At 63.6% G+C, this 114296-nt stretch carries 101 protein-coding genes (1 of these 101 running past the window's edge); 46 read left to right on the forward strand and 55 right to left on the reverse strand.

Annotation, left to right across the window (positions count from 1 at the left end; genetic code table 11):
* Positions 1–67: 67 nt before the first annotated feature.
* Positions 68–574, reverse strand: coding sequence for a hypothetical protein (locus tag ACSC1Y_RS15510; RefSeq protein ID WP_435335843.1), 507 nt, complete (start codon positions 572–574; stop codon positions 68–70).
* Positions 575–1063: 489 nt separating this feature from the next.
* Here ACSC1Y_RS15510 and ACSC1Y_RS15515 point away from each other — a divergent pair, with 489 nt between their 5' ends.
* From ACSC1Y_RS15515 to ACSC1Y_RS15535, 5 genes are all read left to right on the forward strand, one after another.
* Positions 1064–1360 (forward strand): hypothetical protein, encoded by a 297-nt coding sequence (locus ACSC1Y_RS15515; RefSeq protein ID WP_435335844.1) that lies wholly within the window; start codon positions 1064–1066, stop codon positions 1358–1360.
* A gap of 843 nt (positions 1361–2203) precedes the next feature.
* Positions 2204–3061 carry a ParA family protein gene (locus tag ACSC1Y_RS15520; RefSeq protein ID WP_435335845.1) on the forward strand — a complete coding sequence of 286 codons (858 nt, stop codon included), beginning with the start codon at positions 2204–2206 and terminating at the stop codon, positions 3059–3061.
* Positions 3058–3555: a DUF7970 domain-containing protein gene (locus ACSC1Y_RS15525; RefSeq protein ID WP_435335846.1), complete on the forward strand. Its 498-nt coding sequence runs from the start codon at positions 3058–3060 to the stop codon at positions 3553–3555. The genes ACSC1Y_RS15520 and ACSC1Y_RS15525 overlap by 4 nt, the downstream gene beginning before the upstream one ends.
* Before the next feature lie 12 nt (positions 3556–3567).
* A complete protein-coding gene (locus ACSC1Y_RS15530; RefSeq protein WP_435335848.1) occupies positions 3568–4899 on the forward strand; it encodes a glycerate kinase type-2 family protein in 1332 nt (443 codons plus the stop codon).
* 61 nt (positions 4900–4960) lie between these two features.
* The gene (locus tag ACSC1Y_RS15535; RefSeq protein ID WP_435335849.1) at positions 4961–6226 is read left to right on the forward strand and encodes an AGE family epimerase/isomerase; all 1266 of its coding nucleotides are present in this window, start codon (positions 4961–4963) and stop codon (positions 6224–6226) included.
* A gap of 327 nt (positions 6227–6553) precedes the next feature.
* Here ACSC1Y_RS15535 and ACSC1Y_RS15540 read toward each other — a convergent pair whose 3' ends face one another.
* Positions 6554–6982 (reverse strand): type II toxin-antitoxin system VapC family toxin, encoded by a 429-nt coding sequence (locus tag ACSC1Y_RS15540; protein WP_435335850.1) that lies wholly within the window; start codon positions 6980–6982, stop codon positions 6554–6556.
* The gene (locus tag ACSC1Y_RS15545) at positions 6979–7254 is read right to left on the reverse strand and encodes a hypothetical protein (protein ID WP_435335851.1); all 276 of its coding nucleotides are present in this window, start codon (positions 7252–7254) and stop codon (positions 6979–6981) included. The genes ACSC1Y_RS15540 and ACSC1Y_RS15545 overlap by 4 nt, the downstream gene beginning before the upstream one ends.
* Positions 7255–7562: 308 nt before the next feature.
* Here ACSC1Y_RS15545 and ACSC1Y_RS15550 point away from each other — a divergent pair, with 308 nt between their 5' ends.
* Positions 7563–8810, forward strand: a complete 1248-nt coding sequence (locus ACSC1Y_RS15550; protein ID WP_435335852.1) for an outer membrane protein assembly factor BamB family protein — start codon at positions 7563–7565, stop codon at positions 8808–8810.
* 247 nt (positions 8811–9057) lie between these two features.
* Here ACSC1Y_RS15550 and ACSC1Y_RS15555 read toward each other — a convergent pair whose 3' ends face one another.
* The 6 genes from ACSC1Y_RS15555 to ACSC1Y_RS15580 form a co-directional block, all read right to left on the reverse strand.
* Positions 9058–9555, reverse strand: coding sequence for an Lrp/AsnC family transcriptional regulator (locus tag ACSC1Y_RS15555; protein ID WP_435335853.1), 498 nt, complete (start codon positions 9553–9555; stop codon positions 9058–9060).
* A gap of 245 nt (positions 9556–9800) precedes the next feature.
* Complete coding sequence (locus ACSC1Y_RS15560) at positions 9801–10514, reverse strand: ABC transporter ATP-binding protein (RefSeq protein ID WP_435335854.1); 714 nt, start codon at positions 10512–10514, stop codon at positions 9801–9803.
* Positions 10511–11245 carry an ABC transporter ATP-binding protein gene (locus ACSC1Y_RS15565; RefSeq protein ID WP_435335855.1) on the reverse strand — a complete coding sequence of 245 codons (735 nt, stop codon included), beginning with the start codon at positions 11243–11245 and terminating at the stop codon, positions 10511–10513. The genes ACSC1Y_RS15560 and ACSC1Y_RS15565 overlap by 4 nt, the downstream gene beginning before the upstream one ends.
* The gene (locus ACSC1Y_RS15570; RefSeq protein ID WP_435335856.1) at positions 11242–12141 is read right to left on the reverse strand and encodes a branched-chain amino acid ABC transporter permease; all 900 of its coding nucleotides are present in this window, start codon (positions 12139–12141) and stop codon (positions 11242–11244) included. Before ACSC1Y_RS15570 ends, ACSC1Y_RS15565 begins: the two co-directional genes overlap by 4 nt.
* Positions 12142–12263: 122 nt before the next feature.
* Positions 12264–13154 (reverse strand): branched-chain amino acid ABC transporter permease, encoded by an 891-nt coding sequence (locus tag ACSC1Y_RS15575; RefSeq protein WP_435335857.1) that lies wholly within the window; start codon positions 13152–13154, stop codon positions 12264–12266.
* Between the two features lie 8 nt (positions 13155–13162).
* Complete coding sequence (locus tag ACSC1Y_RS15580) at positions 13163–14449, reverse strand: amino acid ABC transporter substrate-binding protein (RefSeq protein ID WP_435335858.1); 1287 nt, start codon at positions 14447–14449, stop codon at positions 13163–13165.
* Positions 14450–14726: 277 nt separating this feature from the next.
* Here ACSC1Y_RS15580 and ACSC1Y_RS15585 point away from each other — a divergent pair, with 277 nt between their 5' ends.
* The 3 genes from ACSC1Y_RS15585 (at position 14727) to ACSC1Y_RS15595 (ending at position 18875) form a co-directional block, all read left to right on the forward strand.
* The gene (locus ACSC1Y_RS15585) at positions 14727–16100 is read left to right on the forward strand and encodes an aspartate aminotransferase family protein (protein WP_435335860.1); all 1374 of its coding nucleotides are present in this window, start codon (positions 14727–14729) and stop codon (positions 16098–16100) included.
* Positions 16101–16263: 163 nt separating this feature from the next.
* On the forward strand, positions 16264–16668 hold the full coding sequence (locus ACSC1Y_RS15590) for a hypothetical protein (protein ID WP_435335861.1): 405 nt from the start codon (positions 16264–16266) through the stop codon (positions 16666–16668).
* A 953-nt stretch (positions 16669–17621) separates the two neighbouring features.
* Positions 17622–18875, forward strand: coding sequence for a Cdc6/Cdc18 family protein (locus ACSC1Y_RS15595; RefSeq protein ID WP_435335862.1), 1254 nt, complete (start codon positions 17622–17624; stop codon positions 18873–18875).
* 483 nt (positions 18876–19358) lie between these two features.
* Here ACSC1Y_RS15595 and ACSC1Y_RS15600 read toward each other — a convergent pair whose 3' ends face one another.
* Positions 19359–20129 carry a hypothetical protein gene (locus tag ACSC1Y_RS15600; protein WP_435335863.1) on the reverse strand — a complete coding sequence of 257 codons (771 nt, stop codon included), beginning with the start codon at positions 20127–20129 and terminating at the stop codon, positions 19359–19361.
* A gap of 93 nt (positions 20130–20222) precedes the next feature.
* Between ACSC1Y_RS15600 and ACSC1Y_RS15605 the strand changes: the two genes are divergently transcribed.
* A complete protein-coding gene (locus ACSC1Y_RS15605) occupies positions 20223–21020 on the forward strand; it encodes a DUF8081 domain-containing protein (protein ID WP_435335864.1) in 798 nt (265 codons plus the stop codon).
* A 482-nt stretch (positions 21021–21502) separates the two neighbouring features.
* Positions 21503–22663 (forward strand): hypothetical protein, encoded by a 1161-nt coding sequence (locus ACSC1Y_RS15610; RefSeq protein ID WP_435335865.1) that lies wholly within the window; start codon positions 21503–21505, stop codon positions 22661–22663.
* Positions 22664–22764: 101 nt separating this feature from the next.
* On the opposite strand, the gene ACSC1Y_RS15615 is transcribed toward ACSC1Y_RS15610, so the two are convergent.
* Complete coding sequence (locus ACSC1Y_RS15615; protein WP_435335866.1) at positions 22765–23892, reverse strand: hypothetical protein; 1128 nt, start codon at positions 23890–23892, stop codon at positions 22765–22767.
* 507 nt (positions 23893–24399) lie between these two features.
* Between ACSC1Y_RS15615 and ACSC1Y_RS15620 the strand changes: the two genes are divergently transcribed.
* Positions 24400–25545, forward strand: a complete 1146-nt coding sequence (locus ACSC1Y_RS15620) for a Fic family protein (RefSeq protein WP_435335867.1) — start codon at positions 24400–24402, stop codon at positions 25543–25545.
* 287 nt (positions 25546–25832) lie between these two features.
* On the opposite strand, the gene ACSC1Y_RS15625 is transcribed toward ACSC1Y_RS15620, so the two are convergent.
* The 4 genes from ACSC1Y_RS15625 to ACSC1Y_RS15640 all read right to left on the reverse strand — a co-directional run bounded on the left by ACSC1Y_RS15625 (position 25833) and on the right by ACSC1Y_RS15640 (position 31365).
* Positions 25833–27116 carry a dicarboxylate/amino acid:cation symporter gene (locus tag ACSC1Y_RS15625; protein ID WP_435335868.1) on the reverse strand — a complete coding sequence of 428 codons (1284 nt, stop codon included), beginning with the start codon at positions 27114–27116 and terminating at the stop codon, positions 25833–25835.
* 154 nt (positions 27117–27270) lie between these two features.
* A complete protein-coding gene (locus ACSC1Y_RS15630; protein WP_435335869.1) occupies positions 27271–28443 on the reverse strand; it encodes an outer membrane protein assembly factor BamB family protein in 1173 nt (390 codons plus the stop codon).
* A 28-nt stretch (positions 28444–28471) separates the two neighbouring features.
* Positions 28472–30472, reverse strand: a complete 2001-nt coding sequence (locus ACSC1Y_RS15635) for a hypothetical protein (protein WP_435335870.1) — start codon at positions 30470–30472, stop codon at positions 28472–28474.
* Positions 30469–31365 (reverse strand): hypothetical protein, encoded by an 897-nt coding sequence (locus ACSC1Y_RS15640; RefSeq protein WP_435335871.1) that lies wholly within the window; start codon positions 31363–31365, stop codon positions 30469–30471. The genes ACSC1Y_RS15635 and ACSC1Y_RS15640 overlap by 4 nt, the downstream gene beginning before the upstream one ends.
* A 354-nt stretch (positions 31366–31719) precedes the next feature.
* Between ACSC1Y_RS15640 and ACSC1Y_RS15645 the strand changes: the two genes are divergently transcribed.
* The 3 genes from ACSC1Y_RS15645 to ACSC1Y_RS15655 all read left to right on the forward strand — a co-directional run bounded on the left by ACSC1Y_RS15645 (position 31720) and on the right by ACSC1Y_RS15655 (position 33449).
* A complete protein-coding gene (locus tag ACSC1Y_RS15645; RefSeq protein ID WP_435335872.1) occupies positions 31720–32619 on the forward strand; it encodes a DUF7537 family lipoprotein in 900 nt (299 codons plus the stop codon).
* A gap of 13 nt (positions 32620–32632) precedes the next feature.
* Positions 32633–32854, forward strand: coding sequence for a hypothetical protein (locus ACSC1Y_RS15650; protein WP_435335873.1), 222 nt, complete (start codon positions 32633–32635; stop codon positions 32852–32854).
* Positions 32855–33227: 373 nt separating this feature from the next.
* A complete protein-coding gene (locus ACSC1Y_RS15655; protein WP_435335874.1) occupies positions 33228–33449 on the forward strand; it encodes a hypothetical protein in 222 nt (73 codons plus the stop codon).
* 62 nt (positions 33450–33511) lie between these two features.
* On the opposite strand, the gene ACSC1Y_RS15660 is transcribed toward ACSC1Y_RS15655, so the two are convergent.
* A complete protein-coding gene (locus ACSC1Y_RS15660) occupies positions 33512–34798 on the reverse strand; it encodes a polysaccharide deacetylase family protein (RefSeq protein WP_435335875.1) in 1287 nt (428 codons plus the stop codon).
* 93 nt (positions 34799–34891) lie between these two features.
* Here ACSC1Y_RS15660 and ACSC1Y_RS15665 point away from each other — a divergent pair, with 93 nt between their 5' ends.
* Positions 34892–35161 carry a hypothetical protein gene (locus ACSC1Y_RS15665; RefSeq protein ID WP_435335876.1) on the forward strand — a complete coding sequence of 90 codons (270 nt, stop codon included), beginning with the start codon at positions 34892–34894 and terminating at the stop codon, positions 35159–35161.
* Between the two features lies 1 nt (position 35162).
* Here ACSC1Y_RS15665 and ACSC1Y_RS15670 read toward each other — a convergent pair whose 3' ends face one another.
* The 3 genes from ACSC1Y_RS15670 to ACSC1Y_RS15680 all read right to left on the reverse strand — a co-directional run bounded on the left by ACSC1Y_RS15670 (position 35163) and on the right by ACSC1Y_RS15680 (position 37849).
* Complete coding sequence (locus tag ACSC1Y_RS15670) at positions 35163–35927, reverse strand: cupin domain-containing protein (protein ID WP_435335877.1); 765 nt, start codon at positions 35925–35927, stop codon at positions 35163–35165.
* 102 nt (positions 35928–36029) lie between these two features.
* Positions 36030–37088, reverse strand: coding sequence for an alpha/beta fold hydrolase (locus tag ACSC1Y_RS15675; RefSeq protein ID WP_435335878.1), 1059 nt, complete (start codon positions 37086–37088; stop codon positions 36030–36032).
* A 275-nt stretch (positions 37089–37363) separates the two neighbouring features.
* Positions 37364–37849 (reverse strand): Lrp/AsnC family transcriptional regulator, encoded by a 486-nt coding sequence (locus ACSC1Y_RS15680; RefSeq protein WP_435335879.1) that lies wholly within the window; start codon positions 37847–37849, stop codon positions 37364–37366.
* Positions 37850–38005: 156 nt separating this feature from the next.
* On the opposite strand from ACSC1Y_RS15680, the gene ACSC1Y_RS15685 reads away from it, so the two are divergent.
* Entirely contained in the window at positions 38006–38977 is a 972-nt protein-coding gene (locus ACSC1Y_RS15685; RefSeq protein WP_435335880.1) for a DMT family transporter, read from the forward strand.
* A gap of 110 nt (positions 38978–39087) precedes the next feature.
* Here the strand turns inward: ACSC1Y_RS15685 and ACSC1Y_RS15690 are convergent, their stop codons facing one another.
* Entirely contained in the window at positions 39088–39852 is a 765-nt protein-coding gene (locus ACSC1Y_RS15690; RefSeq protein ID WP_435335881.1) for an Lrp/AsnC family transcriptional regulator, read from the reverse strand.
* A gap of 178 nt (positions 39853–40030) precedes the next feature.
* On the opposite strand from ACSC1Y_RS15690, the gene ACSC1Y_RS15695 reads away from it, so the two are divergent.
* The 4 genes from ACSC1Y_RS15695 (at position 40031) to ACSC1Y_RS15710 (ending at position 42677) form a co-directional block, all read left to right on the forward strand.
* Positions 40031–40231 carry an HVO_0649 family zinc finger protein gene (locus ACSC1Y_RS15695; protein ID WP_435335882.1) on the forward strand — a complete coding sequence of 67 codons (201 nt, stop codon included), beginning with the start codon at positions 40031–40033 and terminating at the stop codon, positions 40229–40231.
* 194 nt (positions 40232–40425) lie between these two features.
* Positions 40426–41280: an alpha/beta fold hydrolase gene (locus tag ACSC1Y_RS15700; RefSeq protein ID WP_435335883.1), complete on the forward strand. Its 855-nt coding sequence runs from the start codon at positions 40426–40428 to the stop codon at positions 41278–41280.
* Positions 41281–41425: 145 nt separating this feature from the next.
* Positions 41426–42037: an Lrp/AsnC family transcriptional regulator gene (locus ACSC1Y_RS15705; protein WP_435335884.1), complete on the forward strand. Its 612-nt coding sequence runs from the start codon at positions 41426–41428 to the stop codon at positions 42035–42037.
* 283 nt (positions 42038–42320) lie between these two features.
* Positions 42321–42677, forward strand: coding sequence for a four-helix bundle copper-binding protein (locus ACSC1Y_RS15710; RefSeq protein ID WP_435335886.1), 357 nt, complete (start codon positions 42321–42323; stop codon positions 42675–42677).
* Positions 42678–42776: 99 nt separating this feature from the next.
* Here the strand turns inward: ACSC1Y_RS15710 and ACSC1Y_RS15715 are convergent, their stop codons facing one another.
* The 8 genes from ACSC1Y_RS15715 to ACSC1Y_RS15750 form a co-directional block, all read right to left on the reverse strand.
* The gene (locus ACSC1Y_RS15715; protein ID WP_435335887.1) at positions 42777–45596 is read right to left on the reverse strand and encodes an aconitate hydratase; all 2820 of its coding nucleotides are present in this window, start codon (positions 45594–45596) and stop codon (positions 42777–42779) included.
* A 1098-nt stretch (positions 45597–46694) separates the two neighbouring features.
* A complete protein-coding gene (locus ACSC1Y_RS15720) occupies positions 46695–47789 on the reverse strand; it encodes a TrmB family transcriptional regulator (protein WP_435335888.1) in 1095 nt (364 codons plus the stop codon).
* A 63-nt stretch (positions 47790–47852) separates the two neighbouring features.
* On the reverse strand, positions 47853–48326 hold the full coding sequence (locus ACSC1Y_RS15725) for a universal stress protein (protein ID WP_435335890.1): 474 nt from the start codon (positions 48324–48326) through the stop codon (positions 47853–47855).
* Positions 48323–48532, reverse strand: a complete 210-nt coding sequence (locus tag ACSC1Y_RS15730; protein WP_435335891.1) for a hypothetical protein — start codon at positions 48530–48532, stop codon at positions 48323–48325. The genes ACSC1Y_RS15725 and ACSC1Y_RS15730 overlap by 4 nt, the downstream gene beginning before the upstream one ends.
* A gap of 129 nt (positions 48533–48661) precedes the next feature.
* Complete coding sequence (locus ACSC1Y_RS15735; RefSeq protein WP_435335892.1) at positions 48662–50872, reverse strand: ABC transporter ATP-binding protein; 2211 nt, start codon at positions 50870–50872, stop codon at positions 48662–48664.
* Between the two features lies 1 nt (position 50873).
* Entirely contained in the window at positions 50874–52013 is a 1140-nt protein-coding gene (locus ACSC1Y_RS15740) for an ABC transporter permease (protein ID WP_435335893.1), read from the reverse strand.
* Positions 52000–53010, reverse strand: a complete 1011-nt coding sequence (locus ACSC1Y_RS15745; protein ID WP_435335894.1) for an ABC transporter permease — start codon at positions 53008–53010, stop codon at positions 52000–52002. Before ACSC1Y_RS15745 ends, ACSC1Y_RS15740 begins: the two co-directional genes overlap by 14 nt.
* A gap of 9 nt (positions 53011–53019) precedes the next feature.
* Positions 53020–54882, reverse strand: a complete 1863-nt coding sequence (locus tag ACSC1Y_RS15750) for an ABC transporter substrate-binding protein (protein WP_435335895.1) — start codon at positions 54880–54882, stop codon at positions 53020–53022.
* A 255-nt stretch (positions 54883–55137) separates the two neighbouring features.
* Between ACSC1Y_RS15750 and ACSC1Y_RS15755 the strand changes: the two genes are divergently transcribed.
* Both ACSC1Y_RS15755 and ACSC1Y_RS15760 read left to right on the forward strand, forming a co-directional pair.
* Positions 55138–56856, forward strand: a complete 1719-nt coding sequence (locus ACSC1Y_RS15755; protein ID WP_435335897.1) for a glycoside hydrolase family 13 protein — start codon at positions 55138–55140, stop codon at positions 56854–56856.
* A 3-nt stretch (positions 56857–56859) separates the two neighbouring features.
* The gene (locus ACSC1Y_RS15760) at positions 56860–58581 is read left to right on the forward strand and encodes a glycoside hydrolase family 13 protein (RefSeq protein WP_435335898.1); all 1722 of its coding nucleotides are present in this window, start codon (positions 56860–56862) and stop codon (positions 58579–58581) included.
* A 45-nt stretch (positions 58582–58626) separates the two neighbouring features.
* Here ACSC1Y_RS15760 and ACSC1Y_RS15765 read toward each other — a convergent pair whose 3' ends face one another.
* The 3 genes from ACSC1Y_RS15765 to ACSC1Y_RS15775 form a co-directional block, all read right to left on the reverse strand.
* Complete coding sequence (locus ACSC1Y_RS15765; RefSeq protein WP_435335899.1) at positions 58627–58917, reverse strand: DUF3006 domain-containing protein; 291 nt, start codon at positions 58915–58917, stop codon at positions 58627–58629.
* Positions 58917–60353 carry a lamin tail domain-containing protein gene (locus ACSC1Y_RS15770; protein WP_435335900.1) on the reverse strand — a complete coding sequence of 479 codons (1437 nt, stop codon included), beginning with the start codon at positions 60351–60353 and terminating at the stop codon, positions 58917–58919. The genes ACSC1Y_RS15765 and ACSC1Y_RS15770 overlap by 1 nt, the downstream gene beginning before the upstream one ends.
* Before the next feature lie 245 nt (positions 60354–60598).
* Complete coding sequence (locus tag ACSC1Y_RS15775; RefSeq protein WP_435335901.1) at positions 60599–61585, reverse strand: DMT family transporter; 987 nt, start codon at positions 61583–61585, stop codon at positions 60599–60601.
* Between the two features lie 246 nt (positions 61586–61831).
* Between ACSC1Y_RS15775 and ACSC1Y_RS15780 the strand changes: the two genes are divergently transcribed.
* A complete protein-coding gene (locus tag ACSC1Y_RS15780) occupies positions 61832–62629 on the forward strand; it encodes a helix-turn-helix transcriptional regulator (RefSeq protein ID WP_435335902.1) in 798 nt (265 codons plus the stop codon).
* Between the two features lie 31 nt (positions 62630–62660).
* Here ACSC1Y_RS15780 and ACSC1Y_RS15785 read toward each other — a convergent pair whose 3' ends face one another.
* The 4 genes from ACSC1Y_RS15785 to ACSC1Y_RS15800 all read right to left on the reverse strand — a co-directional run bounded on the left by ACSC1Y_RS15785 (position 62661) and on the right by ACSC1Y_RS15800 (position 65417).
* Positions 62661–63014 carry a hypothetical protein gene (locus ACSC1Y_RS15785; RefSeq protein WP_435335903.1) on the reverse strand — a complete coding sequence of 118 codons (354 nt, stop codon included), beginning with the start codon at positions 63012–63014 and terminating at the stop codon, positions 62661–62663.
* 280 nt (positions 63015–63294) lie between these two features.
* The gene (locus tag ACSC1Y_RS15790; RefSeq protein ID WP_435335904.1) at positions 63295–64347 is read right to left on the reverse strand and encodes a pyridoxal-phosphate-dependent aminotransferase family protein; all 1053 of its coding nucleotides are present in this window, start codon (positions 64345–64347) and stop codon (positions 63295–63297) included.
* Positions 64348–64407: 60 nt separating this feature from the next.
* Entirely contained in the window at positions 64408–64875 is a 468-nt protein-coding gene (locus ACSC1Y_RS15795; protein WP_435335905.1) for a GNAT family N-acetyltransferase, read from the reverse strand.
* Between the two features lie 68 nt (positions 64876–64943).
* The gene (locus ACSC1Y_RS15800; protein ID WP_435335906.1) at positions 64944–65417 is read right to left on the reverse strand and encodes an Lrp/AsnC family transcriptional regulator; all 474 of its coding nucleotides are present in this window, start codon (positions 65415–65417) and stop codon (positions 64944–64946) included.
* A 168-nt stretch (positions 65418–65585) separates the two neighbouring features.
* Between ACSC1Y_RS15800 and ACSC1Y_RS15805 the strand changes: the two genes are divergently transcribed.
* The 4 genes from ACSC1Y_RS15805 to ACSC1Y_RS15820 all read left to right on the forward strand — a co-directional run bounded on the left by ACSC1Y_RS15805 (position 65586) and on the right by ACSC1Y_RS15820 (position 68440).
* Entirely contained in the window at positions 65586–66653 is a 1068-nt protein-coding gene (locus ACSC1Y_RS15805; protein WP_435335907.1) for a CNNM domain-containing protein, read from the forward strand.
* 61 nt (positions 66654–66714) lie between these two features.
* Positions 66715–67692 (forward strand): AIR synthase family protein, encoded by a 978-nt coding sequence (locus ACSC1Y_RS15810; protein ID WP_435335909.1) that lies wholly within the window; start codon positions 66715–66717, stop codon positions 67690–67692.
* 146 nt (positions 67693–67838) lie between these two features.
* Entirely contained in the window at positions 67839–68051 is a 213-nt protein-coding gene (locus tag ACSC1Y_RS15815; RefSeq protein ID WP_435335910.1) for a DUF7557 family protein, read from the forward strand.
* Entirely contained in the window at positions 68048–68440 is a 393-nt protein-coding gene (locus ACSC1Y_RS15820; RefSeq protein WP_435335911.1) for a PIN domain-containing protein, read from the forward strand. The genes ACSC1Y_RS15815 and ACSC1Y_RS15820 overlap by 4 nt, the downstream gene beginning before the upstream one ends.
* A gap of 331 nt (positions 68441–68771) precedes the next feature.
* Here ACSC1Y_RS15820 and ACSC1Y_RS15825 read toward each other — a convergent pair whose 3' ends face one another.
* Complete coding sequence (locus tag ACSC1Y_RS15825; protein ID WP_435335912.1) at positions 68772–70007, reverse strand: MFS transporter; 1236 nt, start codon at positions 70005–70007, stop codon at positions 68772–68774.
* 229 nt (positions 70008–70236) lie between these two features.
* On the opposite strand from ACSC1Y_RS15825, the gene ACSC1Y_RS15830 reads away from it, so the two are divergent.
* The 4 genes from ACSC1Y_RS15830 (at position 70237) to ACSC1Y_RS15845 (ending at position 76817) form a co-directional block, all read left to right on the forward strand.
* Positions 70237–71304 (forward strand): TAXI family TRAP transporter solute-binding subunit, encoded by a 1068-nt coding sequence (locus ACSC1Y_RS15830; RefSeq protein ID WP_435335913.1) that lies wholly within the window; start codon positions 70237–70239, stop codon positions 71302–71304.
* A 37-nt stretch (positions 71305–71341) separates the two neighbouring features.
* A complete protein-coding gene (locus ACSC1Y_RS15835) occupies positions 71342–73732 on the forward strand; it encodes a TRAP transporter permease (RefSeq protein ID WP_435335914.1) in 2391 nt (796 codons plus the stop codon).
* Between the two features lie 201 nt (positions 73733–73933).
* Positions 73934–75502 carry a long-chain-fatty-acid--CoA ligase gene (locus ACSC1Y_RS15840; RefSeq protein ID WP_435335915.1) on the forward strand — a complete coding sequence of 523 codons (1569 nt, stop codon included), beginning with the start codon at positions 73934–73936 and terminating at the stop codon, positions 75500–75502.
* Positions 75503–75677: 175 nt separating this feature from the next.
* Positions 75678–76817, forward strand: coding sequence for an acyl-CoA dehydrogenase family protein (locus ACSC1Y_RS15845; RefSeq protein WP_435335916.1), 1140 nt, complete (start codon positions 75678–75680; stop codon positions 76815–76817).
* 96 nt (positions 76818–76913) lie between these two features.
* On the opposite strand, the gene ACSC1Y_RS15850 is transcribed toward ACSC1Y_RS15845, so the two are convergent.
* Both ACSC1Y_RS15850 and ACSC1Y_RS15855 read right to left on the reverse strand, forming a co-directional pair.
* The gene (locus tag ACSC1Y_RS15850; RefSeq protein ID WP_435335917.1) at positions 76914–78059 is read right to left on the reverse strand and encodes a thiolase family protein; all 1146 of its coding nucleotides are present in this window, start codon (positions 78057–78059) and stop codon (positions 76914–76916) included.
* A gap of 2 nt (positions 78060–78061) precedes the next feature.
* Entirely contained in the window at positions 78062–79225 is a 1164-nt protein-coding gene (locus ACSC1Y_RS15855; RefSeq protein ID WP_435335918.1) for an acyl-CoA dehydrogenase family protein, read from the reverse strand.
* Positions 79226–79428: 203 nt separating this feature from the next.
* Between ACSC1Y_RS15855 and ACSC1Y_RS15860 the strand changes: the two genes are divergently transcribed.
* On the forward strand, positions 79429–80220 hold the full coding sequence (locus ACSC1Y_RS15860) for an IclR family transcriptional regulator (protein ID WP_435335919.1): 792 nt from the start codon (positions 79429–79431) through the stop codon (positions 80218–80220).
* A gap of 154 nt (positions 80221–80374) precedes the next feature.
* Here ACSC1Y_RS15860 and ACSC1Y_RS15865 read toward each other — a convergent pair whose 3' ends face one another.
* From ACSC1Y_RS15865 to lpdA, 3 genes are all read right to left on the reverse strand, one after another.
* Positions 80375–81286 (reverse strand): hypothetical protein, encoded by a 912-nt coding sequence (locus ACSC1Y_RS15865; protein WP_435335920.1) that lies wholly within the window; start codon positions 81284–81286, stop codon positions 80375–80377.
* Between the two features lie 149 nt (positions 81287–81435).
* Positions 81436–81792, reverse strand: a complete 357-nt coding sequence (locus tag ACSC1Y_RS15870; RefSeq protein WP_435335921.1) for a hypothetical protein — start codon at positions 81790–81792, stop codon at positions 81436–81438.
* A gap of 619 nt (positions 81793–82411) precedes the next feature.
* Entirely contained in the window at positions 82412–83830 is a 1419-nt protein-coding gene (lpdA, locus tag ACSC1Y_RS15875) for a dihydrolipoyl dehydrogenase (protein ID WP_435335922.1), read from the reverse strand.
* Positions 83831–83936: 106 nt separating this feature from the next.
* Here lpdA and lipP1 point away from each other — a divergent pair, with 106 nt between their 5' ends.
* Both lipP1 and ACSC1Y_RS15885 read left to right on the forward strand, forming a co-directional pair.
* Positions 83937–84899 (forward strand): LipP1 family hormone-sensitive lipase, encoded by a 963-nt coding sequence (lipP1, locus tag ACSC1Y_RS15880; protein WP_435335923.1) that lies wholly within the window; start codon positions 83937–83939, stop codon positions 84897–84899.
* A gap of 194 nt (positions 84900–85093) precedes the next feature.
* Positions 85094–86434 (forward strand): E3 binding domain-containing protein, encoded by a 1341-nt coding sequence (locus tag ACSC1Y_RS15885; protein WP_435335924.1) that lies wholly within the window; start codon positions 85094–85096, stop codon positions 86432–86434.
* Between the two features lie 248 nt (positions 86435–86682).
* Here the strand turns inward: ACSC1Y_RS15885 and ACSC1Y_RS15890 are convergent, their stop codons facing one another.
* The 7 genes from ACSC1Y_RS15890 to ACSC1Y_RS15920 form a co-directional block, all read right to left on the reverse strand.
* A complete protein-coding gene (locus ACSC1Y_RS15890) occupies positions 86683–87699 on the reverse strand; it encodes an NAD(+)/NADH kinase (protein ID WP_435335925.1) in 1017 nt (338 codons plus the stop codon).
* Positions 87700–87705: 6 nt separating this feature from the next.
* On the reverse strand, positions 87706–88710 hold the full coding sequence (locus ACSC1Y_RS15895) for an alpha-ketoacid dehydrogenase subunit beta (protein WP_435335926.1): 1005 nt from the start codon (positions 88708–88710) through the stop codon (positions 87706–87708).
* A complete protein-coding gene (locus ACSC1Y_RS15900) occupies positions 88707–89753 on the reverse strand; it encodes a thiamine pyrophosphate-dependent dehydrogenase E1 component subunit alpha (protein ID WP_435335927.1) in 1047 nt (348 codons plus the stop codon). The genes ACSC1Y_RS15895 and ACSC1Y_RS15900 overlap by 4 nt, the downstream gene beginning before the upstream one ends.
* Before the next feature lie 157 nt (positions 89754–89910).
* Positions 89911–90678, reverse strand: coding sequence for an IclR family transcriptional regulator (locus ACSC1Y_RS15905; RefSeq protein WP_435335928.1), 768 nt, complete (start codon positions 90676–90678; stop codon positions 89911–89913).
* A 529-nt stretch (positions 90679–91207) separates the two neighbouring features.
* The gene (locus ACSC1Y_RS15910) at positions 91208–94702 is read right to left on the reverse strand and encodes a UvrD-helicase domain-containing protein (RefSeq protein ID WP_435335929.1); all 3495 of its coding nucleotides are present in this window, start codon (positions 94700–94702) and stop codon (positions 91208–91210) included.
* A gap of 65 nt (positions 94703–94767) precedes the next feature.
* Positions 94768–96822 carry a hypothetical protein gene (locus ACSC1Y_RS15915; protein WP_435335930.1) on the reverse strand — a complete coding sequence of 685 codons (2055 nt, stop codon included), beginning with the start codon at positions 96820–96822 and terminating at the stop codon, positions 94768–94770.
* A 149-nt stretch (positions 96823–96971) separates the two neighbouring features.
* Positions 96972–97685, reverse strand: a complete 714-nt coding sequence (locus tag ACSC1Y_RS15920) for a fumarylacetoacetate hydrolase family protein (protein ID WP_435335931.1) — start codon at positions 97683–97685, stop codon at positions 96972–96974.
* Positions 97686–97917: 232 nt separating this feature from the next.
* On the opposite strand from ACSC1Y_RS15920, the gene ACSC1Y_RS15925 reads away from it, so the two are divergent.
* Positions 97918–98937, forward strand: a complete 1020-nt coding sequence (locus tag ACSC1Y_RS15925) for an NADP-dependent oxidoreductase (protein ID WP_435335932.1) — start codon at positions 97918–97920, stop codon at positions 98935–98937.
* Between the two features lie 4 nt (positions 98938–98941).
* Here ACSC1Y_RS15925 and ACSC1Y_RS15930 read toward each other — a convergent pair whose 3' ends face one another.
* Entirely contained in the window at positions 98942–99733 is a 792-nt protein-coding gene (locus ACSC1Y_RS15930) for an ABC transporter permease (RefSeq protein ID WP_435335962.1), read from the reverse strand.
* A gap of 44 nt (positions 99734–99777) precedes the next feature.
* Complete coding sequence (locus ACSC1Y_RS15935) at positions 99778–100806, reverse strand: ABC transporter ATP-binding protein (protein ID WP_435335933.1); 1029 nt, start codon at positions 100804–100806, stop codon at positions 99778–99780.
* Between the two features lie 166 nt (positions 100807–100972).
* On the opposite strand from ACSC1Y_RS15935, the gene ACSC1Y_RS15940 reads away from it, so the two are divergent.
* From ACSC1Y_RS15940 to ACSC1Y_RS15955, 4 genes are all read left to right on the forward strand, one after another.
* A complete protein-coding gene (locus ACSC1Y_RS15940) occupies positions 100973–102184 on the forward strand; it encodes a cation:proton antiporter (protein WP_435335934.1) in 1212 nt (403 codons plus the stop codon).
* A 171-nt stretch (positions 102185–102355) separates the two neighbouring features.
* Positions 102356–102733, forward strand: coding sequence for a CBS domain-containing protein (locus ACSC1Y_RS15945; protein WP_435335935.1), 378 nt, complete (start codon positions 102356–102358; stop codon positions 102731–102733).
* A 72-nt stretch (positions 102734–102805) separates the two neighbouring features.
* Positions 102806–104074 carry a threonine synthase gene (gene thrC, locus ACSC1Y_RS15950; RefSeq protein ID WP_435335936.1) on the forward strand — a complete coding sequence of 423 codons (1269 nt, stop codon included), beginning with the start codon at positions 102806–102808 and terminating at the stop codon, positions 104072–104074.
* Positions 104071–105276 (forward strand): M20 family metallopeptidase, encoded by a 1206-nt coding sequence (locus tag ACSC1Y_RS15955; RefSeq protein ID WP_435335937.1) that lies wholly within the window; start codon positions 104071–104073, stop codon positions 105274–105276. The genes thrC and ACSC1Y_RS15955 overlap by 4 nt, the downstream gene beginning before the upstream one ends.
* Positions 105277–105359: 83 nt before the next feature.
* On the opposite strand, the gene ACSC1Y_RS15960 is transcribed toward ACSC1Y_RS15955, so the two are convergent.
* Positions 105360–106022, reverse strand: coding sequence for a helix-turn-helix domain-containing protein (locus tag ACSC1Y_RS15960; protein WP_435335938.1), 663 nt, complete (start codon positions 106020–106022; stop codon positions 105360–105362).
* Between the two features lie 89 nt (positions 106023–106111).
* Between ACSC1Y_RS15960 and ACSC1Y_RS15965 the strand changes: the two genes are divergently transcribed.
* Together ACSC1Y_RS15965 and ACSC1Y_RS15970 are read left to right on the forward strand one after the other, a co-directional pair.
* Positions 106112–106699, forward strand: a complete 588-nt coding sequence (locus ACSC1Y_RS15965; protein ID WP_435335939.1) for a methyltransferase family protein — start codon at positions 106112–106114, stop codon at positions 106697–106699.
* Positions 106700–106783: 84 nt separating this feature from the next.
* Entirely contained in the window at positions 106784–107611 is an 828-nt protein-coding gene (locus ACSC1Y_RS15970) for an LLM class flavin-dependent oxidoreductase (protein WP_435335940.1), read from the forward strand.
* 201 nt (positions 107612–107812) lie between these two features.
* On the opposite strand, the gene ACSC1Y_RS15975 is transcribed toward ACSC1Y_RS15970, so the two are convergent.
* Entirely contained in the window at positions 107813–108010 is a 198-nt protein-coding gene (locus tag ACSC1Y_RS15975; RefSeq protein WP_435335941.1) for a hypothetical protein, read from the reverse strand.
* On the opposite strand from ACSC1Y_RS15975, the gene ACSC1Y_RS15980 reads away from it, so the two are divergent.
* Positions 108000–108494 (forward strand): COG4315 family predicted lipoprotein, encoded by a 495-nt coding sequence (locus tag ACSC1Y_RS15980; RefSeq protein ID WP_435335942.1) that lies wholly within the window; start codon positions 108000–108002, stop codon positions 108492–108494. The genes ACSC1Y_RS15975 and ACSC1Y_RS15980 overlap by 11 nt on opposite strands.
* A gap of 701 nt (positions 108495–109195) precedes the next feature.
* Here ACSC1Y_RS15980 and ACSC1Y_RS15985 read toward each other — a convergent pair.
* Entirely contained in the window at positions 109196–109780 is a 585-nt protein-coding gene (locus tag ACSC1Y_RS15985) for a hypothetical protein (protein ID WP_435335943.1), read from the reverse strand.
* A 303-nt stretch (positions 109781–110083) separates the two neighbouring features.
* On the opposite strand from ACSC1Y_RS15985, the gene ACSC1Y_RS15990 reads away from it, so the two are divergent.
* Together ACSC1Y_RS15990 and ACSC1Y_RS15995 are read left to right on the forward strand one after the other, a co-directional pair.
* Complete coding sequence (locus ACSC1Y_RS15990; protein ID WP_435335944.1) at positions 110084–110275, forward strand: hypothetical protein; 192 nt, start codon at positions 110084–110086, stop codon at positions 110273–110275.
* 225 nt (positions 110276–110500) lie between these two features.
* Positions 110501–111331, forward strand: a complete 831-nt coding sequence (locus ACSC1Y_RS15995; RefSeq protein WP_435335945.1) for a phosphosulfolactate synthase — start codon at positions 110501–110503, stop codon at positions 111329–111331.
* Between the two features lie 130 nt (positions 111332–111461).
* Here the strand turns inward: ACSC1Y_RS15995 and ACSC1Y_RS16000 are convergent, their stop codons facing one another.
* Positions 111462–111653: a hypothetical protein gene (locus ACSC1Y_RS16000; RefSeq protein WP_435335946.1), complete on the reverse strand. Its 192-nt coding sequence runs from the start codon at positions 111651–111653 to the stop codon at positions 111462–111464.
* Positions 111654–111785: 132 nt separating this feature from the next.
* Positions 111786–112793: a succinylglutamate desuccinylase/aspartoacylase family protein gene (locus tag ACSC1Y_RS16005; protein WP_435335947.1), complete on the reverse strand. Its 1008-nt coding sequence runs from the start codon at positions 112791–112793 to the stop codon at positions 111786–111788.
* A 275-nt stretch (positions 112794–113068) separates the two neighbouring features.
* On the opposite strand from ACSC1Y_RS16005, the gene ACSC1Y_RS16010 reads away from it, so the two are divergent.
* A protein-coding gene (locus ACSC1Y_RS16010; protein ID WP_435335948.1) for a nicotinate phosphoribosyltransferase crosses the window boundary here: on the forward strand, positions 113069–114296 show its 5' portion. Its footprint extends 140 nt past the window's final position; only the first 1228 of its 1368 coding nucleotides appear in the window; it begins with the start codon at positions 113069–113071; the stop codon falls past the right edge of the window.

Genomic DNA, 114296 nt, shown 5'->3' on the forward strand with positions numbered 1-114296 from the left:
AGTGGCTTCTCATCACCGTCGTCGTGTTGGCGATCCTCTCGATGGTGCTCTGAGCGCCACGGTACTCTCACTCGAGCGTCCGCATCGTGTCGATCTCTCCGAGTTCCGTCCAGTCGTCATCGGGAGCGGTGTACCGCCGAATGACGGGCGTGCTCCATCGCTCGCCGGTGTATTCTGCGCGAAGTTCGTATCGGGCATCCTCGTCTCGTGGCCGAATTTCTAACAGAAGCCGTTCCTGTGGGGTGTACGTAATCGGGTTGACCCGCCCGTGTATGGTGGTCCCATCGACGAGTGTCACGGATGCCTCCTGGAAGATGTCCAACCCGGCGAGCGTCTCGATTAGATACCGGATTGCATTCTCCGAGGCCTGCCGATGACCTTCGGACTGCTTGAAAAACGTCGCGTCGGTGATCGGCTCGATACCTTCCGCTTCGAGTCGACGGTTCTCTTGCTGGACTCGCATGCTCATTAGCCGCTGTATCTCGCGCAATCGGAAACCAATCGTCCGGAGCTCGTCTCGCGTATCCGATTTCTTGGGTTCGGGTGACTCTCCACGGCCAGGTTTCTCATCCATGTGAGTAAGTATCACACCGGCGCCCAAAAACTGTATGCAGACTCACATCCGTCCGGATACCGTGAGACTGCGTGGTCGTCTCTTTCCTCGTCCACATCATCAGGTTACTCGCCGGAATCCACGGTCTGGACGTCTGGGAATCGTTTCCCTTCCGAGCACCGTTGTCACCGGCGCTCCCAGCTGAGACCGAAGACGCCTCCCGCGTCGGCGTGGGAGCGTCTCCATAGCTGGCTGTCGAACAGCCAGTAGACCATCTCGATACTTCCTGGGCCGAAGCACTCGATGCAGGCGGCCTGTACACCACGCTGGTAACTCGAGCTCGCGACGCCAAGACGGCCTGAAGCGTCCAGCACTCGTGGTCACCAGGTAATCGTCCGAGTAGCGCCTGCCTTCGGCAGACAGTTCATGAACTCAGAGCCGTTGTACCACGAAGAGCAACGATTCAGGCAGCGGTAGATGTGGGCACTGCTCGGTGGAATCGCATTCCTCATGCTCGTCTCAGGGCCGGTCTCGCTGGTAGGCCTCGCGATCGTCGGTGCCATCGCCGCATTCCTCTACAGTCTTCGCCTCAGAACCGAGGTGAGAGCGGATGGCATCCACGTCCAGATGTGGCACCTTCACCGGTCGTTTCGCCACATCCCCTGGGCCGATATCGAGTCCGTCGAATCGAGGCGGTATCGCCCGATTCGAGAGTTCGGTGGGTGGGGTATCCGCTGGACGCCGAGCGCACTCGCCTACAACGTGCACGGCAACGAAGGACTCTGGATTCGGCGGACGACGGGCTGAGCGGTCCTGGTCGGCTCCCAACGCGTCGACGACTTCCGCGACGGTGCGCTCGACGTAGATGGCGTCCCCGCTCATGAAGTTCCTCCTCGTCGCCCCACTCCAGACACCGGTAGGCGGCGAACCAGATACGTATCCGACATGTCCGCACGTCCGATGGCTGTTCTCAAATAGTCACCGCTGCACCCCGTTAGTCTAACTGGTGAGTGTTACCAGTCAGTATCACTGTGAAGTTCGTTCGACCGGGCGGACTGCAGCTCGCAGGGATTCGACCAGCACCCACCAATGACTGGCGAGTCAGTGTTACTGGACAGTATTATCGAGGAATACCGATCGGTGAGGCGAGTCCAACCATCTGTCGCCGAATAGCCACAGAGTGCAGCAACACCATCCGGTACAACCGACCAGTAACACTACCCGATAATACCAGTGGGCTGGCCAATCGTCAACGGAGTCAAGAGCTCATTATCCCAGATATCCATTCAGTGTTTTCAGTGAGTGTTACTTTCGAGTCTAACCGATAGATAGCGGTCCATTTTCGAGCTAGAGAATCCATCCTCTTTCTCCGAGTTGTACCTGATTACCCAGCTATCCTATAGAACCATAAAAGGGTACGATGGACAGACAGACTGGCGAGGATGAACGACCAGTCCACCCACACAGCACCACCCCTCACCACCACCTACCAGCAACAATACCCAGCAAGACCCCCCAGCCATAGTGTTCAGCGACACCCTACAGCAACATTACCCAGTGTTCCTGTTCAGTGTTACTGGTTAGTGTAACTGCCCAGTAGAACAGATTTACTGGGCAGGATTTATGCTGGTTGCTTCTGAATGGCCAGTCATGATTACGTTCACGACGTACTCCGAGGCCGGCGGGGTGGGGAAGACGACGGTCGCCGCGAACCTGGCCGCGGCGCTCGCCCGCGATGGGCTCGACGTGCTGTGCATCGACCTCGATCCACAGGAGGGGAGCCTCAGTTACATCTTCGACGTCGACGACGACCGGTCCGACGGCAGCGCGGACAACCTCGTCCGGCACCTCATCGGCCGTCCGAAGGGCGACTTCGCGGACCTCATCCGCGAGACCGAACACGGCATCGACGTCATCCCGGGGCACAACATGCTGGAGAACCTCACCCAGAACCTCATGCGCGCGGCGGAGATGGAGGAGGACATGCATCCGGACGCTGACTACGAGTGGCCGAAGCACGAACAGCTCCACCGGGTGCTCGTCGAGAACGACATCCCCAGCAAGTACGACGTGATCATCTGCGACCCGCAGGCGACCGCGGGTGATGCACTCTATAACGCGATATATTCTACCCGCTCCATCCTCCTACCCGTCGAACTCTCGGGCAAGGGTGCGCTGAGCATCAACGGTCTCGAGGACCTCGTGAAAGGACTCGAGCGCGGCGTCGGCATCAACGTCGGCGTCCTGGGCGTCGTCCCGGTCGGCTTCAAGCGGACGAACACGCAGCAGAAACACCTCGCCGAACTCGAGGAGTCGGACTTCGAGATCCCCGCCGTGCTCAAAGAACGGGCGAGCCTGATGCAGAACATGTGGGACTACCAGGCCTCTGCCTACTCCGTCCTGGAAGACCACCGTGACCCGAACGGCGACTACGAAATTGAGACGCTGGAGAAGTTCGACGCCCTCGCGGACCACATAAAGCGCGAGTTCGGGGTGGTCGAAGCATGAAGACCGGTGCCGGCGACGACCCGTTCGCCCAGGATCCCGTCGAGGAACCGGTCGACGAGGAGCCCGAAGACGGTGAGATATCCACCGAGGACGGCGTCGACGCCGACGCTGCCGAAACCGAGCCGGTGGACGCCGAGCCCGAAGCCGAAGAGCAGTCACAGGAGCCGCAATCGGGCGGTGCTGACGCCGACGGCTCGAACACCACTATGTCCGCAGAAAAATCAGACGACAGCGGCGGGTTGAGTGCCGAAGACATCCCGTGGGTTCTCCGTCGTTCGGCGGTCAAGGAGGACCGGGACAACGTCCACCAGTTCTTCCTCCGCGACGAGTACTCCGAACGCGAGGACGAGCTCCGGAGCGAGGTCGCCGACCTGCTGGACATGCGCACGAAGGACGTGAAGAAGCTCGACCTCCGCGAGGCGATGGTCGCGGCGGCCGACCCCGAGGCGATCGCCGCCGAGCTGGAGTCGTGGGGCTACGAGTACCTCGACTGAGAGTATGACGAGATGACCGGCGACCGAACAGCCATCGACGAGGACTCTGGCAGCGCGCCACGCGCGACGGCGGTCGCCCGGGACTGCCTGCTCGCCGGCATCGAAGCCGGCTATCCGCAGACGGTCGTCGCGCAATCGTGCTCGCTCGAGGGGTCGACGCTCACCATCTCTGGCCAAGGGTACAACCTCGATGCGTACGACGAGGTCGTGGTCCTCGGGGGCGGCAACGCCGCCGGCATGCTCGCCGCTGCACTCGAGGACCTCCTCGGGGACTGGCTGACGGGTGGCCTCGTCGTCACCGACGTCCCGGCCGAGACAGACCGGGTCGAGGTCAGGGAGGGCGACCATCCGCTCCCGAGCGAGAGGAACCGGACCGCGACCGACGACATCCTAGCGCTTGCTTGCGGATTAACTGCGGACACACTGGTGTTGGCGCCGGTCACCGGCGGCGGCAGTGCGCTCCTCTGTTTGCCGGTCGAACCGGTCTCGCTCTCGGACCTGCGCGAGCTCACCGACGCGCTTCTCAGGAGCGGTGCCGACGTCAACGAACTGAACACCGTCCGCCGAGCTCTCGACCGCATCAAAGGCGGGGGACTGGTCGAGGCTGCGCAGCCAGCCGACGTGGTCGGCCTCGTCCTGAGCGATGTCGTCGGAGACGACCTGTCGGTGGTCGCGAGTGGGCCGACGGCACCCACTACCGTCGACCCCAATGCGGTCCGCGACGTGCTCGACCGGTACGGTATCGACGTGTCAGCCGCGGTCGAGACCGCACTCGACGCCGCGGCTGCCCGACCTCGCGATTCGCCGCCAGAGCCGCTCGCGAACCACCTCCTGGCGTCCAACGACACCGCACTCGACGCCGCGGCTGACCGTGCAGAAGCTGCCGAGTATACTCCGCTCGTGCTGTCCGCCGGTATCGAGGGCGAAGCACGCGAACTCGCGAAGATGCATGTCGCCATCGCCGAGGAATGTCGTCGGAGCGGCCGCCCCGCATCACCGCCGGTCGCACTGCTGTCGGGCGGAGAGGCGACCGTGACCGTCACCGGGGACGGGACCGGCGGGCCGAACCAGGAGTTCAGCCTCGCCGCAGCGTTGCGACTCGACGAGCCGGGCATCACGGTCGGTAGCGTCGACACGGACGGGCGCGATGGTGCGACGGCCGTCGCCGGCGCCGTCGTCGACAGCGAGAGCATCCCAGCCGACGACCGCACATCCGCACGACGGCAACTTGCGAACAACGACGCCCAGCCCGCACTCGCTGCAGCCGACGCACTGGTCGAAACCGGCGACACCGGCACCAACCTCAACGACCTCCGTGTGGTGCTCGTCGACCGGCCGAGGTAGCGACACACGACCCGTTTCAGTCCACCGAACCGACCCACGACCCAGTTCCGACTCACATCCGATGTCAGACTCACTCGACACATCCGACGACGAATCGCCGTTCCTCGGGCAGACATCCGCGACCGTTCGCGACCCACGCTGGCTTCACCAGCACGCGATGGGGCTGCTCCGCTTCTACCACCCCACGTGCATCGACAACACTCACGGCGGCTACATCGCCCAGCTGAGCGACCACGACGGCACCGTCTACGACAGCCGGGCGAAGTTCCTCCCGGCGACCTGCCGGTTCGTCTTCAACTTCAGCGTCGGGACGATGCTCGATGGGCCGGCCTGGTGCCGGCAGGCGACCGAACACGGCCTCGACTACCTGCTCTCCGTCCAGCGCGACGCCGAGACCGGCGGCTATCCCTGGCTCATGGACGGCCGGGACGTCGCCGACGAGACCCGGTCGCCCTACGGCCACGCGTTCGTCCTTCTGGCGCTCGCGACCGCGGCCCGGGCGGGCATCGCCGACCTCGACGACGAGCTCGCCGAGACGTACGACCTCATCGACCGCCACTTCTGGGAGCCCGATCACGGGCTCTGTCGCTCGAACCTGACCGCCGACTGGGAGCCCAAGTCCGACTATCGCGGGCAGAACGCGAACATGCACATGTGCGAAGCACACCTGGCGGCGTACGAGTACACGAACGAGGAGCAGTACCTCGACCGCGCGTACACCATCGCCGAGACCCTCGCGCTGACGCTCACCGACTGGGGCGACGGCCTGCTCTGGGAGCACTACACGGAGGACTGGGACCACGACTGGGCGTACAACCGCGACCAGCCCGCCGACCTGTTCCGTCCGTGGGGCTACCAGCCCGGCCACCTCCTCGAGTGGAGCAAACTCCTCTGTACTCTCGCGAGTCACCGCGACGAGGAGTGGCTCGTCGACCGCGCCGAACGCTTCTTCGACGCCGCCGTCAGCCACGGCTGGGACGACGAGCGCGGCGGCTTCGTCTACAACTTCGACCGCGACCACGAGGTCATCGTCGCGGACACGTACTACTGGCCGCTCGCCGAGGGCATCGGTGCTTGCGTCCGGCTCGCCGACGCGACCGGTGACGAGCGCTACATGGACTGGTACGACCGCATCTGGTCGTACGCGTGGGACAGTATGGTCAACCGCGGCCACGGCAACTGGTACTTCCGGCTCACCCCGAACAACGAGGTGCACCCCGACGTCGACGACACGCCCGAGGTGAAGGTGGGGTACCACCAGCTCGGAGCCTGTTTCGAGGCGCTGCAGGTGGCGGATGACGGGACGGTGTTACCCCACTGCCGGTAGAGATTCGAAGCGTGGGGTAACACATTCGCACCAGGACTCGACCACTGCCAGCGACGACTAACTGGCATTACCACAGTGTGGAAATCCCCGGTGCTTACCACGGGAAAGAGGTCACTCTAAGTCTATCGTCACTATTCTCGGTTGACTCCTGTATTTTACTGGGGAGTAATAATCTATGCAATCGAGAATCGATGGACCAATTGGAACGCTACTCCAGCCGTTACTCAACCGGAGGAGTGCCGTACCGAATTATCGACCAATCGTTCGCTGATTATTGATTCCCGACCGGTTCCGGCGGTACTCTGTGCAGAGATAGGTTCAATGCGGTCAACTGCTCGGCTCGATACGGTCGACGACGCCATCGAAGTCGTCGTCGAAACTCAGCACTGCGTCGATGTCGCGCTCGCGACAGAGGTGGACGAGCATGGCATCGGTGAAACTGAGTTCGTGGTCGTCGTACGTTCGGAACACCTTCAGCGCTCCACGCACCTCGGTCGGGCCGGCCTGGACCACCTCGAACACGTCCGGGAACGGCTCCTCACCGAGGATGCGACTGGCAAGTGTATCCGCCGCCTCGAACGACCCAGTTCGGACACGCGTTAGTGTCACAGTCTCGTCGAGCACGTAGTCACTCGTGTAAGGCTGCCCGTACACACCATCGAGGAGTTCATCGAACGCAGCAACCGCGGCATCGTGGCGCTCGGCATCTCTGTCGTGATGAGCGAAGAAAACGCCCGTGTCTACGAGGACGCTCATCCGTAGAGCACGTCGTCGATGTCGTCCTCGTTCGTCGTCGTTCCAGAGGAGACCATTCCCTCGTGGAACGACTCGCGCTCGGTGTCAGAGATGGGAACGCGTTTCTCGCGGAACGAATCGATGAGGTCTGCCTTCGATTCGATGGCGTACTCGACGAGTCGGGCGAGGATCTCCTGTTGTGTGACTCGGGCACCCGTCTCGAGACGAATCTCAGCCTGCAGTCGTTCGAGCCGAGATTTCGTGTCGTCGTCCATCTTTACCGAGGTTGCCATGGATGAAAGTAGAATGTACTACTCGGTAAAGGTTACTACTGTCCGAGCCCGGCATCCGACATCTGGGCGTCGCCGATATCGTCTCGGCTGGAATTGACGTCACTTGGGACGGTTCCAGATTTTCCTCGTCCAAGAGCGTGTCGTCGTCGTACAGTTCACTGGTGACAGTTGGGTTCGAGACGAACTGGACCGAATCGAACGAGTTGTTCGCCGTCGCCTTCCGTCGGTACCGGACCAACTAGCTGGCTGCCGACCATATATGTCGGGGAGCAGAAAGTACTTCTCCCCCACGCAAGAACACCGCTCGCATGGTCTCCAGTGGCCCTCCAACCTCGCAGTCACCTCCCTCACGGTCGTCTCGTCGCGCGTTCCTCGCCGCCGCCGGAACCACCCTCACGACCGGACTCGCTGGCTGTAACGCGCTGTCGTCCGGCGACGCTGCGGGCGCGTTCTCGGACGCCGGCTGGCACCAGTTCGGCAACGACGCGACGAACACGAACCACGTCGCTGGTGGTGCACCGGAGCCGACCACGCGAGAGACGCTGGCCACGGGTGGCTGGCCGGAGATACCGCCCGTCGTCAACGACGGTGTCGTGTACTTCGCTCGCGATCACGGGGTCGTCGCGGTGGAGACCGACGGCGACGAAAAGTGGTCGCGCTCGCTCGACGACGAACAGCGGATCGAGGTGAGCGGGGCGCCCGCGCTCGACCCCGACCGTGGTCGACTCTACGTGCCCACCAGACTCGTCCCTCGGTCGAACGGCCCGGACCCGGCGCCGGCGTCGGTGACCGTTCTCTCGCTCGAGGACGGGGCGGCCCTCGACGAGTTCCGCGTCGGTGACGAGCGGACCTACGGTGTGTCCATCGTCGACGGAGACGTCTACGCCCGGAGCGCCACCAGCTGTGTGCGTCTCGGACCCGATGGGACCGAGCGCTGGCGACACACCCTCGACCCGCTCGTCTACGACGAGTACAACCTCGGTGACGACACGGCGACACAGGTCGTCCCCGCGGTCACTGACGATGCAGTGTACGTCCCCGACCGTGACGCACTCGTGAAGCTCGACCGGGAAAGCGGCGAGGAACGGTGGCGAGTCGACGTCGATACCGTGTTCGCGTCGTCCGTCGTCGACGAAGCCGGCGTGATCCAGACCGGGTGGCGAGAGACCGTCGCAGTCGACCACTCGGGGGAGGTCCGCTGGCGTCGAGACCTCGGGTGCCGGTCGGTCGCCGCCGTGAGCGACGGCGACGTGTACGTCGTCCCCGGTGACCTCCACGAACTCGACGAAGAGACCGGCGAGACGAACTGGCAGACGCACGTCTCCAGCGAAGGGACGGCAGCGCCGGTCGTGACCGACGACGACGTCATCGTCGTGAGCGGGAACGTCCACGCCTTCCGCCGGGACGTCGGCGGTCTCCTGGCTCCGGACAGAGAACGGTGGACACGCTCGTCCGCCCACGCGAGCGCGTACGTATCGCCGGTCGTCGCCGCTGGGCACATCTTCGTCGTCGGCAACTTCGGGCTGCAGGCGCTTCGACGGGATTCGGAGAACTGAGTCAGCCGGGCTGAGGGACAGGTCGAGGCGAGTTAGTTGTTCGCCGTTGCCGTCTGGAACGGCTTCGCGTCCGTCCCAGCGGAGAGAACTCCCTCGACAGAATCGAAGGCCCCATTGTCAGAACGAGTGATAGTCACGCAGAGTTGTAAGAAGTTCATGGGTGGTGTTCCTAGAGATAACGAGATGAGAATCTCCTAACGGGCATCGCTTGTCCCTTATCGAGAGACTGCTTGCCAGGTCACCCCGCTCAATCGGCGACAGAGTCGATTAACGATTCGACGAGCGTCTCGTACTCGAAGTCGTTGAACGGACGCGACTCGTCTTTGATCGTCGTTATCACGAACTTGGAACTCGTCCGTTGAATCTCCTCGACCCCTTCGAAGTTCGCGATGAGGGTCTCGACCATACTTCGATCCGTCAGGTGGGATATGACGACGAAGTCTGTGTCACCCATAGTGAAGTAAACCTGGTTGACACCCTCGATATCGGCGATTTTCTCGCCAACCATTTTGTGATATCCCTTGTCGTACTCGGCCCGCACTTCGGAGATGAGCGTGATCTTAAGACCTGCCTTCTCCAAATTAACGTCGAGCAGGTCGTTTTCGATAATTCCCACTTCTCGAAGCTGTTCAAGTCGGTAATGGACCGTCGACTTCGGGATATCGGTGACTTCGTGAATCTTGTCGGGGCTGTTGATGCCCTCCGCTGCGATTGCTTTGAGAATGCGGATATCTTTCTCGTCCATTGGATTTGGTAATATCGTACTCTACGCTTGGTGTCTATTTCTGTTAGTAGTTTGGTTAATCGGCGCGAGTTCGATGGAAACAGTCGGGGCGCCGATAACCTCACACTTGCAATCGATGCTGGGTGCAGACGGCCAGGACGGTTCGGTTCTGTGATCGCGACAGATCCAGTTCTTGCTGGCCCTCTCAGTGCCGTCTATGGCGGTCTTCGGGCATCCTTTGCGGTTGGCTACAGTCTTCATCGGCTCTACAATCCCAGGTAAATCTCCATAATCTCGTCCTCGTCTGCGAGGTCGTCCGGTGGTCCTTCGAACTGAAGGTCACCCTCCGCGAGGATGTAGATGTAGTCTGCGAGCCGAAGTGCCGCGCTGACGTTCTGTTCGACGAGGACGACGCGGGATCCACGGTCGACGAGGGTTTCGATCAGTTCGAACGCGTCGTCAACGAGTGTCGGCGCGAGCCCCGCGCTCGGTTCGTCGAGCAGGAACGTGTTCGCACCAGTCATCATAGCCCGGCCAAGGCTCACCATCATCTGTTGCCCACCCGACAGTGAGTTCGCCTTGGTGTCGAGTTTCTGCTCGAGATCGGGGAACGCCTCGAGCACTTCCGCACGACGGTCGGCCAGGACGTCGTCATCCGATTCTGTGAACCCGCCCATCCGAAGGTTTTCGGCGACGGTGAGCGTGCCGAACACCCCGCCACCCTGGGGTAGCGTCGCGATTCCTTGCGAGACGATGTCCTCAGGATCGGTGTTGGTGAGGTCGGTGTCGCCATACTGGACTGTCCCCGACCAGATGGGAACGACCCCATTGAGCGCCTTCAGCATCGTCGACTTACCGGAGCCGTTTGGCCCGAAGATGCAGGTCACGCCCTCGTGGGACCGCATCGAGACGCCGTGGAGTACCTCGTGGTGGTCGTAGCCGGTAACCACGTCTTCGGCGACGAGTTCCGGGACGCTCATATCGGGAGTCCCTCCTCACCATCGGCCGAACCAAGGTAGGCGTTTCGGACGTGGTCATCGGTCTTGACCTCGTCGAAGGTCCCCTCGGCGATGAGTCGGCCCTGGTCGAACACGGAGACCGTATCGACGATGGTTCGCATTACGGTCATGTCGTGTTCGATGATAATGAAGGTCGTTCCCTGTTCGTTGAGTGTCGCGATGTGGTCGAGGATGCGCTTCTCGAGCGCCGGGTTGACCCCGGCCGTCGGCTCGTCCAACAGGACGCATTTGGGGTCGAGCATGAGCACGCGACCGAGATCGAGCAACTTCTGTTGGCCGCCACTCATACCGCGGGCTTGATTGTCGGCGATGTGGTCGATCTCGAGGAATTCGAGAATTTCATCCGCCCGCGCACTCTTATCCAGCTCGTCGGGTGTGTCTACTGCCAGAAGGTTCTGTCGGACGGTCATGTTCTTGAACGGTGAGACGATCTGGAAGGTACGTCCCATCCCCCTTCGGGCGATCTTGTGGGGTTTCCACCCCGTGATATCTGTGTCCTCAAGGAAGACACGACCGTCGGTCGGGTCGTAGAACCCGGTCAGGGTGTTGAAGAACGTCGTCTTCCCCGCCCCGTTCGGACCGATGATGCCGCGTATCTCGCCTGCCGGCACCGACAGGTCGATGCCATCGTTGGCGGTCAGTTCACCGAACTTCTTCGTGAGGTTCTCCGTGCGGAGTATCGTGTCACTCATAGTAGGTCGAACTTCTCACCCAGTTCGCGGAGGTTCTGTTTGATGTCTGCTCGACCGATGTCGCCCGCCAGGAAGCCAGCGATGCCGCTCGGTGCGAACAGGACTACGAACATGATGAGCACTCCAATCAGTGGGAGGTAGTAGGTACTCTCACCGAGGAACAACGACGAGAGTCGTTCGAGGAGGAAGACGGCGAGTCCGCCGACCGTCGGTCCGGCTATCGTCCCGAGACCGCCCAGGAGCACCATGATGACCATCTTGTCGGTGACGATGGCCGCGAGCACCGAGTTGGGATGGATATACGTGATGAGGTAGGCATTGAGGCTCCCGAAGAGCGCTGCGAGGACGCAGGAGAGAACGTAGACTTGGCGTTTCGTGCGCGTAGTGTCGATTCCGAGGGATTCGGCGGCGTCCTCGTCGTCCCGAAGTGCTTTCACGCGGAAGCCGAACTCGCTGCGTTCGAACAGGAACCACGCGAGAGCGATGGTGCTCACAGTCATGAGCAACATCGCGTAGTAGAACACCCACGGATCGGGTCCGGTCGGCAGACTCAGACCGAACGTGCCTCCTGTGATGTCCAGCACGAGGGTTCCCTGTTTGATCGCCTCGGCGAACGCCCACGTTGCGATTGCGAAGTACGCACCGGTGAGACGAAGCGTCGGGACGCCGATGATGTAGGCGAGGACGCCACCGACGACGGCGGCCAGCACGAAGCCAGCGCCGAACGGGAGCCCGAACGACACCATCGAGATTCCGGTGACGAATGCTCCGACGCCGAAGTACGCGCCGTGACCGAAGTCCAGATATCCCGCGTACCCGCCGATCATGTTCCAGGAGTGGGCCAGGCCGACCCACATGAGCGCCTGGAGAGCGATGCGCGTCCAGAACTGGTTCACGAGAAACGGCAGTACGAGTAGACCAAGAGCGGCGACTGCGCTGAGAGCGGCGACCGAAGTCTGGGACATCCAGACGACGCGTGGAAACCGGTCTAAGACCGAGTTCGGGTCTTGTCCGCCACTCATGACGCCCACTCTCCTTTCCCGAGGATACCCGACGGCGAGACGAGGAGGACGACGTAAATCAGCGCGAACAGCGTGAACAGGACGAGTTCGCCGCTCCAGTAGACCGCCGTGAACGACTGAGCCAGTCCCAGAACGATGCCGCTCACGATGACGCCAGGCAAGTAGCCGAGTCCGGCGAGCACGACCATGAAGAACGCGAAGGCCGTGTACTGGATACCCATTCCTGGATTCGCCGTGAACACCAGTCCGATGAAGACGCCAGCGATGGCCGTCAACCCGGCGTAGGAACCGTAGGCGATCGACTGGTACTTGTTGATGTTGATGCCCATCAATCGCGCAGTCGTGCGGTCCTCGGCGATCGCTCGAATCGCCATTCCGCCGTCCGTGTTGTAGAGGTAGTACATGAAGACGGTGAGCGCACCGATGCCGAATATCGCCGTGGCCGCACGAACTGTCGGGAACGTCAGACCAGCGATTGTCACTCGACCGTTGAGAATCGCCGTCGGCACCGTCTTATTGTTCGGACCGAAGATCGTCAGGACCGATCCACGGGCGAACGTCGCCAGTCCGAACGTAAACACGAGACCCATCAGCAGTGGTTGGGGCCGGTTTCCGGTCGTAACGTGGTGGATCAACGGCTGAACGAGGAAGCCGACGAGGAAGTACAGGACGAATACGAACGGGATGACGAACACACCTTCCGCACCGAGGAAGGGCGCGAGTATCGCGCCTGTAAACGCACCGAGCATGACGTACTCCCCGACGGCGAAGTCGACGACTTCGAGGACACCGAACGCGAGGGAGAAGCCGACACCGACAGTCACGTAGATGCCCCCGAGCATCAACCCGTTGATCAACGTCTGGAACAGAAGCTCTCCGTTTACCATGGATTATCTCACCGCTCGTTCCAGGTGGGAACAGGGTAGTTCGGCTCCCCTTCAGCTACTGAGTCGGGGCCGACGATGGTGGGTGACCCATTCTCGCCCAATTGGATGGCAAGGGGCGACGTCGTGGTGTTGTTGTGGTAGAACTCTCCCTCGGTCTCGAACGAGATGTCTCCGTAGAACGTGCTGATGTCGATATTCTCGATTACGGAGACCAGTTCGTCCTTCTGGTCCTGCGAGAGCGGCGGGGTGACGCCCATCTGCTTGAACGCCTCCTGGAAAACGATACCGGCAGCGGTCGACCCCGCTTGCGTGTAATCCGCCTCGGTGTCGAAGGCAGACTTGCTCGCATCTGCGTACGCCTTCGGCGAGTCGAAGAGGACGCCACCGGACCGCTCGACCGACGGCAGCCAAACCGTCGCGCCGAACATGTGGTTGCCGGCCTTCCCAGCACCCTCCTTGAAACTCCCCGTGTTGACACCGTAATGGCACATGAACCCGTTCGGATTGTAATCGAGCTGGTTCGCAGCTTTGACGAGGTTCACGTGGCTTCCGATGTGACCGCCGTGGAAGTGGATGTCGGGGTCAGTACTCTTGGCCTTGCTCACTACGTTCGAGTAGTCTGCGCCACGGGGGAAGAGTTCGAAGCCTTCGACGGACACGCCCGCATCCTTTGCAGCATCGCGCATCGCTTGTGCTGTCGCTTTAGAGAACGGCGTGTTGACCCCGGTGACGTACACGGACTCTGCTTTCGGATCGAAGTTGAACAGAGGTTTGGCCGCTTCCTTGCCAATGATGGAGACGGTTGGAATCGTCCCGAAGGAGTACTTCGGTTTGTTCTTCCATATCTCCGGCGATTCTGCGCTTCCCGAGATGTGTGGGACCTTCTCTTTGTCCATGATGGGAGCCACCGCGAGCGTGACGCCGCTGGAGTACGGACCCAGGACGGCGTCGACCTGCTCCTCCGAGATCATCTTCGATGCGGCGTCGGCGCCGGCACTCGGTTTCGACTTCGCGTCGGCGTAGACGAGCTCGACCTCGTAGCTACTCCCGTCGATCTCGATCCCGCCCCCCTCGTTGACCGTCTGTTTCCAGAGTTCGTAGCCACGTTTCGTCACGTTTCCACCAAACCGCAGGTCGCCCGAGAGCGACGTGACGACGCCGAGCTTGAAGTTGTCTCGATCGGGACCGCCGCCACCGAGTCCGCCGATACAACCACTGAGTCCGAGACTGAGTGCCACACTACCCGCGCCTGCACTCTTCAGGAAACTGCGGCGCTGCGTGCCATTATCTTGCATGACTCGTCTCGATACTCACGATACTGCTATAAAACATTTTCTGAATAACAGTCAAGAGTTCCCCCATATGCTGAACACGGTCCAGCAATTTTAAGAATAGATATCGTTTGTTCAGAACCCCAGGTCATCCAATTCAGGGCGTGAACGTACCTATCGACGACCACGAGTCATATTCACCCCGATGTGGTCGCTGGGCCAAATATAGACACAGTCTGAATATTGTATATAATATTGGACATTGGGCAAATTTTTTAACTTAGTTCGAACAGTGTTGGACATGGCGATTGAGCAGACTATTCACGACATCCACTTCGAGGATGCACCGAACGTCTCCACGTCGATTCCTGGACCAGAATCTCGGCGTCTACTGGAAGAACAGAAGAACATCGACAGCAGCGCGGTAGCCTACCCGAAGAACATACCCATTGCGATTTCGGAGGCGAAGGGAGCGACGCTGCGCGACGCCGATGGGAACACGTTCATCGACATGTTTGCGGGGATCGGCGTGCTGAACGTCGGCCACTCGAATCCCTACGTCTTGGATGGCGTCCAAGATCAGATGGGAGAGCTCGTTCATACGGTAGATTTCCCGACGGAAGCGCGTTTGGAGCTCATTCGAAAGCTCAACGAGATCGCCCCTGGCGCACTTCCGGACGACAATCGCGTCGTCTTCGGTGGTCCAACCGGAAGTGACGCGATTGAAGCGACGATCAAGCTCGCGAAGTACAATACTGGCGGCGATTCTCTCATCGCGTTCCGGGGCGCTTACCACGGCGGTAGCTCTGGTGCACTGAGTCTGACTGCCGGTCGAAAGTACAAAAAAGATTACACACCGCTCCTCGCCGACGTGCACCACGTCCCGTACCCGTATGCGGTCGAGCAGGACCGCGACCCCGACGAAGCGAGACGAATCGCCATCGAAAACCTGCGGGAACTTCTGGAGGATCCTTACAGCGGAGTAACCAATCCTGCCGGTATCTGGGTCGAGCCAATACAGGGAGAGGGTGGCGTCGTCGTCCCGCCAAAAGGTTTCCTGAACGACTTGCAAGAACTCGCCTCGGAGAACGACGTACCGCTCATCGTCGACGAGATCCAGACGGGGTTCGGGCGGACAGGTCAGTGGTTCGCTAGCGAGTGGGAAGGCGTAACGCCTGACATCATGCCGATGGCAAAGGCACTGGGCGGCATCGGATTACCGCTATCCGCTACGATGTACCGAGAGGATCTCGACACGTGGGGACCGGGCGGACACGTCGGTACGTATCGCGGCAACGTTCCCGCGATGGTCGCCGGCGTTCGCGCGATCGAATACATTCAGGATAACGACCTTCTGAACCACGCCAGAGATCTCGGACAGTACATTCGCGACCGCCTGCGAGCGGTTGCGGACGGCCGTTCATCTGTCCTCCAAGTTCGCGGCCGCGGGCTCTTCGTCGGCGTCGAGTTCGACGACACCGAGTCCAAATCTGGCAAGGAACTCGTCGCGGCGATACAACAACACTGCTACGAACGCGGTGTCCTGGTGTGGTCGGCAGGTCGAAGAGGGAGTGTCCTGCGACTCATCCCTCCGCTCGTGCTGACACGCTCTCAGGCCGAGATTGCCATGGATACGATCGTGTCGGCTATCGAGGAAACTTGTCCGTCGGACTGATTCTTCTCTCGGATAGAATTACCACACTCCACCGCTTCCCTATCGACACCGACACGTCGAACTCCGATTCCCGCCAAGTTTTCTCCTGGAGCGCGCGAGTCTGTCGGTCGTCGCACCCGCCGTTACCCCACAGTTTGAAACAGACTCGGCTCGTGGGGTAACTATGGGAGCGAAGCCACCCAGCCCGGACCTCCCCGCCTACGTCGTCGAGCCACTCGAGAGACAGTCGCCGGAACGACTCGACGAGGTAGCCGCGTACGCGCAGGCACTCGCGGAGTGGAAGCGTCGAGACGAAGAGCGCGGGGATACAGCGGACGACGTTGCGGAGGCAGCGAGCGACGTCGAGAACCGCACCGATGCAGAGCGAATCGGCGACGATGAACGGGACGAACTCGAAGAACGGAAGATCTCGACCGACCCGGCGGACTACGCTGACGTCCCAGCCAGTGGGGCGTACATCACGGTCAAGGAGACACGACCCGGCTACCACTACTACTACTGGCAGTGGCGGGCCGACGGTGGCTGGAAGAACCGGTACATCGGACCGGTCGACCCGAAAGGAGAGTAGCCGAACGGTGGACTGAGGGTTCAGGGTGCGGTTCTCGAGGCTGAGCCTGTTACCCCACGGTTTGAAGAGGTGAGCTTCGTGGGGTAACAACAGCAATACCGGTACTCGAGCAGCGCCGACACTCGAGCAGCGTCGACGCTCGAGCGGCGTCGGCGACAGTGGACGAAGGAGAGAACGAAGTCGGAGAGGGAGAGACGAGAACAGAGATCGAGAACAGCGGACGAAGTGGTGTTGGCCGAGATGAAGCTGTGCTCTCGGTTGGTTCTCAATGAGCTGGGGAGCGGAGGCGAGATTCCTTGAGTGAGAGATGCCGAATATATGTTTTTCAGGCTTCCTAACGAGGTTTTACTCCGGACATTGTGGAGTATGACGCTCACCGTATCGACTGACTCGCTGGACTAGAGCCGGGGCCACGATACCGGCCCCCAGACACACCACCATGTCCGCAGTTACGGGCGAACCTATCAGAATAACAGCGGACACGGTGGAGTGATTGTCGAGTGTCGGTGAGAAGAACAGCGGACATAGTGGTGTTGGAACGCGGAGAATCGAGGGGAGAGGCCGAGAGACCGCAAAACGGTAGTGAAGGACGAATCGAGAAACTCGGAGGAACAGTCACCCCACTATGTCCGCAGTAATCGGCTCGAGAGGGTGGGGGACCCGAGCTGCTCACGGGTAGAATGGACCACCGATCGACCGACCGATTGAAGTGGTCGAGACGTTCGTCTCTTCCAACCTTCAATTAAGCTCTCCTACGGACTAGCTCAAAGAGTATAGTAATAAAACTTTCTGTAACTAGAGTGAAACGCTGGAAGGGTGGGGTACCCGTTCAGGCTAGAACTGCGGACAAAGTGGGGTGGGTGTGTCCCACCGATTCTTTAAGTACTCCGAGAACAGCGGACACTCCGGACACGGTGGTTTTATAAGACTCTGGTAGAGAGTACCGGGCAAAGATGGGTATCTTCGAGCGGGACACCAACATCTACGCGGACCGGGATGCGTTGCGGGAGGATTACCAGCCACAGGAGTTGGTCGGGCGGACCGAGGAGCTGAACACCTACCAGGCATCGCTCCAGCCCGTGATCAACGGGGAGCAGCCGGACAACATCTTCCTCTACGGGAAGACCGGCGTCGGCAAGACCGCCGCCACCCGCTTCCTGCTCGACCACCTCTCCGAGGACGCCCAGCAGTACGAGGACCTCGACCTCAGCGTCGTCATGCTGAACTGCGACGGGCTCACCTCGAGCTACCAGGTCGCGACCCGACTCGTCAACGAGTTCCGGGACGAGACGAACCAGATTTCCACGACCGGCTACCCACGGGCGACGGTCTACGAGATGCTGTGGACGGAGCTCGAGGAGACCGGCGGGACCGTCATCATCGTCCTCGACGAGGTCGACCACCTGAAGGACGACTCCATCCTCTACCAGCTCCCGCGTGCCCGCGCGAACGGGAACCTCGAGGACACGAAGACCGGCATCATCGGCATCTCCAACGACTTCTCGTTCCGCGAGGAGCTCTCACCCAAGGTCCGTTCGAGCCTCTGTGAACAGGAGATACACTTCCCGGCCTACGACGCCAACGACCTCCGCGACATCCTCGGACAGCGTGCCTCCGTCGCCTTCCAGGAGGACGTGCTCGAAGACGACGTCATCCCGCTCTGTGCGGCCTACGGCGCGAAGGACGCCGGCGACGCCCGCCAGTCGCTCGACCTGCTGATGAGCGCCGGCGACATCGCTCGCAAGCGGGAATCGACCATCATCACGACCGAGCACGTCGAAGCCGGCCGGAACGAACTCGAACGCGGCCGTATCCAGGAGGGAATCAGCGGCCTCACCGAGCACGGTCATCTCGTGCTCTACGCGATCCTCACGCTCGACCTCGAAGGTGAGACGCCGGTCCGGTCGCGGGACGTCCGTCCGCGGTACACCCGCTTCTCCGAACTCGCGAACCGCGATCCCCTCGTCCCCCGACGGATGCGCGATCACCTGAGCGAGCTCGCGATGCTCGGCATCATCAGCGTGACCGAACGGAACGAAGGTCGCCGGGGCGGGACCTACCGCGAGTACGGCCTCGACCTGAGCCCGGAGCTCGTCCTCTCAGCCCTCGACGAGACCGTCGAACTCGTCGGCATCCACGACTCCATCATGGACCGTGTCGACGTCGACGAGGGGCAGCCGATTCGCTCGACGCTCGACGACTACTGAGCCCGGACGCAGGCGCATTCTCTGTGACGATACCGTCTCTCTGCCCATCCTCCCCCATCGGGAGCGACGCTCCACGAATACTCGACTAACACCACTTTGTCCGGAGTAATCTGGGGAGAAAGGCTCTGAAGCTGGGGAGAACGGAGACCTAGCATCGTTCGGCCGTCGCTCCAATTCTCCCTTCGGCGGATGGACCGCCCCCGTCGTCCCCGGAGTCTCGAGCGCCAATCCGTTCTTCCCGAGCGGACAGCGACCCCACCGCGTCCTCCCCTATCATCGACGATGAACACGACCGTCAGCGGAGAGGCGACCCCATCCGACTGCCGACACCCAAACCCCACCCTGTCCGGAGTAAACTGGGATTAGAAGGACTGAAAAACGCAAAAAGCGGCTTCAGTGTATGCGTGAATCGCACCCCTCACACAGGAAAGCGCGCACCACCAGTCGCTCGACCAGTGGATGCGTCGACGTTCACCCGGCAGGCTACGTCGAGGGCTGTGCCTGGATCTGTACGTCGAACCTGACGCCCTGAGCGTCTCCGCGGAGACGAAGGATCGCTCTGTCGTCTTCGACCGTACCCTGGAGGGTCGTTCCCTCAGCCATGACGTAGGGGAAGACCATCGAGTTCCCGGGGTAAATCTCCTTGTTCGCGTTGATAGTGTTCATTGCGGCCGCCAGTTCGAGATGGTCACTGGTCAGCGTCCCCTGGACGACGCCTGTACGGGCGTCGTACTGGTAGGTCCAGTACTGGAGCAGCAGTTTTCGCTGGGTCTCGGGCGTCAGCACACCATGGGCGGAGAGCATGAACAGACTCCCCTCCGGCATGTCCGCGTAGTTACGCACCAGGTCACCGGTGGTCACCAGCATCGAGAACGGGTTCGTCTCGGTCTGTCCGCCCGCCGTGACCGGGCTCCCGATGATGACCCTGGCGGGGAGCGAGACCGTCTGCACCGGTTGCGGCGTACCGGTGTAGCCCACGTTCTGGAAGCGCGTCGATGCCGTCCCCGTGAAGACCAGCGACCGAGCCCGGGCAGTCGTCGCCGCGTCCTCCCTCGTCTCGAGAGACGAAGTGCGCATCGGAACCACAGCCTGGTCCGCACGGACGGTCGACGACGTGATTCCGCCGGCGAGCGCGGAGAGGCCCGTCCCGAGGAGTCCGAGTGCACTGCGACGGGTGACCTTCCGCTGGGCGGTTTCCAGAGGCGAGTTCGCGGAGCCGATAGCTGGACCGGATACCTTCCCCCCGTGTTCCATGCGAGTCTAGAAGGCGTTGGAGCCAGAAATCGTCGTCCGATACTCCGTCGGACTATCTGTACCGTTGAAGTCTTGGCCCCAGAAGTGGTGCCTATGACAGAGGAGAGGTCGCAGCCTCGGCAGTGGCGGTTCCAGGATGGCGAGCTGGTCGAACCGGCTGCTGGCTCGCACGACGATGACCCAACACGCGCCGACCCCGTCGTCCCGAACGAACGTACTGGCTTCAGCGTTGCCGTGAAGCAAGGTGCTCTGGACGCGAACCAGACGCTCGCCCGGGACGTCGATTCGGTCGACGAGGTTCTCGAGTTCGGCTCACGAGCAGAGGCCGAGGCCTACGCCATCCAGCTATCGGCAGGCAGTGGTGGTCTTCGGGTCCAGGCTGCAGCTGGCAACGACCCGACGGGTGTCGACGCCTACCTTCTGGCGGCACACGCACCCTCCATCACCGAACCCGCCACTACCGAGGGAGAGACCTGGACCTTCGACGTCGGTGCGAACCTGTACGGCACGCTGGGAGAGGCGGTCATCGTCGACGGCGCCAAACCACACGCCATCGAGCATTTCGTTCGTGAGGACCTCGCCGTCTCCGAGGACGAGCTCGAGCAGGGACTACGCGTACAGGTCGAATCCGGGTGGCCGATCTGCGTGGAGACCGGCGAGGGAACGGAGACGTGGGTACCCGACTGCGTCGTCGAGGTACACGATGGCTGGAACGGGCCGGAACTCGCGAACTACTACGCCGAGATCAAGACCGGGGATGCCTCGTTCCAGCGCTCACAGAGTGCGGTGATGAAGGCGCTGGCTGTCGACGAACGAGTCCTGAAGATACGGGTCCGAATCGAGGACCTGCCCGACCAGTACGCGGTCAGGATTCAGGAGGTTGGAGAGTAATCTGCACCGTCGGGTGCTCAACTCAGAACGGTACGAGCAGGCTGACGAAGCCAAGCAGCGAGAGCATCGCCCCGCCGCCGATGCCCCGGACGATGGCGGGGCTGTTCGATAGGCGTCGAGCGTCGTCTCGAGCGAGCCGTCCTCGACGATGGGGTCCACGACGGTGAGGCGGCGAGCGCTGGATCGATGGCGCGGTTGCGCCACGTCAGCGCAGCAATACCTGCGCGACGGCGACAGCGACTAGACGCAGGCCTGCACCGACGCACCAGCGCATCGGCGCACGGGTGTGCAACTGACGCCGGCGCGCCACGTCGCCGACCTGTCGACCACTATCGGGTAGCACCACGACACGAAGGGCAATCAGCTCTCAACCGACTTCTCCTGCGACTGAAGTCGTGGGCTTTCCCCCGACTTTCGGGAATCCATGAACGCCCAGCAACCGATGCACGGCTTATTTGAGCGGCCCAGCGAGAGGTAAGCCAATGACCGACGCGTTCGCCGACAGGACCCTCGCCGAGCACCGGCGTGTTTTCGAGAAGATATGGTGGCAGAACCCCGAGCGACAGAACGCGACCTCCTCGTCCTGGTGGTTCTTCATTCTGTTCCCGGAGGGCGAGGAGGGCTACGGTCCGAGACAGCTCATGTTCTCGGTCGCTGCCTGCGCGGGTGACCAGAGCCGTGTGAACGACCTCCCGCCGCAGGGAATGGACGCTGACCGCTCCGTCGTCGACGGTGTGGACCGGTTCAAGGCGACGACGGTCGGCTGGACCGGCGACGACGAGGAGGTCCACGACCACGTCGTCAGGCAACCCGCCGAAGCGGTGCTCTCTCGCGAGGACCAGCGTCTCGAAGCCTGGGCAGAACGCGAGGACGGTACCAGACGCGGAAGCGAGATCGAAGCGCTCTCGGACCGCCCGCTCGGTCTGCGAGCGCACATAATCGGTGACGACGCCGAAGCGGAGTTCGAGGCGTGGGGCGACCTCGACTCGAAGATGACCTCGCCACACCACTCGCTGGATATCGACACGCCGCTGGGTGGCGCCGAGGTCGTGGCCTGGCGCCGGATGGAGTTCGAAGGGGAGTTCGACCTGCCCGACGGCCCCGAGACGCTGTCCGGGGCGTGTTACTTCCAGCGCGTGTGTTTCGACATGCCGCTGGTACCCTGGAAGTGGGTCTGGGCGGTCTTCCCGGACGGGACCTCGTTCTCCGTGCTGGTCCCGTTCCTCGGCCCACAGCTGTTCCGACGGGGCTACAAATTCTTCTCCTCGAACAGACTCGAACGCCTGACGATACCCCTCCGACAGGACGGGTTCTGGAACTGGGGCTCGAAGGACGGGCACGTCGAGTTCGATCGGGTCACCGTCGAGCCACTACTCGGCACCGGCGAGCACCCTGACTTCGACGTCCGCGTCGAGAACGACGAGGGCGATTACGTCCGGTTCGTCGCCCGGACCTATGGCCACGCGCGAAACTGGCTCGACCGGCCGAGACTCGGTGGTCGGATCCCGTCTCACTGGAGCTACAACGAGTTCATGTTCCAGATGACCGGACTCGCCGGACGCGTCGGCGATACATCGATCGACGAGGAGTCGATGGGGACCGGATTCGGAACGTTGGAGTACAGTACCGGACTGGGTCTCTGACTCTCCCACGACTTCTGGCGTGGGCTTTCTTCTCGAATCGGTGTGAACAACCATCTCTCAACGGCGATAGCGGATCTTCGCCCTTCAGGACGGGGAGGATGTCAGAGGACTCCTTCCCACCGATATTCTACCAAGACGAGGCTCCGCGCAGACCAGTAGAGTGGTCGCCGGTCCCCAGTCTCCGTCACCACGCGGTCGGGGTCGAACTCGTAGTACCCCTTCACCCACCCTCCCACGCAGTGTCCCCGCCCCCGATATCGCCAGCTGTCGCTGCACTCGGTCCCCGGCTCGCCACACTCGGGGAACGACCGCGATTCGTCCCCCTCCATACTGGCGACGATCGCTTGCAACTCCGCCACCGACACCGTCTTGGACACCTTCGGAAACTCGAGGGCTTGCCAGTCGGTCGTGGTGACGATGTCCCTGACGGGTGCCGGAATCTCGCTCGCCCGTCGACGGTTCCCGCTCCTCGGGGCTGCCGTCTCCGAACCGTACACGGTGATGGTCGCCGTCTCGTTCCACTCCAGCCACTCCGTGGCCGCCGCGAACGACGAGAAGTCCGGTGGACCGGTCGGGTCACGCCCCTCGAGCTCCCGCTGGACGCACCTCGCTCGTGCGAACAGCTCCGGCGTAACCGTCCGTTGCTTGGGGTGGTTCAGCTCCGCGTACGGAAGCCAGCGATGCCCACCGCCCAGCCGTTCGACCCGTCTCTCGATTCGTCGAATAGAGTCCGGGAGGTTCGTGGTGGGCCCCCAGCCGTCTGGTGGTTCTGCCTCGTAGTTGCCCGCGTAGACTAGGACCTGCGCCCCCGTTCGTGCCTGTGCACAGGTGGTATCGAACGACACGTCTCCAGGAAATGCTGTGAAGACCATCGGGAACGTGTCGACGTCGACGGTGGCTCGCTTCGTCGTCCCCGGCTCGAAGGCGCCGAGCGGTACGTCCAGTAGCTGTCGCTCGCTCGGGCCGTACCCGACCAGATGCACGTCGTCGTAGTTCGTGTAGAACGTCTCGCGTTCCTGGTCTCCCCAGTCCCAGTTGTCCGGGCCTCGATGGAGTACCTCGACCTCGCCCCGGAATCCAGTCTCCGTCTCCTCGAAACTGGGAATCGAGAGCCGAAGGTAGTCGTCGAAGCTCGACCAGCTGGACGCACAGACGGTGCATCCGGCGATGGAGGCTAACCCCATGCCAGCCATCGCAGCCAGTAGTTCGCGGCGGTCGAGCCCTTGCACTGTGCCCCGTGCGGTCTGCATGGTCAAAAACCTGACCGCTCCTCTGGCCTGTATGCGTGGTCACATCGGGTAGGTGGTAGTATCTGGTGGTGAGTTACTTCGATCAATGGTTCGGAATCGTGAGGGGCGATGCAAGGAGGCTGTAGTTACCTCACGGATTTGAACAATCGTCTCCGTGGGGTAAGTCTGCGACGTCGCTCTCGGAGTCACCTATCCGGCCACCTACACCGAGATCACTGACCTTGCGAACTGCTCTCCAAAAACGTCGCGAAAGAGCACCTAGATGGGTCCCAGTAAATGTGCAATAGCGTCGATATCGTGACACAGTAGCCCGAGATTCACGGCCTTAGTATACCCTTTCATATACTCACTACATACATGGCTCGTGCTGGCGTTCGCGCGTATACTATTCGCGTTTATCTTACCACGATAGTGCTCGCATAGCTCCTCCGTATACCTACTATAAAAACAACTATACCAGTAGGGGCAGATAGTGGCACCACTGCAATGCCGACGAAAGAGCTTCCTGAGGATGCACCGGGAAAATACGTCCCCTCACATCCGAATCCCTACTACTCTCCAGAGCCGCTCCCAGTAGAGCCGAAGCTCGAACTCTCCGAACGGACGCACGAGCTGGTGGCCGATGCAGCGTATCAAATCGGTCGTGTCGATGGTATCAGCTCGACAGTCGACTTCTCCGCAGTTCTCTACACCTCTCTCATCCGTATCGAGGCCGTCGAGTCCGCACGCATCGAAGGGGCAGACGTCGCGTATCAAGACGTCGAAGCATACCACACGAAGCATCCTGCAGGCGGGGCCGGCACGACGATCGAGAAAGACCTGAAAGAGGCCCTCAATTACGAAACTGCACTCACATACGGACTCGACAGAGTCGAGAGCGGAGCGTCGATAACGCTCTCGCTCATCAAAGAACTTCATTCGATGCTGCTCGAGGATGTCCGGAACGAGGGTGACGTCGTCGGTGACTTCCGCGACCATATGGTCCATCTCACGAGCCCGCAGCCAGGACAGCGTCCGTTCGTCCCACCGACGCCGGAGGGACTCACTGGCCTCATGCACTCACTCGAGTCGTACATTCAAATGGGTGGGCAGTACCACCCGCTCGTCGACGCCGCTATCATCCACTATTTCTTCGAGACAGTGCACCCCTTCTCGGATGGGAATGGTCGACTCGGTCGATTGCTCATTATTCTGTACCTGGCGAGCGAAGGGTACCTCGAAAGTCCATACATCTACCCGAGTGCGTACTTCAATCGTCACAAGGTCGAGTACGTCGAGCGGATGCGTGCCGTGAGTGAAGACGGTGCGTGGGAGGAGTGGCTCACGTTCTTCCTCGAAGGACTCCGAAGTCAAGCTGAGACGTCGTACGACCGGACGCACCGACTACGCGATCTCCAAGCGCGCTACGAGAAAGAGTATCCGGGCAGCACGAATACGGACACGTTCGCTCGGCAGTTACTCCAGTATCCGTACTTTACGGCACCAGACCTCGTGGAGTATCTCGACGTCTCACGTCGGACCGCCTACAAGGTCGTCGACGACCTCGAATCGGATGGCCTCATCGAGGAGGTGACCGGTAAAGAACGCGGGAAGGAGTACAAAGCAGTCGAGGTGTTCGACATCCTCGAATGAATTCTGACGAACGGGTGACCCCGCAGGCGATACCGACCACTGGACCATCGGTCGCGAACTCGATCTCCCCGGGTCACCGTTCTAGTGCCCGGCTCAATCGCTTCTGTCAGCTGCGTCCTTCGAACAACGTCATACCGTGCTCGATTTTCCGTAACCATCCCGTTGTGAACGGTGCGGCTCCGATGTAGTCGGCTCCCCTGTCTGACCCTACCGACGCCCGTGTGGTTCAACCGAAGTTCCTCCCACGAAGGAGCGAACACTAGATACGTCGATGAAAGACCGGGTCCTCAGAAGGGAAGACTCGGGGCTCGGTCCCAGACCCCGCTCTCGAAGTCGACGGCGTCGTTCCACTTCCCGACGAGCGTCGAGACGGCGAGGTCACCGGTGACGTTGTTCATCGTCGCGATACGCCCGAGAATCGGGTCGACGCCGGCGACGAAGCCGACGACCTCCAGCGGCAGGCCGACCTGATTGAGGACGACCGTCAGCATGATGAGGCCTGCCCCGGGGACGCCCGCGGTCCCGATGCTGATGAGCACCGCGACGACCAGAACGAGGACCTGCTCGGTGAGCGCGAGGGGTTGGCCGACGACGTTCGCTGCGAACATCACCGTCACCGCCTGCCGGATGGCCGCCCCGTCCATGTTGGCGGTCGCCCCGACCGGGAGCGTGAACGAGTAGATCGGTTCGTCGATCTTGAGGTCTTCCTCGGCGTTTCGCATCGTCACCGGGAGCGTCCCGCTCGAGGACCGCGTTGCGAACGCGGTGACCATCGCGTCCCGCGCACCAGCGAGGAACGCGAGCGGCGAGACCTTGCCGAGCAGCCCCATCATCACGAAGAGGTAGGTAACGACGACGTGGATGACCACCGCGACGGCGACGGCGACGACGAGCATCCCCAGCGAGGTGAACGCACCGACGCCTTCGGTCCCGAGGCCCGCCGCCATCAGCGCGAACACGCCGACGACGCCGTACTCGAGGACGCCGCGGACGACGACGAACATCGCCTCGGTCCCCACCTCGAACGCTTCGAACAGGGAGTCGACGCTGGCGGCGTACTCGTCCTCGCGGGCACGGACGTACGTCAGCGCGATGCCGAAGACGATGACGAAGAACACGACCGCGAGCAGGTTCCCTTCCGCCAGCGCCGCTGCGGGGTTCGATGGGACGATACCGAGGACGACCTCGGTCAGCGCAGGCGGCGCTTTCGAGTCGGCGCTCGCCTCGACCAGTTCGACCCCGCGACCGGGCTGGAGGACGTTCGCAACGACGAGGCCGATGATCCCGGCGAGGGTCGTCGTCACCGCGTAGAGGCCGACCGTCGCGCCGCCGATGCGCCCGAGTCGCGCCGGCGAGAGTTGGCGGATCCCGGTCAGCAGCGTGAAGACGATGATCGGGATGACCAGCATGTCCAGCAGTCGGAGGAACAGGTCGCCGAGGGGCTGGACGACGGCCATCCGGTCTCCGAAGACCAGGCCGGCAGCCGACCCCAGAAGGAACGCGACGAAGATCCGATACACCAGCGGGATGGCTCGATACCGTCCCCAGAGCGATCGTGCAGTAGCGCGCATATCTGGTGTAGCTACCCCGGGGTTAAACCCCTCAGTGTAGTGTCTGTTTCTGCAGGTAACCGTGACGGCCAGGTCGGCGCTGTGTACCACGTTCACCCCACGGCCCCCGGACTCCCGGTCGAGAACCGACACCTCCGTTCGAACCGCCTCGGGGTCACCCGAGTCCGTACATGTTCCCGTCGATGTCGGTGATTACGACCAGCCCAGAGAGCACGGCCGGCGTCGCTTCGATGTCCGTCGGGAGGTCGATCGACCACTGTTTCGACCCATCCGTCGCGTCGAAGGCGTAGAACGTCCCGCCGAGTCCGACGTACACGGAGCCGGCAGCGACGGCTGGACTGGCCTCTGGAAGGCCGACGTTCGTTGACCACTGTTCCTCTCCGGTTGCTGGGTCGAGAGCTCTGAGTTTCGTCGACTCGAGCGCCGTCCCGGAGGTCACGTAGACGGCGTCGGCGACGGCCGGTGCCCCGAGTGTCTCACGCCACTTCGTTGGGCCCTGCCACTGCGTTTCACCGGTCTCGGCGTCGAGTGCGAACGGCTGGTCGGCGTTGGCGTAGACGACATCTCCAACCACTGCCGGGGCCGCTTCTATCTGCGCGCCGAGATCACGGCGCCACCGAAGCTCTCCGGAGGTGGCGTCGAGTGCGTACAAATTCCCGTTCTCGTGGCCGGCGAAGACCGTCCCGCCTGCGACGGCTGGCGGTGCCTTGAACGAATGTTTCTCGGTCGCTCCGGCGTCGTACTGCCACTGAACAGCGCCGTCGTCGACCGAGATTGCACGAATCACACCGTCTCCGCCTGCAGCGATCAGCGTGTCCTCTATGACTGCTGGTCCATTGCTGCGACCGACCATGGTGGACCAGCGGATGGACTGGGTTTCAATGTCGACAGCGTGCAGCTTGGGACCGCCACCGACGTACACAACCCCATCGTAGACGACGGGGTTGTACCCAGTTCCGTCAAGCGGCACGGACCACAGTGGTTCACTGGTGTCAAGATCGAAAGCCCGTAGCGTGTTCGGGAAGCCAGCAGTGAAGATCGCTCCATTGGCGACTACGGCAGAGCCGACGGTCGTCTCTCCGACCGAGTGAGACCACCGAATTTCGGGACACCCTGTGACTCCTTCAGCCGCCGGATTGGTCCCGGTGTTACTGCTATCGAAGTGAGGGCGCGGCCAGGACCCTGTCACCGGGGAAGACTTCGACGCACCACTGGAGTTCGAACTACATTGGACGCTGGCCTGGTTTGACCAGCCGAGGCCACTGCAACCTGCCAGGCCACTGACCAGGGCAGTCACGAAGGTGCGTCGTCGCATTGGTGGTCTCATTTACAGAGTGAGCTATTTTAAATTACCATTACGAATGGTCCATCTCGTTGTCGAACGGGTTCCGTGGATAGTTCGGCATGACAGAATCGATTTCCTGGTCCGAGAATTTCGGACCCTCGCGGTCGATACTTCCAGATTGAAGGAGTGGACCGAAGCTGTGCCACCAATCGATAATCTCTAATGCATATCCCCCAACGGTGGTATACGGATTCCATTTCAGGAACGTCTCTATGTCTTCGACGAGCCGATCGACATCTTCGTTGTTCCGACCAAGTACGTGGGCCATGTAGGCGATTTGTGGCGCATAGTACGGTGTGTACAATCGAGTGGCAGCCTCGTAGAAGAAGGCGAGCAGATTGATATTGATAAGATCGCGTTCACCGTACGGGAGTGGAGTCGTCCCGACACGTTCACGATCGAGGTAGAGAGCGTGCTTCGGGAACATACTGGCGTCCCACATCCGGACGAATCGACGACCGTCAGCGAGAACTACGAGGTCGAGATACGTGAAGATGTTAGGAGTAACTGACAGGAACGATAACAGAGGATTGAGGGCCTCTTTTACCACTCTATCGGCGAATCTCGGCAGGTCAGAAATGTCTCTTCCGAACCCATCAAGTTCCCAGCCGAGCGTATCGACCAAGAATTCGAGCACGTCCTGTTCGAGGAACTTGTTGACAATTGCTTTCCCATAGTGCGCGTATCCGCCAAAGATTGTCGATACGCGAACTGCCTCAGTCCCGTCGACTTCGATGATCTCCTTTGACCAGTAACGGGGCTTGTATCCTCCGTCAACGACTGGTCCTCCGACGTCCTCTGGATCAAGACCTCTGATTTCCTCCTGTTCGAGAATACTTTTCGAACAGTGGCCATCGAACGAGATATCGATCGACTCCCGAACGATGGAACCGTCAGTGGTGTCAAAGGAAACGTCCACATGGTTATTAATTCGATATCGATTGAATTCTTGATCCGGGAATTCCTCTACTTTCGCGGCGGGCTGGAGAGCGTCATCAAGATCGAGAGCCGGTTTGTCGGCGATCATGTCTCCGGCCATCCAGTTATCGAGTAGCGGTTTCGCTCGTAGTTTGAATACGTCCTGCTCCCAACTATACTGACCGAAGTTACCGAAGTCCAGGGTAGTGCCGAGGTCGATATCGATCGTGTGATCATCAGGTAATACGCTCATCAGGGCGCTGTTGAGGGGATGACCACCGTCTGTAGAGTTCTCGTTTCCACCGAGAAGAACGCTTAGTGCCGTGGCGGAGGCCTCTACAGTCTTTGTCGCTGGCCCACCGGATGCGCTGGTAGCGTACGAGAGTTCGTTTCGGAGAACCCGCTTCGTCCCCCGCCCGCTCGACCACGGCCACTCGAGGGTCTGGGTACTGGCGAGCACAGTGCCATCGCCGTAACTGTACTCAATGGCGGTCGGCCCGTATTGAGATCGGATTATCGTCGTTGCGTCACTGGGAATGTCTTCGAGGGTTCCGTGCGCCGAACTACCCCAGCCGTCTAGCGCGGAGTCAGAGACGCCCTCAACGAGCGGGTGGTCATCAGCAACGATAGACAGGTAGTTCGAGCCTCTCCTTGATGCGGTGAGGCCACCTGGGGCAATTGACTGGCTGGTCACACCAGAACACGGCCACCCTGAGTACGTGAGGTGGGCAACCAGTGTGCCACCTGTCTCGACAAAGGATTCGATCCGGTCTCGATGCTCATACATCCGTGAGTAGTACGAGTAGCTCTGCGTGGACGGGATGACGACCACTTCGTAGTCACTCAGGTCCTCGTTCTCGAGGGAGTACGAGGTCGTGACCCGGTACTGCCGGCCCAGCTCATCGAGTGCGCGTTCGTTCCCGGGCGCTCTCCACGGGTTACAGTCTTTGACGATGAGATACTGTTCACTGTTCTCGGCAGTGCTGGCGGTCGAGACACTGTTGCTGCTACTGTGTGGCTTGACCTTCTTCGGCTTGATCCGTTCTGGCGGATTGGTACTCGAGATTTCATCGTCGGGGTTCAAGAGACTCATCCGAGACCACCTCCAAACTCGAAGGATTGTCCGTCGATGGTGTATCGGTACTGCTGGTCGCCAAGTATCTCGAACTGATACTCGATACTGGAGCCATCGTCGAACTCGAGAAGACCGCTCTCACTCGAATCGGTTCTGTCGATGGTGGTCAGCCCGGTGAAGCTCCCTCTTTCGAGTTCGTGCTTCCGGACACGCTGTGGCACCACCCTCTTGACAATTTCACTGGCATCTGCCGAGAGGAACATCTCACCAAAGATGGCGATTCCTCGGTATTCGTACGATCGTGCGTTCCCACGACCTTCTCCCTTCCGTTCGGGGGGATGTTCGGTCGGGTACCACGAAATCGTGAGCCGCTTCGGGTGTTTCCGGGCCTGCGCTGAAATCGACCGCATGTCCCAGTACAGTGTCGTGACCTCTCCCTGTTGGACCTCGAACTGATCCGAGGAGACGACACCACGCGCATTGGATTTCTTCTTACCTTTCTTCCCACCCTTGCTCGAACCTGATCCACCGTTGTGATGGTACTCGAATTGAAACGTGAGCGATGAGTCGCCAGAGAGGTTCGCGGCGAAGACGTCGGCGACGAGGTACGGTCGGTTCGTGAAATCCGCGTTCTTCACCGACTTCTTGTTCTCAATCATCGGATGAGGGTCGCCATCCACAGCGACACCGAGTCCAGTTTCCCCCTGTATGACGGACTCGAACTTCGACTGCGGGATCGAATCGAGCGTGTTCCCACCGCTCGTCTTCCAGACGCTCGGTTCCTCATGATTCGGGAGGAGTTCGGTCGTACTCGTTTCGGACTCAGCCAGCTGGGCTGAGACTGAAGAGGGGATTCCCACGATACCCACCATACCCGCTGAAAGTACTGCTTCCCGTCGTGTCAATTCCATATGACAAGTAAAAATCCATTACGACCGATAAATAGCTGCTGGCCATCCGCAGTCCAAATGTCTAACAGTGATTCTATGGCACCAATTGCCCTTGAACTGGCCGCTTAGCACGTGATTCTCTCGGGTTGAGTAGCATAGACTCTGAAACTGTAGGACCAAACAGTGTCGTCAGGAGGGGCCGTCGTTGGTCCATCCGGAAATGTGTGTACGTCGAATCACTGGGTAGCGTCCACCCCGGGGCGAGGGGTGATGGTTGGATGGGTCTGAGCACAAATCACCCCACATCTTCGAACCACTTACGAGAACTCCACATGGGGATATCCACTTATGCTGCTGCACGCCCTCGACGTGGAGATGAACGCTCCGACACGTCCGACCCTGTCGCTCCTTCTCGTCGCCGTCGTCGTCCTCGCCGGTTGCACGGGTGGGGCAGCACCGAACGATTCCGTGGGTGAAACACAGCTCACCGACTCGGGGGAGCCGACGACGGATACCGCCGCTACCGGGTCGGCCGGACCACAGGCAACCTCGACGAGTGGCGACTCGTCCGCAGGCACCCAGTCGCATCCCCTCGCGTCCAAGCGACTCTCGTCGACGCACCCCACGTCGCTCCAGAACGCCCAGAACTTCACCCTGGAGTATGCGATGGACCTGACCCAGGAGACGTCGATGGAGACGCAGACGATCCAGTTCGACTGGACCGTCCGGGCAGACCTCTCGACGGGTGCACAGTCCATGGAGGGGACTCTCGCTGGGGACGCCTTCACCGGTGGGGACAGCGACTCGCCCATCGAGATCGGCCTCTACGTCTCCCCCGACGGGACCGCGACCCAGCGCTCCGTGATCGGTGACACCGTCGACATCCAGCAGGTGAGTGCCGACGACGTCGACGTCTCGACGTACCTGACGGCCATGAACGCGACCGCGGCACTCGACGCCGATGCCGCGAACTTCACGTACGAGGGGCCGACGACGGTCGACGGCGAGACCCTGTACGTCTACAGCGTCTCCGACCTCGAACAGCTCTACCTGCCCACCGAGCAGGCCGACACCGAAGCGTTCGACGATAGCTCAGTCACAAGATTCGAACTTCGCCTCCTCGTCGACGAGAGTGGCACCGTCCGGGAGATGCAGTACGACCTCGAAGTGACCGAAGACGACTCCGTGATGACTCTCCAGTTCGAGCTCTCCTACAGCGATATCGGGACGACCGAGGTCGAAGAACCCGACTGGCTCGACGCGGCTGGGGAGTAAGGAGACGCTAGTCATGGACCGAGACCGGGGCCCCACCAGTGCACCCCACCTCACAGGGGGTGGACAACGCATCGTCACAGACCTGGTCGACGCCGTCGTCGTCGCCCTCAATCCAGCGATGCGGCAGTTCAGACGTCTCGCGAACCCGAGCGAGCACGAGTATATCGTCACCGTCGACGATGGCGTTCCATCGTCGTTTACCTGTCCCGCCGACGCGAACTACGCCGGACCCTGAACGCACCGTATTGCCGTCGCGTTCCGACAACGGGTGGTGGACGGGGCGGTACGGAAACCAGCCACGGATGCTGACCATACGGTCTCCGTTTGCGAACAACGTCTGCTGACGGGCGTATCGAGGCTGCCGACTGCGCCTGCACCGTACTCGGGGACGGCATCGCACACTGGCAGTGTTTCCCCCACTGGGAGGACCATCGACCGGTGAGAATGAACGGACCTGGCGAATCCATTTCCCTGTCTCGCGTGCCTTCACCGAAGGGAGTCTCGACAGCGAACCCAGAACTAGCGGTTCTTCCGGTCCCGGCACAAACCGCGTAATCGCAGTACCGCTTATAGGTTTCCAGTACAAACAGGGGACCAAGACCTGGCCAATGGAGGGCGACCAAACCCCGATTCCGCCGTATGCTGAGAAGGCGCTTGCTGTACTACAGAACGTTCAACCCGAGAACCAGGTGGGAATCGACGAGCAGACAGCACGGTCGGTCCTCCAGGACGCCGGCTTCGTCCGCGGCGACATCGCGTCGGCGATCGAGGTGCTCGAACTCCGTGGCTACATCTACCGCGTCGACGGCCAGATTCGCATCACCGATTGACTGGCTGGGCCGAGTCGGTGGCGATCGTTACTCTTTCCTCGTGAGCTAGGCTGGAGAGACGGTCACCAGCCGTCTTTCGGCTGGAACTTCCCCGGAATCTGTGAGAGCGTGATGGTCTCGACGTTGGCGTCGGCCAGGTAGGCGGCGAACTTCTCGAACTGCTCCGGCGTCACGTCGAGTTCACCACCCTGGCCGATGCCGTGGAAGGTGAGGATGGAGAGGTCGTTGTAGAGGCCGGCGAGGTCGACCATGGTCTGCGCACGCGGGATGTTCGAGGCGTCTCCGCGCGAGATGGTCATCGGCTCCGTGATGTAGCCCATCGCGGCGTTACGCGGACCGAAGAAGCCCATCCCCATCTCGTGATGCTGGCTCACGAACTGGGCGATCTTGTTCGTGTACAGGCCGTATGGGTAGGTGAACGTCTTCGCACCCTGCTCGAAGCCGTGGTCGACGAGCCACTCCTTCGCGCCGACGATTTCCCGTTCGACCTCGAGCCGGCCAGCATTGAGCAGGTTGGCGTGGTTCGCCGTCTGGGAACAGAACTCCCAGCCGTAACTCTTCATCTCGTCCATCTGCTTCAGGTTCAACATCCCGTCGTTGCCGACGTGGTTGGTGACGACGGCGGAGGTAGCGGGGATGTCGTACTGCTTGAGCGTCTGGTAGGCGTGGGTGTAGTCGGAGGCGTGTGCGTCGTCGAAGACGAGCGCGACGTAGCCCTTATCGGGTGACGGGACCCGCTGGAGGCTGTCCAGCGCGATCTTCCCGCCCGAGCCGGCTCCTTTCAGGGTGAAGCGCATCTTGGTGACCTTCCCGAGGTTCGGGAGCCCGGAGAGGTTCGTCGCGCCGAGGTCGAGACGCTGCCAGAAGCCGCTCGTGGACTTCCGGATGGACTTCGCGAACGTGACCGAGTCGCTCTCGCTCTCGTTGAACATCTCGATGGAGAGCACGGCGTGTTTGTCAGCCTCGAGCTTGACCGCCATCGAAAGGTTCGTGTTCGTGAGGTCGGCCTCGACGGGCCGCTCGATGACCGGCTCTTTGTCCTTGCGCGTGAGCAGCGCGGCCTGTTCGGAGTCCTTGTAGGTGCCGTCTTTCAGCGCCTCGAGTCTACCGGCTTTGACCGTGAACTTCGTCAGGTCGGTGAAGTCCTCGATGACCTCTGGGTTCTTCGGCGGTGTCGAACCGCCAGAGTCAGTCGTGGTCGACCCGCTGGCCGTGGTCGTCGTCGTTCCCGCGTCGGTGCGCGACGTAGATGGACTAGAACTGCCGCCGCCCATGCACCCGGCGAGACCCGCCAGCGAGCCGAGAGCGATCGTCTGCAACGCGCGGCGCCTGGTGGTGTCGTCTTTCATCGCCCGGCCCTTGGGGAGAGTACGGTAATATTATACGCAGGGTAAGTTTGGCGTAATTGTTGGATACGTGTTCTATTACCGGCGGTCAAACCGGTGCAATCGACAGCCGGCATCTACCTGAATCCGACATCATCTCGTCGGAGCCGAAAGTCGGCACAGCTGCTGTCGCTGACCCTCCATCTCGCCGCCCAGCTGCACGGTACCGGCTCGGTCCTGACCCTGTACGGGCTCGACGACACGGTTCTCGACCTGTTCTACAACACGCTCGGCGGGCTCCTCGTCGCGCTGTTCGGAACGGTGTACCTGACGGGGGTCGCCGATGAACTCGCCGGGCGGCTCGAGGCAGGTCGCGCGAAGCGCTAGGTCACTGCCGTTCGAGTGCCGGCGCAGGGACGTGAACGACGCGCGGTTCGGAACCCGTGAGCCAGAGGAGATAGTCCTGTTCGTCGTCGCTCGGGTTGACGTCGCGGTGGACGAGTCCTGCGGGGATGTGGAAGAACTCGCCGGCACGGGCGAGCCGTCGCTCGTCGTCGCCGTGGCCCCACTCGACGTACCCCTCGCCGTCGATGACGTACCCGAACACGTCGTTGTCGCCGTGGTGGTGCCAGCTCGACTCGATACGGCCCTCGGCGTGGCCACGTATCTGCTGGACGGGCGCGTCGGGGAACGGCGTCAGTCTGGTCAGGTTCGCCAGGTTCCCCGTGGGCGTGAGGTCGCCGGTGTGAGCGACGGTCGGGCCCTCGCCACTGATGCCTGCGCCAGGCCCTTCGGCGACGACGACCCGCACACCTGACCCGACGAGCGCGACGAGCGCGACCAGCTCCCCCTCGCCCGCATTGACCGTCCGGTAGGTCGTGCCGGCGGGGAAGGTGAAGAAGTCGCCAGTGCCGGCGGTCTGAGCGAGGGCACCGTCGGCACCGTACTCGAACCGAGCCCGTCCGACGAGGACCACTCCGTACGCGTCGTTCGAGCCGTGTGAGTGCCAGCCGGAGCGCCAATCACCGTCGACCCGTGTCCGAACCAGGAGCACCCGGTCCGTATCGAAGACGGTCTCCCAGGTCACCCCCGGAGGAGCCACGGGGGATGGGGTCAGCTCTCCCGCACCGATGACCGTCACTGTGCTGTCCACACCTCTGGTAGGCCACGCTCCGAGATGAGCGTGTAGCTGCCTTCCGAGGCGGCTAACGTCGTCGTACCCGCACCCACCTTCAGTCCGCGACGGTCCCCCGCGTCAGCTCGCGGCGGCAGCCGCCCCGTGCGCTTCGAGCCAGTCGCAGACCCTGGGCCAGAGTTCGGCGTGGGCGCGTTCGCCCGTCGAGAGGCCGATATGGTCGGTCGGAAAACCGATGGTCTCGACGTCTGGGAGCGTCTCGACGAACGGGAGACCGGCAGCGGCCGGGATGAACTCGTCGTCGGTCCCGAGGACGGTCAGGACGGGCATCTCCAGTGCGGCCCTGTCGACCGGCCGGCCGCCGACGGTGAGACTCCCCTCCATCAGCCGATTCTCCCGGTAGAGGTCGACGAGGAACTGTCCGAACAGTGCCCCGGCGACGTCGACGCAGTCGGCTCCCCACTCGAGCCTTCGCAGCCGATACCGCAAGGAAGCGGGGTCGTCGAGGTGGTCGGCCAGCCGTAGATAGCGTCCCAGATGGTACTCGACGGGGTCGGTGAGCGTGAACCCGACCGCGAGAGCGTCGCCGCGGGCGTTTCCGACGGTCTCGACGAGCGTCTGCGGGTCGCGGGCGGCGGTCGTATCCGGCAGGTCGAAGATGCCGCCCTCGACGTCGAAGTTGAGGACGGGTGCCAGCAGCCCCAGCGTCTGGACGCGCTCGGGGTACAGCGCCGCGAATATCGCGGCGAGCGTCGCCCCGGAGCAGTAGCCGAAGAGGTGGACGGCGTCCACGCCAGCACGTTCGCGAACGACGTCGACGCAGTTGGCGAGATAGCGCGTGACGAAGTCATCCAGGTCGAGACTGGTGTCGAGTCTGGAGGGCTCGCCCCAGTCGACGAGGTAGACGTCGAACCCCCGCTCGACGAACTGTCGGACCACACTGCGGTCGGGCTGGAAGTCGAGGACCGACGGGCGGTTGATGACGGCATAAACGAGCAAAATGGGGACGGTTTGCCGTCGGCTTCCACGGGCCTCGTAGTGGTGCAACCTGACCTTGTTCTCGGTGTAGACTACCTCGCTGGGGGTCGCTCCACCGGCCGCTGGCTCGTCTGTTGACGGGGTCCGGTCCACGGTCGGCCACCACGGCGATGGCCAGCTGGTGACGGGTGTGAATATCATATAGCTAGTAGATGGTCGGGCTCGAACGTATCCTTTCGCCGTGGTTCGTCGGTGCCGTGGTCGCCGAAACGTCGACCGTTTTCGGTGTGTACCGACGCTGTGGTCCCGTCTTCATCAACCGGCGCAACCCCGTAATCACCCATCAACCGGCGCAGCCCCGTAATCACCCATCAACCGGCGCAGCCCCGTAATCACCCATCAACCGGCGCAGCCCCGTAATCACCCATCAACCGGCGCAGCCCCGTAATCACCCATCAACCGGCGCACCCCCGTCCTCACTCGTCGACGAGGTCCGCGACGAGCTGGTCCTCGGAGTACTGCTGCAGCGGATAGTGACTGTCGAGTTCCCGGTCGATGACGAACGTGGAGTTGGTCCGGGCGACGTCGTCGAGTGCCTCGAAGTCGGAGATGAGCCGTTCGACGCTGTCGCTGTCGGGCAGTCGAGCGAGCGCGATGAAGTCGGTCCCTCCCATCGTGAAGAATACCTTCGTCACGCCGTCGATGGCCGCGATGGCCTCGCCGCTGTCGGTGTGGTCCCGGTCGTCCTTGGTGAATACCTCGACGATGATGGTGACCCCCAGCCCGAGTTCGTCGAGGTCGAGGTCGAGCCGATCGTTCGTGATGATGCCCGCATCTCGCAGGTTGTTGAGCCGGTAGTGGATCGTCGAGATGGGGATACCCGTCGCGTCGCTGACCGCCTCGGTGCTGGTCGTCTCCAGGTCTTCTATCGACTTCAGTATCTGGATATCTTTCTCGTCCATACAGGGGCATCTCGGTGAAATATTGTAATAACTTCGAATAACTGGCTCTCGCTCGCCAGGCGTTCGAAACTGCTGCAGGAACTCCCCGAAGCGTCCGAGCGACTGCCGCTGAAGCTCGTTTATTGGGGTTTCAGCCGGTAGCACAGTCCACAACAGATGCGCTCGTCACTCCGCTCACCGCGTCGGGTGCCCCCCGGGCTGGCCATCGTCGGCCTCGGCCTTCTCTGGGGCGCTGCATTCCCGGCCATCGACGCCGTCGTCTCCGAGATCCCACCGCTCACCGCCGCGGCCATCAGGTACGCCGTCTCCGGCTGTATCGTCCTGGCGTATGCGGCCGCGACGACCGACCGTCTCGTGCCCAGGAGCCGTCGCGAACTCCTCGGTATCGCCGTCGTCGGCAGCTTCGTCTTCGGCGGCTACCAGGCCGGGCTCTACCTCGGGACGCAGTACGTCTCGGGTGCCGTGGCCTCGGTCGTCGCGACCATGGCGCCGGTGCTGGCGGCACTCGTCGCAGTGCCCATCCTCGGCGAATCCCGCGGGCTGCTCGACCTCGGGGGATTCGTCCTCGGCGTGGCCGGCGTGGTGGTCATCGCCCAGCCTGCGCCCGGGAGCGGCTCGCTCTCGACGACGGGCCTCGGTGTCGGCCTCGTCTTCCTCGGGGTGGCGATGTTCGCCATCGGGTCGGTCTCCGTCCAGCTGTTCGACGAAGGGCTGCCGACCGAGTCACTCCAGGGCTGGGCGATGCTGGTCGGGGCGAGCCTGCTGGTCGCCGGCGCCGTCGTCCGTGGGGAGAGCCCCCCGTCGCTCGTGTCGGTCTCCCCCGTTGCCCTCGGCTCGCTCGTCTACGTCACGCTCGTCGCCGGCGCTGGCGGCTACCTGCTCTACTTCCGGCTGGTCAGCCACGTCGGCGCCACCGAGACGACGCTCGTCTCCTACATCGAGCCGCTGTCAGCCACGTTGGTCGCCGTGGCGCTATTCGGAGAGCCCGTCCGGGCGACGACGGTCGCCGGCTTCCTCGCCGTCGCGGCAGGCTTCGCGATCGTCAGTCGGGAGACGATGCGAGCGCTGGTCGGCTCGCCGGGACGGGGCGCCGAGGGCCAGGCAGTCTCGAGCAATCGCGGGAACTGAGTGGACGCGGGAACTAAGCGGGCCCGCGACGGGACTGGACCCCCGCCCGCAGAACGAACCGAACTGCTCGCCGTCGAAAGGCCGTCAACCGGCTGTGCGTGCCCTCGCCGTTACGGCTGGTCGGCGGCACGCGTTCTGCCGTCGAACGCAGCCACCAGACTCGACGGGAGTTCGCCCCGCGAGAAGATAGAAACGACGTCGCCTGCCCGGATCCGGGTGTCGCCGTTCGGAGTGATTCGCTGGTCGCCCCGCTCGATGCTGACGACCAGGACCGCGTCGGACAGGAGACCGTTCTCGCTCGCAGTTTCGAGCGTCTGCCCGTTTATGTCTGCGTCCTTCGAGACGGTGAATTCGACTACTTCGGCGCCGCCGATGACGTTCTGGAAGCCTCGGACGGAGGACTGTGGCTCGTCACTGTCCGGCGCGAACGACTGGTGGGGACGGAACGACTCGTTCCGGACGATATCCTCGCGCTTGATGGTCGCACCGAGGTTCGACAACTGGTGGGCGATGCGGTCGATATCGTCGGTGTTCTCGCCCACTGCGGTGATGAGGAGGTTGTCCTGCCCCGCGAGCAGCTCGCGGACGTTCACGACGCCGTGCGTCGCCAGGGCGTCGGCTGCGATGGCAGACCGTTCGCTCACGGGAACCGTACACGTGAACTGCGTCGTCACCTTCCCGTCAGTGGCCTCGTAATCGATGTCGGCGTGATAGCCGCGGATGATGCCGTTCTCTTCGAGTTGGCGGATACGATTCCGTATCGTCGCCGGGGTTACGTCGACCTCCTCGGCGATCATCGGCGCCGACGTGTTCCGGGCGTCGACGCTGAGGTGGTACAAGATCAGCTGGTCGATCTCATCGATGCGGTAACCCATAGTCACTGTACTTCGGGTCCGATGAAATGCATTACGCACCACAGGTGAGCCGGCCGTCGAGCACGTGATCCCCGATCGCAGCATGTTTGTCGAAACCCCACGAGTTGGGCAGCCGAATTTTCGAACCAAAAATATGGGCCCATCAAATTTTTCTACTACCAACCAGTACGGGATGGTGATGACAGAGAACGGACGGTCACCGATGGAACGTCTCAGGCTGCATTACGACCACCAGGAACTCACGTGCCCCGAGTGCGGGTACGAGGACGAAGACGGCCACTGGGAGAGCGAGACGAACGGAAGGGAGGTCCACTACCATCACCGCTGTCCCCAGTGCGATGCCGTGAGAGAGCACACCCTGTCCCTATCGAAGGATTGACGCCGCCACTCGTGAGGGCAGCGCCACCAGAGGCGTCGGCCGTCTCGAATCAGCCAGTCCATCACTCTGGACGGTGGAATCGCAGCGGTGGAATCGGAGACCCGTATTGCCGAACCGCATTGCCTGACCATGGGTAAACCCCTCGTGTCTCGCAAGCCGGGTCTTCACGTGCGGTGGTCGAGTACGGGAAGACGATGACTACTCTCGAGCTAGATGGGGCGACTCACTGGTACGACGATAGAGGCGAAGGCCCACCGATCGTGTTCGTGCACGGCGGCTGGAGCAACGGCGACGCCTGGACCGAGCAAGTCGAACACTTCGCAGACGACCATCGAGTGATCCGGTACGACGTCCGTGGACACGGCCGGACCGGCGGGTCGGAGCAGAGTCCGTACTCCATCGAACTCTTCACGGACGACCTCGAGCGGCTCCTCGACGAACTCGACGTCAACCAGCCGTTCCTCTGTGGCATCTCGCTCGGGTCGATGGTCGTCCAGGAGTTCCTCGACCGCTATCCTGACCGCGCCGCGGGTGCGATACTCGCCGGCCCGGTCCGGTCGATGCCGCCGGCCGACCTCCCCGGCTGGATGAAGCCGCAGGTGCCGACGCTGTTCTCGCTCGACGTCTCGCTCGCCACCATGGGCCCGCGGTCGACCTTCGTCACCTTCCTCAACGGTATCCAGGCGACGACGGGCGAGCGCTGGCTCTCCGTCGACCCGTCGATACGGCGCTCGATGATCGACAGCGCCGCGAGGGTCCCACCCCGGGAGTTCCGGAAGATCTTCATGGCGCTCTACGACTACGAACCGCCCGAACTGTCGCACGTCTCAACGCCGGTTCGCATCATCTACGGTGAGAAGGAGGCGGAGCCGGTCAAGCGCCAGGCACAGGATATCGTCGAGATGGTCGACGACGTCGAACAGACCGAGATAGAGGGCGCGGCACATCTCGTCAACCAGGACGCGCCGGAATCGTTCAACGTCGTAGCCGGGAACTTCATCCGCGGTTTTTCGAAGGAGTGGGCAGCCGCTGTCGCTGGGAACCAGTAGCGACCAGCAAGGAACCAGTGACCGCGTGCGGGCCACCCATCGGGGTCCCGGTTCTTCCCTGCACGGTATCTGGACTGCGACGTGAACCGCAGTCCAAACCTCTTATGCGCCAGACAGACGGGCTGGCCCGACGAACTGACGGACGATGCCCGATTTAGACGCGACCGATCTCGACATCCTGCAGCTCCTCCTTGAAGACGGGCGCCGGTCGTTCCGCGAAATCGCCGACGAGGTCGACCTCTCACCGCCGAGCGTCTCGAACCGCGTCGAGCGGCTCCGAGAGCTCGGCGTCGTCCGCCGGTTCACCGTCGAGGTCGACCGGACGAAGCTGTCGGGCGCCGACGAGACGCTCCTGTTCATCGAGAGCACGCCGGACGAAGCCGCTGCCGTCCTGGACGCGGTAAAGGGCGTCGATGGGGTCGAACACGCGTTCCGTACCGTAGAGGCCCGCATCGTCGCCAAGGCCGTTCTCTCGCCGTCGGAGGTACACGACCTCTTCCGCGAGACGCTGGATGACGAGCAAGTCAGGGAGTACCGTATCGACCCGGTTCTGGACTCCGTCTGGCGGCCCCAACTCGGCGCCGGCGGGTTCGACCTCGAGTGTATGGTCTGTGGCAACACCATCACCAGCGACGGGGAGACGGTCCAGCTGGACACGGGCGACACGTATCACGTCTGCTGTCCCGTCTGCGCGGAGAAGGTGATGGACGAGCACGACCGGCTCGCGGAGGGAGCACACTCGGAGGAGCAGGACTGAACGGTTCGGTCCCCGTCACGACACCGGCTTCGGTTCCCCGGGGTCAGACGCCTCGCGTATTTCGAAACTGTAAATCAGACGGCACCAGTCCCGAGAAGTGTAAGGGAGATAGTCACAGCCAGAGACAGCATAAGAGCGACAGGCCAACGTGAGTGGGGCCTGAGTGGGAAATCTCTGTAAACCGAAGCGACAGGACTGCTCACCGCCGAACCGGTTGAAACCGACGTACCTAACGTACGAAAGGAAAATCCAGGAAAACCACGGGCTCCTACCTTGAGGTGCGATGTCCCTGACAGAGACGATCTCCAAGATCGACGAACTGAGCGACGAACAGCGAGACTGCATCGAGATCTGCAACGAAGCCGCGACCGTCTGCGAGTGGTGTGCAGACGAGTGCCTCGGCGACGAGGACATGGAGGAGTGTGCCCGCCTCTGCCGAGACGTGGCCGACATTGCGTCCCTCCACGCCCGCTTCATGGCGCGTGACTCCGAATACAGCACCCAGCTCGCCGAAGCCTGCGCCGGCGTCTGCGAAGCCTGTGCCGAGGAGTGCGACCGACACGACGCCGACCACTGCCAGGCGTGTGCCGACGTGCTCCGCGAGTGCGCCGAGAGCTGTCGCGACATGATGAACGCCTAAACGGAAAACGGCACCGACGGTCTCTGCCGGCTTTTGCCGGCCGCCGATTGCACCTCCCGTGGCTGGCACGGACGAAGTTGTCTCCGGTGAACCGCCAGCTCAGCTGAGCAGCCGCCGGAGCACCAGGTGGAGGATACCGCCGTTCTCGACGTACCTGACCGCAGCGGGCGTACCGACCTGTGCCGTCACGGGGAACTCCACAGTCGAGCCGTCCTCTCGCTCGGCGACGACGGTCAACTCGTCCTCGACCTCGAGACCGTCGTCGAGGCCGTGGATGGCGAACGTCTCGGAGCCGTCGAGTTCAAGGGACTCCCAGGAGTCGCCCTCGTGGAACTGCAGCGGGAGGACGCCCATGCCGACGAGGTTGTCCCGGTAGATGCGCTCGTAGCTCTCCGCGATGGTCGCCTTCACGCCGAGCAGGTCGGTCCCTTTGGCCGCCCAGTCGCGGCTGGACCCCGTCCCGAACTCCTCGCCGGCGGCGACGACGAGCGGGGTTCCCTCCTCGCGGTAGCGTTCGGAGGCCTCGAAGACGGTCATCTCTTCACCGGATGGCTGGTGGACGGTGAAACCGCCCTCGACGTCGTCGAGCATCTGGTTCTCGATGCGGACGTTCGCGAAGGTGCCGCGCATCATGACCTCGTGGTTGCCGCGACGTGCACCGTAGGTGTTGAAGTCGTAGGGTTCGACGCCCTGCTCGAGCAGCCACTGGCCGGCTGGCAGGTCGGGGCCGAACGGCCCGGCGGGGCTGATGTGGTCGGTCGTCACGGTGTCGCCGAGCAGCATGAGACAGCGGGCGCCCTCGATGTCCGCGACGCCGGGCTCTTCGAGCGGGAAGTCGGTGAAGAACGGCGGCTCGCGGATGTAGGTCGAGGTCTCGTCCCAGTCGTAGACGTCGCCGGTGGGGGCGTCGAGTGCCTCCCAGCGCTCGTCACCCTCGAACACGGAGGCGTACTTCTCCTGGAACATCGACGTGTCGACGCTGTCGTGGACCGCCTGGTGGACCTCGTCCGAGGATGGCCAGAGGTCGGCCAGGTAAACGGGTTCACCGTCCTGGTCCGTCCCCAGCGGCTCGGTCTCCAGGTCGATGTCCATCCGCCCGGCGAGGCCGTAGGCGACGACCAGCGGCGGACTGGCGAGGTAGTTCGCGCGGATCTTCGGGTGGATGCGCGCCTCGAAGTTGCGGTTGCCCGAGAGCACGCTCGTCGTCCAGAGGTCGTGCTCGTCGATGGCGGCCTCGATTGCTTCCGGGAGCGGGCCGGCGTTGCCGATACAGGTCGTGCAGCCGTAGCCGACGACGTTGTAGCCGAGCCGTTCGAGGTAGTCGAGAAGCCCGGACGCCTCGAGGTACTCGGTGACGACGCGGCTGCCCGGGGCGAGGCTCGTCTTGACGTAGTCGGGCACGTCCAGCCCCCGCTCGACCGCGTTCTTCGCGAGCAGCCCGGCCGCGAGCATCACGGACGGATTCGAGGTGTTCGTACAGCTCGTGATTGCGCTCACGACGACCGAGCCGTGGCCGATATCGATTGTCGAACCGTCGTCGAGTTCGACCTCGACACGCTTGGTGAGTTCGCCGAGGTCAGGGTGCTCGGGGGCCTCCTCGTGCGGCTGGGACATCGACCCGCCGTCGGTCGCACCTGCTGGTGCCTCGCCGTCGCCGCTACTGCCGCCCTCGCCGAGCCAACGGGCGATTGCCTCCTCGTCGACGTCGTCGACGTGCTCTTCCAACTCGCCGTAGAGCAGCTCGCGGAAGTGCGTGCGCATCTCGCCCATCGGAACGCGGTCCTGCGGACGCTTCGGCCCGGCCAGGCTCGGCTCGACCGTCGAGAGGTCGAGTTCGACCGTCTCCGTGTACTCGGGTTCCTGTTCGCCGAACAGGCCCTGGGCCTCGAGGTACTCACGCACGAGCTCGATGTGCTCCGGTTCGCGACCGGTCAGCTCGAGATAGTCCAGCGTCGCTTCGTCGACCGGGAACATGCTGATGGTCGAGCCCTGCTCGGGCGCCATGTTCGACAGCGTCGCCCGGTCCGGGACCGTGAGGTTCGCGACGCCGGGGCCGAAGAACTCGACGAACCGGTCGACGACGCCCACCTCACGCAGCTGTTCGGTGACGTGCAACACGAGGTCGGTCGCGGTCGCCCCCTCAGGGAGGTCGCCCGTCAGCCGGACGCCAACGACCTCTGGTAGCTTCATCGTGATGGGCTGGCCGAGCATCGCCGCCTCGGCCTCGATACCGCCGACCCCCCAGCCGACGACCCCGATGCCGCCGATCATCGGCGTGTGGCTGTCCGTCCCGACCAGCGTGTCCGGGAACAGCCAGTCGGTCCCGTCGACTTCGCGGTCGTGGACGACCCGGCCGAGGTACTCCAGGTTCACCTGGTGGACGATGCCCGTCCCGGGCGGGACGACGCTGAAGTCGTCGAACGCCTGCTGGGCCCACTTGAGCGCCCGGTACCGTTCGGCGTTGCGCTCGTACTCCATCTCGACGTTCTTCTCGTAGGCGTCCTCCGAGCCGAAGAAGTCGACCTGGACGCTGTGGTCGATGACCAGATCGATGGGTACCTCCGGCTCGACGATTCGCGGCGGTTTGCCGGCGCGGTCCGCCGCCGACCGGAGCGCCGCCAGGTCGACGACGGCCGGAACGCCGGTCAGGTCCTGCAGGACGACGCGGGAGGGCGTGAACGGCAGTTCGACGTCGGGGACCTCCGGCTTCCACGACGCCGCGTTGCGCACATCCTCCTCGGTGATCATCTCACCGTCGACGTTGCGGAGGACGGACTCGAGGAGGACGCGGATGCTCACGGGGAGCCGGTCGAGCTCGCACAGGCCCTCGTCCTCGAGGACCGTGAGGTCGGCCATCTTGTAGCTGGTGCCGCCGTGTTCGAACTCGCGGATGGCACCGAATGGGTCTTGGCGCGTCATTATCTCTCCTTCGTGTGACAAGGTCAAGAAGGTAGCCCCGGAGGCGGGCTGTTCAGACATGTTTTGGAGAGAAGATGTTGGTCGTCGAGGCGGAATCTGTTACCCCACGAAATCTCCGTTTGAAAGCGTGGGGTAACAACGGCACTCATCTGCACCGTGTTCCTCTCCAGGTGTCGCTGGACAGCCTGTCGTCGGTCGTGGACAGGCCTTTCAAATATGCTCTACAATCATCCGAGTTAGGAGCAGGTAACTACCGTTTCTAGGTGTGGAAGGGGCCTCATTCAGCTGTCCTAGTTCTTCTAAGGGTCAATGAAACCAGCAGATTTGTTCCCTTGTCGAGGCAGTATGAGTGTTCCAAATATCTTAATCACGATTTTACTAATCGAGATTTTACAGAAGTGCGAGGTTCCAAACTTCTGGACTGAATTGGTCGATACGCGTCGAACAGCGTACCGCCAGCGTAACATCCTCCCCGGTACAGTGACTGTGATCCACGTCTGCTCGGCAACTGTACCTACCATGCGCCGACCCCCGGGTTCTGGATCGCCGTCCAATCGTTTCATAGGGCCGATTGAAATTTCCATCAACCCCCCGGGGTTCACCGGATATCGGGGGTCGACGGAAAATCTCATTGGTGAGGGGTCAGTATAGGACCGACAGTGGCCGAATCGGCCATGGTTACAGACGAACCCTTGTGGGGTTGAAGCATGCCGATTGAACTCGACCGACCCGTCGTGCGAGACGGTTACAGACGAACCCTTGTGGGGTTGAAGCATTGGGCGACGGTTCCGCTTGTTGGTTGATTGTCGAGTTACAGACGAACCCTTGTGGGGTTGAAGCACACCGTGCTGTTCGAAGTCTCGAGTCATCTTCTCGGTTACAGCTCCAACTTGGTGATGAGACAATTGACTAATTGAACCAACGCCCGCTGATTCTGCCATCTTCGAACCTCGGTTCCGAGATTTTTGAAGAACCATACCTGAGAACACGACGAACGAGGGTGCTGGAGAAGCAGAGTCGATTCGCCTGTCCGCGACGGCGATGATACCGACGGCCCGCTGACCAGCACAGAAAGCTACCGACGGCCGAGACCGCGTCCTACTCGGCGACTCGGAGGTCGACGGTCTCCGTCTGGTAGTCTTCGATGAACGCCCCCGGTCCACCGAAGCTCACCTCGCCATCCTCGGTCTCGAGGTAGATACTCGCTTCCAGGGTGTACTGGTTGGTCGAGTCACCGACGAACGCTTGCCTGATCTGTGAGACCCGTCCAGAGATTTCCGTCCCGCAGTCCGTCTCGATGTCCGCCCAGAGCTGGGTGCCGTCCCGGTGGTGTAGGTACCCCTGGACGACCGCCTGGCGGAACCAGTCGAAGGAGTTCGGGAGTGGGTCGGGGTCGGCGACGTACAGCTCGGTCGATGCTGGCCAGTACGCGCTGAGGTACATCGCGTTGACGGTCCCGGACAGGTGTTGCTCGGAGACGGCGACCGCCTTCTTGTCACCGTGGGGTCCGGTGAAGAAGTCGACGTCGCCGATCGTCGCCGAGTCGTTATCGACGGCGTACATGAACGGGAGTCTCGCATCCCAGCAGCTGACCACGTCGGCGACTCCCTCGAACTGGCTGGCCGGGTTCTCCACCTCACTCTCGTGCATCTGTCCGAGGAGCAAGAAGACGAGGACGTCCCTGTCGACGGCGGCCCGTAGCTCCTGTTCGATCTTCGGGTAGATGTCCATGGGCACCGTCACGAACGCCTCGTGTTCGGCCTCCGAGAGCGCAGTCCGGAGCCGTTTCAGGACCGTCTCTCGCGACTTTACGATCCGGATCTCGGGCGCTGTAGACGTGGCGTCGTTGAACCGGTCCTCGAGTGAGGGCGTCAACGATTCGAGTCTGTCCGAGAGGTTGTCCATCGCTTCCGCCGGGGGAAGGGCTCGAATCGCGGTCGGCGACGCGTGGTCCTTGACGCGGACGAGCCCTCGGTTCTCGAGGCGCTCTGCGATGCCGTACACCGCACGCTGGGTGACGTCGGCGTCTTCCGCGACGGTACGCGTGGTCGCCTCTCCGTGGGTGAGGAGGGCGAGATACGTGTCGATCTCGGTGTCGGAGAGGCCGAAGACCGAGAGTTCGTCTCTGAGGGTAGCTTCGTCGAGGGGTGTAGATCCTCGCATCGGTTGGTGTTGTGAGTGTTCGTCGGTCATGATTTGTGTACGTTCTGGATATCGGTGGGTCGGTGATGCGTTCGTGAGGCCACGAGAGCCCGATCAGGTCATCGAGACGGTTACGAAGCCATCGAAGTTGAGGATGACTCCCTGGGTGCGGTCGCCGAAGACGGCCTTTCCGGTGGGTGAGCGTCGCGCGCCCGGCAGGAAGACGTGGTCACAGCCGGTCCGCTCGGCGAGTGCGATGATGGCCTCTGCCTGGTCGTCCGTCTCGGCGATGACCGTCTCGAGAGCGTAGTCGACGGTCGGTTCGAGGATCTCGCTCGCCAGGTCGTCGACGTTGCCCGAGACCCCCTCGAGGACGTCGCTCTCGTCGTAACTGGTGTGTTCGACGCGGCCGATCGCGTCCAGGGTCGATTCGATCTTATCGAGCTGTGCCGGTGTGGCGAGCGCGGCGACGACAAGGTCGGTACTCTCGCCGGCGGCGAACGCCTTTGCCCGTTCCAGCAGGTCTCTCTCCCGGTCCGTGTCTTCGACGATGGTCAGTGCTCGTGGCATCGGTCTGGTGTGTGTCATGGATTCGATTTCAGCAGGGCTTCGAACGGGTCCCAGTCGTAGTAGATGAATGCGGCCGACCCGACGAGCATCGTCCCGAGCATCCCGACGCTCAGGAACGAGACGACGGCGGCTGCACTCCCCGGTTCGACGGTCGGGACCGATAAGGCGAGCAACGCGAGCAGTACCAGACTGGACGCGAAGAACGCACGCCAGACGGCCGTCACCGCCCGACACCCCCGGAACCGTCCCCGTAGGATGCACTGCTCGTCCGCGTCGAATCGGCGACATCGCGCCGACGGGTGCCAGCGACGCTACTGCCTGCGAACCACTGGGTCGCCCTTGCTGGTACCCGGTCAGTCATCGCTGGACCCCGTCACTGCAGTCTCCGTGGCCTCCACGCCGTCGAGCGGGTCGCTGTCCCAGTACTCGTGGTTCGGGTCGGTCCGGTGGCACGCTGTCGCACGCGTGCACCCGGGGGACGTGCCGTCCTCGAGTTCGGGCTTCTCTCTGATACAGGCCTCGCGTGCCTCGGGGCAACGGGTGTGGAACCGACAGCCTTCGGGTGGGTCGACCGGGTCCGGGATGTCGATGGAGCGGACCGGCGGGTCGACCATCTCCTGGCTGCTCGGGTCGAGGTTCGCCGTCGCCCACCGGAGGACCTTCGTGTAGGGGTGTTGCGGGTCGCCGAGGACCTCCTCTGGCGGCCCAATCTCGACGATTTCGCCGAGGTACATGATACCGATACGGCCGTCGGCCTTCTCGGCGAGGTACCGGGCGTTCGACAACGTGTGCGAGATGAACACGAAGGAGGTGTCGAACTGCTCCTGCAGCTCGAGGAGCAGGTCCATCGTCTCCACCCGGAGCGAGACGTCGAGTGCGCTCACCGCCTCGTCAGCGAGGATGACGTCGGGGTTCATCAGGAGCGCTCGGACGAGGGCGACTCGCTGTTGTTCGCCGCCGCTCAGCTGGTGCGGGAACCGGTGGGCGTAGTCCTGCGGGGGCTCCATCCCGACCCGGTCGAGCAGTGCGAAGATACGCGCGCGCCGGTCCTCGGTGGACAGCTCGTCGTTCCACCGTTTGAGGGGCGCCTCGAGCGACGTTAGCACCTTCTGGTTCGGGTTGAGCGCAGCACCGGGGTCCTGGTGGATCATCTGGAGCGCCTTCCGTATGTCTCCGTATGGCCGTTCGACGTCGCCCCGCCCATCCTTGGCATCCCACACGTCCTGCCCGCGGTAGCGCACGGAGCCGTCTGTCGGTCGCTGGACGCCGATGATGGTTTTCCCGAGCGTCGTCTTCCCACAGCCCGATTCGCCGACCAGTGCGAGGACGTCGTTCTCGGGGATGTCGAGCGAGACACCGTCGACCGCCTTGACCGCCTGTGGGTCCGTGTACAGCGACTCGATGAGGCCCTGCTCTTCCTCGAAGTGGACGGAGACGTCGTCGAGGGACATCACGACTTCGTCGTTCTCGTTCGAGTCCTCGGTCGCCTCCGGCACGTCAGCGGTCGCGTCGACGGACCCCTGGACGACGTCGGGATTGAACGGAACCGCCTCCTCTGCGTCTTCGTGGTGGAAACACGCCGTCTGGTGGTCGTGGTCGACGTCGAACCACGGGGGTGTCTCCGAGTGACACTGCTCCGTGGCGAGCGGGCACCGGGGGGCGTAGTGGCATCCATCAGGCGTGTGTGCCGGATTCGGCGCGGTGCCGTCGATGGGCTGCATTGTCTCCATCGGCGCGTCGAGGTTCGGGACGGCCTTCAACAGCGCCCGCGTATAGGGGTGCTGTGAGTTGCGGACGACCTGTTCGCTCGGGCCGACCTCGGCGAGTTCGAAGGCGTACAGGATAGCCAGTCGGTCCGAGAGCCCGGCGACGAGTGGGAGGTCGTGGGTGATGAACAGGATGGAGAGTTCGTACTTCTCCTTGATGTCGTCGAGCAGACTCAGGATGGACCGTTGCATCAGCAGGTCCAGCGCCGCCGTCGGCTCGTCCATCAGGAGGACGTTCGGCTCGAGGACGAGCGAGAGCGCGATCAGCGCCCGCTGACTCATCCCGCCCGAGAGCTCGTGGGAGTACGAGTCGAGGACACGGTCAGGGTCCAGATAGAGGTCCGAGAGCAGCTCGCGTGCTCGGTCCATGCCCTCGTCCACGTCGTAGTCGTGCGCCTCGAGTGTCTCCACGAAGTGGTCCCGGATGGACATAGTGGGGTTGAACGACGAGAGCGCGCCCTGGAACACCATCGAGATCTCCTCCCACCTGAGCTCGTTGAGCGCCGCATCGTCGAGGTCGAGCACGTCGACGGGGTCGCCGCCCCGTTCGGGGTAGTAGCGTATCTCGCCGGTCGTGATACCGGGCTCCTCGACGGCGTCCATCATCGCGTTGGCGAGCATCGACTTCCCGGACCCCGACTCCCCGACGACGCCGAGTATCTCTCCGCGTCTGAGGTCGATGCTCGCGTCGTCCAGCACCATCGCGTCTCTGTGCTCCAGGTCGTACGTGACGCTGACGTTGCGGGCTTCGATGATCGGGTCCGCTGCGTCGCGTCTCGTGTCGTCGTTTGCTCCCATGTCAGATCCCTCCAGTGGTCGTCGTCTCTCTCTCCACGTCCTCGCCGTCGTCTGCTATCGACCGCGCGTGACGGGCGCGGACCCGCGGGTTGAAGATGCGGTCGGCACCCTGTGCGAGCAGCGTCAGTCCCAGCGCGAGGATGATGATGCACAGCATCGGCATCAGCATCCAGTGGAACGCCGCCGGGGACGACACGGCACCGGCACGCTCGACGGCCGCGTTCATCATCACGCCCCAGTTGACGCTGGTGTACGGCAACACGCCGAGGAAGTACAGGCCGACGGAGCCGAAGATGACGGCCCGGGCCTGCTGGACGAAGTTCATCGTGATGTACGGCATCAGGTTCGGGACGATGTCGCCGGTGATGATGGTCGGCGTCTTCATACCCATGATCCGCGACGCCTCCACGTACTCGGCATCGCGGAGCGTGAGCACCTGCGACCGTATCGCCCTGCCGAGGCCAGCCCACGCGTTCACCGTGATGAGGATACCGATGACCGCAGGGTTCCCCTTGATGTCGAGGGCGGCCGCCAGGACGATGGTCAACGGGAGGCCCGGGATGGTCATCATGATGTCCGTTACGGTCATCAGCACGCTGTCGGTCCGACCGCCCTTGTAGCCGGCGAGGGTCCCGACCGTCGTCCCGAGGACGACCGTGAACACGGCCCCCGACGCGATCATGATGAGCATCGACGGGGTCGCGTGGACGACCTGTGAGAAGATGCTCGCACCTGACGCCGTCGTCCCCAGCGGGAACTCCAGCGTCCGGAACGCACCGACGAGGCGCGGGCCCTGGTTGGGCAGTGGTTCCGGGACGAGCATCGTCCCGACCGTCGCCATCAGTAGGTACGCGAGGACGACCAGGATGCCGGTTCGGGCTCGCCAGTCGTCCCAGACGATACGGCCGGGCGCGAGTACCTTCTCCTCGAACCACTGACGGCGGCGCTCGGCCGAGGACATCGACACGTCGGCCATCTGCTCGAACTCCGAGACGGTCTGGCCACCGTCGGTCGCCACACGCCCCTTCCCGTCGTGGCCGGTGATGGCCGAGCGCGCGTTGGGGTCGACGTCGTAGTCGTTCCCAGTCCCCAGCGCGTTGACGACCGGGTCAGCGGCTGACTCGTCGTCAGTACGCTTCACGGGAATCACCTCCTTTGGCGCGGGGGTCGAGCCAGCCGTAGGTCAGATCCGCGATGGTGATACCGATGACCATCGCGATCGTGATGAGGATGAACCCGCCCATCATGAGCGGGTAATCTCGGGCGTTGATTGCCTGGATCAGGTAGAACCCGACGCCCGGGTACGCGAAGATGTTCTCGATGATGACCGCCCCCCCGAAGACGGTTCCGATGGCGATCATCAGCCCCGTGTACATGGGCAGGATGGCGTTCCTGGCGACGTACCGGATGGCGATACGACGCGTCGGGAGCCCGCGTAACCGTGCGGCACGGAGGTAGTCCTCGCCGAGGACGCGGATGCTGTTCCCCCGCATGCTCAGGGCCCAGCCGCCGAAGCCGACGAGCGCCATCGAGAGTATCGGCAACACCCCGTGGTAGAGCACGCTCAGCAGGAACGGGACGTTGAGTCCCGGTGTGAGCTCGGAGGCGTATCGACCACCGGTCGGGAACAGTTCGAGCCGGTAGCCCAGGAAGGCGATCAACAGCAGCGCGACGACGTAACTGGGCGTCGAGTTCAGGAAGAGCCCGACGCCGGTGCTCGCGACGTCGAACGACGACCCCTCCTTGTAGGCCATGAACGCGCCGAGCGTGATGCCGACGGTGAACGCGAGGAACAGTGCCGACGCGGTCAGGAACACGGTCCACGGGATGGCGGGGCCGATGATACTCGTGACTGGGCGTTCGAACCAGATGGAGCGACCGAAGTCCCCCTGCAACATCGACACCATGTAGTCGACGTACTGCACGTAGAAGGGTTCGTCGACGGCGATATTGGTCTGGGCGGCGATACGCCGGTTGATCTCCTCGGCCGAGAGGGAGCTGCCGCCTTGTTGTATCATCTCGGCCCGCAGGTAATCGAGCGGGCCGCCCGGCAGCAGCCTGATGAGGCCGAAGCTCGCCGATATCACGACGAATACGGTGAGCACCGACTGACCGAGCCGTCTCACTATGTAGGACATGGCTCTCCTCTAGTCACCTGCGCCGGACAGTTCGGAGACGAGAGACCGGGGCGAGACCTGCTTGCCGTCACGCACCGAGTCGTGGAGAACCGGAGCCTCGAACGTCTCGGGCACCTTCCAGTACTCCTTGGCGTCGTGGCTGTCGAAGATGAACTTCTGGTGGAAGTACGGGTAGGATTGGTTGTACGACGCCCAGCCCTGGAGCGCGGCGACGAAGTCGCCGTTCGGGTAGTCCTTCCCCCAGTAGGTGGAGGTGTCCTTCATCTGAGCCGAGGCCTCGATACCGAACTCGTTGAGGTGTGAGACGAGCGTCTCCGCGCCCGCGACCCAGTCGGAGAACCCGGACGGTCCCTTCACCGGCACGCTGAGCACCGTCCCGTGCTTCTGCCACTTGCCGTTCTTCTTCTCGTAGCCCGCTTCTTCGAGCAACGAGGCGGCCTTCTCGGTCTGGGACGAATCGACGCCGTAGGTCTCGAACTCGTCGGTGACGCCCTCGAGCCACGTGTTCGTGACCTGGCCGCTGAACTCGCTGGTCAGCCCGCTCGGATAGGTCACCGGTATCTTTGAGTTCGTGCCAGCGCCGGAGTTGCCAGCGACCGCCTTCCGATCGATGACGTGTGCGATGGCCTTGCGGACGCGAACGTCGTCGACGGGCGCTTTCGAGTGGTTGAAGACGAGTCCGAGCCCCCAGTGCCGCGGAATCAGGCTGACCTGCACGGAGTCGGGGAGCTGGTTCAGCTTGTTGCTCGGCATGAACAGCGTCGCCGAGCCGTCGGTCTTCTCATTGATGAGCGAGTTCCACCGGCTCTGGTTCGTCGGCTTGTAGAGGTACTCTGCTTCGGAGAAGTTGATGTTGTCAGCGTCCGGGTGTTCCTCGTACTTCGTGAGGAGCGTCCGTTGGCTGTCGGCGTCCTCGAACTGGAACGGGCCGGACCCGACCGGATCGGGCACGGTCTTGCTGGTGAGTTCGCTGAGTGCGGACGACCGCTCGTCCTCCGAACTCGCCTGGTCGAGACTGCTCACGAGGTCGCCGTAGGTCCCCTCGTGCGCGACGAGATACTTTGCCTGGACGTAGGGGAGGACGACGTCGCTGTTGACCGCCTCGGTGAGTATGACCTCGACGGTCGTCTCGTCGGCCGCGGTGACACGCTCGGAGACCGCGCCGAGGTCGTCGGGTGCGATGAACTGGCCCAGGTTCCCACCGCTGTAGACGTCCAGCTTTATCTGGTTCGTGACGTCCGTCGCGGTGACCGCACTGCCGTCGTGCCAGGTCTGTCCCTCACGGACGGACAGCGTGAGCGTCTTCCCGTCGACCGACCAGTCCGTGACGAGGTAGCCCTGGTACTCTTGCTTCGCGAGGTTGTACTCCATGAACCGGTCGAACAGCAACCGGCGTGGCTCCGCGAAGTTCTTCCCATTCCAGGGGTTGTACTGGGAGTCGGCCGGGACCGCCCACTGCGCGAGCGTCAGTCGCTGGTCGTCGCTTCCGTCGGTGGCCTTCCACTCGCCCGAGCGGGGAAGCCACTCGGTCGGCCAGTAGGTCTGCAGGGCGGGACTGTCCTTCGAGGGGACGTTCCAGTCGTCGGTCGTCTGGAACGACTGGGCGAGTTTCTCCTGCAGGGGCAACACCGGGAGCGTCTGGTTCGTGACGTACGCGAGCTCCTGGATGAGCTGCAGGCTCTCGCTCTCCACCTCGATGGGTTCGGCGGTCGTCTGGGAGTTCGCGCTCGAGTCGCCGCGGCTGGTGGTCTCGGCCGCCTGTTGACCACCACAGCCAGCGAGACCGGCCGTGAGACCCGTGGCACCGAGCCCGCGCACGAATCGGCGCCGGCTGATGTCCGTGGCCCGTGTTCCTCTGTCATTGTGTGACATCGTTCGTATGTCATTGTTATTCACAGCCAAATATAATTTCGGGTAGAAGAGGTTCTTCGGGATTTTCTCCTAGACTAAGTGAGTGGTCGCCGATGGAGTGAGTATGACAGGCGCCACACCCGGATACCGGCCGTCGAACGGCCCACGAACCGGACTCGCCGAGGGAACGAACGGTTTCACGGCAGGGAGTCCGTCGCAGTCGAGACGGCGAACTACCGGTTCGAGCGTGACCGCGACCGACCCCCGGAGGGAACGATGAGCGACGCAGCGACTGGGTCGACCCTCGACCAGCAGTGGTGGAAGGAGGCGGTCGTCTACCAGATCTATCCGAAGAGCTTCGACGACAGCGACGGCGACGGCGTCGGCGACCTTCGCGGCATCGAGCGCCGGGTCGACTACCTCGACGACCTCGGCGTCGACGCGGTGTGGCTCTGCCCGGTCTACGAGTCGCCACAGGCCGACAACGGCTACGACATCAGCGACTACCGCTCGATAGACGACGCGTACGGCGACATGGACGACTGGCGACGCCTACTGGACGCGCTTCACGACCGCGACATCCGGCTCATCATGGACCTCGTCGTCAACCACACCTCCGACGAGCACGAGTGGTTCCAGCGCTCCCGACGACGCGACGGCGAGTTCGAAGACTACTACATCTGGCGAGACGGGAGTCCGGACCAGCCTCCCAACAACTGGGAGTCGGTGTTCGGCGGTGCCGCGTGGTCGTACGACGACGAACGCGAGCAGTGGTACCTCCACCTCTTCGACGAGCACCAACCCGACCTGAACTGGCGCAACCCGTCGGTCCGGTCGGCGGTCTACGATATGATGAACTGGTGGCTGTCGCAGGGCATCGACGGCTTCCGGATGGACGTCATCAACCTCATCTCGAAGACCGAGGGGCTCCCGGACGGGGACGCGGGGCCGGGACTGACCGGCGCGGAACACTTCTTCAACGGACCGAACGTCCACGAGTACCTCCAGGAGATGCACGACGAGGTGCTGACTGACGATGCCCTCCTGACCGTCGGCGAGACGCCAGGCATCGACGTGGCGGACGCCCAGCAGTACGTCGGCCAGGACGGCCTCTCGATGGTCTTCCAGTTCGAACACGTGACGTTCGACCACGACGAGACGAAGTGGGACGCCGGCGACTGGTCGCTCGTCGAGTTCAAGGACATCATCGCACGGTGGCAGGACGGCCTCGCTGACGACGGCTGGAACAGCCTCTACCTCAACAATCACGACCAGCCACGGGCGGTCTCGCGCTTCGGGGACGACGACGAGTACCGCGAAGCGAGCGCGGAACTGTTCGGAACGCTCACGCACACGCTCCAGGGGACCCCATTCGTCTACCAGGGCGAGGAGATCGGGATGACGAATCGCTCGTTCGCGTCTCCCGACGAGCTCCGGGACGTCGAGTCCCTCAACTACGTCGAGGCGGCCATCGAAGCCGGCGACGCGACCGGCTACGAGGACGTCCGGGAGACAATCGAGTACATCGGCCGGGACAACGCCCGGACGCCCATGCAGTGGACCGACGAACCGAATGCGGGGTTCACCGACGGAGAGCCGTGGATCGACTGCAACTCGAACTACCGGACGGTCAACGTCGAACAGGCACGCGGTGACGAGGAATCCGTCTGGCACTACTACAGCGACCTCATCGACCTCCGGCACGAACACGACGTCCTCGTGTATGGAGAGTTCGACCTCCTCCTTCCGGAAGACACCGAGATATTCGCCTACACGCGGACGCTCGGCGACGACCGCGCGCTCGTGGTTCTCAACGTCGACACCAAACCAGCCGACATCGAGCTCCCCGACGAGGTCGACCTCGACGGACTCGACCTGGCCCTCGCGAACGCAGACGCTCCCGACTCTCCCTCTCCGGTCCTCACCCTCAGACCGTACGAAGCCCGCGTCTACCTCGCGACCGAGCAGCGCTCACAGACGACCGACGACTACTGACCGATGACAGGATCCGAGTCACAGCCGGCGGCAGCACAGCTCTCGAACGACGACATCGACCGCGCATGGTGGAAGGAAGCGATCGTCTACCAGATCTATCCCCGCTCGTTCAACGACAGCGACGGCGACGGCGTCGGGGACATCCAGGGCATCATCGACCGGGTCGACTACCTCGACACCCTTGGCGTCGACGTGGTATGGCTCTGTCCCGTCTATGCGTCCCCGAACGCGGACAACGGCTACGACATCAGTGACTACCGCTCCATACAGGACGAGTTCGGGACGATGGCAGACTGGGAGGAGCTCCTCGCAGTACTACACGAGCGAGATATCCGACTCATCATGGACCTCGTTGTCAACCACACCTCCGACGAGCACGAGTGGTTCCAGTGCTCCCGGCGACGGGAGGACGGGTACGAGAAATACTATCACTGGGTCGAAGGGTCACCGGACGAGCCACCGAACAACTGGCAGTCCATCTTCGGCGGGTCGGCGTGGGCGTACGACGACGAACGGGAGGCCTGGTACCTCCACGTCTTCGACGAGAAACAGCCCGACCTGAACTGGGCCAACCCCGCCGTCCGAGCGGAGGTGAAGGAGCTGATGCGCTGGTGGTTGGAGAAGGGCATCGACGGCTTCCGGATGGACGCGATCAATCACATCGTGAAGACGGACGGCTATCCGGACGGCGACCCTGACGCAGAGCCCGTCGGCATCGACCACTTCAAACACGTGCCGCCGATTCGGGACTACTTCGGGGAACTCCACGACGACGTCCTCTCGGAGTACGACGTGATGATCGCCGGGGAGATGGGCGGAACGAGCATCGCCGACGTCGCGTCATATCTCGAGCGCGGCGACTCCCCGCTCGACATGGCGTTCCAGTTCACCCACCTGTCCATCTTCGAGGAACCCGACGAGTGGGGCGCCGATTCGACGGCCAGCTGGGACCTCGTCGACCTCAAGGAGATCGTGACACGGTGTCAGAACGAACTGACCGGCGAGTGGTGGGACGCGGTGTTCATGGGCAACCACGACGTTCCCAGGCTCGTCTCGCGGTTCGGTGACGACGACGCACACCGGACGAAGAGCGCGACGCTCATCGCGACCTTCCTGTTGACGCTCCGGGGAACGCCGTACATCTACCAGGGCGAGGAGATCGGGATGACGAACCAGACGTTCGACAGCCTCGACGAGATCGACGACCCACAGACGCTGGGGCACGTCGAGGCCCTCCGTGACGCAGGGCGAATCGAATCCACCGACGCAGCGCTAAACTACGCCAATACCACGAGTCGCGACCACGCCCGGACGCCCATGCAGTGGACCGACGAACCCAACGGTGGCTTCACCGACGGGTCGCCGTGGCTCGCGGTCAACGAGAACACCGCCGACATCAACGTCGAAAAGGCAGTCGCTGCCGACGACTCCGTCTGGAACCACTACCGGCAACTCATCGAGCTCCGACACGAGACGGACGTCCTCGTCTACGGTGACTACGACCTCCTGCTCCCCGACGACCCACAGTTCTACGCCTACACCCGAACGCTCGGCGACGAGGCGATACTGGTCGTCCTGAACTGGTCGGGCGAGCGCGCGACGTTCGACTGTCCGACCGTCGAGACCGCAGGTTCGACGCTCATCTGGCGCAACTACGACGATACCCCGGGTGACCCGAACGGAGCGAGCTTTCGCCCGTACGAAGCGGCCATCTATCGGGTCTGACGCCAGCACCGTACTATAGCGGTCGGCGAAACCTTCCGCTCCCCACTACTCCTCGTCTTCGGACCGCAGATCCGACAGCGACCGCGACATCTGGTCGAACCGGCTCTGTGCAGACGATGCCCGCTCTTCCGTCTCGACTGGCTCGTAGGTGAGGACGGTCTGGCCGTCGTCATCGACGCGAAGCGTGAAGATCGCATCCTGATGTCGGCCTTCCTCCGGGAGGAACAACCGGGGGATGACGAGCTCCTCGACGACCTCCTCACCGTCCTCGCAGAGCAGGACCGCCAGTTCCTCCTCGAAGCGGTCGAGCACCGCGGTGTACGTTTTCTCGGTCATCAGTATGCCTCCTCTAGGACCGTCTCGCCGTTATCTGTTTGCACGGTGACGGTGTCGCCGTCGTTGTTCCAGATGGCCGACCCGCTGTTCCAGTAGAGGTCAGTCGCGGTGTCCTCGCCGCTGCCGGTGTGTAACGTCACCGACGCACCGGCCGCAAGCGTGAAGCCAGCGGGAACGGTGTAGCTGTTCCCAGCGGCGTCGGTGACCGTCCAGCCGGACATATCGACGGGCCGGGAACCGTCGTTGACGAAGACGACGTACTCGTCGTTGAGGTTCTCCGATTCGACCCCGGCCGCGTCGGCGTTGACGTACTCGACGGTGATGCCGCCGTCGGTCGCCACCGGAGGCGCCGTGTAGGGCTGCGGTGTCTTCGTGGGGCCGTTCGCCTGTTCCGTCGTTCCCTCTATCGTGATCGTGTCCCTCAGTGTGAGCGGTCCATCGGTCCCGGGTTCGACCGGTGAGCCTTCGCGGAGCAAGGTCGCGTCGGTGGGGGCCTGCCGTTGGGTCGAGATGCTCAGCGTCCGTCCGTCGGTGGCGAGTTCGATGGCGCCGTGCGTCGCCGTCCAGTAGGTCGGAATCGACCGCTCGGCGAGGCGCTGCAGTACCTCGTCGTCCGGGTGGCCGTACTGGGAATCGTACGCGCTGGAGACGATGGCCACCCGCGGTGAGGCGGCGTCGAGAAGCGCTGCACTGTTGCTCGACCGACTCCCGTGGTGGCCGGTCATCAGGACGGTCACGTCGAGCTCGTCGCGCTGGTTCGCGAGCAGATACTCCTCGAGCGCCTCCTCGCCGTCGCCGGTGAACAGGAACGAGACCCCGCCGTACTGGACCCGGAGCGAGAGGCTGTTCTCGTTGCGAGCCTCGCTCGCGATGTACCCCTGGGGCGGGGCCAGGACCGACGCGTCCACGCCCTCGAACGGGATGCGGTCGCCAGCACCGGCGCGGTAGAGGGGGACGTCGTACACCTCGACGGCGTCGAGATACCGTGCGTACGTGCTCGACGAGGCGGCGATACCGGGGTCGTAGATGGCGCCGACTCCGCCGTACTGCGTCTCGAACGTCTCGATGACGGCAGCATGGCCGCCAATGTGGTCCGCATCGGCGTGGGAGGTGACGAGGTGGTCGATCCGGGTGATACCATTCGCTTCCAGGTAGGCGAGCACGTATCTCCCGCGGTTCCGCCAGTCGCCGGTGTCGATGAGCATCGTCTCGTTGCTTGGAGCGACGAGCAGGATGCTCGTCGACTGGCCGACGTTGATGAAGTGGACACGCAGTGTTCCGTTCCCAGCCGCAGGTGTCTGGGTCGTGACGATGTCTCCCCGTGGTGTATCGGCTCCGGATGTGGTGCCGTCCGAGTGTACGGAGTCGCCTGTACATCCGGCCAACACGACCAGAAAGACGACGAAAAACACCCCCCAGGACCGCATGTGTCGCATAGGTTATTTCACGCTTTTCGGGCGGAAATCCTCTCCGCTCACCCCAGTCTGACAAGCACTAGTCGCCACCGAAGTGGACCGATGTAGAGAGAGCGGGGATACCTCGCTCGACGTCGGTTCCCCGGACTACGAACACGGAAACTACTCTTTCTCTCAGTGAGGGTGCAGGGCGTCCTGTAGAGCCGCAATCTCGAAAGTCGCACCCAGAGACATGCCCCTTCTCCCATAGGAGCGAAAACGATACTCTAATCCGACTCGTAGCCCGGCGCGTCGCCGGTCACGCCCAGCGTCGCCCGGGAGTTCTCGTCGGGCGGGCTGCCGAACGAAGGGAGGACGCCGGCCGCGTCGATGGACTCGCTCCCGATGAGGGCGAAGCCTGCGAAGATGATGCCGAAGCCCAGCATGGCGCTCGGTGCGATCGACTCGGAGAGCAGTGCCCAGCCGCCGAGCGTGGCGACGACGGGCGTGACGTAGAAGACGAGGTTCGTTCGAACCGCGCCCACCTCGTCGATGAGCCCGAAGTAGATGATGTAGGCGAGGGCACCGGCGAACACGCCGAGGTAGACGAGCGTGAGCAGTGCGGCGGGCGTGAGCCTGACCGCGGCGACCTGCTCGCCCGTCGCCCAGCTGAGGCCGTGCATGAGGACGGCTGCGAGCGGCAGTCCCCACGCGGTCCGGACCGTACTGGAGAGGGTTCCCTCACGCCAGCGGATGAGGACGGTCCCGAGGGCGCCGATGGCCGCGCCGACGAACAGGACGACCTTGCCGTAGCCGACGCTGGTCAGGCTCGCCGGGTCGACGCCGACGACGAGTGCGACGCCAGCGAGGCCGAGCAGGAGGCCGGCGGTCAGCCGGCGGGATACGCGCTCGTCGGCGAGCAACAGCGCGGCGAACACCGGCGTCAGGATGGGGTTGAGGCTCGCGATGATGGCCCCCACCGCCGAGGTCGTGTACGCCTGGCCGATGAACAGCAGTGCGTTGGCTGCACCGATCGCCAGGCCACCGGTGGCGACGATACCTATGGCGTCGCCAACCGTTCGGGGTACGAGCTCGCCCAAGTCACGGGTCGCGACGACGTAGCCGACGAGGACGACTGCCGCGATGTCGAATCGGAGCGCGACGAACAGGAGCGGGGGGAAGTAGGCCAGCCCTGCCTTCACCGCGACGAAGGTCCCACCGAACAGCACTGCGACGGCGAGGAAGGAGAGGGCGGTCCGTCGGTCACCAGACATCAGCGACTGCCCTCCGCGGCGCGATGCCGACCGGTCCGACCGGAGAACTGACGCATCCTCAACACAACTGCATATCTTGAAGAGAGAGACGTATGCATCGTATCTACACCTACTGGACACAGCCACTTAGCGTCGTTTCTAAATCCTTACACGTCGTGCAAGGCCATCGGAGCGCACGCCAGTTTCACAGCGTGCAATCGTTTCGCAGTGCGAAAGCGGTTTGAGTGCGGTCCACCGTGTAGCGGTATGGAGACTGCACTCGAGGAGATCGAGTTCCTGGCGCTCTCGGCCAACCGTGTCACCGTGCTGGAGTGCCTCGCCGAGGGACCGCAGTCCCGGTCGGACCTCGCCGACGCGACGGGTGCCTCGCAGGCGACGCTCGGGCGCATCCTGGAGGACCTCGAGGCCCGGTCGTGGATCGAGCGAGACGGAGGCACGTACGTCGCGACGCCGACGGGCCAGCTCGTCTCCGACGGCTTCACCAACCTGCTGACCGTCATCGAGACCGAGCAGGCACTCCGCGAGCTTGTCCCGTACCTGCCCGGAGACGCGATTTCGTTCGACCTCGCCCATCTCGCCGACGCGACGATCGTCCAGCCGAGTCAGACGAGGCCAAGCGCCCCGCTCCAGCGCACACTCGACCTCACGACGTCGGCCAGCGAGATTCGGAGCTTCTCGCACGCCTTCAACAACCAGAGTCTCGCGACCGTCCAACAGCAGGTCTCGGACGGGCGGCTGACGTTCTCCGGTGTCTTCGCCAGGTCCGCCATCGACGCACTGACTGCAGAATCCGAGCTCTGCAGTCTACTGGGTGAACTGGTTGACGACCCCGCGGCCGAGATACGGGTGTACGATGGCGAGGTCCCGCTCGCGGTGACCATCGCAGACGACATCGTCCACCTCCTGTTGCGGGACGATCGCGGTATTCTCCAGGGTTCGATAGATACCGATGTCGATGCAGTTCGAGAGTGGGCGGCAGAGCGTTTCGACAGCTACTGGGCTGCGTCGGAACCGCTCGACCGAGCTGCCCTCTCGACGAAGTGACAGAGTAGTATCCTCGCCGGGTGAAAAGCCGTCAACACCGAATCGGGCGGCCATCGTCATCGTCGTCGTCGACGGTCCTGAAGATGACCTCGTCCAGTTCCAGCAGAACTTCCGTGATGTCGTTGTCCAGATTTAGCCGGAACACGGGGCCAGCGGCAGACCTGCCTGCGGGAACCTGCTCGACGATGCCGAGCGCCATGAGCCCGATGACGTGGTCCTCGACCGTATCTGCGTCGACGTCGATCGGCTCGCTGATGTCACGCGCACTGAAGGTGTCTATCGGATGTTCGAGGAACGTACAGAGTATCTCGACCCGGTCCTGAGAGGAGAGAAGACGGAGGACGGGTGACACCTGCTCTCGTTCCTGTGCGAGCGATTGAACCATATCTCTCGGGTCTCGTGCGTCCTCAACCAGTCCTTACCTTCACGTGTACACCATTTATAAGATAGGCGATAATTGTGACGATGTCGGTACTGTTCGATGCGTTCACGGTGCGGCCGTGAATGTCGCCACTCAGTTGACGTGTGGACAGGTATCTGAGGTGGCTGTGACGTCATGTCGTCAGTCGTTTGCCCGGATGGCAACAGCGGTAGTGCCGAGCTCGTCTTTCAGGAACAGTCGGCTGGTCTCTGCAGGATACCGTGTTGAGAAGCAGTACCCCAGATTACTCTTCCAGCACCGTCGCCAGCGCGTCCATCACGTGGTCGACCTTCTCCACCTTCGCGTTGTACCCCATGTGGCCGACGCGGAGGATGTCGTCGGCGAGGTCGCCGAGTCCGGTCGAGAGGACGACGTCGTGCTCAGCCTCCAGCTCCTTCTGGACGGCGCCCGCTTCTCCGGGGAGGTGGAACGCCGTCACCGTCGGGGCGCTCCGCTCGGCGTCGGGATAGAGGTCGAGGCCCAGTTCGTCACCCCGCTCGCGGCAGTGCGCGGCGACCGTTTCGTGACGCTCGTAGACCGACTCGACGCCTTCCTCGTGCAGCATCGAGAGCGATTCGTCGAGGGCTGCGACGTTGGCGACGAGGTGCGTGTACGGGAACATCTCGCTCGTGTCCCGCCACGGCAGTAGGTTCGTGTAGAGCGAGTTGGGGTCTCGTTCCTCCGCGACCTCCCAGGCGCGGTCGCTGACGGCGACGGTCGTCAGTCCCGGGGGTGAGCTGAACGCCTTCTGGGATGCGCCGAGGTTGACGTCGATGTGCTCGCTGGGGACGGGCGTTCCACCGAGCGAAGAGACGGCGTCGACCACGGTCAAGACGTCGTGTTCGTGGCACAGTTCGAGCACGGGTTCGATGTCGTTGAGCGCGCCGGTCGGCGTCTCGCAGTGGACCATCGTCGCCAGCGTGAAGTCACCGTCTTCGAGCGCTTCCTCGACCCCGGCGAGGTCGAGCGGGTCGGAGTAGTCTGCGCCTACCAGCGTCGGCTCGCCACCGTAGTTCTCGACGAAGTCGGCGAAACCATCGCCGTAGAGCCCGTTCGAGACACAGAGCACCTCGTCGCCGGGTGCGACCGTTGAGGCGATGGCTGCCTCGAGTCCGAGGATGCCCTCGCCGCCCATGACGACGACGTCGTCGTCTGTGTCGTAGACGGTCTGGAGCTTCGCACAGACGTCGTCGTAGGTGTCGAAGAACGCCTGCTCGACGTCGGGGTTCGGCATCGGGTCGCTCATTCGCTCGCGGACCCGCGGCGGGACCGCCGTGGGGCCAGGTGTCAGCTGCATACGCTGGCGTTACTGGGGATGGGGCTTAGCCGTAGGGGGTCTCGTTGCGTTCGGCCACCGTCACTCGAGCGGTTGGCCGTAGTCGACCTGCTTCGGACGGAACCCTGCGTCCCGGTAGAACCGGCGTGCGTCCTCGTTCTCCCATTCGCAGGCGACCTTCACGTGGTCGCACCCCCTGTCGCGAGCCAGTTCTCGCACCTGTTCGATCGCTTGGCTACCGTGGCCCACCGACCGGCGACCTTCGTCGATGAAGAGGTTCACGATGCGAAGATAGTGCGAGTAGGTCCGGGAAGGGTGGTGGCCCTCGCGGAGTGTGAGGAAACCGACTGTCTCGTCTTCGTGAACGATGAGGTAGTCAGTGATTTCCTCGTCATCCAGATGGGCCCGGAACCCCTCTTGCGAGACCTCGTCGACGTTCTGGTATACCAGTTCGTTTAGCTCGTCGTAGTGCTCCGTCGACCTGGCGAGTGCGTACCAGCGCGTGATGAGGGCGTCGAGGTCAGCAGCGGTGGCTTCGACCAGTTCCATACGACAGCCGCGAACCGCCAGCTCTTCAGGCTTCGCCCAGGGTGTTAGGGACTGACAGGGAACTCGTCTCAGTCGTCGTCCGTTCCCTCGAAGCCGGAGAATGAACTCCGGTGCGTGTTCCGGATCAGGTCCTCGTCGGAGACCTTGAGTCCGAGCTCGTCCAGTTCCTCACCGATGCGCGTCAGGTCGTCGCCGTCGGTCCCGATAGCTCGAACGAGCACGTTGCCCTCTCCGGTCATCACCTCCTGCACCTCGACGACGCCGTCGACAGTGGCCGCCGCTTTCGCGAGTTCCTCCCGTGTCGGAATCGGGGCCGTGCAGACGATCAGCGTGAACAGCTGGTACCCGGCTCTCTCGTAGTCCACATCGGCGTGGTAGCCGCGTATCACGCCGTCGGCTTCGAGCTGCTGAATCCGATTGCGGACGGTGCTTGGGGAGACATCGAACGCGCCGGCGATGTCGCTCGAGGACGTCTGCCGAGCTTCCGTCTGGAGGTGAGAGAGGATGCGTCGGTCCAGGTCGTCTAGCTCTCGAATCACCATCTACGGTACATCCAGTAGGTTCCAAGGTAAAAGTGTGGCCACAAGAGATTGGCAGGAAAGACATCGAACCCTGCCTGAATTCCTGCTTTGACAAACTAATACTTAAGCTATGGGACAGTCCGTCACTTTAACACGGCTGGCGGACGAACCGACGGGCACATCCAACCGATGAACACTGTCGAGATCACGCTTCGCCTGTTCGCAGGGACGTTGCTCATACTCGCGAACGGTTTCTTCGTCGCAATCGAGTTCGCATTGACACGCGCTCGCCAGTTCACGGAAGACGAGTTCGTCGACGGTGACGCGAGGCTGGAGCGGGCGTGGGAGATGACCGACGATCTCGAACTGTACCTGACGACGTGCCAGGTCGGTATCACCGCATCCAGTATCGCCGTCGGTATCGTCGCCGAACCGGCGCTCGCCGCTATCTTCGAGCCACTGTTCGGCGGCACGCCGCTCGCGAGAATCGGCGCTGGTGCGCTCATCGCCTACTTCATCATCAACCTCATCCACCTGACGCACGGTGAGCAGACGCCGACGTACCTCGGCGTCGAGCGCTCACGGCTGGTCTGTCGGTACGGTGCCGCACCGCTTCACTGGTTCTACGTACTCATCTCGCCGCTCATCAAGCTCGGCGACTGGGTCGCGAAGGGGACCCTCCGACTGTTCGGCATCGAGATGTCGGGTGCGTGGCTCGAAGCCGAAGAGGACGTCATCGAGTCCCGCAGTCAGCTTCGCAACCGCATGAGCTCGCTCCTCGAACGCGGGGAGATCGAAGGCGAGCGTCACGACGAGGTGTTGAACGCGCTGGCGGCCGGAACCATACTGGTGCGGGATATCATGGTCGACGAGTCGGACGTCGTGTACCTCTCGACGGACGTCACCGTCGAGGAGAACCTCACGCGCCTCTCCGAGACACCACACACCCGGTATCCGCTCGTCGGTGCGACCCCCGAGGACGTGAAGGGGACCGTCTACGTGCCCCAGGTCGTGGACAAGATCGACGAGCTGCGAGCGGGAGACGTGACGTTCGAGGAGATCGCTGCGCCGCCGATGACGATGTCGGCGGACACCACCGTCAGCGACGCCATCGACCGGTTCCAGGCGGAAAGCCAGGAGCTGGCCCTGATTCTTTCCGACGGCGAGGTCGTGGGCCTGCTCACGGCGACCGACGCCTTCGAAGCGATCATCGGCGACCTGGAAGACCCGCTGGACGCAACGAACTCCGACGGTTGACGCTCTCAGGAGGCAGTGCTGGACGGGAAGGCTCAAAACCGTCCCCCACACAGAAGCGGGCATGAGCAAACTCTCGCCCGCGGACCTCGACCGCTACATCTTCTCCCGTACGGGCGCACCCAACGACGACCTGCTCGTCGGCCCCGGCTACGGCGAGGACGCTGCGGCCATCGCGACCGACGACGGGACCATGGTCGTCAGCACCGACCCAATCTCGCTGGCCGCCGAGCGCATCGGCACGCTCGGCGTCGCCATCGCGAGCAACGACGTCGCCGCCTGCGGTGGGCGGCCGGAGTGGCTCGTAAGTACCATCATGCTCCCGGAGCCGGACGTCGAACTGCTCGACGAGGTAACCGCCCAGCTCGACGCGGAGAGCAAGCGACTCGGCATCACCATCGTCGGCGGCCACACGGAGACGGTCGCCGGCCTCGAACGGCCGCTCCTCTCCATCACCTGTATGGGCCCGACCGACCGGTACGTTCCGACCTCGAGTGCAGCCCCCGGCGATGTCGTCCTGCTCACGAAGGGCGCCGGCATCGAGGGGACGGCCGTCCTCGCGACGGACTTCCGCGACGCACTCGATGAGGCCGGCGTCGACGCCAGCACGGTCGACCGGGCGGTCGGCTTCTTCGACGACATCAGCGTCATGCCCGAGGCAGCCGTCCTCTCTCCCGTCGCGACAGCGATGCACGACCCGACCGAGGGGGGCGTGCTCAACGGGCTCGTCGAACTCGCCTGTGCCTCCGACGTCCGAATCGAGGTAGACGCCGACGACGTGCCGGTCCGAGACGAGACGCGGGCGCTCTGTGACGCGATGGGCGTCGACCCACTCCTAATCCTCGGATCCGGGGCCCTGCTCGCGACGGTCCCTGGTGACGACGTCGACGACGCACTCGCGGCGCTCGACGCGGAAGGGATCGACGCGACCGCGCTCGCGACTGTCGAAGAGACGACCTCTGTGGCGGAGCCTGGCGTCGTCTACGACGGCCAGCAGTACGCGGGCGGGGTTCGCGACGAGATGTACGACCTCTGGGGATAGCGGTCTCATACCAGAGGTGAGTCGGCTCGTCCTCGTACACGCAATCGAATTTTCCCTTCCGTGACGAGTGCATCGCTAGTTTTCACCAGCGATATCCAGGAGTCGCCACCACAATGGACTTGTATACAGGGCCGTATACATCTCGTATGAGCAAAAGCATCCGGGTCGACGACGACACTCACGAAGCGCTGGCGGCGCTGAAGGGTGACGACGAGACCTTCGATGAACTACTGTCTCGGCTCCTCAGAGAGCGACGAGACAGCGTTCGGCAAGGGGCAGGTCTCTGGGCAGGGACGGATGCTGCCGAAAAGGCTCGTAAAGCGCGTAAGGACATGAAGAAGGACGTCGGTGTCAGATGACCCTGTACGACAGTAGCGTCCTCATCGACTACCTTGACGGCAACGACGACGCTGTGGACTACGTAGAGAAGCACGCCGACGAGAGAGCGGTTGCACCCCCGTTAGTGATGTTTGAGGTCTACCAGGGCGAAGTGTTCAGAGCAGGGGATGCTGATTTCGACGCTGTCGATAACGCCCTGGAGTGGCTGACCGTCGTCGACGAGACAGCCGAGCTTGCCCGTGCTGCTGCTGAACTGCAGAACGATCTCCACAGCCGCAGAGAAGCCCTCGCTGCACGGGATACGTTCATCGCTGGAACTGCAAAAGGACTCAATGAACGCCTCGCCGTAGCTGACTCTGATTTCGACGTGGAGGGGATTACCGAGGTCCTCGATGTCGACTTCGTCTAACTTCTGTTGTACATTCCTACGTCACTTTCTGGCACACCTTCGGCATCAATCTCGGAGACCAATCTTCGAGGAACATCTCTAGATGGACGTCTGCCACGACAGCCCGTGGACGGTTTCGAGCCGTCTCGCCACCAACACGGTTACTCTCCAACCACACATAAACTATAGGCGGATTTATATTGACAATAACTTAATCACACATTGTTCAGTATCACTGACTTTTCGCGGCTGTCTATGGACGTCTGGGAAATATGCAAAAGATTCATAGAATTTTTATCGGAATAATCTGAACATCTTCCCATGGGCTAGAAATAAAACTATACTATGTTTATTATCGGGTTGAAGCAGAACGATGGATTCCCGAGAGAACGAGACACCCCACACCGAGCGAGCCGCCGACGACGCCGGCGACGACGACGGCGGCCTGTATCGCGGCGGTGTTGCCAAGTGACACGCTCAGCAGGGTCACCGTCGTTCCGAGGAAGACGGGCGTCAGCGTCGACCCGACGCGGGCGAGCGCCGAGCCGAGGCTCACGAGGCCACCTCGGAGCGTCCCGGACATGGACGTGATGACGCTCCGGTACAGAGAGAGCGTCGTGCCGAAGCCGAGACCGACCAGGGCGCTCCCGAGCACGACGACCGGGACGGACGGGGCGACACCGATGACCACGAGGCCGACGTTCATCCCGACGGTGGCCGCCAGCAACGGCTGGAACCGCGTGTCGAAGAACGCGGTGATTCGCCCGCTCTGGGTCGCCGAAAGCATGTGTGCGAGGCTGGCCGTTGCGACCATTAGTCCCGCCTGTCCGGGTGAGCCATCGAGGACACGGACGATGACGAGCGAGTTGTACGTCAGGAAGGCCGTATATACCGCGTTCGGGACGGCGCGGGCGACGAGTAACGACGTCGTCTTGACGTCGAGGTACGAGACGAGGTCGTGGAATCCCTGGTCGTTTGCGGATGCGGCGGACTCGTCGCGCTCGCTCGGTTCGTCGAGTGAGAGCGCGAGGACGAGCGCGATGGGGATGGAGATTCCGTAGAGGAGGAACGGGAGCTGCCACGCGACGGCGACGAGGACGCCGGCCAGGAGGGGAAACACCATCATCGTGAGCCCCGATGTGGCGAAGCGAATCCCTTGCGCCGTCGCCTCCGCACTGCCGCGGAAGAGGTCCCCGGTGCTGGTCACCAGTATCGGCGTCAGCCCGGCGAAGCCGATGCCCTGGACGAACCGGAGCGCGAGCGCGGCGTGGAAGTTCGTCGTCGCCGCGACCGCCGACCCGGCGATGCCGAACACGAGTAGTCCGGCCACGAGGACCGGCTTCCGACCGTACCGGTCGGCGAGCGTTCCGAAGACGGGTATCGAAACGATGCTCGGCGCGGAGAACGCCGTGATGAGCAGCCCTATCTGGGCGCTCGAGACGGCGAAGGGGCCGGTCAGGGCGCTCAACAGCGGCGAGATGAGGGCGACGCCCAGCGGCGGCGTGACGTTCGTCAGGAGCAGTAACTGGAAGTCCCTGTCGCGGAGGACGCTGGCGTCCCTGCCGAAGAGGTCGGTGAGTGAAACCACCGTTGGTAACAACTCCACGCCACGGGTACATAAGAGGCAGTCATCGTGGACGGAAGTCGACGAGAATGCGCGGCGGGTAGGGCGATGGACCGCAGTCGAGTCGTCGATTCCGGTCCGCCTCTAACCGGTCGAGAGACACGTATCCGATAGATTATTGTACATGAAGCAATCCTCTCCGGACCTTCCGACAGGGAAGCCTATTTATGACGTGAACGAATTGGTCGTTGGTATGCGTGGTCATAACAGAACCGCAGGTGTGGCGAGACGATCGTTTCTCAAGCGTTCGGTCGGGGTGGCCGGGGCAGCTGGGCTGACGGGACTCGCTGGATGTTTCGGGAATGAAGACGGGGGAAGCGGCAGTTCGAACCAGCCGGGAACGGACGGCGAGATGATCATGAAGACGGCCTCGGAGACGACGGCCGCCTACTCGATGAGTCAGGTCATCTCCTCGGCCGTCAGCCAGAACTCCGATATCTCGGTCGACGCCCGCCCGAGCCAGGGGACGAACCGGAACGTCTCCGAGGTCGTCAGCGGGAAGACGGAGATCGCCTACATCCAGAACTGGACGGCGAACAAGATCCGGCAGGGCGAGAAGCCGTTCAAGGACCTCGAGAAGCAGCCGTACCAGGTCTTCCACCTGTACGACCTGGCGTGGTTCCTCGCGACGGCGAACGAGGGCTGGGAGAGCGTCGCCGACATCGAGTCCGGCGCGAAGGTCTCGCCGACGCCGAGCGGGTCCGGGACCGCGGAGATGCTCGAACACTCGCTGAGCTTCGTCTCGGACGACTACGAGCGGACCAGCGTCAGTTACGGTGACCAGGCGAGTGCGATGAGCGAGGGACGACTCGACGTCGGCGCGGCGACGTACGTCAACCTCTCCATCGAGCCGGGTTGGCTCCAGCAGATGAAGAGCACGGTCGACCTCCGCGTCCTCGACTGGCCCGACAACGTCGTCGAGGAGCTCGAGAACGACCCCGCCATCGTCGTGTCCGACATCGACATGAGCCAGTTCGAGAACTACGCCTACGCGCCGGACACGCTGAGCACGCCGACGCTCGCGTACAACTTCATCGTCCGTGAGGACCACGACTACGACACGCTCTACTCGTTCATGGAGACGCTGTGGGCACAGCGCGAGAAGCTCCAGGAGCAGACCGGCCTCCTCGCGCCGCTCGCGGAGGGTGACTTCTGGGTGAAGAACGCCTACGACGGCGTCCCGTTCCACCCCGCTGCCGCCGACTTCTACGAGGAGAAGGGCCTCTGGTCCGACGACTTCGAGCGCGGCGAGGAGCAGTAAGGCACCGGCACAGTAGTACACCACCTTTCACCTAGCTATGACACGAACTACCGACGACCCGGCGACTTCGCCACGGGGCCTTCAGGAGTCTCTCCTCTCGCGCTCGACGCCGGAGAAGACCCTGTTGGCGATAGTGGTGTTCCTGGCGGTCAGCCTGACGGCCTACACCATCTACTACGCCTGGGCACGACCGTTCACGCAGATCATCCACGGGATGATCTTCCTGCACTTCGGACTCACACTGTACTACCTGCACCTCGCCTTCGGGCTGCTGACGGAGGGGTCGTCGGAGGTCGACGGACCGATACTGGGACGCTTCGACGATTCGGTCCAGCGACGATACGCCCAGTTCGATACGGTCCTGTGCATCGCGACGGCCGTCGCGTCGGTCTTCACGGGCTACTACTTCGTGACGGAGTACAGCCGCCTGACGGGTGACGCGATCCTGCTCGGCTACTCGAACACCGACCTCACGCTCGGACTGCTCGTCGTCGTGATGGTCCTCGACGCCACGCGGCGAGCCTACGGCTGGTCCATCGCGCTCGTGGGTCTCCTGTCCATCGGCTACGCGCTGTACGGCTCGATATTCCCCGGCTTCCTCAACCACACGGGGCTGGGACTGCGAGACGTGACGCTCTACGGCGCGACCCAGGTCCAGCGTTCCGGCGTCTACGGGTTCATCACCCAGGCCGGCGCGAAGTACGTGGCCATCTTCATCATGTTCGCCGGACTGGCGAGAGCGTACGGCATCCTCGACGTCATCCTCGACCTGAGCCAACGACTCGGCCGACGGCTCCGCAGCGGAATCGTCCACGTCGCGGTCGTCTCGTCGATGGCGATGGGCTCCATCACCGGGAGTGCGGCGGCCAACGCCGCGACGACCGGCAGCTTCACCATCCCGATGATGAAGCGCCAGGGCGTCCGCGAGGACTTCACGGCCGCCATCGAGGCGGTCGCCTCGAGCGGTGGGCAGATCATGCCCCCGGTCATGGGCGTCGCGGCGTTCCTGATGGCAGACTTCATCGGCGTCCCATACGTCCGCATCATCCAGGCCGGACTGCTCCCGGCGCTGCTGTTCTACTTCAGCGTGACCGTCGCGGTGCAGTTCGCGGTGCTCCGTTACGGCTGGACCAGCGACAAGGGCGACGACACGGGTGGGATGTTCGAGATACTCTTCAGCAAGAGCGCGCTCGTCATCGTCGGCTACTTCGCGCTCGCCATCGGGACGTTCTACCTGGTTCGCCAGGTCCTCGCGCTTTCCCTGTTCATCGCGGGTATCGCCACGCTGGTGGCATTGCTCCTGGGCAGGTTCGTCCACGGCGTCGCCACCGGCTCGGACGAGAGCGGACTGACCGAACTGCGTATCGCGGTCGCCAGGTTCTGCCAGGCACGGTACTTCCTCATCCCGATGGCGGTCCTCGTCTATGCGCTGGCCGTCATGCAGCTGTCTGCACTGGCGACGGGGCTGTACACGGTGCTCACCCTCATCGTCGTCATGTACGTCCGCGACGTCACGCTCTTGCTGACGACCGGTTCGTCCGACGACAGCTGGGTGACGGGGGCAGATGCGTCCGAGTCCGGTTCTGCGGCTCCTTCGCCCGGCAGCGCCGGGTCAGCCGTCTCGGCCGTCCCGCGACAGCTGTTCGCGACGACGGTCAAGACCCTTCGCGGATTCAAGAAGGGGGCGCTCGACATGGCGCCGCTCGTCGGCGTGCTGGCTGCGATGGGCGTCATCATCAAGATGCTCACCCAGACCGGCCTCTCCGGGAAGATCAGCCTCCGGATGGTCGCGCTGGCCGGCGGCATCCTCGTCGTCGCGCTGTTCCTCGCGATGTTCACGAGCATCCTCTTCGGGCTCGGGATGCCGACGCCGGCGGCCTACGTCCTCGTCGCGGCGCTTCTGACCGCGCCGCTCCAGGAACTCGGGGTCGCGGAGATCACGGCACACCTGTTCGTGTTCTACTTCGCGATGCTGTCCGCGATTACGCCCCCGGTGGCGGTCGGGGTCGCCGTCGCTTCACGCATCGCCGATAGCGGCTTCCTCGTCTCGGCCAAGCAGGCGCTCCGCATCGGTGCCGCCGGGTTCCTCATCCCGTTCGCGCTGGTCGCGAACGACAGCCTCGTCACCTGGACGGTGACCGGAACGCCGATAGCGACGTTCTGCGTGTTCGTCGGCGTCATCGCACTGACCGCCGTCACAATCGGATTCGACGGCCGACACGTGCTCGGGGCCTCCCACCGTGTCGCCTACCTCGCGCTGGCGCTGGGGGCGATGTACGCCCCGGCGCTCTCCGGTTCACTCGGGAACGGTCTCGCGACCGCGCTCCAGCTCGCCACGGCGATACTCGCCTTCCTCGGGCTGGCCCTCGCCCACCTCGACCGTCTCCCGAGTTCGGTGACTCCCAGAGTCGAAGCGGGCGAACGCTGACTCTCCCGTTCCGCGCCTCTTCTCTCTGACCGGTACACGAACTCGAACCGCGCCTGAGTCGGCTTCTGGACGGCAGCCGCCCGTCGATCGTCCGAACTCTTACTCGATGGAGAGTGGCGACAGCAGTCTTCTGTCTGCCTGTAGACCTATGCGAACAATCGGGAGGTTTTTCTTCCGAGGTCGAGAGACCTAGGTAGGACCATGACGAATCTTGTCACTATACTCGCGGAGACGGTCGAGTCTACGCCCGACTCGGTAGCGATCTCCTACGAGGGCGAGGAGATGGAGTACGACACCTTCTGGAAGCGAACCGGCCAGTTCGCAGCCGCACTCTCGGAGCGCGGAATCGGCGAGGACGACCGCATCGCCATCTACCTCCCGAACCTGCCGCAGTTCGTGACCGCCTTCTACGGCGCGCTCCGCAACGGGAGCATCGTCGTCCCGATGAACCCGCAGTACAAGGCACGGGAGATCAGCCATCTCCTCGCCGACAGTGGAGCGAAGGCTGTCGTGACGCTCTCGGCGAACGCCGAGGCTGTCCGCGAGGTACAGACCGACACCGACGTGGAGACGCTCATCACCGTCGGGGACGCGGTCGAGAGCGGAGTCGGCTTCGAATCGTTCCTGGCCGACGACACGCGGGAGGTAGTCGCCCGCGACGACGACGATATCGCCGTCCAGCCCTACACGTCGGGGACCACCGGCACCCCGAAGGGCGTCCTGCTCAGTCACCACAACCTCGCGTCGAACACGCGCTCGAACATGACCCTGCTCGACCCGCCCATCAACGCCGACGACCGGCTCATCGGGACGCTTCCGCTGTTCCACATCTACGGGATGTCCGCCGTGATGAACGCGGCCGTGTTCACGGGGGCGACGTACTACCCCGTCGCTGCGTGGGACCCGCAGGAGGTCTTCGACCTGATAGAGACCGAGGGCATCACCGTGATGTACGGCGTTCCGGCGATGTTCAACGACATGATCAACCAGCCGAACGCGGACGAGGTCGACCTCTCGTCGCTCCGGTTCGTCAACTCCGGCGGCTCCAGCCTCCCGCGCGAGGTCATCGAACGGTTCGAATCGCTGTTCGGCACGGAGCTGTTCGAGGGCTACGGCCTGACCGAGACGAGCCCGGTCACCCACGCGAACCGCCCGGGCGCGCGCCGCAAAGGGAGCATCGGGCAGCCCATCGAGAACGTCGACGCAAAGATCGTCGACCAGCAGTTCGAGGAGATGCCGCGCGTGAAAGAGGGACCGGTCGACGAGGACGACGTCGACCTCGACGACATCGTTGGCGAACTGGTCGTCTCCGGACCGAACGTGATGGCCGGCTACTACGGCCTCCCCGAAGCCAACGAGAGCGCGTTCACCGACGAGGACGGCAAGCGGTGGTTCCACACGGAGGACCTCGGCTACTGGGACGAAGACGACTTCTTCTACGTCGTCGACCGTGAGAAACACATGATCATCACCGGGGGGTACAACGTCTACCCCCGTGAGGTCGAGGAGTTCCTCTACGAGCACGAGGCGGTCGCGGACGCAGCCGTCGTCGGCATCGACGACGAACGCCGTGGCGAGACGGTCAAGGCGCTCATCGTCCCGGCTCCGGGCTACGAGCCGGGTGTCGACGTGACGGAAGACGAGATCCGCGAGCACGTCCTCGCGAACCTCGCCGAGTACAAACATCCGCGCATCGTCGAGTTCTGCGAGGAGCTGCCGCGGACGACGACCGGCAAGGTCCAGAAGTACGCGCTTCGAAAGTCGGACTGAACGCAGCCAACCCGCCGGGCCGTTCTCGGCGTCGGTGGGACGCGATTCGCGGCCCTCGACGGTGACAGTCACCGTGTACGCACCTGTGTAGTGACGACCATCGGCACGCGATCCGTACCTACCACAAAACCGGCACATCCGAATCTACTTTATCACGGGAGCCGAGGCATGTTGCATGGCGTTCCAGTTATCGGACGAGCACCGCGCTATCCAGCAGGCCGTCCGTGAATTCGGCGAGAACGAGATCGCTCCCGTCGCGCAAGAGCACGACGAGGAGGGAACATACCCCGAGGCAATCCGTAAGGAGGCAGCGAAGTACGATTTCGTCGCCCCGCACATCCCCATCGAGTACGGTGGTGCCGGGATGAACCTCATGGAGGCCGTGCTCGTGACCGAGCAGCTCTGGCGTGCAGACCCCGGTATCGGGAGTGCCGTCGGCAGCGCAGGCTTCGGGACGAACATGGTCATCAAGTACGGCGACGAGTGGATGAAAGAGGAGTGGTTGCCGAAGATCGCCGCCGGAGACGCCGTCTCCTACTCCGCTATCTCCGAGCCGGCACACGGCTCGAACGTCGCCGGCATCGAGACTCACGCAGAGCGTGACGCCGACGGCTACGTGCTCAACGGGAACAAGATGTGGATCACGAACGGGACCGTCGCAGACGTGGGCCTCGTGATGGCGAAGACCTCGCCCGACGAGGGCCACCGTGGCATCACCGCGTTCCTCGTGCCGACCGACCTCGACGGCTTCTCCACCGAGAAGATAGACAACAAGCTCGGTATTCGCGCGTCCGACCTCGCGGAGGTCAGCCTCGACGACGTGCGCGTCTCCGAGGAGCACGTCATCGGCGAGGTGGACAAGGGATTCTACCAGCTGATGGACTTCTTCGCTCACGGTCGCACTCGCGTCGCCTCCCAGGCCGTCGGGGCCGCGCAGGCAGCACTCGACGCCGCGCTCGACTACGCGGGCGAGCGCGAGCAGTTCGACCAGCCCATCGGCGAGTTCCAGGCCATCCAGCACAAGCTCGCGGAGATGGCCACCAACATCGAGGCAGCACGGTCCCTGACCTACCGCGCCGCCTCACAGGTCGAGAACGGCGACGACGACCTCGCCGCCAAGTTCGCCAGCATGGCGAAGCTCTTCGCGTCCGAGCACGCCGTCGACGTCGCGGACGAGGCTATCCAGGTACACGGTGGCGCTGGGTTCGTCTCGGACCACCCCGTCGAGCGGTACTACCGCGACGCGCGCATCACGAAGATCTACGAGGGGACCAGCGAGATACAGAAGAACATCATCGCGGACCGCCTGCTGTAGGGCGGCTCGAACTGCGGAATCCGTGGGCGTTTTTCCAGAGGTCTCGGCCGGGAGTGGCCTCGCTGGCGTCTCGATTCGTGAAAGGGTAAAGCGTCCTCAGGAGACGCTGAACTCGACCGCGATGCCCTGCCCGTAGCCGATGCACATCGTCGCGAGCCCGCGGCCCCCGTCGCGCCGGTGGAGCTCGTGGATGAGCGTCACGGGGAGGCGCGCGCCAGACGCACCGAGCGGGTGGCCGATGGCGATGGCGCCGCCGTTGACGTTGAAGACGTCGTCGTCGATGCCGAGTTCGCGCTGGCAGTACAGCGTCTGGCTGGCGAACGCCTCGTTCAGCTCGACGAGGTCGTAGTCGTCGATGGTCCGACCGGTTCGCTCCAGCACGCCACGGACGGCCGGAACCGGCCCGATGCCCATCACCTCGGGGTCGACACCGGCGACGTCGTGCGCGCCGACCTCGGCCATGACGTCGAGGTCGTGCTCCTCTGCGAACGCGCGTGAGGTCAGGATGACCCCTGCCGCGCCGTCGGATATCTGGGACGCGTTGCCCGGGGTGACCGTCCCGTCGTCCTTGAACACGGTCGGCAGGTCTGCGAGTACCTCGGCGGTCGTCCCCGGCCGGAGCCCTTCATCCTCGGTGACCACGCCCGAGTCGGTCTCGACGGGGACGATCTCCTCCTCGAACCGGCCCGCCTCGGTCGCCGCGACCGCCCGCTGCTGGGAGTGCGCGGCGTACTCGTCCTGTGCCTCTCGACTCACGTCGAAGCGCTCGGCGACGGCTTCGGCGGTCATGCCCATCTGAAGCGCGTCGACGTCGTACCGCTCCTGGATACCGGGATATGAGCCGATACCCTGGTCGCGCTGGATACGGCTCATGTTCTCGACGCCGCCGGCGATGATACAGTCGCGCTGGCCGGCACGGATGGAGTCCGCGGCGGACGCGATGGCCTGTGCCGACGAGCCACAGAGACGGTCGATGGTCGTTCCAGGAACCCCTTCGCCGAGCTCCGAGAGGAGCGCGACGACGCGGGCCAGGTTGTTCCCCTGTCCCTTGACCTGCTTCGCACAGCCCCACTGGAGGTCGTCGACGTCCTCGCCCGTCAGGCCCGTCTCGGACAGGAGTTCGTTCACGACCGTCACCGAGAGCTCCTCGCTGCGGACGTCCGCGTACACGCCGTCACGCTTTCCCTGTGGGGTCCTTCGCGCGGAGACGACGACGGGGTCCGTGGCTGCGTCACCCGTCATGCTCACTCGAACGCCGGGATGCCGGTCAGGTCGTGACCCAGGATGAGCGAGTGGATGTCGTGGGTGCCCTCGTACGTGTAGACCGTCTCGAGGTTCGTGAGGTGGCGCATCGGCGAGTAGTCGGCGGTGATGCCGTTGCCGCCGAGCATCTCGCGCGCGATGCGGGACTGGTTGCGGGCCATGCGGACGTTGTTGCGCTTGGCCATCGACACCTGTTCGGGGCGGAGGTCACCGCGCTCTTTGAGGTCGGCGAGGCGGTGAGCGAGCAGCTGCGCGTTCGTGATCTGGGTCGCCATCTCCGCGAGCTTCTCCTGCTGTATCTGGAAGCCGCCGATGGGCTTGCCGAACTGGTCGCGGTCGGTCGCGTAGTCGCGGGCGACCTCGAAGCAGTCCATCGCCGCGCCGACTGCGCCCCAGGCGATACCGTAGCGAGCCTGCGTGAGACACGACAGCGGACCCTTCATGCCCGAGACACCGGGCAGGACGTTCTCCTCGGGGACGTGGACGTCGTTGAGGCCGATTTCGCCCGTGATGGACGCGCGAAGGGAGAGCTTCTCGTCGATCTTGTTGGTCGAGACGCCGTCGCGGTCCGTCTCGACGAGGAAACCACGAACCTGCTCGTCGTCGTCGGACTTGTCCTTCGCCCAGACGATGGCGACGTCGCTGATTGGGGAGTTCGTGATCCACGTCTTCGAACCGTTGATGACGTAGCCGTCGCCGTCGCGCTCGGCGCGCGTCTCCATCGCCGACGGGTTCGACCCGTGCTCGGGCTCGGTGAGGCCGAAACAGCCGACTGCATCGCCGCTGCCCAGCTTCGGCAGCCACTCGTCCTTCTGCTCTTCGCTCCCGAAGGCGTGGATGGGATACATGACGAGCGACCCCTGCACCGACGCCATCGAGCGCAGGCCGGAGTCTCCGGCCTCCAGCTCCTGCATGAGCAGTCCGTAGGACGTCTCGCTCAGGTCGGGGAGACCGTAGCCGTCGAGGTTCGGCGCGTAGAAGCCGAGTTCGCCCATCTCGGTGATGAGGTCCTCGGGGAAGGTGCCCTCGATCCAGTGCTGGCCGACGTCGGGCTTGACCTTCTCTTCGACGAACTCGCGAGCGGTGTCGCGGACCATTCGTTCTTCCTGACTCAGTTCACTCTCTAGAGCAACGTAGTCTAGCATGGGACATACAACTGAACGCTCCCCATTAATTGTTCGGTCTGCCGGGCGAGCTATCGTCTCTCCTTCGGCGGCGGAAGTGTCGACGAGAGTCGACGATTCGAGTATCCTCTTCTCTGAATAGTCGCGAAGGGATAACGCTTCTACCGAACGGTCGCGTTTCTTATTAGTGAATACTAAGGGGGTGCGAACGAGAGTGGTACACAATGGATACCACACGAAACGGCGGTGGCGAGGGGGAACGTGAGGGACGGACGTTGAAGAGCCTCGAGCGCTCGTTCGCTATCGTTCGCGAACTCGAACGGCGCGATGGCGCCGGTATCACGGAACTCGCAGACGCCGTGGACCTCTCGAAGAGTTCGGTGCACAAGCACCTCGCCACGCTCCAGGCGGGCGATTTCGTGACGAAGGATGGCGACCGATACAAGCTGGGTCTCCGATTCCTGGAACTCGGAGGGTACGTTCGGGAGCAGACCCCGGGGAACACGCTCGTGCAGACGAAACTCCGCGAGATCGCGGCAGAATCTGGAGAGACGGTGCAGTTCACCGTCGAAGAGCACGGTCGGGCTGTCGTTCTCTATCGAGAAACGGGGAACCACGGCGTGTTCTCTCGCGGGCGGGTCGGAAAGCGCTTCTACATGCACCAGACCGCCGCTGGCAAAGCCATCCTGTCACAGATGCCCGAATCGGCGGTCCACGACGTCGTCGAACGGCACGGATTACCGGCAGCGACCGAGGAGACCATCACCTCCGTCGATGCGCTACTCGACGAACTCGAGCGAACCAGGGAGCGAGGGTACGCGCTCAACGTGGGCGAGAGCACGAAAGGCCTGTACGGGGTGGCGGTCCCCATCACCGCCCCCGACGACTCCACCCTCGGCGCGTTCGCCGTTGCCGGGCCGATCCACCGGCTGACCGACGGGGAACTCGAGGACGACATCCCTAACCTCATCCACCGACGAGTGAACGAACTCGAGCTCAACCTCGCCCACTCCTGACACCCGACGAACGGCTGTTCTCTAATTGCGAACGTATGTTCTCGTGTGGCATTCTTGGTATGCGTGCGAACTCCCATCTCTGTTACAGACATATCGACGTAACAGCAAGCTCGTACGTCGAGGGTAGTAGTCTCGGTCCGCGTACCGAGATGTTTCAGGGAGCCTCGCTGACGGATGCACCACCCCAGGAACGGAGCTCTTCGGCGCCGAACAGGGTGACGCAGGCGATGAACGCTGTCGTGCCGAGCTTCCCACCAGCACCGGCGAACGCCGGGCTGACGGCCACGAAAACGAAACCGCACAGAAATCCGGCGATGGCTGTCACGGGGATGTCTCCAAGTCGTCCAGTCGACGACATCCCGACGAACGACGCGCAGAACGCGGCGGCGGCGAGCAGTCCGCCGATATCCGGCACGACCACGGGGAGGATGGCACCTGCGACGAGACCGACGAGTGCCGAGGCGACTACCGGTCCGAGGTCCAATCGGCGACTCGCGACGACGGTCGCCACGGCACCGATGACCGTCACGGGGACCACGAACACGGCACTGGACCACGCGAGCTCCGTGGTTGTGGCGTAGTCCGCCCCCGCCACCGAGCCCGCAACCAGGCACCCGAACAGTGCCAGCGTCCCGAGCTTCCCGCCGAACCCGCTGAACGTCTCCCGGGCGGCGACGAACCCGAGACCGGTGATCAGCCCCGCGACGAGGACGGGTGTGACTGTGGGGAACACCGCGGGGGAGACCATCCCGACGAACGAGCCACAGTACGCGGCTGTGTCCTCTTCCGGCAGCCACAGACCCGTCACCAGGCCCACGAACGCAGACGCGAGCACCGGACCGAGTCCCGCGTGGACGCTCAACCCGTTGGTGACGCCCGCGGCGGCAACGACGGTGACAATCTCCGTCCCAGCGGTTGCGTCGAACTCCCACTCAATATCGCCGTCGGCGGCACGGTCCTGCTCTACGGCTGCAGCGACCGCGCCAACGAGTACGAGTCCGAAACCGAAGCCGAGTTCCGCACCGGAGGCGATGGCGGGGTCGAGAAGGCTGCGAACCAGCAGCACACCGGGATGTCGCTACCAGCGCCGCGTAGCCGCCGTTGCGAACCAATCGTTGCACGGAAATTCATCAGTGAATAATGAACTAAAGGGTTATGAAGCGGAACACCGCCGTTGACGTCGAGAAAGTGACCCCCGACGCCTGGTTCGAGACGCTATCGGGGACCGTCTCGGGCCTTGTCTATCTTACACTGCACACAGAGGTCGTCGAAGACGCAACTGATGACACCGTAAGGACAATCGTGTTCTTCCACGTGAACCGAGAGACGACGCTTCTCGGACCGCCACGCGCTCTCCCAGTCGGCTATCTGCATCGATTCGGAGGTGAAGACGATATCCTGCTCCCTGTTCTCGATCTTCACCGTCGCCTCGGCAGCCAGTTCCTCCTTGACGGTCTCGATGGCCTCCTCGAACGACTCACAGGGAAGTCGCTCGACGCCTGTCGCGTCGCTGAGCACCACGACGGTGATCTGGGCGTCGGTCGTCTCGGTCGGACGCAGGCCGTCGGTCATGTGTACGATGCTCGTACTCGAGTCACTTCAATGGGGACCCAGAGTGGCTGCTGTTACGACACAGTTCGAGTTCGGTTCCGCTGGACTCGGGTGCTTCGAACCGTCCTCGAAAATGACGATACGTCGAGTACTGATGGCAAATCTCGGTTATCGTGCTGCGTGGAGAGCCACTAAGAAGAAACTCAAACGCGTTGTTAAAATCTATATTGGGGAAAACTTCTATTTCCCATTTAAAATTTGCCGAAATTAATCTACTACTCAAATTATGTATTATTATATCTCTCATTCCGGGATAGATAACACTCACTACTACTAAACGAAATTTTCGCTCCAGTTTATTTTGGGAGAATGACTTCCATCCACACTATTCCTCAACGTGATGAATGTCATAGATTTCGGCTCCATTCGAGGGGGAGAAGAGTGAGACGAGCGTCTCGGTGGAGTCGATTTCGGACTCTATCTCGCAGGACCGTTAGGAGCGGTTCGACGGTGTCACTCGGCAGTGTCTCCCACCGAGACCAGAACCAGAAGACGGAGCGACGATGCGTGAGTCTCTCACTCGGCTTTGCCTAGTCCCTGCTCTACCCTTCAGGAACCCCCGTCCGTCGACAGGAACCTCTCACCGGTCGAGCGTATGAATCGCCTCTCCCTGAGCATTTGCGGCGGCTTCCATCACCGCCTCGGTCAGCGTCGGATGGGCATGCACCGTCGCCGCGACCTCGGAGAGCGTTGCGCCCGTCTCGACGGCCAGCGCGAACTCGGCGACGAGCTCCGAGGCGTCGGGACAGACGAGCTGTGCACCGAGAATCGTCCCCGAGTCCCCGTCCGCGACGACACGCACGAACCCATCGGTCTCGCCGAGGGTGAGTGCTCGTCCGGACGCGCGCATCGGCATCCGGCCGACGATGGTGTTCAGGTCCGCGGCCGCTGCCTCAGATTCGGTCAGGCCGACCGTCGCGATCTCGGGGTCGGTGAAGACGGCAGCAGGTATCGCGCGGGTGCTGAGGGTAGTCGGCTCTCCAGCGATGACGTCGGCGGCGACCTCGCCCTCCTTGCTGGCCTTGTGTGCGAGCAGGGGCTCTCCGGCGACGTCCCCGACGGCGAAGATGTGGCGGGCGCTCGACCGCATCTTCGGGTCCGTTCGCACGAACCCCCGGTCGTCGGTCTCGATGGCTGCGGCCTGCAAATCGAGCGAGTCGGTGACCGGTTCGCGGCCGACGGCCACGACGACGAAGTCGGCATCGTACTCGGCTCGTTGGTCGTCGGCGTCCAGTGTACTCACGCGAACCCCGCCGCTTGTCGGTTCCCAGGTGTCGGCACGTTCGCCGAACCGGAACTCGATACCGAGCTTCTCGGTGCGTCGCCTGACGACGCTGGCGACGTCGCGTTCGTACCCGGGAAGCACCTGGTCGAGCATCTCCACGACCGTCACGTCGACGCCCAGTTTCGCGAACACCGTCGAGAGTTCCATCCCGATGTAGCCCGCACCGATGACGAGCAGTTCGTCCGGGAGCGAATCGAGGCCGAGCGCGTGAGTCGACGAGAGGACGTGCGTACCGTCGAATGAGAAACCGGGGAGTTCGACCGGACGCGAGCCGGTTGCGACGATGGCGTGTTCGAACCGTATCGTCCCTTGCTCCGTGCCGTCACGGGTGACCGCGACCTCGTCCTCGCCGGTGAACGACGCGGTGCCGTCGACCAGCGTGATGCCGTTGGCCGAACAGAGCTTCTCGACGCCGCCGGTCAGCTGCCTCACGACGCTGTCTTTCCAGTCGGTCATCCGCCCGAAGTCGACGTCGACCTCGGCGCTGATGCCCATCTCCTCGGCGTCGGTGGCGTCGTGTGCGACGTCTGTCGCCGTGATGAGGGCCTTCGACGGGATGCACCCGACGTTGAGGCAGGTCCCGCCGTAGGCGTCCCTCTCGACGAGCGTCACGTCGCAGCCCGACTGGGCAGCCCTGATCGCGGCGACGTAGCCGCCGGGTCCGGCCCCGATAACCAGTACCTCCGTCTCTGATGGAAGTGAATCTTCAGCCATCTCTGTTGCTACCTGATGGGTGGAGGGTACAGTGTCCCCCCTAATATACCCCCCTGCCAGAGGGAGTACAGTTATACTGCTCGATTCGAATAGAGTAACAGACGCAATGTCACCGGAACTTCACTCGCAGGTCGAGGAGTATCTACACGGGCTGTCGGACCAGGGCTTACCCCCGCTGTACCGCCTCTCCCTGGCGGATGCTCGGCGAACGTACCGTGAACTCAGCGTGCCGAGCGAACCGCCGGACGAGGTCGACTCGGTCACCGAACGCACTATCCCCGGTCCGGCGGGGGATATCCCGGTCAGGCTCTACCGGCCGACGGAGACGGACTCGCACCCGCCGCTCGTGTTCTTCCACGGCGGCGGCTGGATGCTCGGGGACCTGGAAACGCACGACGCGCTGTGCCGTGCGCTCGCGAACGCGACCGAGTGCCTCGTCATCGCCGTCGACTACCGACTCGCACCCGAACACCGGTTCCCTGCTGGCCTCGAGGACTGCTACGCGGCGACGTGCTGGGTCGCGAACAACGCCGAGTCGCTCGGTGCGGCACCCGATACGCTGGCGATCGCGGGCGACAGCGCAGGCGGGACGCTCGCTGTGGGCGTCGGACTCCTCGCCCGTGATAGAGACGGCCCGACCATCGACTATCAGGTCCTCGCCTACCCCGCCGCGGACTACGCGTTCGACACGGCCTCCTACGAGGAGAACGCGCAGGGGTACTTCCTCACGCGAAAGGACATGGAACGGTTCTGGAACGGGTACCTCCGGAGCGAACTGGATGCAGAACACGCCTACGTCTCCCCGCTCCGCGCGGAGAATCTGTCGGCCCTCCCGCCGGCGCTCGTCCTGACCTGCGGGTTCGACCCGCTTCGCGACGACGGGCGGAAACTCGCGACGCGACTGGCCGAAGCCGGCGTCTCCACGGAGCACGTCGAGTACGACGACATGATACACGGCTTCCTGACGATGCTCTCCGACCCCGAACTGGAACGTGCGCGCGAGGGCATCCAGGACATCGGCGACGCCGTGAAGCGCGAACTCCGCTCGGCCGCCCCTGTGACTCGGTGAGATCGCGGTCGTGAGGTCGAATCGATCCGTGCTCGTCCTGCCGTTCTGAAAACTGGTTCTCCGTGCCCGGTTCGTCGAAGCGGTGCGACATCGAAGACCGGCGATGGGACCTTGGGACGGTGCTCGTCTGTCGGGTGCGACGGGTTGCCACGGTGAATACGCTTTTGTATGATGAGGTAGTTGTGTGGTTTATAATGGCAATTATCGTCAAGATGCCAAAACTCGGGCTCGAGATGGAGCAGGGGACCGTTCTGGAGTGGTTCTACGAGCCCGGTGACGCGGTGTCGGAGGGTGACGTGATAGCGGAGATCGAGTCCGAGAAGAGCATCGGGGAGGTCGAGGCACGTGAGGACGGTGAACTGCGCCGTATCTACATCGAGGAGGGAGACGCCATCCCACCGGGCAAGCCCATCGGTATCCTCGCGGCGGCCGACGACGACATCTCCGAGCTCGAGGCGGAGGTCGAAGCCGAACTCGGGGGGGACGCACAGGCCATCGCGGACGAGCCAGCAGACGACCCAGTGCCTTCGGATACCGACGCCGGGTCGTCCACCGACCAGGGGGTGGCATCTTCATCGACGGCCGAGGGCGCTGCGACACAGGTGAAAGCCTCTCCGCGAGCGAAGAAACAGGCCGAAGAGCTCGGTGTGGACCTGACGACTGTCGAGGGAACCGGTCCGATGGGCTCGATCACCGCAGACGACGTCGAGGCAGCGGCCAGCGATAGCGCGTCCGCGACGGAGGCAGAGTCGGTCAAGGCGTCACCGCGAGCGAAGCAGCGCGCGGAGGAGCTCGGCGTCGACCTGACGACGGTCGAAGGGACCGGCCCGATGGACTCTGTCACCGAAGCGGACGTCGAAGCGGCAGCGGAGGCAGACCATGCGGCCGAGGGGACGGCTCCACGTCGGATCGCCCCCGACCAGACCGAGACGCACCGGTTCCGGCGACTCACCGAGGTGGCCGACCCTGCGGCGGGTTCTGCACTGCTCGACACGACGGAGGCGGTTCGGTCTGCGTTCGAGGAACGCGTCACGACCACCGACCTCCTGCTCGTCGTCGCCTCGGCAGCACTCGCGGACGAGCCGGTCGTTAACGGGACCTTCGCGGAGTCGACGCACCAGCTTCGGGAGCGCCAGGACATCGCGCTCGTGACGGCCGACGACGACTCCCTGACGTCCGGAGTCATCGCCGCCGTCGACGAGAAGTCGTTGACCGAACTCGTCGAGGCACGGAAGGCCCTCGATGGTGATGGAGACGAGACGCCGTCGTTCACCCTCGCCGACACGGCGAGCGAGTCGTCCGGCGGATTGCTGGTCAACCGCCCGGGGGTCGCGGCCCTCGAACTCGACCTCTCCGGCCAACGGGCGGTCCCCGACGGCGACGGCGTCGAACTGCAACCGCTCGTCAGAGCCAGTCTGACCTACGACACGCACGCGCTCGGCCAGTCCGAAGCCGAGGCGTTCCTGGATAGGTTCTTCGAGCGTGCGGCGGATGCGTCGCAGCTGGTGCTCGAATCGTATCAGGGCAAGGAGTAGCGTCGAGGGGCGCTTCCGACGGCGGCTCTGTTGATTCAGCCGTTCTCTCTTCTCTCGGGTCAACTGTTCTCCGAGGTCTCGTCCTCTGGTGTGAGTGGCGTCTACAGCTGGCGCCGTAGTGTCACACTAGGTCTGTGACCTTGATGGCGGATGTAGACGTTCTCTGAGGGTGAGTCTCGAGCATCCCATGGGTGCAGAGAAACGACTGACAGAAAAGCGAATATGGAACGAAAAATCGAACGAAGGCGCTACTCCCGGAACGGCAGACCGCCTCGAACCAGCGCACCGCCCTCCGGAGCCGCTTCGAGCGTGGAATGCACGTCGACGAGACGTGGGCCGTCGGCTTCGAGCGTCATCGTGACGGTCGCATCGGTGAGTTCGAGCTCGCGTTCACCGTCCGCGCCGATGACGCCGTTCGTCACGTCGAACGTCGCCGTCTCGCCCCAGTCGAGGCGCTGGTACTCTTCGATACCGACGGTCGTCGCCATCCCCGGTGCGAGGATGGCACGCACCGAACGCGACGTTCGCTCGGGGTCCGCAAGTCCCAGTGCGACGCCACCGGGGGCATCGGGCGCCTGTGGCTCGATACAGCCTGCGACACTGGTCAGCCCGATCTCGGCGGGATGGGCGCGAGAGACCACGCCGCCGAGGAGCTCCGATGGGTCGATGACGGCCCTGGTTCCGACGAACGGCCGGTCGGTGATGCCGACCGTCGCCAACCCGGACAGCGTCTTCTCCCCGGAGACGTCGTCGGCGTGGACTTCGATACGGCCGTGACGGTATGTCGCGGCATCGGATTCGACCACGCCGGTAGCGACCACGCCGGCGGCCGCGCCGGCGATGGTCCCGTCGACGGGCGTCGGAACGACGTTGTTCGTCCCCGTCGAGACTGCCAGGAGCGGAACGTCGCCGAGTTCGAGCGCCGCGTCTCGGCTCGTTCCGTCGCCACCGAGGACGACGACGACGTCCGCGACCTCGCGAAAGTGCGCCGCTGCCTGCCGCGTGTCCGCGGCCGATTCCTGGATAGACATCTCCACCAGCTCGACGTCCATGCCCGTGGGTGCTTCCTCGATGGCGTGCGAGGCGATACCTACCTTGTCCGGCATCACCTCGACGCTGGGCGTCTCGCCGACCAGCGTCAGCCCGTGCAGGACACACTCGGCGACGCGTCGTTTCGCGTAGTTGTCGACGACGCTCGCGCCGCCGGTGAGGCGGCGGATGTCGCGGCCGGCCGATGGATTGACGATTAGTCCAACGTGTGCCACGTCAGTTCACGTAATGTGCCTGATCGCGGTCTCGATGTCGTCGCCGCCCGGGAGTACCTCCTGCTCGAGCGGTGGGCTGAACGGGATGTGCGTGTCGGGCGTGCCGATCCGCTGGATGGGCGCGTCGAGACTGAAGAACGCCTCCTCCTGGGCCCGCGCGACGATCTCGGCCTGGACACCGTAGGAGAGCGGACTCTCGTCGGCGACCACCATGCGGCCGGTCTTCCGGAGACTCTCGACGATGGTCTCCGTGTCGAGCGGATACAGCGACCGTGGGTCGATGACCTCGACGCTGACGTCGCCCTCCAGCCCGTCCGCAACGTCGAGCGCCTCGCCGACGAGTCGCTGGGTAGCGACGACTGTGACGTCTTCACCCTCCCGCTCGACCGCTGCCTCGCCGATCGGGATGACGAAGTCGTCGTCGACCGGGACCTCGCCCTTCTGCTCGTATATCATCTTGTTCTCGAAGACGAATACGGGGTCGTTCGACCGGATGGCGGCCTTCGTCAGCCCCTTTGCCGCCGCGGGGGTTCCCGGAGCCACCGCCTTCAGCCCGGGGAACTGTGCGATCCAGGCGTGGACCGTCCCGGAGTGCTGGCTGGCAGCGCCCATGCCACCGCCCTCGGTGGTGCGGACGGTGACGGGCATCTCGGTCTTCCCGCCGAACATGTACCGCATCTTCGCCATCTGGTTCATTATCTGCTCCATCGAGACGCCCATGAAGTCGGAGAACATGAGCTCGACGACCGGTCGGGTTCCCGTCGCGGCAGCCCCTGTCGCCGCGCCCACGAATCCGGCCTCGGCGATGGGTGTGTCGCGGAGCCGTTCCTCACCGAACTCGTCGATGAGGTCACCGGTCACCTCGAGGACGCCACCGAACGCGCCGACGTCTTCGCCCATCACGTAGACGTCCTCGTCCCTGCGGAGCTCCTCGCGTAGCGCGAGCCGGATGGATTCACGGACGGTCATCCGCTCGGTCTCCATCGTCTCGAGGTCTGCGTGAACGCTCATCGGGAATCACCTCCGTTCGTCCCGCCATCGGTGCGGAGGCGGTTCGCGAACTTCTCTATCTCGGGTACTGACTCGTCGAACATGTCGTCGTATGCTTCCTCGGGTGCGGGCAGGTCGGACTCCTGTGCGAACTCGACCGCGTCTGCGATGGTCGCCTCGACCTCTGCCTCCAGCTCCTCGAACTCCTCCTCCGTGATCTCACCGCGGTCGATGAGTCGCTGTCTGAAGGAGTCTATCGGATCTCGTTCCTTCCACTGCTGGACCTCCTCGTCGGTTCGGTAGTTCTGTTCGTCGCCCTCGTAGTGGCCGTGGTACCGGTAGGTCTCGGCTTCGATGAGCGTCGGACCATCTCCCGCCCGTGCTCGCTTTCGGGCCTCGGTTACGGCCTCGAAGACGGCTGTGACGTCCATGCCGTCGACGGTGATGCCGGGGATGTCGTACGCGCCCGCGGTGTCACTCAGGTTTTTGACGTTGTGCTGCTTGTCGACCGGCGTGGCCTCTCCGTACTGGTTGTTCTCGATGAGGAAGATAGCCGGCAGGTCCCACGTCGCGGCCATGTTGATGGCCTCGTGTACCTGGCCCTGAGCGGTGGCACCGTCGCCGAAGAAAGCGAGCGCGATCTGATCGCGGTCCTGGTAGTCGATCGAGAGCGCAGCGCCTGCTGCCAGCGGCGGCCCAGCGCCGACGATGCCGTTGGCACCGAGCATCCCTGCGTCGACGTCCGCGATGTGCATCGAGCCACCCTTTCCCTTACAGTAGCCTGTCTCCTTGCCGAACAGTTCCGCCATCATCAGGTCCGGGTCCAGCCCCTTCGCGATACAGTGTCCGTGTCCCCTGTGTGTGCTGGTGATGTAGTCGTCCGGCTCCAGTGCAGCGCACGTCCCGGTCGCGACCGCTTCCTCCCCGATGTACAGGTGAACGAACCCGGGAATCTCGCCGTCGGCGAAGTACTGTCCCGCACGGGTGTCGAACTCCCGGATCAGCAGCATTCGACGGAGCGCTTCCACCCTCCCATCCTCTGTGTCCAAGGTATAATTTGCCATGCTACGTTAAATGATGACATACAACACAGTATTAATAGTATCGATTACTACATCATAACACTCAGTGGTCGATCCGGTCAACGGTCACGGTCGAGTTCCTCCTCAAGTTATCCCGGACGGCAGACACCGACAACGGTCATGGTGACGGAAGCAGTGCTCACGAGTACTCGTGATTTCCTCGTATGATGTTCGCGTACTCCTGTACGACGGGAGGATACTCGTCGAAGAACACCTCGTCGTTCAACCTGGTCGGCGGACCGTACAGGGCGATGCCCGCAAGTACGTCGTCCGACCGGCTCGTGATGGGGACACCGATTCCGCGCATTCCCTCGAAGCACTCCTCGTCGTCGAACGCGTATCCTCGCTCACGAACGCCGTCTATCTCTTCTAAGAGCGGTTCGACCTCCGTTATGGTGTTCCCGGTCTTCGGGTAGAGCCCGTACTGCTCGACGATGTCACGTATCTCGCTATCCGGTAGCTGGGCTAGTATCGCCTTGCCGTACGCTGTCGTGTTGAGTCTGGACTTCACCCCTGGGTAGGTACGGCTGACCTGCAGCCGCTTCACCTTCTCTCCCTTCTTCATCGACAGGAGTACACCGAGATTGTTCTCTTCGATCATCAGTCCCGCGAACTCCCCGGTCTGTTCGGCCAGTCGACGGAGCTCCGGTTCGGCCGTTCTGTATATCTCGTGATTCTGTCTGACCCGGTTGCCGACCTCGAGGAACGACGAGCTGACCCGGTAGCGTCCGTCCGTCTGCTTCGTGATGTAGTTTATCGTCTCGAGGGTGTTGACGTACTCGTACATCGTGCTCAATGGTGTGTCGAACTCGTCGGCGAGGTCGCCGACCGTCGCTGCCTTCATCTCCACGAGCTTCTCCAGGATGCGGTTGGCACGCACGAGCGACTTGAGCGGCTTCGAAGGCATACGTATAGCTCCCCCGCGTTCCTCATAATTGTTCCGTCTATATCGGAATGATAGAGTGTATCGGCCGTTCGATCAGCTTCCCGAATTCTCCGGAAACGCAGGCGCTCCACCTCTGCTTCGAGATAGTCGTAACGGATGGTGTTTGGGGCTCTCTAGCACGGTACTCGTGGACACTGGATGGGCGCAGATTCCGACTATCTCGAAATGGAGGGTGTACTCGAACCTCCTCGCCGTTCGAGCTCCCCTTATAGCGATGTAAACTCACTGTGGAATCCCTATCTGACTCGTGTAGTTCGTGCCGTGGACGGAATAGGAGTGATGCCGAACTATGTTACAGAAATATGTCTGTAACGGATGGTTGGGTCCGGCGACGGGTACCGCCCGACCAAAATAAACTATATACTAATTTTTGTAATTTTGTACTCTCTGAGAAGGTCAGAAACAGTAGCTGCAGTCCTTCTATAGGTTCAAAATTATCTGAATGACATAGTACTTGGAACGTAGTAATAATTTAATCGTGTGGGCCTACTCAGAATAGATTCCGAACCGCCGATAGTTTTGCGCGCAGATTCGTCTCGCTCCAGTGCACCGTCTCCGTCTGCTGGTCGATTCCCAGCTGCGTGATGGAGGTGGTGACCGACGTCTCACTACCCAGCTGCCGAGCGAGTCCCCACGCGTACCACTGCGCCTGGAGCTCGTACCGCTTTACCGTCGCTTCCTCCGGCTGTTGCAGGACGACCTTGAGCTCGTGGGTCTCCCAGTTCCCGTTCGGGTGCTCGAGGACGACGTCGGCGTGTCCCTGTATCTCCAGGTCGACCCCGTCGACACGGACGAGCATGTCGACGGGTTCCTCCACGTAGACCCTGTTCGCGTTCTGAACGCGTTCCCACAGAGGCGACTCCGCGAACTGCGGACAGATGGTCTCCCGGACGAAGGTGGCGAGCTTGTCGGACTCGTCAGGATGAATCCCCGCGAGTTCGTCCAGAGAGCGGTCGAGGCGGTCCGCCAGCGGCCCCTCGCACAGACGAACCGTTTCCGTCGAGACGCTCTCTCGGTTCCGTATCGCTGTCGCGACAACGTCGTGAGCCACGGTACCGACGTCTTCGGGCCCCATCGTCTCGAACGTGAGTGCGAGCCGGTCGTCGACGCCCTCGTGTTCGGAGTGGAGTGCTCGACTCTGCAGATGGTCCAGGACGTGTTCGTCGGGGTTGGTCAGAAGCGGGTAGAGGGTGCTCGGGTTGACGAACCGCGGCGTCCAGCCATCGGTCTCGTCATCCGGGGCGAGCACAGCGGAATCGTGAGTGCGGGTCGTGGGTTCCCCGGTGGATCTGGCGAGCGTTGGATGGACGCGGACCTGGAAGCGCTCGCCGCCGGGCGCGTGGCAGTCGTAGCGCTCCGGTCCTGCACCGTCGAACTCGAACCCAGCACGGAGCGTGTCGACCCAGCTATCGCGTGGGTCGGGCTCGTCACGGCTCGCCGGAAGGGGGACGACGAGGTGCTCGCGAGCCCTCGTCATCGCGACGTAGAGCAGCCGCCACCGTCCGCCGCGGTGGGCGTGGGCGAGTTCGGAGAGCGGTGGTGACCCGGCGAGACGGCCGTCGGTGGCCCACCGTTGGCTGGCCCAGCGGAGCCCCGCGTCCAGGTCCCAGGGGTCGCGGTCGACGTCGAAGAGGCCGTACTCGAACCCCGGGAGTGCCGGGGTCGTGGCCGCGGCGTCGATGCCCGGTGGCGCGAGGGCGACCGCAGCGCCCAGTGCACTGAACGTATCCGCGTGCGGACCCATCTTCCCGACGTGGCCGCCGATGTCTCCGAGAGCGACGACGTCGGCTTCGCCGCCTTTCATCTGGAAGATGGTCTTGAAGACCACGTCGTACGAGCGCTCGTCGGCGAGCGGGAGCGTGGGACCGTCCTTCGGGTCGGCGCGAAGCCGCTCGAGGATGTCGACCAGGTCGTCGAACGTGAGGTCCGGCCGAGCAGCTAGCTGCGTGACGTGTGCGAGGAGCGCATCGATAGCAGTGCGCAGCCTCGCGTCGTCATCGCTCAGGTCGAGGGGGTCCGCCCGGAGCTGGAGCTCGTCGACCACCGCTTCGACCGCGGCGGTCACCGGCCCGGCGGTCAACTGAGCTCGGCGGCTCGCGAGTCGGCCGAGCCCCTCCACGACGTCGACCACCGGCCTGTCCGGCGTCTGTCTCTCGGCGACGGACCGAACGCGGTAGTCGAACAGCTCGAGCACACCGGGGACGCCGGTCTCCGCGAGCACCGACCGTGGTTCACGTCCGGACCCAGCGAGCAGGTCGCGGAGCCCGTCGTCGAAGTCCGGCTCGGTGAGAAGCTGGCACACCTCGACGACGAGTTGAACGGCAGGGTGTGCGAACAGGGGGTCGGTCGCGTTCCCAACTGCGAGGCCCGCCTGCTCGAACGCCACAGTGTAGTCCTCGATGTGGGTACGACGGTGGAACAGGACCGTCACCGGCTCGACGTCGGACCCGGTCGAGACGGTTCCGTCCTCGTGAAGGGTCCCGATGCAGGAAGCGAGGGCATCGGCCTCGCCGACGCCCTTGTCGGGTCTAACGTAGGCTGGGCTGCCCGAGTCGGCGGTCGACGCGAACGAGGCGACGTGGACGTTCGGCTCTCCGGTCGCCTCACGGGTCGGAGCGAGGGACCGGTACGGTCCCGATACCGTGCTATCTGCCCCGCGGGAAGGGTCGGTGAACACGTCCGCGAACACCGCGTCGACGGCGCGAGCGATACCCGGCCGACACCGCCGTGTCCGCTGTTCGTGTTCGACGACGTGGGTCTCCCAGTCGATGCCGAAGTACCGGCCGTCGTCGATAGCAGTCTGGAACAGTTCGGGCTGAGCGTTCCGCCAGAGGTAGATGAGCTGTTTGCTGTCCCCCACGAGCAGGACCCTCGTGTCCTCGTCGACGAGCGGCGCCAGGGCGTCCGCCTGGACCGTGGAGACGTCCTGCCCCTCGTCGACGATGACGACGGAGAGTCGGTCGATGTAGCGGGTGCGCAACCGCTCGCGGAAGTCACCCTCGAACGCGTCGTCCGCGAAGAACCGGGCCACCCAGTGGGCGGCATCGAGGTGCGAGGCGACGGCTTCGCGACGGGCCACCTCGTCGTAGACCTCGATGTACCGTTCGAGCAGGACGCAGAGGTCGTCGACCGCGGTCGTCCATGCGTCGTAGAGCTCGCCGTCAGCCGCGACGGTGTCGTCCCGCTCGACCCGGCTGAGGTGCCGTTCGTACTCGGTCGCCGCATCGTCGCCGACGAACCGCTCGACGGCCGAGCGAACATCAGCGAACGAGGTCGGTCTACCAGTCGGGTACGTCTCGTCGACGACCCTCTCCAGTCGCGAGCGGAACTCGGGTACGGATAGCTGTCGTTCGCGGCAGGCGAGTTGCGCCCGTGTCAGGAGCGCCCCGGCGTCGGGTCGGTACCGGCCGTCACCGGGGTAGGCTCGACGGAGGCGGTCGAGTCGCGCCGCATACCGGTCGTCCCGGCGGAGTTCCTCGAGACACGCCGCGCGGACGTTCCTGAGGTCGGCGGTCTCTCCGACGGATGGGACCTCATCGAAGCCGACCTCCCGAGCGATCGCCGTGAAGAGGTCGCGCAGGACGCTGTCGACGGTCCCGATGTTGCTGGCCCGCTGGACCCGCCGCCCGAGCTCCCGGGCGTCCGCCTCGGTGAGCGCGAGGTCGCACTCGGGGTCACGCGCCAAGGTTCCGAGGGCGTCGGCGATACCCGGCGCGATGGCGGCCGCGTCGTCACGGCTGAACGAGACGACCGCCAGCGTCTCCTCCGGGGCCGGGGCGTCGTCTGCGTGCTTTCTGGCGAGGTACTCGGCAGCGATGAACTCGGACGTCGTCGACTTGCCCGAACCGGGGTCCGACGTCTGGACGAACAGCCCCGAGTCGGCATCGAAGAACGCGTCCCGCACCCGCTTCTGTGCGCCGTCCAACCGGACGAACTCGTCGTCGGAGTCGGATGCTTCAGTCGCCGACGGCTCCTCCTCGCTCATCGTTTCACCTCCTCTCCATTCATCGTTCCGCCTCCTTTCCGTTCATCGTTTCACCTCATGTTCGCTCATCGCTCCACCCCATCTGGACGTCCCGTCCCAATTGGAAGCGTCGCTGCCAACTCTTCCGGGAGCCGTAGTTCCTGACCGGCTGGGTCTGCCGCGGCCTTCCAACTCGCACACTCCGGCGATATCGAGTCGAGGAACGTCGAGCGAGTCGTCCTCGCCCCGTCCGCGTCGCGCTGGTGGCGCGTCAAGACGAGATGCTCCGTCGCCGTCGACACCGCATCCGCGAAGTGGTCGTACTCGCGGGCTTCGGTCCACCGCTCCAGGGGGGCGAGTGCACGGACCGGGGCCGTCTCCCCCGCGAGGATGCGGTCCCGGAGTTCGACCGGGAGGATGCCGGTCGGCGTCTGGGGCCACTCACCGTCGACGAGGCCGACCGCGACGACGTACGGTGCCTCACGCAGCCAGGTGTCGGTCGCGTCGACGATGTCGATGACCGCCGCGTTCGCGTGCTCACGGCGGCCTGGCTCGACGGTCGCGATCGTCTCGAAGAGGTACTGGACCAACTCCCATGACTCGTCGGTGTGGCCCCGGTCGAGCCACTCGGCGTACTTGGACGCGACCTCCGAGACCAGGTTCTCGACGCGGACGAGTGCCCGCGCGGTCTCCGTGGTCTCGGTCAGTGCGTCGGTATCCCGCTCGAGGTGGGCCGGGAGAACGCGGTCACGGTAGGTCGAGAGCACCGGCTCGAACGTCGCCTCGACAGCCTCCGGCGTCGGGACCGGCGGCTGTTCGCGTGTCCACGTGAGCAACGAGTCGAGGGGTGCGGCCTCGTCCTCGTCGATCGCCCCCTCGGACAGTAGCTTGCGCCAACAGTCTAGCGAACGGGGACCGGAGCCAGAGAGCGCCCGCTGGAACGTATCGAGCGGTTCCTGTAACGGTTCCCAGTCGCAGGCGTCGGGGGCGACCCACTCGGCGGCCAACGGTCGGAGGAGCGTCTCCGCTGCGACCTCGTCGGGCGCCGTCTCGAGGAGCGAACAGAGAGAATCGACCAGTCTGTAGGGGAGCGTCTCCGTGACCCGGAGCTGCGTCCAGACCGAGACCGAGCGTCCGTACTGCCGGGCGGCACGGCGAACCTCGGGCTCGATGGTCGCCACGTCGCGGGCGACGACGAGGACGTCGCTCGGGGAGACGCCCGCTGCCAGCAGCCGGTCGACGACCCCGACCGCTAGACGGGCCTCTTCGGTGCGCGTCGTCGCCACCAGCTCGGTCGCGTCGACGGTGAGTGGGTTCGGGTAGGAGTCGCTTCCAGGCTCGTATCGCTCGTCTCGAAATCGTGCGGCGAGCCGTGGGCCGGTCCCGGGCCTGAGGTAGAGTTGGACGTCGACGGAGGTCTCGGTATCGATGGCCACGAGCAGGTCGAGAAGCGGGGCTTCGATGGAGCTCACACCGGCGAGATGGAGGCGCTCGATATTCCGGTAGGCTCGCGTCCACGCGTCGCTGCCCGCTCGCTGGAGCAGGTCCGTCGCCTCCCGAACGAGCGCGTCCCGAGAGACCGCCGCGCCTTCCGTCGTCGCCAGAGCGTCTCCCGCCGCGAGGGCGTCTTCCGCCACGCGGGCACCCTCGAGCAGGTCGCTCCCGTCACGCATGGCCGATTCGGGTAGTTCCTCGAGCAGGTCCGAGAGAATGGACAGGCGGGTGCTATCGTAGCCGGTTATCGCGTCGATAGCGCTCCGAGTTGCCTCGATGTCGTCGGCATGGGGCACCAGGTCCGTCCCGAACAGGGGTTCGAACGACTGGAAGGTCTCTGGCTCGGTCTCGATGAGGGTCTCGAGTGCCCGGATTCGGTCGACACGGTCGAGGGCGTCGGTGGGACGCCCGGACGCTCGCAGGAGTTCTCGGGCGACTTCCGTCGGTCGGACGAACCGCATCGAACTCCGGGCCTGGCCCCGCTCAGCGAGTCGTCGTTTGAGATTCCGTCGGTGGAGTTGCTCCGGCGTGACGACGAGGTCGGTCGAGCTGGGAGCCCGCGTCGCGAAATCGAGGAGCCGTTCCGGCTCGTCGACGTACGTCTGGAACGCTGCGGCCGGTCCAAGGTACCCGTCGCTCTCCGTCATCGGTCACCCGGTTCCGTGGCCGGTTCTGGCAGCGGAGACGTTCGTCGCGGCATTCGTACCATCTCTCTCGAAACGCGGGCATATATGCCTGATTGTCGACTGGAGTGCTCGTCGACCGGAGTGCTCGTCGACCGGACGTCGCCGCTGGCCTACTCCACGATGGTGTTCCGGAGGGTGCCGACGCCCTCGTAGTGGATCTCCACCGTCTCGCCGGGTTCGACCAGCCCCGGGTTCGCGGGGCTGCCGAACGCGACGACGTCGCCGGGTTGGAACGTGAACCGCTTCGAGAGGTAGGCGACGATCTCGTGCGGGTCGAACAGCATCAGCTTCGTGTTCGCCTCCTGGCGGCGTTCGCCTCCGACATCGGTCCACATATCGAGGGCCATCGGGTCGACGTCCGTCTCTACCCACGGCCCGAGCGGGCCGGAGCCGTCGAACGCCTTGCGGGCGGTCCGACCCTGCTGGTCGAGCCCGTCGAGGTCGTTCATGATGGTGTAGCCGCGAACCATCTCGGGGACCTCCTCGGTGGACAGGTTCCGACAGCGCTGGTCGATGACTGCTGCGAGCTCTCCCGCGTAGGTCAGCTCCTCGGTGAACGAAGGGTAGGGTATCTCCTGTTCGTGCGCCGCCAGTGAAACACGGGGCTTGATGAAGAAGTCCGGTTCGTCGGGCCGTTCGTACTCCATCTGTTCGAGCGTCTCCGCGTAGTTTCGTCCCACGCAGTAGAGCGCCGTGGGGTCACACGGCGGGAGCAGATGGCCGTCGATGCCGACCTCGTAGACCCCATCTTTCGCGTGAATCACGCCGTCCTCGTAGCGTCCTTCCACGGGGCCGTCCGGTGTCGCGAGCCGTGCGATTCGCATACCTGGACTCTCGATTCGAGGGCAATAGGTATTCCGCCGTCCGCGAGTGAGTAGCCGCTCCTACGCAGGGCAGTACAGCGCTTCGCCCGGTGGCTGAATCAGCCGCGACGACGGAGGCTCGCGACCATGAGTACGACCGCAGCTGCGACGACCGGTGGCACGGCGAACGCGCATAGCAGAAAGCGGTGCCGCGGGCGGAAGGCCCTTCCACCGAACGCCCCGAGACGCGAGTATGGACGACAGCAACCGCGCGTGGTATCTCGCGGCTCGACCCGAGGGAGAACCGGACGCCGACTGTTTCGAACTTCGCGAGGACGAGGTGCCGTCGCCGAACCCCGGCGAACTCCTCGTCCGGGTGCGCTACCTCTCCGTCGACCCGTACATGCGGGGTCGCATGCGGGACAGCGAATCGTACGCCGAGCCGTGGGACGTCGGCGACGTCCTGAAAGGCGGTATCGTGGGCGAGGTCGTCGAGAGTCAGAGCGACCAGTTCGACGAGGGCGATCTCGTCACCGGCGAGGGGACGTGGGCGGACTACAGCCGGCTGGATGCCGACGACGTCGCACCCGTCGACCCGTCCGTCGCCGACCCACCTGCGTATCTCGGCGTGCTCGGGATGCCCGGGCGGACGGCGTACTTCGGCCTCCTCGAGGTCGGTGAACCGAAGCCCGGTGACACGGTGGTCGTCTCGGGTGCCGCAGGGGCCGTCGGGTCCGTCGTCGGCCAGATAGCGAAGCAGGCCGGCTGTCGCGTGGTCGGCTTCGCCGGCTCCGACGAGAAGACGGCGTGGCTCACCGAGGACCTCGGATTCGACGCCGCGATCAACTACAAGACGACCGACGACTACGGCGAGGCACTGTCGGCGGCTGCTCCCGACGGCGTCGACGTCTACTACGACAACGTCGGCGGGCCCATCACGGACGCGGTCTTCCAGCAGCTGAATCTGGACGCCCGCGTCGCGGTCTGCGGACAGATCGCCCACTACAACGACGAGGAGGTTCCGACGGGACCGCGGAAACTCCCGATGCTCATCGCGCCGCGTGCGAGGGTGCAGGGCCTCCTCGTCAGCGATTACGTCACGCGCTTCGGCGAGGCCAGCGAACAGCTGGCGAACTGGGTCGCCGCCGGCGAGCTCGAACACCGCGAGACCGTCGTGAACGGCCTGGAGCAGGCACCGGACGCTTTCCTCGGCCTCTTCTCCGGCGACAACATCGGGAAACAGGTCGTGCAGGTGTCAGAGCCCGGCGAGTGAGCCGTCAGTAGTCCCCGAGGACGCCGAGTCGCCGTGCACGGCGGGTCGTGTACTGGAACACCGCGTATCCCGCCAGCACGTACCCGATGGCCGTTCCGACGAGTACCGCCAGGTCGAGTAGCGGGAACTCCCACAGTTGGGTCCCATCGACCATCGCTCGCTGGAGGAGCGCGCTCCCCTGGACCAGCGGGAGCAACCGCGTCCAGCCCAGGCCGAACGCCGGGAGCGAGATGAGCGGGATGAACCCGAACTGCAGGAGATTGAGCCAGTTACCGACCTGCTTGTACAGGACCGTGATGCCGCCCGCTGCGAAGCCGAGACCCAGGACCGACACGACCGCCAGACTCGCGACCGGGACGATGGTCAGGACGTTCAACTGCAACGGTGTCCCGGTGATGACGAGCATGACTGCGAGGACGACCGCCGACGTGAGGAACGTCCTGACCACCTTGGCGACGCCCTTCGCGAGCGCGACGGGGGCGAAGCCGAACGGCGTCATGAAGTGACGTTCGAGCGTCCCCCACTGGACCTCGCTCCCGATGTCGTTGGCTATCGAACTGTACGCGCCGACCGACAGCGTCCAGAGGAAGTAGCCGACGATGATACCTGCCATGGAGTCGTCCAGGGCCTGCCCGGCGACCATCTGCCCGCCGTAGAACAGCAGCCCGAAGAAGAACACCGAGATGACGATGCCGCCGATAGCGTTCGCCGGATAGCGGACGAACAGGAGGTACTCCCGGTAGAGGACGGCCTTCGTCAGGTCCCAGTATGTCGCCGGCTGCGACCGAGTGGCCATCGTCGACGACGGACCGGCCGCGTCACGCCCGGCCGACTCGCGGGTCATCTGTCGCCCCGGCCCGTCATTTCGAGGAAGGCCTCCTCGAGGTCGGGCGTGACCGTCTCTATCGCGTCGATGGTGACACCGTGCACCCGGAGGAGGTCCGCGAGGTCGTAGAAGCCGTCGGAGTCGGTCGCGACCTCGATCTCTGTCTGTCCGTCGTACTGGCGGACGTCGGTCACGTCGAAACTCGAGTGGATGGCGTCGAGCGCGGCATCGTCGACGTTCGGACTCGACACGCGGAAGCCTCGCGTTTCGAACCCGCGGAGGAGCGTCGCGACGGTATCGTCGGCGATGATTCGCCCCTGGCTCATGATGATGACCCTGTCGCAGACGTCCTCGATGACGTCCATGTCGTGACTGGAGACGACGACGGTCAGACCGCGCTCGGCGACGATTCGGCGCAGCTCTCGCCGGAGTTTGAACGAGCTCTCGACGTCCAGGCCGAGCGTCGGTTCGTCGAGGAAGACCACGTCCGCGTCGGTTGCCAGGACGCTCGCCAGCGACACCTTCTGCTTCATCCCGCGCGACAGCTCACGAACGGGCGTGTCGGCGTAGTCGGCGAGGTCGAGCTGTTCGAGCAGGCGCTCGTGGCGGTCGGCCACCGAATCCGGCTTGACGCCGCTGATAGTCGCGAAGTACCGCAGGTTCTCCCGGACGGTCAGTCGCCAGTAGTCGTTACGCGCCCCTTCGAGCATGGCGTCCACGTGGCGGTACGCTCGCCGCGGGTCGGCGTGAACGTCGATGCCGTTTATCCGGACCGTGCCGGCATCGGGGAGTACCATCCCGAGTATGGACTTTATGGTCGTGGTCTTGCCGGCGCCGTTCGGACCGAGAAGTCCGACGACCGACCCCGCTTCGACCGTGAACGAGACGTCGTCGATCGCGGTGATGGCCTCGTCACCGCGCCCGAAGACCTTGGTGAGTCCCTCGACGACGATGGCTGGTGTCGACGGCGTCTCTGCGTCTGGGTTCGACCGGTCCCGCATCGCTGTCTCACCACGTACCCGCCTGCCGGACTGGCTCTCCATCGTCACGTGATACGTCGCCGAGTAGCAAAAACACCGGTCACGCCGTACCCTTCTGCAAACTGCCGTACGTAGACAGTGCAGTTCAGCGAACCTTATCAGTCGGGCGACCGTTCGATAATCGGAACAGGAATCTGAGATGTCGTCGACCGTCCCACTCCATACTGCGATGCAGGTCGTCGTTTTCGTAGCGCTGCTACTGGCCGTCGCACGGGGACTCGGGACGTTAACTGAGCGAGTCGGGCTCACCCGCGTGGTCGGCGAGCTCGGAACGGGATTCGTCCTCGGGCCGTCGATACTCGGTCACTTGGTGCCACAGGTCTACGACCAGCTCGCCCCGACGGGCGCGTCACCACTGGTGGGCGAACTTTCGTTACTCGGGCTGGTGTTTCTACTCACGCTGGCTGGTCTCGAGACCGACGTCGACCTCGTCCGGTCGCACGCTCGCGACGTGGTCGCCATCGGGTCAGCCGGGCTCATCTCCCCGTTCGTCCTTGGCCTCGCGCTCGGGCTGATCATTCCGAACTCCCTGCTGACGGGTGAGACACCGCGGTTGGTGTTCGCCCTCTTCCTCGCGACGTCGGTGTGTATCTCTGCCATCCCGGTGATCGTCCGAATCCTGATCGATCTGGACAGCTATACCAGCCCGTTCGGCCAGCGGACGGTCGCGATAGCGATGTACACCGACGTAGTGGGGTGGCTTCTGTTGAGCGTGGTGGTTGGACTGGCCCGCAACGGCGGACTCGACGTCGGAGCGCTCGCCACCGTGGTACTTACGCTCGGGGGCTTTCTGCTTGGAGCCGCCCTCCTCGGCCAGCGCGTCATCGATGCGATCCTCTCCCGCCTGTCCGAAGACGACGCCCGTGGCCACCTCGTCGTGATTGTCGCCGCGGCGGTGGGTGGAAGTGCTCTCACGCACGCTATCGGCGTCGAACCAGCGCTCGGTGCGTTCGTAATCGGGCTTCTGTTCGCACGGGCCGGCAGTGTCCCCGAGACGGCCCGGGCGATGTTCGAACGGATGACTCTGGGCGCGTTCGCACCGGTGTTCTTCGGCATCGCCGGGGTGAGCGCCGACCTCGGGCTGTTGTTCGACCCTGTCGTGGCCGTGGTCGGGGTGGCGACTCTGGTCATCGCGACCGTCGGAAAGATTGGGGGGGTCTCCCTGGCGGCGTCGTGGCTCGGGTACGACCGAACGGAGGCGGTCGAGATGGGAATCGGCCTGAACGCCCGCGGTGCTATCGAGATCGTCATCGCGACGGTCGGACTCGAGACGGGTATCCTGACGCCTCGGATGTACACCGTCGTGCTGCTGGTCGCTGTCGTGACATCTGCGATGACACCACCGCTCCTGCGGCGGACACTCTCAGAGAGTTCGGGGTAACCGATATACGGCCGTCGTCGCTTTCGCGACCGAAGTCCGTCTCCCGTTTCCAGTGACAGATATATTTGAATCGGTATCGATATCGGCAACTCGACCCCGGTGAGTTCGACCAGGCAAGTATTGTCGTCTTCCCAGAGTGGTTACAAGTGCTATGCGTCAACACATAACACAATGGGTTCGAACGAGAGACCGACCGTCGAAGACGTGATGTCATCGCCGCTCGAAACGATCTCCCCGGACGCGACGGTGATGGAAGCCACCCAGGCGATGCGTGAGAACGAGTTCAACGCCCTGGTCGTCGCCCCACACACGCCACGGGCCATCATCAGCAGCACGGACGTCCTCGATGCCGTGGCGGACGGACGCGACATTAGCGAACTGAAGGTCTCTGACGTGATGACGACGGACGTCGAGACCGCGTCGCCGGACCTGTACATGGAGGAGGTCGCAGCGATGATGACCGCCTACGGTATCAAACACCTCCCGGTCGTCGACGACGACTACGTGGGGATGATCTCCTCGACGGACGTCACCGCCCACCTCTCCTGAACGAGCGGTGCGACGACGAGCGCGTCGTTCGCGGGGGTACACTGAAGCCCGTGGTTCGTGTGGTCTACGCACATGACGCTCGACCACGTCGACACGCTCGAATGTACGCTGTGTGGGGAGACGTACGACCCGGAACAGGTCGTCTACACCTGCCCGAACCACGACGGGGTAGCCGGTATCCTGGAGGTTCAGTACGACTACGACGTCATCGTCGACCGGTTCGACGCCGAGCTCGACGGGAACATCGAGAGCCAGTGGAAGTACCGCGACTTCCTCCCCGTGGATACGGACGCGACGCCTGTGACGCTCGACGAGGGTGGGACGCCCCTGGTCGACGCCCCGCGGCTGGGCGACGAACTCGGGGTCGACGTTCGCGTCAAGAACGACGGCGTGAACCCGACGGGCTGCTTCAAGGACCGCGCGACCAGCGTCGCAGTCACCAAGGCCCGCTACGCCGGTCGAGACGTCGTGACCTGCGCGTCGACGGGGAACGCCGCGGCCTCCCTGGCGGGCTACGCGGCACGAGGTGGCCTCGACTGTCGCATCTTCGTTCCGGCTGCCGCGCCGGAGGGGAAGCTCGTCCAGCCGAGGGTCTACGGGGCCGACGTCCTCGCCGTCGAGGGGAGCTACGACGAGGCGTACGACCTGAGTCTCGAGGTGACACAGGAATACGGCTGGTACAACCGGAACGCCGCCATCAACCCGTTCCAGATCGAGGGCAAACGGACGGTCGGCCACGAGCTGGCGGAACAGACCCGGGGAGAGATCCCCGACTGGGTCGTCTTCTCGATGGGCGACGGCTGTACCATCGCCGGCTGCTGGAAGGGGCTCAGGGAGTTCGCCGAACTGGACTTCGTCGACGACACGCCGAAGATGCTCGGGGTCCAGCCCGAGGGTGCGAGCGCCATCCACGACGCCTTCCACGAGCACGATGACGTCGACACCGTGGCGGACACGCTCGCCGACGCGGTCGCCGTCGGGCGGCCACGGAACACGCTGAAGGCCTGTCGCGCACTGGAAGAGAGCGGCGGGACCGCCCTCACCGTCTCCGACGAGGAGATCCTCGATGCCGAGACGCTCCTCGGACGCACCGAGGGTATCTACGCCGAACCGGCAGGTGCCGCACCGGTCGCGGGTATCCGGAAGGCACGGGAACGGGGTATCATCGAGGCCGACGAGTCCGTCGTCACCGTCGTGACCGGCTCCGGACTGAAGGATACGGCGGGCGCGAAGCGAGCGGTCGGGCCCGTGACCGACATCACGCCGTCACTGGACGACGTCGCGGCCCACTACGGCACGCCCGCTGGCGAGGCTGGTCAGGACCCGAGAGGTGGACGATGAGCGCTCACGGAGGGGAGTCACCGCAGTTCCCGACCGAGCTACCCGCGCTCGCCTCGGCACTCGTCCGCATCGAGTCCGAGAACCCGCCGGGGAACGAGCGAGCCTGCGCCGAGTACGTTCACGAGTGGTTCGTCCACCACGGTATCGACGCGACGCTCGTCGACGAGCCAGACCCGTCGCGGCCACAGGTCGGCGCACGTGTCGGCGAGGGCGGACCGACGCTCGTGTTGAACGGCCATCTCGACGTCGTGCCGGCCGGCGACTCCGACGAGTGGACCCACGACCCCTACGGCGGCGTCGTCGAAGACGGTCGCCTCTACGGTCGCGGAAGCGTGGACATGAAAGCCGGCGTCGCCATCGCCATGCTAACGGCGTACGAGCTGCGGGAGGCTGTCGAGTCGGGCGAACTCGACGGCTCCATCGTCGTTCACGCTGCGATGGGTGAGGAGACCGGCGACCCGGGAACGAAGGCGCTCCTCGAGGCTGGCTTCGACGGCGACTACGGCGTCGTCCTCGAACCGACCGAACTGCGGGTCGCGACGAGCGAGAAGGGGATGGCGTGGTACGAGATAGCGTGGCCGGGCGAGCCGTCGCACGCGAGCCGACCCGACGAGGGCCACAACCCCATCCCGGCGTTCCAGCCCGTCCTCGCGGCCATCGACGCGTACGATGCACGCCTCCGAGACCGGACCGACCCACTCTGTGGCCAGGCGTACGCCACCGTCACGCAGGTGGGTGCCGGAGCCGGTGCGAACAAGGCCGTCCTCCCCGACGAGGCGACGTTGACCCTCGACCGTCGAATCCTCCCGGACGAGTCGCTCGAGGACGTGGACGCCGAGGTCGCGGAACTCGTCGCCGAACTCGAACGCGAGCACGGCATCCCGGCCCGTTGGGAACGCCACGAGACCTACTCGTCGGCCGCGATACCGGTCGATCACCCGCTCGCCGAGGTATTCCGCGATCAGACGAAGGCGGTCGCCGATGTCTCCACCGACCCGTGGGGCATCGAGGCGTCGACCGATGTCCGCAACTTCATCAACGACGCCGGCATCCCCGCCATCACCTGGGGGCCGGGGAGCCTGGCACAGGCGCACACCGTCGACGAGTTCATCGAACTCGATGCCGCCGAGACGGGGATGGAGATACTCGAACGAGCTGCTCGCCAGCTTCTCACCGAATCGGCGGATTCACCGCCAGCATGATTCTGTCTGCAGGCCCGCAGGTCGCCGCGTTCGACACGACGGTCGGTCCAGTGACCGTCACGGTGGACTGTCCACTGCCCGGTTCATGATGGACGGTCAACTACCTGGTTCATGACTTCGCGTTCCATTTTCCGGAGATGTTCAGCGGCCGTGCTCGTACTGACGCCGAGTTCGGCCGCCACCTCACCGACGGTGCCGGTTCGAGGTGACTCGTAGTAGCCACAGTCTACCGCAGCGCGAAGCGCGTCTCGCTGCCGTCTGGTGAGCGACGCTGCAGGCCCCGCGGCCTGCCTACGGAAGGGTCCGACGGCACGAACCTCGAGCATGTCGGATTCTGGAAAAGATTCCAGTACGGCGTCGATATCTCCTGAAGTGCCCACGAGCGTCACGTCGACGGTCCGGTCCTGGTTGTAGCGGATCGGCGGCACGACGACCAGCGTCCCCTGGGCGAACGCGTCGACGTAGGGTCCATCCCGTGCGGTGAGTCGCTCGCGCACACAGCAGTCGAACAGTCCCGAATCGACGGGGGCGATGGAGAAGTCGAGGGCTTCTTCGCGACGTTCCAGCTGGTCCCGGTAAACCTCGGCGTCGCCCCACACCCGGAACACCAGAGCGTTCGTCTCACCGAGAGACGGGTTCCAGTACCGGAGTTCCGAGCCGTGGAAGTCGTCGTGCTCGACCTCGAACGCGTGCATCGGATGAATGCTGGACTCGGTGTGGCTCACCCGAACTTCCAGATAGTGCATAGTGATTGATGCGTCACAGCTGTAGTAAAAACCTACCCCACCCGTGAGGCCGAACGACCTTCATCTATGGGTTCTTACATGAAAATGGCATGCTCCACCCCGAACTGACGCTCGTCCTCTTCGGCGTCGGCGGCCTCGCAGCGGGCGGGGTCTACACCATCTTGCTCGTCACCCTCCTCACCGACCGCCGGCTCTGGCCACCGGGAGAGAAATCGCCGGCGTACTACCTCCATTGGGCGTTCGTTAACGTCTTCAACGTCTGCTTGCTTGGCGTGGCGATTCTGGACTGGGACACCTGGGTGCTTCCACGCGGCGTCCTGCCGGTCGTCGGCGCGGCCCTCGCAGGCGTCGGCATCGTAATCTTTGTGACGGGCGCGAGAGCCATGGAGAAAGACGAGACGATGGGGGTGACCGGCGACCTCTACACCGAGGGCGCCTACGCCTACAGCCGGAACCCACAGTACGTGGGGATGTTGATCGGGCTCGTCGGATTTACCCTGCTTTGTAACTCGGCCCTCGTCGCAGTCCTCGCGGGTGCCCACTTCGGCTGGGTGTTGCTCCTGCCCCGTGCGGAGGAGCCACATCTCGCATCGGTCTATGGGACCGAATATCGCTCGTACAGACGTCGAACGCCACGGTTCGTCGACGGGCGGACGGTTCGACGGCTGCTTCGGTAAGACTTCTCTCGCGGTCGACCCTCCCACCGTCGCCATGTCTCTTCATGAGACATCACTATATGTCGTCAGCCACTTATATGCGATATGAAACACGGGGTGTGGCTAACGGACAGTGCTGCGGTCGGAATAGACCGACTCGTTGAGTTCGGCGTCGAAGCGGAGGCCGCCGGCTGGGACGGCGTGTTCGTCAGCGATTCGCTCCCCTACTCGAACTATCCCGATCCCTGGGTGCTCCTCGCTGGAATTGCGGCACGGACCCAGGACATCGCGCTCGGGACCTGGGTCGTGCCCGCACCGCGACGACACCCCTGGCAGCTCGCCCAGGAGGTCGCGACCCTCGACCAGCTATCGGACGGACGGGTGCTGTTCGGGGTCGGCATCGGGAATACCGAGGACTACGAAGCGTTCGGACAGCCCGTCGACGCAAGAGAGCGCGGCGCGATCCTCGACGAGACGCTCGATATCGTGACCGGGCTCTGGTCCGGCGAGCCGTTCAGCTACGACGGTGAGCACTTCACCCTCGTCGATGCGGAAGTTCACCCCACGCCGGTCCAGCAGCCCCGGGTCCCCATCCTCGCCGGCGGCTGGTGGCCGAACAAGAAACCGTTTCACCGGGGGGCCCGCTGGGACGGAATAATGCCCTACTTCCCGTCACTCGTCGCCGAGGGGACCGGCCCGCACGGTGAGGTCGCATCCGGTGCGCCGCGAGAGGAGATGCGTGCCGCACTCGAGTACTACCACGATATCGCAACTACCCCCGGTCAGATTCTTGTGCCCCGTCTCTCGTCGATGCCCGGACCGGAGAACGTCGCGTTCTGTGAGGAACTCGGCGTGACGTGGATTCTCACGACCGAGCTAGGGGACGATGCCGAAACCGTCCTCGAGACGATTCGTGCGGGACCGCCCCGCTGAGAAACAGTCGCGAACCCATCCACTCTGACCGGATGGAACTCCGGCCTCCTGTGGCACCATCACCTGTCGAAGGACGTCGCGAATAATCCGACTTTACCGCGCATGTAACTGGTTTATACTTATGTTGTCATGTGCGCTCCAGGTTGGTATGGCAGGAAATGAAAATTCCCCCAACGAAGAACCGAATCAGTCCTCCAAACCTCAGACATCGGACACAGTCAAAATAAGTACTAGAAGGACGCTCCTCGCCGGCGTTGGTACCAGTATCGCTCTCGGCACCGCCGGCTGTCTCGGTGGCAACGTCAGGAACTCCACGACGACGACAACGAAGAAGACGACGACCACCGACGGCACCGAGACGGACGTTTCGACGACCACCGACGGCACCGTGACGACCACTGACGGTACCGAGACGACCACTGACGGTACCGAGACGACCACCGACGGTACCGAGACGACCACAGACGGGACCGAGACGACCACTGACGGGACCGAGACGACGGACCCGTCGGGAGAAAACGCGCTCGTGCAGGTTCGTTCCGTAGAGCAGTACGGTGGCATCCTCGTCGACGCCGATGGGATGTCACTCTACATGTTCGACAATGACACGAAGGACTCGGGTGAGAGCGCCTGCTACGACTCGTGTGCGGGGAACTGGCCCCCGTTGCTCGCGGGGTCGGCGGACGAGCAACTGGTCGCCGGTAGTGACGTCTCGGCGTCGCTCTCGTCGTTCGAGAGAGAGGACGGAGAGAGACAGGTCTCTATCGCAGGGTGGCCGCTCTACTACTACGTCGGGGACCAGAACCCCGGTGACGTGACCGGACAGGGTGTCGGTGACGTCTGGTGGCTCCTCAGTCCGGACGGCACGCCGATCCGGGACTGAACTCGGAACGAACACCCGGCCCCGAGCCGGTAGGCCAGGTCTACCTCTCGAATGTTCTCTGGGGTCGATTCATCTCGGTATGACGTCTTACCTACCACTCATCCTCACTCTTTCTGTGCCACCATCCGAAAGCACTGCTTTCCTCTAACACGACCCGGGGCTCGTCATCAACGGGGACCTCTTCGGACTCTAGGAGTTCACCAGACTGGAGGACATCGAGAAGCTCGAAACGCTCACCGCACACTACGGGGAGCTGTTCGAACAGTTCCGCGAGACCGGCGACATATCCAGATAACCCTCCTTCCAGCAGCCACAGTACCGAGTTGGCGGCGACCCCCCGGGTACGTGAGCCGATTCGCGGAGTACAACATCGACCTGTGCAACGAACTCCACCTCGTCAGGATGCTGTCGAACTACTACCGCGAGATGAGCCCGTTCCTCCGGTACGCATCGTTGCCGTTCCTGTTGCTGTTCGACCTCACGCTGGTCTGGCTCGTCGGGGCCACGCTGGAACGCTTCGGGATTCTCCAGATGCAACCGTTTCTCGACCCGGAACTGTTCAGCCAATTCGGAATCGCGACGGTCATCATCGTCGTGTCGATGACCACGATGACCATCGCAGCACAGACGACCAGCATGGGCGTCCAGTACGCGAACCGTTCTCCGAAGACTCCGCGGAGAGTCGGTGTCGGGTTGTGCCTTCATACCTGGTCCTCAGCGAAGGTGCCCTCAGCGACGGGTTCTTCTCGCGCAGGAGACAGTGCAACGGCGATCTTCGAGACGCCGACGACTGCGAACCCGACGCCGAATAGCAGTCCGAACACCCAGGCTGTGTTGCCCGGCCATCCGGTAACGAGGAGCGTCGCCAGCGTGACGAGCGCGATACCCGAGAGCCGCTTGTTCCGGGCCTCCGCGACGTCGTCCCCGAACCCGGACAGGAACCGAGCGATTCCCGTGACGGCGTACAACAGTGCCAGCAGCGTCGCCAACCTGGTCTGTCCGAACGGGACGGTCAGGAGTGCGAACCCGACGAGCAGGTAGCCGGTCGTCTCGCCGAGCGCCACGAGTCCGTCTCGCAGGTTCTCCTTCTGTCTCGCCTCGCCGGCCATCACGGCGCTGGCCGCGAGGAAGGCGATACCGAGCCAGAACCTGACGATACCACCAGCCAGGCTCGGCATCGCCGCGACGAAGACGCCGATGCCGACGAGGATGATACCGGCGGCGAGCTGAAGCCGCTGTCGTTCAACCGTACTAGCCGCCAGTCCCCCCGCCGCGTTGGTGGCCATGAGTTTTCACAGTGAATAGGGGCCAGTGTCGCATGAGGTTCGTCTCGCCTGCCGTGACAGCTCATCCGGCTGGACTCATCCGGCCCCTGGAAACCCGGTTCTCCCCCGGTCGATTCGAGTCGTTTTCGCCTCGATGTTCCGAACCGCGTGCTGGTGCGTGTTCGTCGGTCCGTGCGGAGTACCTTCGTCGGTATGTCCGGGGTGCTTCGAACGACGTTCGCCCCGATTTCAGGGTATCTGACACACACTTTCTCGCGGTCGTGAAGTCGAACAATTATATCGTTCCGTTGTTAATATCTGTCCATGGACGAACGCGAACGCGGCCGCATTCGAGGTTCGATGTTCTTGCTCACGGGTATCGTGACCGCCGGGCTCGGAGCCTATCTCCTGTTCGTCCCGGAAGTACTGGACAGACTCCATCCGATGCCACTGCTGGTCTTGTTGATAGTGACGATACTCATCTCATTCCATCGGGCGTTCGAACTGCTCCACTGAAAATCGAGGGCCTGTTCCAGTTCTGTTATATCCGTAGGTAGCCGGTCAGTTGTTCTAATATAGGGTAGATGTGATATGATGGTGCTGGTGCAACAGGTGAAGACCGCTAAACGAACCCAAATCACAGGGTTGGTGGTCTATCCCGGAAGGCCAGTTCGGTTGCGCCCAACAAATCACACCCTGGACAATAAATAAATGTTGTCGTGTCGAAGTACTGTCTGGAACATGCCGCTCGATAACCGAGCCTTCGACTTCCTGCAGGTCAACGACCGACCGGACAAGCCGCGAGAACGGGGGATAACCGAGATACGCGGTCCGTACTACGACCCGATGGGTCCGCGCGAACTCCGCGACATCCTCGAGACGATGGGCCACTACGTCGACATCTACAAGTTCTCGGGTGGATCGTTCGCACTGATGCCCGAGGACTCTGTCCGCGAACTCATCTCCATCTGTCACGAGTTCGACGTTATGGTGTCGACGGGGGGATTCATCGAGAACGTTCTCGTCAGGGACCACGACCACGTCGAAGACTACGTGACCGAAGCGGCCGACCTCGGCTTCGATATCGTCGAGGTCTCCTCGGGTTTTCTCGCTATCGACACCGACGACATGGTCGCGCTGACGGAACTCGTCCAGTACCACGGTCTGAAGGCCAAACCGGAGATAAACGTACAGTTCGGTGCCGGCGGCGCCTCCAGCGTCGAAGAACTCGAGAGCGAGAGCGCCATCGACCCTGCCAGCGCGATCGCGGCCGCGAAACGGCATCTCGACGCCGGCGCCTACAAGATCATGGTCGAGTCGGAGGGTATCACCGAACGGGTCCGCGACTGGCGGACCGACGTCGCCTTCGAGATAGCGAACGAAGTCGGCTTCGAGAACTGCGTCTTCGAGGCCGCCGACCCGCAGGTGTTCGAGTGGTACATCAAGCAGTTCGGCCCGAACGTGAACCTGTTCGTCGACAACTCCCAGATAGTCGAGTGCGAGTGCATGCGGTCGGGACTGTGGGGCAAGAAGTCGAGCTGGGGCCGTATCGCGTCGTACAGTCGGGACTGAGCGCTAGTTGAACGCCGGATGGTGGCTGAGTACCATTTCAGGGCGTTCGGAACGATGTGTCAGCGCCGCCGACGAGTACCGACCGCAGCGTTCATCCACTGCCTTCTCCTCCGCGTCTTCTCACACCGAGTTAGCGCGAAGATGCCGATCTCGAACGCGTCCCCAGCACGAGTCCCGCCAGAACCGTGTACGTCGTCGCCTGGGCCGGAGACACCGCCCGGACGACGATTGCAGCGAACGCGAGCGCGATTGCGAAGAACAGCGTGCCTAGCATTGCGCCGGTTATCATCGAGTCAGGGATTCCCTCTCTTCGGTCCTTCATGTACAGTATAGGACCCGGACGAGGGTATACCTTCATCTGATTGGCATGGATGCACAAGGAATCCGCATTCTTTCACCGACCGGAAGCGGATGCTCGGTGGTTCGAGGCCACCAGCCCGTAACTGGGGAGTTCTCAGGGACGCCTCGATCCCTCGATGGCGCGGCGCGTGTCTTCACCGACGCCCACCAGGTGACAGATGGGATTGCCCGGATAGACGACTGGGTTCTCCAGCACGCCGACGACGAGGCCGGTGAACGGGGCGGTCACCACGATCCGCGTCTCGTTGAACGGGTTCGTGATGCGACAGAGCCTGTCGCCTTCCTCGACGACTGAGCCACTCTCGGCGGTCATCTCTACGATTCCGCCGTCGTCGGCCCGTATCCAGCGCTTCTTGTCGGTGTTGCCGATGATGACTCGCCAGCCGGGCCAGTGGACGTCGCGCTGGGGGTGGAGTCCGAACTCTGCGAACACGCTCTTGACCCCGGCGACGCCCGTCTCGATAGGGTCGCGCTGGAACCGCTTCGCCTCTCCCATCTCGACCGTGATGGTCGGAATGCCGTCCTCCGTCGCGACGCGTCGGAGCGAACCGAGCGGCCCGCGTTCGTCGAACACCACGTTCGCCGCGAACGAGAGCGCCAGTCGGTCGACCCCGCTGTGCAGGTCAGCGCGGACGTGGACCAGGTTGGTTCGGCCCCGTGTCGACGTGTGGAAGTCGATACCGAAGTCACAGCGCCGGATGAACGTCTCGTAGAGGGCCGCAGCGATTCGCTCCGCCGCCGTGCCGGTACTGTCGCCCGGGAACGACCGATTCAGGTCGCTGTCGTCGAGTGGTATGTACCGTTCCTGCGCGTTGAAGCCCGGGACGTTGGCGACGTGGATGCACACCAGCGTCCCGTGGAGGTTCCCCTGTCCGAACTCGTCTGCGACCCGACGGACCACCTCGACGCCGTTCAGCTCGTCACCGTGGAGCGCCGCCGTGAGGAAGACGACCGGCCCCGGATTCCGTCCGTGGACGAGCGTGACGGGGACCGTGACGGAATCGCTCAGATACGTCTCCGAGATCTCGTAGCGCAGATGGACACGCTCGCCAGGTGCGACGGTCTCGCCGGCGCATTCGAAGGGCTTCGCTGGACTCTCCATGGCCTGTACTACGCCAGGAACGAGCAAAAGGTCAGCCCGGCCGGGCCGGTTCGGGGGCATGGAGACAGGTCGCTGCGACGGTAGCTGCCGGATTCGTGGATATAGGATTCGTATGCACGGGTCCCCTGCCACTATGGGAACCAGTTCCTCGCCAGCGCGGCGGGCAGTAGCACGTCGTCAGTTGTTACCCCACGATTCGAAATCCTCCTCCGTGGGGAAACAGCTCGTGGCCTGGCGCGAGACTTTCTCTCCTGGCGGCGTACCTTCCTCTACAGATGGCACCACCGCGATTCGGGTACGTCACCCCGGAGACGCTCGGGCTGTTCACCGACCGGTACGAGTTGACCATGATGCAGGGCTACCTCGCGAGCGGACACAACCCGACCGCGACGTTCAGTCTCTACTTCAGGGACTTCCCGCCGTCGCGGGGGTACGCCATCGCCGCGGGACTGGAACAGGTCCTTCACGCCGTCGATACCCTGCAGTTCGATGACCGTGCACTCGCACACCTCGCAGACGAAGGGTTCGACGACGAGTTCCTCGACGCCCTCGCCGACTTCTCGTTCTCGGGGGAGATCCGGGCGCTTCCGGAGGGGACGCCCGTCTTCCCGAACGAGCCGCTCCTGGAGGTGACGGCACCCATCTTCGAGGCTCAGCTCCTCGAGACGTTCACCATCAACCAGGTCGGGTTCCAGACGCTGGTCGCGACGAAGGCGCGTCGGATGCGGGACGTCGTCGACCGCTCCGGCGACGGGCAGTCGCTCGTCGACTTCGGTTCGCGGCGGGCGCACGGAACCGACGCCGGGATGAAAGCGGCGAGGGCCGCCTACATCGGCGGGTTCGACGGCACGTCGAACGTCGCGGCGGGCGAGGCGTTCGATATCCCCACTTACGGGACGATGGCGCACTCGTGGATACAGAGCTTCCCGAGCGAACGCGCGGCGTTCGCGGCGTTCCTCGACATGTACGGCGCGGACAGCGTCCTCCTCGTCGACACCTACGACACCGTCGCGGGTGCTCGACTCGCGAAGCACGTGGCCGACGAACGTGGAGTGGCTCTCGGCGGAGTCAGGCTCGATTCGGGCGACCTCGTCGCGCTCTCGAACGCGGTACGCGAGGCCATCGGCGACGTGGACATCTTCGTCTCCTCCGGTATCGACGAGTACGCTATCTGGTCGTTCCTCGCGGACGGCGGCGTGGCCACCGGGTTCGGTCCGGGGACTGCGCTCACGACGAGCGACGACCACACCTCGCTCGATACGGTCTACAAACTCGTCGCGATCGAACGTGACGGTGTGATGGCGCCCACGATGAAGCTCTCGGCAGGGAAGGTGACCTACCCTGGCCAGAAGAGCGTCCGTCGCCTCGTTCGCAATGGGCGTGCTATCGAGGACGTCATCGGCCTCCGCGGTGAGCCGGGAGCCGGCGAAGAGCTTCTGAGTACCGTCGTCGAGGCGGGTCGACTTGTCGACCCGGTCCCGCCGCTGGCGGACGTTCGTGAGC

It is taken from the genome of Haloarchaeobius lipolyticus (assembly GCF_051208015.1).
Classification (GTDB): Archaea; Halobacteriota; Halobacteria; order Halobacteriales; family Natrialbaceae; genus Haloarchaeobius.

Coding starts and splice junctions, on each gene's coding strand:
- ACSC1Y_RS15685 (WP_435335880.1), top strand. CDS start 38,006: ATGCGCTCGTCACTCCGCTCACCGCGTCGGGTGCCCCCCGGGCTGGCC.
- ACSC1Y_RS15925 (WP_435335932.1), top strand. CDS start 97,918: ATGGACGACAGCAACCGCGCGTGGTATCTCGCGGCTCGACCCGAGGGA.
- ACSC1Y_RS15565 (WP_435335855.1), bottom strand. CDS start 11,245: ATGAGTGACACGATACTCCGCACGGAGAACCTCACGAAGAAGTTCGGT.
- ACSC1Y_RS15990 (WP_435335944.1), top strand. CDS start 110,084: ATGGACGAACGCGAACGCGGCCGCATTCGAGGTTCGATGTTCTTGCTC.
- ACSC1Y_RS15635 (WP_435335870.1), bottom strand. CDS start 30,472: ATGAGTCTCTTGAACCCCGACGATGAAATCTCGAGTACCAATCCGCCA.
- ACSC1Y_RS15910 (WP_435335929.1), bottom strand. CDS start 94,702: ATGAGCGAGGAGGAGCCGTCGGCGACTGAAGCATCCGACTCCGACGAC.
- ACSC1Y_RS15765 (WP_435335899.1), bottom strand. CDS start 58,917: ATGACCGAGAAAACGTACACCGCGGTGCTCGACCGCTTCGAGGAGGAA.
- ACSC1Y_RS15810 (WP_435335909.1), top strand. CDS start 66,715: ATGAGCAAACTCTCGCCCGCGGACCTCGACCGCTACATCTTCTCCCGT.
- ACSC1Y_RS15905 (WP_435335928.1), bottom strand. CDS start 90,678: ATGCCTTCGAAGCCGCTCAAGTCGCTCGTGCGTGCCAACCGCATCCTG.
- ACSC1Y_RS15525 (WP_435335846.1), top strand. CDS start 3,058: ATGAAGACCGGTGCCGGCGACGACCCGTTCGCCCAGGATCCCGTCGAG.
- ACSC1Y_RS15795 (WP_435335905.1), bottom strand. CDS start 64,875: ATGGAACTGGTCGAAGCCACCGCTGCTGACCTCGACGCCCTCATCACG.
- ACSC1Y_RS15965 (WP_435335939.1), top strand. CDS start 106,112: ATGCTCCACCCCGAACTGACGCTCGTCCTCTTCGGCGTCGGCGGCCTC.
- ACSC1Y_RS15775 (WP_435335901.1), bottom strand. CDS start 61,585: ATGTCTGGTGACCGACGGACCGCCCTCTCCTTCCTCGCCGTCGCAGTG.
- ACSC1Y_RS15960 (WP_435335938.1), bottom strand. CDS start 106,022: ATGCACTATCTGGAAGTTCGGGTGAGCCACACCGAGTCCAGCATTCAT.
- ACSC1Y_RS15560 (WP_435335854.1), bottom strand. CDS start 10,514: ATGAGCGTCCCGGAACTCGTCGCCGAAGACGTGGTTACCGGCTACGAC.
- lpdA (WP_435335922.1), bottom strand. CDS start 83,830: ATGGCTGAAGATTCACTTCCATCAGAGACGGAGGTACTGGTTATCGGG.
- ACSC1Y_RS15935 (WP_435335933.1), bottom strand. CDS start 100,806: ATGGAGAGCCAGTCCGGCAGGCGGGTACGTGGTGAGACAGCGATGCGG.
- ACSC1Y_RS15915 (WP_435335930.1), bottom strand. CDS start 96,822: ATGACGGAGAGCGACGGGTACCTTGGACCGGCCGCAGCGTTCCAGACG.
- ACSC1Y_RS15650 (WP_435335873.1), top strand. CDS start 32,633: ATGGACCGAGACCGGGGCCCCACCAGTGCACCCCACCTCACAGGGGGT.
- ACSC1Y_RS15830 (WP_435335913.1), top strand. CDS start 70,237: ATGCGTGGTCATAACAGAACCGCAGGTGTGGCGAGACGATCGTTTCTC.
- ACSC1Y_RS15515 (WP_435335844.1), top strand. CDS start 1,064: ATGCTCGTCTCAGGGCCGGTCTCGCTGGTAGGCCTCGCGATCGTCGGT.
- ACSC1Y_RS15900 (WP_435335927.1), bottom strand. CDS start 89,753: ATGGCAAATTATACCTTGGACACAGAGGATGGGAGGGTGGAAGCGCTC.
- ACSC1Y_RS15850 (WP_435335917.1), bottom strand. CDS start 78,059: ATGACGGGTGACGCAGCCACGGACCCCGTCGTCGTCTCCGCGCGAAGG.
- ACSC1Y_RS15550 (WP_435335852.1), top strand. CDS start 7,563: ATGGTCTCCAGTGGCCCTCCAACCTCGCAGTCACCTCCCTCACGGTCG.
- ACSC1Y_RS15855 (WP_435335918.1), bottom strand. CDS start 79,225: ATGCTAGACTACGTTGCTCTAGAGAGTGAACTGAGTCAGGAAGAACGA.
- ACSC1Y_RS15540 (WP_435335850.1), bottom strand. CDS start 6,982: ATGAGCGTCCTCGTAGACACGGGCGTTTTCTTCGCTCATCACGACAGA.
- ACSC1Y_RS15845 (WP_435335916.1), top strand. CDS start 75,678: ATGGCGTTCCAGTTATCGGACGAGCACCGCGCTATCCAGCAGGCCGTC.
- ACSC1Y_RS15790 (WP_435335904.1), bottom strand. CDS start 64,347: ATGCAGCTGACACCTGGCCCCACGGCGGTCCCGCCGCGGGTCCGCGAG.
- ACSC1Y_RS15725 (WP_435335890.1), bottom strand. CDS start 48,326: ATGACACACACCAGACCGATGCCACGAGCACTGACCATCGTCGAAGAC.
- ACSC1Y_RS15870 (WP_435335921.1), bottom strand. CDS start 81,792: ATGACCGACGGCCTGCGTCCGACCGAGACGACCGACGCCCAGATCACC.
- ACSC1Y_RS15605 (WP_435335864.1), top strand. CDS start 20,223: ATGACAGAGGAGAGGTCGCAGCCTCGGCAGTGGCGGTTCCAGGATGGC.
- ACSC1Y_RS15940 (WP_435335934.1), top strand. CDS start 100,973: ATGCAGGTCGTCGTTTTCGTAGCGCTGCTACTGGCCGTCGCACGGGGA.
- ACSC1Y_RS15710 (WP_435335886.1), top strand. CDS start 42,321: ATGTCCCTGACAGAGACGATCTCCAAGATCGACGAACTGAGCGACGAA.
- ACSC1Y_RS15785 (WP_435335903.1), bottom strand. CDS start 63,014: ATGGTTCAATCGCTCGCACAGGAACGAGAGCAGGTGTCACCCGTCCTC.
- ACSC1Y_RS15840 (WP_435335915.1), top strand. CDS start 73,934: ATGACGAATCTTGTCACTATACTCGCGGAGACGGTCGAGTCTACGCCC.
- ACSC1Y_RS15530 (WP_435335848.1), top strand. CDS start 3,568: ATGACCGGCGACCGAACAGCCATCGACGAGGACTCTGGCAGCGCGCCA.
- ACSC1Y_RS15770 (WP_435335900.1), bottom strand. CDS start 60,353: ATGCGACACATGCGGTCCTGGGGGGTGTTTTTCGTCGTCTTTCTGGTC.
- ACSC1Y_RS15640 (WP_435335871.1), bottom strand. CDS start 31,365: ATGGAATTGACACGACGGGAAGCAGTACTTTCAGCGGGTATGGTGGGT.
- ACSC1Y_RS15545 (WP_435335851.1), bottom strand. CDS start 7,254: ATGGCAACCTCGGTAAAGATGGACGACGACACGAAATCTCGGCTCGAA.
- ACSC1Y_RS15585 (WP_435335860.1), top strand. CDS start 14,727: ATGGCGATTGAGCAGACTATTCACGACATCCACTTCGAGGATGCACCG.
- ACSC1Y_RS15805 (WP_435335907.1), top strand. CDS start 65,586: ATGAACACTGTCGAGATCACGCTTCGCCTGTTCGCAGGGACGTTGCTC.
- ACSC1Y_RS15600 (WP_435335863.1), bottom strand. CDS start 20,129: ATGGAACACGGGGGGAAGGTATCCGGTCCAGCTATCGGCTCCGCGAAC.
- ACSC1Y_RS15675 (WP_435335878.1), bottom strand. CDS start 37,088: ATGATATTCACACCCGTCACCAGCTGGCCATCGCCGTGGTGGCCGACC.
- ACSC1Y_RS15715 (WP_435335887.1), bottom strand. CDS start 45,596: ATGACGCGCCAAGACCCATTCGGTGCCATCCGCGAGTTCGAACACGGC.
- ACSC1Y_RS15700 (WP_435335883.1), top strand. CDS start 40,426: ATGACTACTCTCGAGCTAGATGGGGCGACTCACTGGTACGACGATAGA.
- ACSC1Y_RS16000 (WP_435335946.1), bottom strand. CDS start 111,653: ATGAAGGACCGAAGAGAGGGAATCCCTGACTCGATGATAACCGGCGCA.
- ACSC1Y_RS15660 (WP_435335875.1), bottom strand. CDS start 34,798: ATGAAAGACGACACCACCAGGCGCCGCGCGTTGCAGACGATCGCTCTC.
- ACSC1Y_RS15815 (WP_435335910.1), top strand. CDS start 67,839: ATGAGCAAAAGCATCCGGGTCGACGACGACACTCACGAAGCGCTGGCG.
- ACSC1Y_RS15590 (WP_435335861.1), top strand. CDS start 16,264: ATGGGAGCGAAGCCACCCAGCCCGGACCTCCCCGCCTACGTCGTCGAG.
- ACSC1Y_RS15970 (WP_435335940.1), top strand. CDS start 106,784: ATGAAACACGGGGTGTGGCTAACGGACAGTGCTGCGGTCGGAATAGAC.
- ACSC1Y_RS15690 (WP_435335881.1), bottom strand. CDS start 39,852: ATGGGTTACCGCATCGATGAGATCGACCAGCTGATCTTGTACCACCTC.
- ACSC1Y_RS15750 (WP_435335895.1), bottom strand. CDS start 54,882: ATGTCACACAATGACAGAGGAACACGGGCCACGGACATCAGCCGGCGC.
- ACSC1Y_RS15945 (WP_435335935.1), top strand. CDS start 102,356: ATGGGTTCGAACGAGAGACCGACCGTCGAAGACGTGATGTCATCGCCG.
- ACSC1Y_RS15620 (WP_435335867.1), top strand. CDS start 24,400: ATGCCGACGAAAGAGCTTCCTGAGGATGCACCGGGAAAATACGTCCCC.
- ACSC1Y_RS15695 (WP_435335882.1), top strand. CDS start 40,031: ATGACAGAGAACGGACGGTCACCGATGGAACGTCTCAGGCTGCATTAC.
- ACSC1Y_RS15820 (WP_435335911.1), top strand. CDS start 68,048: ATGACCCTGTACGACAGTAGCGTCCTCATCGACTACCTTGACGGCAAC.
- ACSC1Y_RS16005 (WP_435335947.1), bottom strand. CDS start 112,793: ATGGAGAGTCCAGCGAAGCCCTTCGAATGCGCCGGCGAGACCGTCGCA.
- ACSC1Y_RS15755 (WP_435335897.1), top strand. CDS start 55,138: ATGAGCGACGCAGCGACTGGGTCGACCCTCGACCAGCAGTGGTGGAAG.
- ACSC1Y_RS15520 (WP_435335845.1), top strand. CDS start 2,204: ATGATTACGTTCACGACGTACTCCGAGGCCGGCGGGGTGGGGAAGACG.
- lipP1 (WP_435335923.1), top strand. CDS start 83,937: ATGTCACCGGAACTTCACTCGCAGGTCGAGGAGTATCTACACGGGCTG.
- ACSC1Y_RS15655 (WP_435335874.1), top strand. CDS start 33,228: ATGGAGGGCGACCAAACCCCGATTCCGCCGTATGCTGAGAAGGCGCTT.
- ACSC1Y_RS15680 (WP_435335879.1), bottom strand. CDS start 37,849: ATGGACGAGAAAGATATCCAGATACTGAAGTCGATAGAAGACCTGGAG.
- ACSC1Y_RS15930 (WP_435335962.1), bottom strand. CDS start 99,733: ATGGCCACTCGGTCGCAGCCGGCGACATACTGGGACCTGACGAAGGCC.
- ACSC1Y_RS15555 (WP_435335853.1), bottom strand. CDS start 9,555: ATGGACGAGAAAGATATCCGCATTCTCAAAGCAATCGCAGCGGAGGGC.
- ACSC1Y_RS15955 (WP_435335937.1), top strand. CDS start 104,071: ATGAGCGCTCACGGAGGGGAGTCACCGCAGTTCCCGACCGAGCTACCC.
- ACSC1Y_RS15835 (WP_435335914.1), top strand. CDS start 71,342: ATGACACGAACTACCGACGACCCGGCGACTTCGCCACGGGGCCTTCAG.
- ACSC1Y_RS15705 (WP_435335884.1), top strand. CDS start 41,426: ATGCCCGATTTAGACGCGACCGATCTCGACATCCTGCAGCTCCTCCTT.
- ACSC1Y_RS15610 (WP_435335865.1), top strand. CDS start 21,503: ATGACCGACGCGTTCGCCGACAGGACCCTCGCCGAGCACCGGCGTGTT.
- ACSC1Y_RS15625 (WP_435335868.1), bottom strand. CDS start 27,116: ATGCGCGCTACTGCACGATCGCTCTGGGGACGGTATCGAGCCATCCCG.
- ACSC1Y_RS15630 (WP_435335869.1), bottom strand. CDS start 28,443: ATGAGACCACCAATGCGACGACGCACCTTCGTGACTGCCCTGGTCAGT.
- ACSC1Y_RS15535 (WP_435335849.1), top strand. CDS start 4,961: ATGTCAGACTCACTCGACACATCCGACGACGAATCGCCGTTCCTCGGG.
- ACSC1Y_RS15985 (WP_435335943.1), bottom strand. CDS start 109,780: ATGGCCACCAACGCGGCGGGGGGACTGGCGGCTAGTACGGTTGAACGA.
- ACSC1Y_RS15800 (WP_435335906.1), bottom strand. CDS start 65,417: ATGGTGATTCGAGAGCTAGACGACCTGGACCGACGCATCCTCTCTCAC.
- ACSC1Y_RS15920 (WP_435335931.1), bottom strand. CDS start 97,685: ATGCGAATCGCACGGCTCGCGACACCGGACGGCCCCGTGGAAGGACGC.
- ACSC1Y_RS15720 (WP_435335888.1), bottom strand. CDS start 47,789: ATGACCGACGAACACTCACAACACCAACCGATGCGAGGATCTACACCC.
- thrC (WP_435335936.1), top strand. CDS start 102,806: ATGACGCTCGACCACGTCGACACGCTCGAATGTACGCTGTGTGGGGAG.
- ACSC1Y_RS15595 (WP_435335862.1), top strand. CDS start 17,622: ATGGGTATCTTCGAGCGGGACACCAACATCTACGCGGACCGGGATGCG.
- ACSC1Y_RS15580 (WP_435335858.1), bottom strand. CDS start 14,449: ATGCAAGATAATGGCACGCAGCGCCGCAGTTTCCTGAAGAGTGCAGGC.
- ACSC1Y_RS15510 (WP_435335843.1), bottom strand. CDS start 574: ATGGATGAGAAACCTGGCCGTGGAGAGTCACCCGAACCCAAGAAATCG.
- ACSC1Y_RS15885 (WP_435335924.1), top strand. CDS start 85,094: ATGGCAATTATCGTCAAGATGCCAAAACTCGGGCTCGAGATGGAGCAG.
- ACSC1Y_RS15745 (WP_435335894.1), bottom strand. CDS start 53,010: ATGTCCTACATAGTGAGACGGCTCGGTCAGTCGGTGCTCACCGTATTC.
- ACSC1Y_RS15760 (WP_435335898.1), top strand. CDS start 56,860: ATGACAGGATCCGAGTCACAGCCGGCGGCAGCACAGCTCTCGAACGAC.
- ACSC1Y_RS15995 (WP_435335945.1), top strand. CDS start 110,501: ATGCCGCTCGATAACCGAGCCTTCGACTTCCTGCAGGTCAACGACCGA.
- ACSC1Y_RS15575 (WP_435335857.1), bottom strand. CDS start 13,154: ATGGTAAACGGAGAGCTTCTGTTCCAGACGTTGATCAACGGGTTGATG.
- ACSC1Y_RS15645 (WP_435335872.1), top strand. CDS start 31,720: ATGAACGCTCCGACACGTCCGACCCTGTCGCTCCTTCTCGTCGCCGTC.
- ACSC1Y_RS15780 (WP_435335902.1), top strand. CDS start 61,832: ATGGAGACTGCACTCGAGGAGATCGAGTTCCTGGCGCTCTCGGCCAAC.
- ACSC1Y_RS15735 (WP_435335892.1), bottom strand. CDS start 50,872: ATGGGAGCAAACGACGACACGAGACGCGACGCAGCGGACCCGATCATC.
- ACSC1Y_RS15860 (WP_435335919.1), top strand. CDS start 79,429: ATGGATACCACACGAAACGGCGGTGGCGAGGGGGAACGTGAGGGACGG.
- ACSC1Y_RS15895 (WP_435335926.1), bottom strand. CDS start 88,710: ATGAGCGTTCACGCAGACCTCGAGACGATGGAGACCGAGCGGATGACC.